Below are 103,742 nucleotides of genomic sequence, written 5' to 3'. Positions count from 1 at the left end.
GTAGTACCGCCACGGCAGGTTTGGATGCAGCCCGTTGACGATGTGCAGCTCGGTCAGGCTCTCCGACTCCATCGCCTTCGCGAGCTTCACCGCCTCCTCGATCCGCATCGTGTACGCGTCCTTCTCCCCCGGCTTGCGCTGGAAGGAACAGTACGCACAGGAAGCCGTGCACACGTTCGTCATGTTCAGGTGCCGGTTGACGTTGAAGTGCACCACGTCACCGTTCTTACGGGTCCGCACCTCGTGCGCCAGACCCCCGAGCCACGCCAGGTCGTCCGACTCGTACAGCGCGATGCCGTCCTCACGGGTCAGCCGCTCACCCGAACGGACCTTCTCCTCAAGCTCGCGCTTGAGCCCGACGTCCATGCCCACACCTTTCTACGACAGCCCGGCCAACGGTATCCCTAGACCTCTTCCGGCAGCTCTCCGACCCGGTTCTCCCACTTCGTGGACAGCACGATGGTGGTACGGGTCCGGGACACGCCCTTGGTCCCGCTCAGCCGCCGAATGATCCGCTCCAGGCCGTCCACGTCCGTCGCGCGCACCTTGAGCATGAAGGAGTCGTCGCCGGCGATGAACCAGCAGTCCTCGATCTCGGGGAGCTCCTTGAGCCGCTGGGCCACGTCCTCGTGGTCGGCGGCGTCCGAGAGCGAGATGCCGATCAGCGCGATCACGCCGAGGCCGAGGGAGGCCGCGTTCACCGTGGCCCGGTAGCCGGTGATGACCCCGGCGGCCTCCAGCCGGTTGATGCGGTCGGTGACGCTGGGTCCCGACAGGCCGACGAGGCGCCCCAGCTCCGCGTAGGAAGCCCGGCCGTTCTCCCTCAGGGCCTGGATGAGCTGCCTGTCCACCGCGTCCATGCGATCGAAGCCTTCCCCTGAAAAGTTGTGGAGTTCTCGAAGTGTTGAGAGGAGATGAGAGGTGAGGTGCCGCGCCCCGCGGGCTAGCCCGCCGTGCCGCCGCCCAGTTCGCCCTTCCAGCGCCGGTACAGGCCGTGCCCGACGCCCGCGGCGTCCAGCACCCGCCCGGCGACGAAGTCCACCAGGTCCTGGATGTGGGTGGCGCCCGCGTAGAAGGCCGGGGAGGCCGGGACCACGCTCGCGCCGGCGTCGTCCAGCGCCACGAGGTGCCGCAGGGTCTGCCCGTTCAGCGGGGTCTCCCGTACGGCCACGACCAGTGGCCTGCGTTCCTTCAGTGTCACGCTCGCCGCCCGCTGGAGCAGGTCCTTGGACAGCCCGAGGGCGACACCGGCGACGCACGCCGTGGAGGCGGGCACGATGATCATGCCCGTGACCGGGTACGAGCCCGAGGACGGCCCGGCCGCGAGGTCCCCCGCGCTCCAGTACCGCACCCCGCTGACGTCCACCGCGAAGCTCCCGGGCTTGCCGTCGGCGCCCCTGGCCAGCCATTCCCGCAGGTCGTCCTGCCAGTGGGCGTCGCGGAAGGAGATCCCCGTCTCGTCCAGCAGCGTCAGCCGCGAGGCCCGCGACACGACGAGGTCGACGGCCTCCCCCGCCTCCAGCAGCGCCCGCAGCACGGCAGCCGCATACGGCGTACCGGAAGCTCCGGACACCCCCACGATCCAAGGCACGCGCTGCGAATCTCCTGCGTTCACACCTTGAGCGTACCGGCGGGTCGCCTGCTCCTCAGGCCGGGTGCCCCCGGCTCGTCAGACCGTCAGGCCGCGGACGAGGAGATCGAGCAGCGCGCACGCGAACAGGGCGATGCCGATGAAGCCGTTGACGCTGAAGAACGCCCTGTTCACGCGGGAGAGGTCGTGCGGGCGCACGATGCTGTGCTCGTACAGGAACGCGCCCGCGACGACCGCGAGGCCCAGCCAGAAGAAGGCGCCGGCTCCGGTGGCCAGGGCGTACCAGACGAGCAGGGCCGTCGTCACCGTGTGGCAGGCGCGCGAGCCCCAGACCGCGGCGGGGACGCCGAAGCGGGCCGGGACCGACTTGACGCCGATCCGGCGGTCGGTCTCCACGTCCTGGCAGGCGTAGATCAGGTCGAAGCCGCCGATCCAGACGCCGACCGCGACGCCGAGGATCACCGCGTCCCAGGACCAGGACCCGGAGATGGCCAGCCAGCCGCCGATGGGGCCCATGGACTGGGCGAGACCGAGGATGGCCTGCGGGAAGTTCGTGAACCGCTTGCCGTAGGGGTAGACGACCATCGGGACCACCGCGACCGGCGCCAGGGCCAGGCACAGCGGGTTCAGCAGGGCCGCCGCGCCGAGGAAGACGACCAGGGCGACCAGGGCGCCCACCTGGGCCTGCCGTACCGACACCGTGCCGGTCACCAGCTCGCGGTGCGCGGTGCGCGGGTTGCGGGCGTCGATCTCCCGGTCGATGATCCGGTTGGCGGCCATGGCGAACGTGCGCAGGCCCACCATGCACACCGTCACCAGCAGCAGCCGGCCCCAGTGGATGTTCTCGTCCCACTGGTACATCGCGGTCAGCGAGGCGATGTAGGCGAAGGGCAGCGCGAAGACCGAGTGCTCGATGATCACCAGGCGCAGGAACGCCTTCGTGCGTCCCGGCTGCGGGATCGCCGCAGAGGCGGAAGTCACAGCCCGTACTCCTTCCAGCGCCGGGTGACGCGTTCGGCCGTCTCCGGGTCGGACAGGACCATCTCCGGCCAGCCCCCGTCCCGGGTGTAGCCCTCCTCGGGCCATTTCCTGGTGGCGTCGATGCCCGCCTTGCCGCCCCAGAACTGCTGGTAGGAGGCGTGGTCGAGGTGGTCGACGGGGCCGTCGACCACCGTGAGGTCGCGGGCGTAGTCCGTGTTGCCGAGGGCCCGCCAGGCCACTTCGTGCAGGTCGTGGACGTCGCAGTCGGCGTCCACGACCACGATCAGTTTGGTCAGCGACATCATGTGCGCCCCCCAGACGGCGTGCATCACCTTCTGCGCGTGCTTCGGGTACTTCTTGTCGATCGAGACGATCGCGCAGTTGTGGAAGCCGCCGGCCTCGGGCAGGTGGTAGTCCACGATGTCCGGGACGATGATCTTGAGCAGAGGCAGGAAGAACCGCTCCGTCGCGCGGCCCAGGGGGCCGTCCTCCGTCGGCGGGCGGCCGACGACGATCGACTGCAGCAGCGGCCGTTTCCGCATCGTCACGCAGTCGATGCGCAGGGCCGGGAAGGGCTCCTGCGGGGTGTAGAAGCCGGTGTGGTCGCCGAAGGGGCCCTCCGGGAGCATCTCACCGGGCTCCAGCCAGCCCTCCAGGACGACCTCGGCGTTGGCGGGCACCTGGAGCGGGACCGTCTTGCAGTCGACCATCTCGATCCGCTTGCCCGCGAGGAACCCGGCGAAGAGGTACTCGTCGATGTCGCCGGGGAGCGGGGCGGTGGAGGCGTAGGTGACGGCGGGCGGGCAGCCGAAGGCGATCGCGACCGGCAGGCGCTCGCCCCGGCGGGCGGCGACCTGGTAGTGGTTGCGGCTGTCCTTGTGGATCTGCCAGTGCATGCCGATGGTGCGCCGGTCGTGGCGCTGCAGCCGGTACAGGCCGAGGTTGCGGATGCCGCTCTCGGGGTCCTTGGTGTGGGTCAGGCCCAGGTTGAAGAAGGAGCCGCCGTCCTGCGGCCAGGTGAACAGTGCCGGGAGCCGGTCGAGGTCGACGTCGTCGCCGTGCAGGACGACCTCCTGAACGGGCGCGTCCTTCACCTTCTTCGGCGGCACGTGCGCCATCGCGCCCAGCTTCCCGAAGGCCTCGCGCACGCCGACGAAGCCGTGCGGCAGCTCGGGCCGCAGCAGGCCGCCGATCTTCTCGGAGATCTCGCCGTAAGACTTCAGGCCGAGCGCCTTGAGCAGCCGGCGGTCGGTGCCGAAGACGTTCATCGCGAGCGGCATCGCGGAGCCCTTGACGTTCTCGAAGAGCAGCGCGGGTCCGCCCGACTTCTGCACCCGGTCGACGATCTCCCCGACTTCCAGGTGGGGGTCGACCTCGGCCTTGATGCGCTTGAGGTCGCCCTCGCGCTCCAGCGCCCGCAGCAGGGAGCGAAGATCGTCGTAAGCCATGCGTCCCAGTATCGGCCACCCGCTACCCTGGGCCGGTCACCGGGGCCGTCTCACGTCGTGGGGAGATCGCACGCCATGCTCAGGTATCTGCCGTTCCTGCTGGTCCTGGCGCTGTGGATCTACGCCTTCGTGGACTGTCTGAACACCCCCGAGGAAGAGGTGCGGCACCTGCCGAAGGTGGTGTGGGTCATCATCGTCCTGCTCTTCGGGGAGGTGCTGGTCGGCCCGGTCGCCTGGCTGATCACCGGCAAGGTGCGCGGCGCCCCGGCGAACGGCTCGGCCCCGGCGCAGCGGCACCGGAACACCGGCGCCGGCTGGGTCGCACCCGACGACAACCCCGAGTTCCTCAAGTCCCTGGACGAGAACAACCCGAAGAACAACGACTGAGCCGTGGAACTCCGCCTGCTCGTCACCTTCGAGAAGGTCGCCACGGTCCTGAGCTTCACGCGGGCGGCGGCCGAGCTGTCGTACGCGCAGTCCAGCGTGACCAGCCAGATCCGGGCCCTGGAGACCTCCCTGGGCGCCGAGCTGTTCGACCGGCTCGGCAGCCGGATCCGGCTCACGGAGGCGGGCGAGCGGCTGCTGCCCTACGCCCGGCAGATCATCGAGCTGACCGAGGAGGCGCGGGCGGCCGTCACCGAGCCGGAGGAGCCGTCGGGCACCCTGACCGTCGGCACGATGGAGTCGCTCACCTCCTACCGGCTCCCGCCGCTGCTGGAGTTCTTCCACCACCGCCACCCCAAGGTGCGGCTCGCGCTGCGGACCACCATCGGCGACGAGACCCGGCAGGCGCTGCGGCAGGGCACGTACGACGTCGGCTTCCTGATGGAGGAGGAGACCGAGCACCCGGGGCTTCAGACCGCGGTGCTGGCGGTGGAGCCGCTGGCGCTGGTCGCGGCGCCCGGGCACGCGCTGGCCGGGGTGCCGGTGGCGACGGCCGACCTGACGGGGCGGCCCCTGCTGGCCACCGAGCCGGGCTGCGCCTACCGGGACCTGTTCGAGCGGGAGCTGTCGGCGCTGGAGCCGGTGGAGTTCATGGAGTTCGGCACGATCGAGGCGACCAAGCGCGCGGCGGCGGCCGGCCTCGGGATCGCGCTGCTGCCCGAGGTGACGGTCGCCGCCGAACTCGCGGAGGGTTCTCTCGTACGGCTGGCCTGGCAGGCGCCGTTCACGCTTCGGACGCAGCTGGCGTGGCGGTCCGGGAAGCGGCTCCCGGCGCACGCCCGGCTGTTCGTGGAGCAGGCGCGGCGGCTGGTGTCCGAGCAAGGGTGACCTTGAGGCTGGCCGTCACGATCAGCGGGACGCCCAGCGCCTGCACGAGGCCGATGTGGTGGCCGTACACCGCCCAGTCCATCACCATGGCGACCGCCGGGTAGACGAAGGCGAGCACGGCGATCTTCGAGGTGGGCAGCTGGGCGTAGGCGGCGTACATCAGGACGTACATGATCCCGGTGTGGATCAGGCCGAGGCCCACCAGCCAGCCCCAGTCCCAGCCGGTGCCCCGCATGGCGCCGAAGTCCGCGAAGGGCAGCAGCAGGGGGATGCCGACCAGGACCTGGACGAGGGCGATGAGGTGCGGGCGCACTCCGGTGATCCGCTTGGTGACCAGCGTGGACAGACCGTAGAGCAGCGCGGCCAGCAGTGCCTGGCCGATGCCGGTCAGGTACGCGCCGCCGCTCGCGAAGTCGCCCGGGGTGACGCCCGAGACGAGGACCAGGCCGGCGAAGGCCAGCACGATCCAGCCCACCTTGGCGGCGGTGAGGCGCTCGCGGAACAGCAGGGCGCCGAGCAGGACCACGTAGAACGGCTGGGTGTGGTACACCACGGTGGCCACGGAGATGGAGGTGTTCTCGTACGACTGGAAGAGCAGGACCCAGTTGAGGACGATGAACACGCCGCCGAGGACCGCCAGTGCGAGGGTGCGCGGGGTGAATCCGTGGCCGCGCAGCCAGCCGCGGGCGACGACGTAGGAGCCCAGCGCCAGGGCGCCGAACAGGACGCGGAAGAAGACGACGTCGAAGGGCGAGGCGCCCGACTCGACGACGAAGAGGCCGAGGGTGCCGGAGAGCACCATCGCGGTCGTCAGCTGGGCCGTGCCCTTGTTCTCTGGGGTCATGCCACGAAGTTAGGAGCGGCCCGGGGCGCCGGTCCACGCGCCAGTGGGGCGTCCCGCCGATGACCGCATCGGTGCCGCCGATGGGCGCAGGTCAGGTCCTGAGAAGCGGTGACGGCCGGCGGGGTCGCCGGGGCCGCGGGCCGGGTGAGGCGGCTATTCACTTCCCTGTTCGGTCCGCCACCCGTTCCGCTGAATTGGGCCGGACGGGCATGTCCCGGCCGCGTCGCACGGCATTGCCATGAGGGGGGCCCGCATCCTGGGGCCCCCTTCTGCGATGGGAGACGCGTGCGAATCACTGACATCCAGCGCTGCGAGGTCCGGCCGGGACGGCTCGTCGAGTGGACGCTGAGCCCGGCGACCGTCGCGGTGGCGACAGGGCTGCCGGACGACTCCCGGCCTCCGGCCTACATCCAGGAGTCGCACATCCGGACGGCCAAGTGCGTCCGGGAGGACGGGCTGTTCGTGCCGACCTGGCTGGGTACCGCCTTCGACCTGCCCGGCCCGGTCGACCTCGACGTGCTGCAGGAGGCGCTGCGCGCCTGGACCGTGCGGCACGAGACGCTGCGCAGCGGCTTCCGCTGGGCGGGCGAGGAACTGCGCCGGTTCACGCTCGACGCCGCCGACGTGTCCCTGTGCCGGGAGGAGGTGGGCGACTTCCCCGACGCGGACGACCTGGTACGGCACCTGCAGAACCGCTTCGACACGGTCGCGGACGCGCTGCGCTGGCCGAACCTCATCTACGCGGCGGTCGTACGGGGCGACGGGGCGAGCGTGTACATGGCGTTCGACCACAGCAACGTCGACGCCTACTCGGTGCACCGGATCGCCGCCGAGATCCACGAGCTGTACGCGGCGGTCCTGGCCGGGACCGAGCCCGGACTCCGTGAGCCGCCCGCCAGCTACGTCGACTTCTGCGAGATCGAGCGGGCGGACGCGGACGGCATCGACGGCCGGCACGCCGTCGTGGACCGCTGGCGGGAGTTCATCCACCGCTGCGACGGGACGCTGCCGAGCTTCCCGGTCGACCTGGGCGTGGAGCCGGGCGGCCCGCTGCCCCGGCAGCGGATGCTGTGCGAACCGCTGGCGGACGCGAGCGAGGCGGCGGCCTTCGAGGCGTACTGCAGGCCCTACGGCGGCAGCCTGGTCGGCCTGCTGGCCGCGACCGCGCTCATCGTCCACGAGCTGGGCGGGCAGCAGGTGTACCGGACGGTGGTGCCGTTCCACACCCGGGTGAAGTCGCGGTGGAGCGACTCGGTGGGCTGGTACGTGGGCGGCGCCCCGATCGAGGTGCCCGTCGGCCGTTCCCCGGCCTTCCCCGCCGTGCTGCGGACGGTGCGCGCCGAGCTGCAGGCGAACCGGTCCCTGGCCCGGATGCCGCTGGCCCGGGTGCTCGCGCTGCTCGGCGCGGACTTCCGGCCGACCTCGCCGGACCTGTACTCGATCGTCTCCTACGTCGACACCCGGGCCATCCCCGGCGCCGAACGGTGGGCGGAGCTGAAGGCGCACGGGCTGCTGCGGGTGTCGTACGGGGACCAGGTGTGCGTGTGGGTGAACCGGCTGCACGAGGGGCTGTGGCTGGCGAGCCGGTACCCGGACACGGACACGGCGTCGAAGAACCTGCGGCTGTACGTCGAGCGTCTGCGGGACCACATCGCCTCGGTGGCCCACGGAAGCCTCTCGGCGGTTTCCTGACAAGAGGGACACCGCTGACCCTGGCCTGAAGCAACTCCCCCTTTCTACACTGCTGTTGAGGGGGAGATGCGGTGCACAGACGGTTGCACGGGTGTGGGGCGCTGTTCGACGTCGATCCGGCCGGTCTCGCGCCGCGGCTCGTGGGGCTGCGGCCCCACCATCACCGCGGTCATCCGTTGGAGCACCCGGACGAGCCGCCGTTCGTGGTGCTGACCGGGGCGCGCGGGCTCGGCAAGAGCGCGGTCCTCGCCGAGCTGCGGGAGTCCTACAAGGGGCACACGCCCCTCGCGCTGGTCGACTGCGCGGAGGCCCAGTTCGCCGGTCCGCCCGCGGACCGGCCCGCCGAGTCCTGGTCGCCGCTCGCGCAGGCGCTGCTGTCGCTCGCCGAGCAGCTCGCGGAGCCGGTGACCGGCGCCGGGCGGATCACCTTCCCGAGGCTGATGTCGGGCCTGGTCGCGGTGGCGGCGGGCGGCTGGGGCGACGCGGACTCCGAGCGGATCCGCCGGGAGGTCGAGCGGATCCTGCTGCTGAACGAGACCGGCTCGTGGATCAGCGGGCTGGCCGGCCGCATGGCCGGGAAGGTGGCGGCGAAGGTGGTCGCGGCGGCCACCGGGACCGGCCCGCTGGTGTCGGGCGCGATCGAGGCGACCCTGGAGTCCGTCGCCGAGGGTTTCGCCAGCCGCCGGCACCAGAAGGCGTCCGTCTGGTACCGGACGTACCCGAACGCGGGCGGCAACGCCCAGCGCGGGCTGATCCTGCTGTCCGGGCACTTCCGGGCGGGCGACGGTTCGCGCGAGCACGCCGAGCGGTATCTGGTTCGGGCGCTGCTGGCCGACCTCACCGAGGCGTACGCGGGCGTGCTGCCGCGGATGCAGCGACTCGGCCGGCCGCTGGTGCTGCTCGACAACGCGCAGTGCGCTCCGGGCCCTGAGCTGGTGGCCGCCGTGCTGCGCGACCGTACCGACGGCATCGCCGACCAGGTCGTGTTCGTCGCGGCCCGGCGCGGCGACGGACGCGGGGAACTGCCCGGCGCGGTCCGGCGGGAGCTGCCGGAGGTGGCCCGGCGCACCGGCTGGGCGCCCGGCGCGGCCCCCTCCTCGCGGGCGCTGCTGGTCGCGCTGCCGAGGCTGGGGCCGGACGACACCCTGCACATCGTCGGCGCGGTCTGCGAGGACACCCCCGTCCCGGCCCGGCTCCCGCTCGCCGCGCACCGGCTGACCGGCGGGAATCCGCTGGGGGTCGTACTGCTCGCCGAGGCGGCCGCGCAGCACCTGCCCGGGGTGTCCGCGCTGGGCGAGCTGCTCAGAGCCGAGGTCCGGCCCGCCGAGGACCGGCCCGGCCGGCCCGCCTACGAGGTGCTGCTGGACCGGCTGGTGCCGCCCGAGCGCCTGGAGGAGCTGACCGTGCTGGCCGCCGCGCACGACCACGGCTCGGCCTGCGCGCTGGCCTCGGCCCTGCTGCCGGACACGTTCGGCCCGGCGAGCGTACGGGCGTTACAGACGCTGCTCGCCGAGGAGGGGCTGCCGGCCGCGCGGGGCCAGTTCGTCGGCGACCCGTTCGTGCGCACCCTGCTGCTGCTCCGGCTGCACCTGCGGGACGCCGGCCACGCGTCCTGGCGCACCGCGCACGAGACGCTGGTCGCCCACTACACCGCGCCCGGGCACGCCCGTTACCGGCTGCACCACCAACTCGCCCTGGGCGTCACCGAGCCGGCGGTCGCGGAGCTGCGCGACACCTTCCCGACGGCCGGCACCCGTTCCTGGCTGCGCACCCTGCGGTTCGTCGCGTCCGCGCCCTACTTCCACGCCCACGACGCCGAGGGCCGTGACACGGCCGGGCGCGCCGACCGGCGGGTGGCGGTGGCGCTGGGCCGCACGGACGACGGGCAACCGGTGCCGGAGGGCGTGGACGCCGTGCTGCACGCGCGGATCCGGCGGCTGCTGCACGCGGTGTGGCTGCTGGCGGACCCCCTGGTGCCGCCCGACCCGCTGGTGTGCGACCGGCTCCGCTTCGAGCTGGAGCAGCTGTCCAACCTGCGGCCGGCGGGCAACGCGCTGCTGTGGCGGGCCTCCCGGGACTGGCCGGCGGCGGCGCTCGCCGGGCGCCCGCTGGACGGCCGGTACGGCGCCGACCGCTCCGACGACGCGGACGACACCGACGACGGCCCGGACGACCGCAGGGGGGCGGCGTGATGGCACGCGGGGGTGTGGGCACACGGCTGCGCGAGAGCGTGTGGGAGATCCCGCTGCGCCGCTACCTGGCGCTGCTGGTGACGGCGGCCCTGGTGGCCGGGCTGGTGTTCGCGGTACGGGTCCTCACGCACGACGACCGCTCCTGCGCGGCCGGGGTGAGCCGGCCGGAGGGCAGCGAGGAGTGCGTGGGCGTGGCGACGGGGCCGTACGCCTTCGGGCAGGCCGGGCTGCGGGACGTCGTGGCGGCGATCGGGCGGGAGAACGACCGCCTGAAGCCCGGCACCTATGTGACGGTGGCGCTGATGCTGCCGTACACCACCGCCTCCCCGACCAGCCAGAACGACATCCGGCACCAGCTCCAGGGCGCCTACCTGGCGCAGTACCAGGCCAACCACGAGGCCAACGGGGAGGCGCCGCTGATCCGGCTGGTGCTGGCCAACCCGGGGGCGACGGGCGGTCACTGGCGGCGGACGGTCGACCAGCTGACGGCGATGACGACGAGCGCGGACCGGCTGCGCGCGGTGGCCGGCGTCGGGCAGAGCACCGACGCCAACAAGAAGGCCGTCGAGGAGCTGACCCGGCGCCGCGTCCCGGTGATCGGCTCCTCCATCACCGCCGACGACCTGGCCAACGGGCAGCAGGGCGAGGACCCTTACCCCGGGCTCGCCAGGGTGGCGCCGACCAACACCGACGAGGCCCGTGCGCTGGCCTCCTTCGCCAAGGTGAGCGCGGGCAAGGCGCTGCTGGTGTACGACAGGCCCGGCGATCCGTACACGCGGACGCTGCAGGAGTCGTTCGCGGCGCTGATCAAGGGCTCGCCGTACGAGCCGCAGCCGTTCACCCCGCCCGCCGACCGCAGCGAGGAGGGCACGACCGCGAACACCTTCCGGCAGATCACGCACCTGGTCTGCGACACCTCGCGGCGGACGGACACGATCCTGTTCGCGGGCCGCCACACCCAGCTGCGGCAGTTCATCAACGCGCTCGGCGGTCGCGGCTGCCAGGACCGGAAGTTCACGGTGCTGACCGGCGACGAGGCCTCGTACCTGACGCACGAGAAGGCCCTGGACCGCACCGCCCTGCGGCACAACCTCTCCGTGCGCTACACCTCGCTCGCCCACCCCGACGCCTGGACGGCGGACCCGGCGGGGACGGGCGGCTCGGCGGCCGGCTTCGCCGCGCTGCGGCGGCTGCTGACGGCCGCGGGGCGGGGACCGGCGGGTCCGCTCGGATCCGTCGCCCTGGACGACGGGCAGCTGATCATCGGGTACGACACCCTGCGCCTCGCGGTGCACGGCATCCGCGAGGCCGTGCCGGACGGCGGGAAGGTGCCGGCGCTCACGGACGTGGGCCTGCAGTGGCCGCAGGTCAAGGGCTCGCTGCGGGTGGACGGGGCGAGCGGCTGGATCTGCCTCGACGTGCACGGCAACCCGTACGACAAGGCCGTGCCGATCGTGGAGCTGACCGAGCAGGGCGGCTCCCGCTTCGTCCGCATCGCCTGGCCGGAGGGCAGGCCGCCGGGCAAGGAGTGCCTGCCGCCGTCGTAGGGCCTGTCCGACGGACAGGTCGCAGGGCGTGCCAGGCGTCGGGGGGCCGACGGGAACGGTCGGTCAGGCCCCTAGGTGAACTGGCCGGGCAGGGGCCGGGTGGGTTCCTGTCCGGGGAGGGTCCGCGGGGGTTCCAGGGCGGCGATCATGCGTTCGAACCGGGTGCGCCAGCCGGACTCGGTCTCCCGTTCGCCCTGGGACTCGTGCGTGAAGCGCAGCACGCACTCCTCGTCCCCGCCCCGCTCGAGGTGGAAGCGGATCCGGCCCCCGGCGCCGAGGGTGTACTCGGCGACCCGGTCCACGTCCCACGCGGTGATCCGCCCGGAGCCCAGTTCGCGCAGGGTGACCGCGCCGTCGAGCCGGGGTTCCAGGACGTCGACGGCGGTGCACCAGCCCCCGAGCCCCTCGGGGGTGGCCACCGCCGACCAGACGTCCTCCATGCTCCGCGGGATCCGCACCAGGAAGTGGAGTATGTGCGTGTTCCCGTGCATCTGGCTGGTGCCCTGTTCGATGGAACCGCTCATGACACCAGTGTCACCGACCGGGCGACTACACGCCCGCGTAGGAGTGCTTGCCGCTGACGAAGATGTTCACGCCGTAGTAGTTGAACAGCCAGCAGCCGAACGCGATCATCGCCAGGTAGGCGGCCTTGCGGCCCTTCCAGCCGGCCGTGGCACGGGCGTGCAGGTAGCAGGCGTAGGCGATCCAGGTGATGAAGGACCAGGTCTCCTTGGGGTCCCAGTTCCAGTAGCGGCCCCACGCGTCGCCCGCCCAGATCGCGCCCGCGATGATCGTGAACGTCCACAGCGGGAAGACGGCCGCGTTGACCCGGTAGGCGAACTTGTCGAGGGACGCGGAGGCGGGCAGCCGCTCCAGCACCGAGGTCGCGAGGGCACCGGGCCTGCCACCGGCCTGCAGCTTGCTCTCGTACGAGTCCTTGAACAGGTACAGGATCGTGCTGACCGCGCCGACGTAGAACACCGCGCCGCAGAAGATCGCGGTGGAGACGTGGATGTACAGCCAGTACGAGTGCAGCGCCGGGACCAGCTGGTCGCTCGCCGTGTACAGGACGGTGACCGCCAGACCCAGGTCGAGCAGGACCGTGGTGACCAGGAACAGGCCCATCCAGCGCACGTTCTTCCTCAGACCCAGCAGCGCGAGGTACACGCCGACGGCGACCGTGGAGAACGTGATGTTGAACTCGTACATGTTGCCCCACGGCGCCCGTTCCACGGAGGCCGCGCGGGCGACGACGCCGCCCAGCTCGACGAGGAAGGCGAGCACGGTGAGGGAGACGGCGATCCGGCCGTACAGGTCGCCCTGCACGTCGCCGCCGTGCGCGCCGGGACCGTCCGGCACGTCCCGGGCGCCGGACGCCGAGCGGACGACGACCTTCGGCCGCTCCAGCACGGCGGTCCCGCCGGCCTTCCGCACGGTGACGGCGGGTGCCTTCGCGGCCTCGGGCGCGGCCGTGAGCGCGGCGGCCGTCCGGGCCACCTTGCTGCGGCTGCCGAAGAGCCATTCGGCGATGTACGCGAAGAACGCCAGCGTGTAGACGGCCATCGACGAGTAGACCAGCGTGTTGCTGATGCTCGCGAGATGTTCGTTGGTCGCGACGGCGAGGTCGGTTGCGGCGGCGGGAGTCACTTCTCAGCCCCTTCGGCAGGTGCGACGGGAGTTTCGGTGGAGTCGTCGTCGGGTTCGGGTGCCCCCGGCGCCTTGTCGTAGAGGGTTCCGGCGAGGGCGCCCAGTTCCTCGGGCACCTTCGCGGACTCGCTGCGGCCGAGACCGGCCAGCTCGACGACCGTGACGCCGTCGGCGCCGCGCACCGCCCGCACCCACACGCGGCGGCGCTGGATGAACAGGGACGCGGCCAGGCCGAAGATCGCGGCGAGGGCGCCGCCGAGCGCCCAGCCGCTGCCCGGCTCCTGGACGATCTCGAAGCCGGCCCACTCCTTGACGTCCTTCTCGAGCGTGATCGAGCCGGCGCCGTCCGGGAGCTTCAGGGTCTGCCCCGGCTTGAGGTTCCCCCTCAGCTGCCGGCCCTCGGTGTCCTTGAACGCCTTCATGTGGGTCTTGTCGAGCTGGTACACGCTCTGCGGGATGCCCGAGTTGACGCCGAGGTCGCCGTGGTACGGCTCCAGGTTGAGCACCGGGTTCAGCAGCGCCGGGAACGCCGAGGCGACCTCCCTGCCCGCACCGCCGTAGGTCGGCAGGAAGAAGGCCTTCACGCCGAGCATGTCCTTGGCGCCCTTGGCGTCGCGGTAGCCGTCCATCACCTTGATCACGCCCTGCGACGTGACGTTCCCGTCGAGCGGCAGCAGCGGCACCGGGGCGTGGTAGACGACCTTGCCCTTGCCGTCGCGGACGGTGATGACGGGCGCGTAGCCGTGGCTGACCAGGTAGACCTTGGAGTCGTCGATCTCCAGCGGCTCGTTGACCTTGACGGTGGTCGAGCGCTCCTTGCCGTAGGCGCCCTTGCTGTAGGTGATCTTCGCTTCGAAGGTGCGCGGGGTGCCGCGGTTGGGGCCGGTCAGCTCGTAGGTGCCCTTGAAGTCCTTCAGGTCGAAGCTGAACGGCACGAGGTCGTCGGCCTGGAACAGGCTGCCGGACTTGATGTCGTCGTACATCGGCAGCGCGTTGGAGAAGCCGTCGCCCTCCACCATCAGCTTGGTGCCGTCCGACTTGTACAGCTGGCCGGAGGCGAAGGCGACGAGCATCACGATCAGCGCGCTGTGGAAGACCAGGTTGCCCACCTCGCGCAGGTAGCCCTTCTCGGCGGCGACGGCGTCACCGGCGGTGTGGGCGCGGAAGCGGCGGCCGCGCAGCAGGGCGAGCGCGGCCTCGCGGACCTGCTCGGGGTCGGCCTCGGTGCGCCACGTCGTGTACGCCGGCAGCCGGTCCAGCCGCCTGGGCGCGCCCGGCGGACGGCCGCGCAGCTGGCCGACGAACTGCCAGGTGCGCGGGATGATGCAGCCGATGAGGGAGACGAACAGCAGGATGTAGATCGCGGAGAACCACACCGAGCTGTAGACGTGGAACAGGCCGAGCTTGTCGTAGACCGGCGCGAGCGTGGTGTGCGCGGCCCGGAACGCCTCGACCTTGGCGGCGTCGGCGCCGGTCTGCGGGATCAGCGAGCCGGGGATCGCGCCGAGCGAGAGCAGCAGGAGCAGCAGCAGCGCGACCCGCATGGAGGTCAGCTGCCGCCAGAACCAGCGGGTCCAGCCGATGAGGCCGAGGCCGGGCACGGAGGAGATCTCGTCCCGCGGCGCGGTGGACAGCTGGGAGCCGGCCGCGCCGAGGTCCTCCTGCTGGTCCTCCTGGCCCCGGCTGTTGTCGGTGTCGGTTGTGCTCATGGATCAGATCCCCACAGTGAAGCCGTCGGACCAGGTCTGCATCTGCTGGATCAGGAGACCCCAGGCGCCGGTGAGCAGCAGCACGCCGGTCACGATCATCATCGTGCCGCCGATGCGCATCACCCACACATAGTGGCGCTTGACCCAGCCGAACGCGCCGAGCGCCTTGCGGAAGGCGAGGGCGGTGAGGACGAAGGGGACGCCGAGGCCCATGCAGTAGGCGATCATCAGCAGGGAGCCGCGTGCGGCGCTCGACTGGTCCATGGAGAGCGCGTTCACCGCGGTGAGGGTGGGACCGAAGCAGGGCGTCCAGCCGATGCCGAACAGGGCGCCGAGTATCGGCGCGCCCGCCAGGCCCGTCGTCGGACGCTTGTGGAAGCGGAACTCGCGCTGGGTGAACCAGGGCATCAGCCCCATGAAGAGAACGCCCATGAGGATCATGAGCACGCCGAGCACCTTGGTCAGGACGTCCTTGTGCTCCTGGAGAGTCCAGCCGAAGTAGCCGAACAGCGCCCCGGTCGAGACGAAGACGGAGCTGAAGCCGAGCACGAACAGGCAGGCGCCGGCCAGCATCCGGCCGCGTCTGGCCTCGGCCAGGTCGGTGCCGACGACTCCGGTGACGTAGGAGAGGTAGCCGGGGACCAGCGGCAGCACGCAGGGCGAGAAGAAGGAGACCAGGCCGCCGAGCACGGCGATGGGCAGGGCGACCAGCAGGGCGCCGCTGCGTACGGTCGCGTTGCCGCCCGCGTCCGCGGCGAGCGTCAGCAGTGCGCTCACGTCACTTCTCCGCCAGGACGGGCTTGAGCATCTTCAGCAGCGTGGTGTCGTCGAGCGGCTCCAGCGCCCGCGCGGCGACCCTGCCCTCCTTGTCGAGGATGAGCGTGGAGGGGATCAGCTGCGGGTTGAGGGTGCCCTTCTTGAACCGGAGCATCAGCCTGCCCGTGGGGTCGTACAGGCTCGGGTAGCCGATCCCGTTGTCCTCCTCGAAGGCGAGGGCCGGGGTGGTGCTGGTGTCGCGGGTGTTGATGCCGACGAACTGCACGCCCTTGCCGGAGTAGTCCTTCGACACCTTGGCGAAGTACTTCGCCTCCTCGCGGCACGGGCTGCACCATGAGCCCCAGACGTTGACGACGACGATCTCGCCCCGGTAGTCGGCGACGTCCAGGGTCTTGCCGTCGATGGTCTTGCCGGACAGGTCGGGCGCCGCGGCCCGCTCGCCCTCGGCCACGGTGGCGATGCCGTCGTGGCCGGTGACGAAGTGGGTGTCGCCGCCACCGCCGGAGGTGCCGCCCTTGCCGCACGCGGACAGGGTAAGGCCCGCCACGGCGGCCACGGCACTGAGCAGAACGGCGCGGCTACGGGTACTCATGTGAAAAGTTTCGCATGGCTGTTCCGGGGATCTTGCGCACCCCCCTGCCGGGCGGAAACCCGCATCTCAGGGCATATTTACACGGGACATTCCGGACACCGGCTCCCATCGCCCTCAGGCGGCGTCCGAGGAGGCGGACTTGGTGTCCCGCAGGAACTCCTTCCAGCCGCCGGCGGGGCGCTGCCCGACGTCCAGCGTCCGCATCCGGGCGAGCACCTCGGGCTTCTGCACGTCCATCCAGTCCGCGAACTGGCGGAAGGAGACGAGTCGCACATCGGCGCCCTTCTCCTTCTCGCGCGCGATGTGCTTGAAGGACTCCTCCACGGCGTCCATGTAGATGCCGCCGTTCCACTGCTCGAAGTGGTTGCCGATGAAGAGGGGCGCCCGGTTCGTCTCGTATGCCCGCTTGAATCCCTGTATGTACGCCTGGGCGGACTGCTTGCGCCAGCCCGGGTAGTTGTAGGCGGGGGCCTTGGTCGAGTTCACGGACTGGTTGGCGAGCATGTTGTAGTCCATCGACAGGACCTCGAAGGAACGCCCGGGGAAAGGTATCTGCTGCAGGGGCAGGTCCCAGATCCCCAGCCTCTTCGCCGGCCACACCTGGCGGCCGCCCGGCGAGGAGGCGTCGTAGCGCCAGCCCAGCTTCCGGGCGGTGGGCAGCAGGTTGCCCTGCCCGAGCAGACAGGGCGTGCGGCCGCCGACCAGCTCCTTGTCGTAGTCGAACGGCAGCGACGGCAGATCACTCCACCCGGTGTTCGTCCGCCACTCCTTCACGAACGCCTTGGCCTGCCCTATCTCGCTGCGCCACTGCTGCGGGGTCCAGTTGGCGACGCTGCCGCTCCCGCCGCAGAAGTGCCCGTTGAAGTGGGTGCCGATCTCGTGGCCCTCCAGCCAGGCCCGGCGCACGTTGGCGAGCGTGGCCTTGACGTGGTCGTCGGCGAGGTAGCCGATGTCGGAGGCGCCGCGCGGGTTGTTCGGGGGCTCGTACAGCCGCTTCTTGGACTCGGGCAGCAGGTACAGCCCCGAGAGGAAGAAGGTCATGCTCGCGCCGTGCTCCTTGGCGAGGTCCAGGAAGCGCGGGAAGAGTCCGTTGCCGACCTCGCCGGCGCCGTCCCAGGAGAAGACCACGAACTGCGGCGGGGTCTGACCCGGCTCCAGCGGCTCGGGCCGGGCCGGCTGGTGGGGCTGCCTGCCGGTGAAGGAGGTGGAGCCGTCGCCTATGGGCCGCGCCGGGCGCTCGCCGGGGCTGTTCCTGCCGTCGCCCTTGTGCCCGCCCTTGCCCGCGCCGGAACCGTCCCGGTGCCCGGCACCGTCCGAGGACTTGAGACTCCCGCAGCCGACGAGACCGGTGGCGGCCGCCGCGCCCGCGCCGAGGCCGAGCACCCCCCGCCGGGAGAAGGTCCGGGAGATGGTCCGGGAGTCGGTGCGCATGGAGATCCCCGATTCGTCGCGCCTGCTGGTTCACCCAGTCAGAGGGCGCGACGATCGGGAAGGTTCCGTCAATTCTTGTGCTTTACGTATCAGTTACCGCGAAAACACCCTAAGCAACTGTAAAACGGACCATCAGATCCGGCGGTCCGTCAGGCCCCGAACGCCTTCCCCTGGGCGGTGCCCTTGCCCTTCTGGGGCTTGGCGCCGGCCCGCAGGTGGGCCGGGACGAGGTCGATGGCGGGCTCGCTGTAGCCGACCGAGACGATCTTGTCGCCCTGGTAGGTGAAGGACGTCAGCGAGGCGAGCGTGCACTGCCGCTTGCGCGGGTCGTGCCACAGCCGCCGGCGCTCGACGTAGGACCGCACGATCCAGATCGGCAGCTGATGGCTGACCAGCACCGCCTCGTGCCCGCGCGCCCGGTCCCTGGCGGCGTTGAGCGCGCCCATCATCCGCACGACCTGGTCGACGTACGGCTCGCCCCAGGACGGCCGGAACGGGTTGACGAGGTACTTCCAGTTGTCCGGCTTGCGCAGGGCGCCGTCCCCGACGCCGAACGTCTTGCCCTGGAAGACGTTCTCGGCCTCGATCAGCCGCTCGTCCGTGTCCAGGTCGAGACCGTGCGCCTTGGCGATCGGGGTGGCGGTCTCCTGCGCCCGCTCCAGCGGGGAGGCGCACACGTGGGTGACGTCCCGCGGGGCGAGGTGCTCGGCGACCCGGTCGGCCATCTGCCGGCCCAGCTCGGACAGGTGGTACCCGGACAGGCGGCCGTAGAGGATGCCGTCCGGGTTCTCCACCTCGCCGTGCCGCATCAGGTGCACGACGGTGACGTCCTTGCCGCTGCTGTTGTTCCCGTTGCTCACGCGGTGGCCTCCGCAGCCGCCCGGGCCGCCGCCGGAAGGGCGTCGGCGATCTTCTGGATGGCCCGCTCGTCGTGGGCCGTGGACACGAACCAGGACTCGAAGGACGACGGCGGCAGGTACACGCCGTTCGACAGCAGCGAGTGGAAGAACGCGGTGAACCGGAAGGAGTCCTGCCGCTTGGCGTCCTCGTAGTCCCGCACCTGCCGGTCGGTGAAGAACACGGAGAACATGTTGGAGGCCGTCTGCAGCCGGTGCGCGACGCCCTCCTTGCTCAGCGCCTCGGTGACGAGGGAGCGGATCTGCGCCGAGACGGCGTCGACCGTGTCGTAGGCCGCGTCGTCGAGGAGCCGCAGCTGCGCGAGTCCGGCGGCGGTGGCGACGGGGTTCCCGGAGAGGGTGCCGGCCTGGTACACGGGCCCGGCGGGCGCCAGGTGGGCCATCACGTCGGCGCGCCCGCCGAACGCGGCGGCGGGGAAACCGCCGCCCATGACCTTGCCGAAGGTCATCAGGTCGGGCACGACGCCGTCGACCCCGTACCAGCCGCTCCTGCTGGTCCGGAAGCCGGTCATGACCTCGTCGGAGATGTAGAGGGCGCCGTTCTTGTGGCAGGCGTCCCGCAGGCCCTGGTTGAACCCCGGGTCCGGCGGCACGACGCCCATGTTGCCCGGCGACGCCTCGGTGATCACGCACGCGATCTCACCCGGGTGCCGGTGGAAGGCCTCCTGCACGGCCTCCAGGTCGTTGTACGGCAGCACGATCGTGTCGCCGGCCTGGGCGCCGGTGACACCGGGGGTGTCGGGCAGCGCGAAGGTGGCGACGCCGGAGCCGGCGGCGGCGAGCAGCGAGTCGACGTGCCCGTGGTAGCAGCCGGCGAACTTGATCACCTTCGACCGGCGGGTGAAGCCGCGGGCCAGCCGGATCGCCGACATGGTCGCCTCGGTGCCGCTGCTGACGAGCCGCACCTCCTGCACGGGCTCGACCCGGGCGACGATCTCCTCGGCGAGCGCGACCTCGCCCTCACCGGGCGTGCCGAAGGACGTGCCGCGGGCGACGGCCTCGTGGACGGCGGCGATGACCTCGGGGTGGGAGTGCCCGAGGATCATGGGACCCCAGGAGCACACGAGGTCGACGTACTCGCGCCCGTCGGCGTCGGTGAGGTAGGCCCCCTTCCCCGACACCATGAACCGCGGGGTGCCGCCGACGGCGCGGAAGGCCCGCACCGGGGAGTTCACACCGCCGGGCGTGACGGCGCGGGCACGGTCGAAGAGCGCCTGGGACGCGGGCGCTTCGTACGGATAGGGCGTTTCGCTCAGGGCGCTCATGAGGTGCGGGTTCTCCGGCTTCTCGGACTCCGGTTGCGTGGTGACACCCCTCAGGGTAGGCCGCACCCCGGCCGGAGAGCGGTCGGCCTCGGGACAAAGCGGCGCCATCCGCCATCTGCGAGACTGAGAGCTGATACACACAGCTCATACGCACGTAATGATCAGGGATCGGGAAGATTCCCGCGCGGCCTGTTGTTCCACCGCACGTTTCGGCGGTCGGCCGTGGGGGAGGTCACTGACACGATGATCGGGTTGCGCGGCGGGGGCCACGCGTCCTAGAAAAGCAGTCGGGTGGAGATATGCATCGCGGTGGCGGACTGGGCGAGGGGACCGATGACCTGGGTCCTCGGCGTGCCCGGCGGGGAAGGCACCGGCGCGAAGCGGAGGAAACGACCGAGGCACGTCAGACCGACGCACGTCAGGCACAGGGTGTACCGAGTGAGTCCGAGCGGTACGACCGGCAGCTCGACCGGGAGATCGACCAGCAGCTGGACCGGCGGCTGGAGCTACCGGCCGACCGCCGGCTCGACCACCGGGCCGACCGCCTCGCGGCGGAGAGCAGGAAGGGTGGTCGGGTGGGGGTGACGTACAAATACTTCGGCGCGCCGGACGGGGCGACCGCGGCCCGCGTCCCCATCTCGATGCGACCCGAGGAGCTCGGCGGCGACGAGCTGGGCATGAACGGCATGTTCACCCGGATCAAGCCGGAGACGATGGCCGCGATGGTGCTGACCGGCATCCAGGGCGTCCCCCTGCACAAGGTGCCGCCCCTGGAACTGGTCGTCCTGCACCCCGACTACGCGGTCGTGAAACTCCCCACGACGGTCGTCGACCCCCTGCGCGGCATCGGTGAGGAGGCGGTCGGCGCGGCGGCCTTCATCTGGTCGACGGTCCCGGACCGGGGCGGCCCGCGGGACGCGTTCAACGTGTACCAGCTGCTGCACGAGTGGCAGGACTTCTCGAAGCGGCTGCATGACGCGGGGCATCAGCCGTACTGCCTCGTCTGGCCCTGAGCTGGGGTTTCTCGGGTAGCGGGCGGGGTTTTCGGACCCCGCCCTCGTCATGTGCCGGAAGGGGCCTTCAGGCGGCCAGGGCACATTGAGGGCACATTGGTTTCGCCGGGGGCACTGATGTGCCCTGGGCTCCTCCTGCAGACTCCTCCGTGAAGGCGTCGTCGATGGCCTTGCGGGTCCGCGTCTCGCTGGACGGCAGCAGATGCGTGTACGTCCGCAGCGTGAAGCCCGGGTCCGAGTGGCCGAGGTACTCGGAGAGCGCCTTGATGCTCTCCCCCGCATCCAGGAGCACGGAGGCGTAGGCGTGCCGGAGGGCGTGCATCCCGTCCTCCCGGGCCGCCTGGAGGTACCTCGCACCGCGCTCGCGGGGAGGGATCACGCCGGCGGCGGCCAGGGCGCGCTTCCAGTCGCCCATGTTGAAGACGCTGCGGTTGTACGCCCGCCCCTTCTGGTCGACGAAGAGAAGGCGGAAGGTCTTCGGCTCGCCGTCCGGCTTGGCCCAGGGCAGGGTGACCTCGACCGGCGGGAACTCCTTCATGTGCGCCTTGAGGGCAGCGGCAAGCTGGGCCGGTAGAGGCACGGACCGGATCTTGTTCCCCTTGGGCAGCGCGAAGACGGCCTTCGTGCCGACGAGCCGCACCTGGCGGTTCACGTGGATCCAGCCGCCCTTGAAGTCGATGTCCTCGACGGCGAAGCCGAAGACCTCGCCCTGGCGCAGGCCGCAGCCGAAGGCCAGCTTGCCGCCGGCGTGAAAGCGCTTGGGCAGGCCGGCGATGACTGCGCGAACGCGCTCCAGCGGCCAAGGGATGATCTTCTTCTTGGTCGCGGTCGGCAGCTTGACCGACTTCGCCTTGCAGGGGTTCTTCGGCAGCAGCCCGTCCTCCACGGCCGCGCCGAGGATGCTGGAGAGGATGTCGAAGATGCCCTCGATCGTCGACACCTCCAGGCCGGCGTCCTGAAGAGTGCGGATCCAGCCCTGGATGACCGAGGGCTGGTTGAGGGAACGCAGCTCGCGTCGCCCGAGGTGCTCGACGATGTGGTTGCGGACCGTCGCCTCATAGCGGAGGGCTGTCGTCGGACCGACGGAGTTCGCGTCCAGCCACTTCTGCGCGTAGACGCCGAGCGTCTGCTTCGTCTCGGCTGGTACGACGTAGGAGCCGCGCCTGATCTCGACGTCGACCTCAGCGGCCCGGTTGTCCGCCTCGGCCTTCGTGTCGAAGTTCTCCTTGCGCTGACGGCCGTCCAAATCGCGGTAGCGGACCTGCCAACGCTTGCCGACGCCGTGATCGACGGTGGGGACCATCTGCCGCGTACGGCTCTTGTGTTCACCACACTCGGCCTCGGTGGGCTTGGGGTGGGACTTGTGCCAGCGGTCGTACACGTCAGCCAAGAAGGACCCCCTCAATGCGCTCCCAGGTCTGGATCGGAGAGGTCTCCAGAGGCAGCAGGGCTGCAGGCGAAACGCCGAGGGCGGCAGCGATCGCGATGAGGTCGTCGACGTCGCAGCGGCGGTGGGCACGCTCGGTGCGGCTGAGGGCGGTGTTGGACATCGGGCGTCCCAGCGTGGTGCATCGAACAGCCAACTGGTGCTGCGTCAGGCCGCGCGCGATGCGTATTCGCTCTATGGCGCGGGCGACGTGGAGGCCGGCGGGGCCTATTTCGACGGGTCGAGTTGCCATGACAGGTAGCTGTAACTTGCAGCTGACCTTTATGGCAAGAGTTGGCTCTAAAACTCTACAGAACTCGCCGCCAGGTGACCGTGGGCGGCGTGGCGTTTATCTCTCCTATTCACGAGGCGCGGACGGGCAATTCCCGCAGGTCGCTGTGCTAACTTGCCGTCGCGCGGAAAGTTTGGGTGTTTTGAGCAGGTATCTACCGATGTGCTCACCGCCCGCTCCAGCTCATTTGCGCACCTACCTAGTCACCCTTTGGCCTGCGACAACGGCCGGCACCGACCCTGAGGGGGACCCCTCGTGGGCTCAAGGACGAGGACGTAGCCGCCGACTTTTTGGTCAACGGCCGATCCGCCTCTACGGTTATTCCCCCTCCCAGCCACGCCGAGGGAATTAGTGGAGAGTTTTAGAACCAACGCTGGACTTCTTCGCTCGCGGTGTGGCTGTGTTGTCCAGGCACGCTGTCCATGACCGAAAAGGAGCCGTATGCCGAATACCGCTGCCCGCAACGCCAACGCCTCTTCCACCGCCGACGCTGCCAGGCGTGGTCCGCTGGCCACCCCGGCGGAAGTCGCTGCCTACCTCGGCGTGCCGGTGAAGACCCTCTACCAGTGGAAGTACCGGGCCATCGGCCCCAACGTGCACAAGGTCGGCCGCCACCTGCGCTACCGCTGGCACGAGGTGGACGCCTGGGTGACCAGCCAGTCCGCGTACGACCTCGCGTCCTGAAGCCGCCGGTCCAAGCCCCTGCTCCGTCGCCCTTGAACGATCGAACCGGTGGGCCGGGCCTTGCCCGTCCGGCCCACCAGGGAGGAATGCCTGTGGACGAACCTACGTCTTCCGCCACCGCCCCCGCTCCCCCGACCTCAGCCACCGACGAGGAGCCGGCGCGACCCGATGAAGGGGCCCTGCTACTGGACGAGTTGCGGGCAGCCATCGCGCGGTACGTGATCCTGCCGAGCGGCGAGGCGCTGACCACTGTGACGCTGTGGGTGGCCGCCACCCACATCCAGCCCGCGCTCCAGCACGCGCCCCGTCTCGCGGTGGTCGGGCCGGCGAAGCGGTGCGGCAAGTCCCGCCTGCTGGACGTGATCACGGAGACCGTGCGCGAACCGCTGATCACGGTCAACACCAGTCCGGCGGTCGTCTTCCGCGCCATCGGTGACGACCCGCCCACCCTGTTGGTGGACGAGGCCGACACCATCTTCGGCAGCATCAAGGCCGCCGAGAAGAACGAGGAGCTGCGCGGCCTGCTCAACGCCGGCCACCAGCGCAACCGACCCGCCCTGCGCATCTCAGGCCCCGAGCACAAGCCGCAGGCGTTCCCCACCTTCGCCATGGCCGCGCTCGCCGGCATCGGGGACCTGCCGGACACGGTCATGGACCGGGCGGTGGTGATCCGCATGCAGCGCCGCAAGGACGGTGAGCGGGTGGATCAGTTCCGCTCCCGCCGTGACATCCCTGCCCTCCACGGTCTGCGCGACCGGCTGACCGCCTGGCTCCGGCCCCTGATGGACACCGCAGCGGATCTGGTACCGCCGATGCCGGTGCAGGACCGTGCGGCGGACACCTGGGAGCCACTGGTGATCGTCGCCGAACTCGCCGGCGGCACCTGGCCCGAGCAGGCCCGTATCGCGTGTGCGGCCATGTGCGCGGCCGAGGCGGGCAAAGACGACGAGTCCAACCTGAAGACGCGCCTGCTGCAGGACATCCGCCGTGCCTTCGCACGCTGCGGAGATCCCGACATCATGCGCACCCGTGACCTCCTGGACGAACTCCTCAAGGATCAGGAGGCGCCTTGGGCTGAGTACGGCACCGCCGGCCTGAGCCCGCGCCACCTGGGGATCCTCCTGAAGGACTTCGACATCAAGGCCGCCACCCACCGCTTCGAAGGCGGACGGCAGGCCAAGGGCTTCGCCCGCCTCCGCTTCATCGACGCGTGGGCCCGCTACTGCCCCGAAGAGCCGACGGCCGACAGCGGCGACGAGAACGACGCCCACGTCCCGAGCCCGCACCCGTAAAGACTCGTCGCACTCGTCGCATCGCAGGTCAGCCCCGCGACGGGTGTCCTCGCTGTGACGAGTCCACCCGTACCACGGCGGCCATCCGTACCTGCCTGACCAGGCATGCGACGGGTGCGACGAGTCACTGCCCTTCCCGCCAGCCCCTTGTGCCCATGGCACCCGCCACCGCCTGGAGTACGCCGCTTGCCTTCACGCACCACCACATCCCCCGTGCCGGTCTTGACCGCCGCGATCCGCCTCGGGGTCGCCCTGGTCGGAACGATCGGCTTCGCCCTCTCCTACGACGCCCTGCGGCAGATGGCCGTCGCCATCCACATCCGCGGAGTGCTCACCTACGCCTTCCCGCTCGTGATCGACGGGTTCATCGCCATCGGCGTCGCCGCCCTGCTCATCCTTCGTGCCGCACCATGGCGTTCTCGTCTGTACGTCTGGGCACTCGTCGGCCTCGCGACCGTCACCAGCATCTGGGCGAACGCCCTCCACGCCGTCCGTCTCAACCAGCAGGCACACACCGCCGGACTCCACCTCGACAACGTCACCGTCGGCGCCCTGTCCGCCATCGCCCCACTCGCGCTCGCCGGCGCTGTCCACCTCGATCTTGTGATCCGCCGCCACCCCGCACCCCAGGCCGACGAAGCCGCCGCCACAAAGAGCCACAACGTCCCCGACCCCGGCCACAACACCATCGAACCGCCCGCCCCTGCGGAGGACGACGCCGGTCTGCCGGCGCAGGCCGAAAGCTTGCCCGATGTGGCCGAACCCCCGAACACGGCAGAGGAAGCGGTCGATGTGCCGCAGAAGGCACACGCCAACACGGATGCGCACGAGCACGACGCAACCTTCGAAGAACTGCTCGTCGTCGCGCGCACCGCACCGTTGGGACGCGGAGGTCGCGCCTCACGCCGCAACATCGAGACGGCCATTCGAGCCGCCGGGTACCGCATCGGCAAGGACCGTCTGACGCAGATCAAGGACCGGGTGCAGGCCGAACTCGACGAGTCAGCCCGTCATGCCGAGCCCGGCAAGGAACCCGCCGGTGTCCTCTGACGGCCACAGACGCTTCCGTCCGCACAACACCCGCAACGGTGCTTGGAGAAACCGCCCGATGCATGACGACCACGAACTCCCAGCTTGGCAGCCCGAGATGGCCACCAGCGCCAACCAGCCAGCAAGGTATGCCGTTGGACCGTCCAAGGGCCGGTCCAACAGGGATGCCTCCGCCCCAGGGGTGGCGAAGGCCGTCGGGCACCAGGGGGCGCCCGAGGACGAGGAACACGCCGACGCAGGGACCGGCGTGCTCCCGCGCGCCGCCGAAGCAGCCGCCCTGCACCGCATCGCCCGTCGCCGCAAGCGCAAGGACACCCAGCGCAAGGAACGCGTCGACGTGCGCTACAGCATCGAGGAGAAGGCCGCGATCCTCCGCAAAGCCCGGTCACTGAACATCGCCGGCGCCCACTACGTCGGCGCTGTCGTCATGGCGCACATCCATGGCGACCTTGCCCTGCCCGGCCAGCGCACCCCGCTCGATGACTACATCGACGAGCTGACCGCCCTGCGCGAGCAGGTCGCCAAGATCGGCAACAACGTCAACCAGATCGCCCGGAAGCTCAACGCGGGCGGCCATCCACGCCCTGGGGACAACGCTGCTCTGACCCATGCCGAGCGCACCCTTACGGCGGTCCGTGCCGCCGTCGTTGAGATCGCTGCAGCCGCTAACCAGGCCGTCACCAAGAAGGCGGCCTGATGATCGCCAAGATCAGCAGCGGCAAGGACACAGCCGGCCTGATCCGCTACCTCTTCGACACCAAGAGGGCCACGGACCACACCGACCCTCACCTCGTCGCCTCCTGGGACGGTTTTGCCCCCGACCCCGGCCGAAGCGACGACTTCGCCGCCACAAAGAAGCTCCTGGTGGCCGACCTCGACCTGCGCGTCAAGCAAGCCCGCCGACTGGGACGTGCGCCCGAGCAGCATGTCTGGCACTGCTCCATCCGAGCCGCCACAACCGACCGCCACCTCAGCGACGAGGAGTGGGCCCACATCGCCCGCCGCGTTGTGGCGGCCACCGGCATCGCGCCACAAGACGACCCGGACGGCTGCCGCTGGGTCGCCGTCCGCCATGCACCCGACCACATCCACATCGCCGCCACCAAGGTCCGAGGCGACCTGAGTACCGCACGCCACTGGAACGACTACCTCACCGCCGACCGCGAACTCGCCAAGATCGAGGAGGAGTACGGCCTTCACCAGGTCGTGCGCGGAGACCGCACCGCCGCCAAGCGCCCCACTCGCGCCGAGCAGGAGAAGGCCCGCCGCGCCGGCAAGGCCAAAACCTCCCGCGAGCACCTGCGCACCACCATCCGGCAGCTGGTGTCCATCGCCACCAGCCCCGAGAACTTCCTTCATCTGCTCGACGGCGTTGAGGGCGTGCTCATCGACGTCCAGCACTTCCCCTCCGGCGACGTGCGCGGCTACAAGGTCGCCCTGGAAGGCGACACCAACGCCGCCGACGAGCCGATCTGGTTCTCCGGCGCCAAACTCGCCCCCGACTTGTCCTTTCCCAAGATCGCGGAGCGCCTCACCGCCATCGATACCGCGCCGGCCACCGAGCCGGGCAGTCGACGCAGACCCAACCCCTGGCACCAGGCCACCGCCGCGGCCGAGCGCATCCCCCACCACCTCGACCACGGCGACGACGAAGTCGCCCAGGCCCACATCGCGGCTCTCGGTGAGGCCATCGACATCCTTCCGCTGCTCGTCCCCAGCCACCTGAGGCCACAGCTGCAGAAGGCCGCCACAGCGTTCGAACGTGCCACCCGCTCCCGCATCCACGCCCAGCAGGACCATGCCCGCGCCCTCCGGGGCGCCATACGAGCCCTGCGCACCGCGCCGGTCACCGGTGACGGGGCCGGGCTGGCGATGTTCCTCGACATCGCTGTCCTCGTCGTCCTCGCCGCGGCCCGCTGGCACCAGGTCCACCGGCACGACCAGCAAGTCGCCGCAGCTCACCAAGCTCTGGTTCACCTGCAGGCCGCCTACCATCAAGCCGCGGCCGGACCGCTTACCGCCCTGGCCCAGCGTCAGCCACCGGGCCGCAGCATGGAACGGCACGCCCAGCGGATCCTCGTGATCCTGCCCGACCACGCCCAACAGGTCCTCGACGACCCCGCCTGGCCGGCACTGGCCGCCGCCCTGACCGAAGCGGAGAACGCGGGTCACGACCCCGAGCAGCTTCTCCAGCACGCCGCACGGCTGCGCACCCTGGACGACGCCCGCTCCACCGCCAGGACCCTCACCTGGCGAATCCAACGCCTCGCCGCCCGGCAGCTCCCCAGCGACCAAGCACGAGCCGCCCAAACCAGCACGAGCGTTGCGGCCCGGCCTGGTCTGACGGCATCCGCTCGACACCGGTGATTCCGGCGCTGGCCCACGACACATCCCTCATGGCGATACCAGCAGGAAGCGTAGATCCGCTGCAGCAGCCTCTGCCTATGCAGCTTCGGCCTCACGCAGAGGCGAGGACTCGCTTCCCCGGAGCGTGGACACCCCCGTAGCCCATGCCGAGACCTCCGCAAGGTGCTCCGGTCGAACACCCTCTCGGGGATTGGGTTGGATCAGGAGAGTCGGCAACCCGCGGGCGACACGCTCCGCTGACCATTCGTGGTCGAGGCTGGTGAAGTCGTCGTCGATCCACACAGCGGGCGCGTCGCCCAGCCAGGCGTCGACGTGGTCGCGCTTCCACAGGTAGCCGTTGGGGTGGCTGGTGGTGATGTCGGGGCGTGGCAAGTCGACGTGCGGTAGTGGCGGGAGGCCGAGAAGGGGGCCGATCAGGGTCGTCGCGTCCTGGCGCCAACTGGTGCACCAGACCGGTGTGAGGAGGCCGGTACGGATCAGGTCCATGAGCGCGGGACCGTGTGCGGGGTTGAGCCAGATGGTGACCGGGTCGTCGGCACTGCGGCCTGTGGGTACGACCTCGTGGCGGGCATGGGTGACGGGGGTGGTGCCGTCCGCGTCGGGAAAGGGTATGAGGACGCCGTCGATGTCGATGAGCAGGTAGGGACGCATCGGTTCCTCCGCGGAAGCCGGGGCAGGTGTCAGAGCTTGCGTGCGGTGATCAGCAGGGTGGCGGGCCAGCGGCCCTTTCGGGGGTCGTGGAAGTCCTGGGCGGAGGTGAGCCACAGGCCCGCGCGGTCGAGGTGTTTCTCCCAGCGGCTGGCATCGAAGTCCCAGCGAGCGACGGGCAGGCGGGTGCGGTCCGGCAGCGTGACGTAGTCGCGGCGGGGTCGGCCGTCGGCAGCGGGGACCCGGCCGCCGCGCTGTGGGTGGGGGACGGAGAAGGCCAGGCGGCAGCCGGGCTTGAGGCGGTTGGCGATGGCGGGGAGCAGGAGTTCGGGGGCGACGAGGCCGATGGCGCCGAAGATGGAGTAGACCGCGTCGAACTGCTCGTCGGCGGCCTGCAGGTAGTGCAGGGCGTGTCCGGCGACGAAGGTGAGGTTGTTCAGCCGTCCGTAATGTGAGCGGGCCCTGCGGACTTGAAGGCCGACCAGGTCGACGCCGGTGATGTGGGCCGCGTGCCGGGTGGCGAGGCATGCGGCGTTGTGGCCGGGGCCGCAGCCAAGTTCGACCACGCGCTTGCGGCGCAGGTCAGGGCCGAGGATCTCGGCGCCGGGTCCGATGCCTGGCCGTGTAGTCCACTCCATCCGGGCGGGTGGGGCGAGTGGTTCGGCCGGGCCGGCGGCCGTGCGCTGGAGGGCGTGGGCGTACCAGGGGGAGGCTTGCGCGAGCACCTACACCTCCAGGAGCTGGAGGACGTCGGAGAGGTGCCTGCGGACGACCTTGATGTAGGTGGGATCGGTGGCGGGGTCGTTGATCCAGCGGATGGACTGCTCCATGAACCACTCGACGACCCACATGCGGTGCCAGCCCAGCGCCCACTTCTCCGCGGGCAGGCCGCCCCGCTCGGCGAGTACGTCCGGGGTGCCGCCTTCGGTGACGTAGGACTCCAGGAAGACGCGGAGGCGCACGGGGTCGGGGTCGTCGAGGGTGCCGTGCCAGCTGGCGAGGTCGAGCAGTCCGGGTCCGGTGAAGGCGCGAGCGAAGTCGAGCAGGCGCCAGCCGCGTCGGCCGATGTGGAGGCTGGTGGGGTGGAACTCGGAGTGCACCCAGCCGAAGGGAGCCAGGGTGGTTCCCTGCGCGCGGGCGTCGGCGGCCCGGGCGATCTGGTCGAGGGCCTGCTCGATGTCGCCGGTGTCCGGCCAGCGGTCGGCCTTGCGGAGCTGGTCGAGGTGGTCCAGGGCGCGGCTGGGCAGAGCCCGTAGCCCTTCCTCGTGCAGTACGGGCAGCGCGCCGGCGGTGCGCGTGCGGTGGAGGACCACGGCCGCTGCGGCACCATCGAGGTCATCCGCTTCCCGGACGGGGGTGCCGAGGTCCTCCAGGAGCATGCCGAGCCAGCCCTCGATCCGGACCGAGTGATAGACCTTCGGGGCCGGGATGCCGAGGGTGCCGGCCAGTCGCAGGGCCTGGTCCTCGCTGTCGAAGGGCCTCTTGGCGTACTTGAAGATCCGCGTGCAGCCGTCGGGGAAGGTCACGCGTTCGACGCCGGACATCGACCACACCCTCACCTCCTCGCGCTTGGCGGTGGTCTGGTTCGCGACGATGCACAGGTTGGCGAGGAGATCGGTGGTCAGGTTGTCGTCCACAGTGGCTCCATTGCGGTTGTGGCGGCATCCGGGGCGGGCGAGCGGACCTGCCCGCCCCGGAGCCTTGCTGCTGGGTGTTACGCGGCGGGGGTCACACGGTGGGCGTAGACCTGCTCGATCCAGCCGGCCTTGAAGGCGGCCAGGTCATCGCGGAAGTTGGCCATCGAGGCACCGTAGGGCGCGACGACGCCGCCGGACTGGTCCGGCACGGACTGGCAGCCGTGCACCAGACGTCCGCCGAGGGCGGCGTGGGCCTTGATGGACTCGATGCGGCGGTGCTCGTTGAACCAGCCGCCGTGGTAGACCTCGTCGAGCATCCCGCCCATGTCGTCGTCCAGGTCGAAGACGACCGAGGTGGCGGCAGGGAAGAACCAGCACGGGCCGACGTTGGAGATGTGCCCGTCGAGCTCGACCTTGTTGAGTGCCATGAGCGTGGCCGCCTCGCGCAGCATCCGCAGGTGGTCGGCGGTGATCTGCGGCAGGCCGAGCCTGTCGAGGTGGTCGTCGCGGAACAGGTACGCGTACACCTCGTAGGCGGTGGACAGCACCCGGGCGGCGTCCGAGGTGGACTCGCCATGGGCCTTGATGAAGTCCAGCGCGAGCTGCTCCACCGCGCTCTCAGTGGTCTCCTGCACGTCCAAGAGCTGGGACTTGACCAGCTCCCAGTCGGCGACGAGCCAGGTGTTGGACTCGAAGCGGAAGAAGTACTCGGCCGGGTCGATCCTGATGCGCCGGCCGTCGACCTGGATGCCCGGCAGGCGGCTCCAGCGCTCGTCGAACGCCTGCGGCAGTTCGACCGTGATGGCCTTGGTGTCGATGGTGGTCACCGTGTCTCCGTCTCTGATCGGCGGGTTCGGGCACAGGAGTGCCCGAACCCGGAGAGGGTGTACGGAACTTCGAGGGCCGCCCGGCCGAAGGGGGAAGCCAGGACTGCGGTCGGGCAGTTCCGGGCGGCTGTGATTAAGTGAACAGTCCGTCACGCACAGTGGGTACGGAGTGGGCGAGGCCAAGCGGTATACGCGGTTTACAGCCCCAGGACGGAGGAGGTCATGGCGGCACCCAACAGGCCCAACATACGTTTACGCGAGGCCATCGACGCGATCGGCTGCACGTACGACGCGCTGGCCAGGGACGTGCGCCGGATCGCCGCGGAGAACGGCGAGATCATCAGCACCAACAAGTCGGCGATCTCCCACTGGGTCAACGGCACTCGGCAACCGACAGGGCAGACCGGCCACTACCTCGCGGAAGCTCTCTCCCGCAGGGCCGGTCGCACCGTCACCCTGACCGAGATTGGCCTGCGCGACCCCGAGGCGCCCCTTCCTGACGACCCCGATCCCGTCGTCACAGCCACCGACCTGGGCCGCGCCGACGTCGAACGACGCCGCTTCCTGGCTATGGCCGCCTTCACCACCGCAGGCGTGGTCATGCCCCTGGCCTACGACCATGAGGCTGCGTCCCGCATGCTCCGCGCACGCACGGGCCGGACCCTGGTAGGAGCCGAGGACGTCGACGTGATCCGCCAGATCACTGCCGCGTTCAGCGCAGCCGACGAACGCCTGGGCGGCGGCCACGGGCTGACCACCGTCACCGCCTATCTTGCCGATACCGCCGCCCCGATGCTCCGCGCCCGCTTCGCCTCAGAAGCCTTGCGCCGGGCCGCCTTCGGCGCCGTCGCCGAGCTGGCCTACCTCGCGGGCTGGAAACACCACGACCTCGGTCAGGAGGGCGCCGCACAGCGCTACTACCAAGTCGGCTACCAGCTCGCCTGCGAAGCCGACCCGCACGGTCACGCCGCATGGATGATGCGCGCCCTCGCCCACCAGGCCCTCAGCCTCAAACAGCCCCACCATTGCGTCGACCTCGTCGAAGGCGCCCTCAGCCGTGGACTCGGCCACGTGGACGGCCAGACCGAGGCACTACTCCACATCACCCACGCCCGCGCCTTCGCCGCAGTCCACGAAAAACCCGCAGCGGCCCGCGCCCTGCTCGCCGCCGAAGACGCTCTGCTCCGCGACGACGGCCCCCAGGCCAGCTTCTCCCTCGTCAGCGGCCCCGCCGCCGGCACCGTCGCCAGCCACACGGCCCGCACCCTCACCGACCTCGCCGATCACGTCGGAACCGAGCAACAGCACCGCGACGCGCTCGTCCGCTGGGATCCTGCGAAGTACAAGCGCGTCCACGCCCTCACCTACGCGGACCTCGGCGACAGCCTCGCCGCCCAGGCCCGCGCCGATGAGGCGGTCGCCGCCTGGAACCAGGCCCTCACGCTGATGGACGGCATGACCTCCGACCGCACCCGCAAGGCGATCACCTCCATTCGCTCGACGCTGGCGGTCTACCAGCGGCGCAAAGTCCCCGGCGCCGCCGAACTCGCCCGTCGCGCCCGAGAGGCGCTCGCCTAACATGCCCACCAACCCGGCCGACGAAGGGACCCCCGTGGCTCAGCCGACAACCGATGACCAGCCCCAAGCGCTCAAGCCCGCCGTGGAATCCATGACCCTGCTGGTCGCCGCCGTCATCGTCCACGACAAGGCCACCAACCGCGTGGTCCTCCTCCAGCGCAGCGACCAGGCCAAATTCGCCAAGGGCATGTGGGACCTCCCGGTCGGCAAGAGTGAGCCCGGCGAGCCGATCACCGAGACGGCCGTCCGCGAGCTGCACGAGGAGACCGGTCTGACCGTCAGGCCAGAAGCGCTCAAGGTCGCCCACATCATCCACGGCGCGTGGGGCGTGGAAGCCCCCAACGGCTTCCTCACCGTCGTCTTCGTCGCCCACGAATGGTCCGGCGAGCCCGAAAACCGCGAACCTCGCAAGCACGCCCAAGTCCGCTGGGTCGACGCCAACGCCATCCCCGACGAATTCGTCGAGACCACCGCCAGCGCCCTCCACCGCTACCTCAGCGGCGGGCCCCAGGTGTCGCTGGACGGCTGGAAATAACTGAGCGCCTCTTCTGGGGATGAAGTCTCGCCCCACGGCGGGATGAGTGACCGCGTTCAGCGTTCCCAAGTTTCCTCGGTGAACGCCCGGCAGGACACTCGGCGAAGAGGGAGACCATGACGTACGACCGCGAGCGCATCCAAGCCCTACTCGACGAGGGAGTCCGCGACAACGTGTACCCGGGCGCCGTCTGGGCCGTCGGCGACGCCACCGGCGTCCTCGCCCAGGGCTCCACCGGCGTCCTCGCCCCCGACGAACCGGACGTGCCGATGCGCACCGACACCGTCTTCGACGCCGCGAGCCTCACAAAGATCCTCGCCGTCTGGTCCTCCATCGGCGCCCTGTGGGAAGACGGAACCCTCGACCTCGACCAGCCGCTCGGCGCGTTCTGGTCCGAGGTCGCCGGCCATCCACTCGCCGCCGTAACCGCCCAGCAGTTGCTGACGCACACCGCCGGCGTTCCCCTGCGGGCACAGCTGAAGAACCTCTATGGCACCAAGCCCGAGGATATCCGCCGAGGCGTCCTCCGAGAACAACTCCATCGGGCACCCGGAGAAGCTGTCGAGTACACCGACCGGGCCGCCCTCATCCTGGGCTACCTCGCCGAACACCTCTCCGGCCAGCCCCTGGACCAACTGGCCACCACCCGCACCTGGCACCCACTAGGCATGGCCTCCACCCGCTTCGGCCCCCTGCCCGCCGACCTCGCCGCCCGCTGCGCACCGACCGAACTCGACCAGGACACCGACACCCACCTCAAGGGAGTCGCCCACGACTTCTCGGCCCGCCTCCTCGGCGGCGTGTGCGGCATCGCCGGGGTCTTCACCGTCGTCGATGACCTCGCCGCCTTCCTCCGCTACATGCTCGCCCCTGCCACGTCCTCTTGGCGGGCCGGTTTCGGTAGCAAGTGGGCCACCTGCTCCCTGACCAAGCAGACGGGTGATCTCCAGCCGGCTCGCGGCCTGTTCTGGCATCCGGCTCCCGGCACCACTGCCGAGGAGGAGGTCTGGGTCCACTACGGCTTCACCGGCACAGGCATGTGGATCTCCCCCATCGACGGCCGGTGGGCGGTGCTTTTGACCAACAAGCTGTACTACTCCCGCGACCGTGAACCGCTGAACGGTGTCCGCAACGCCTTCCGAAAGCTGGCTTTCACCTAGGAACCGGTCCCCCTGGCGTGGGACGTTTCGCTCGGATTGGTTCGGAGACTCGGTGGGCGGAGGTCGCGTCGCGTGCGGGTTCGGAAGTGAGCTGGCATTCAATTCGTCCGCCCGCACTGCCGTCCGGTTTTGATCACGGGCGGCAGCGCTGTGCTGTGTTCAGGGGGCTGCGCGGCGCCCGGTTCTGGTCCAGAGCCGGGGCGCATCCTGCGCACCTGCCGCGACAGGGCAGGGGCGGGCTGGCGCCCCGCCCTTACCCCGCCGGCCCTCGGCTGTGAGGTGCGCGTCCTTCGACGCAGCCGCTTCCGGTTGCGGCCGACGTACGGTTGAAGTACCGAGGGCATCACGCACTCCGGCCCCACGCCGGGTCGTCCTCGGCGAGAGACGAGTGAATCCGCGCCCCCCGTGGTCGGCGCGGGGACGGGTCGGCACCATGTCCGCCGCGGTCGAAGCAACTCAGCGCAAGCTCGTCACGGCAGGAACCGCGCCGAGCGCCCGCGCAGGTCCGCAATCCCGCCGAGGAGAGACGTGATGGCCCTTTCCCGGCTGGACATCCATCGGCGGAACCGAGGAGAGCGAACGCTCGTCACGCTGGCCGGCGACATCGGGCCGGCCACGACGCCGCTGCTGCGGGCCGCGGTGGAGCAGTGTCTGCTGGACGGCGTCACCGAGATCGACATCGACCTGACCACGGTCGGCTCCTGCGACGCCCGGGGCTTGGACGTCCTCCTGTCGGCAGCATGGCGCGCCGGCCGGGCCCACGCCCGCCTGCGGCTGCACCATCCTTGCGCGCAGATCGCCCGGCTCCTCGACGCCACCGGATCGACTTCGCTGCTCCTTACGGCCCCCGCGAGTCCCGTGCCGCCCACCGCATCCAGCGACCACATGAGCACCGCGACGCGGGCGCCCGAGGACCGCGCTCGTCGGCCGGACCAGCCGGTCCTCAGGGACGGTATCCGCCTTCGCCGGCTGACCCGCCGGCAGGCAGAAGACATGCGCGAGGACATCGCCGACCTGGCTGCGCAGTCCGTCGCGGACACCGTCGGAGAGGCGTACCACGACCGCGGAGACTTCCTGCACCGCTTGGCGGTCACCGCCCACCGCCCCGGCTTCGCCCTGCTGGTCGCCGAGACGACGGTGCTGGTCGGTTGCGCCTTCGGTTTTCCGGTGGGCTCCGACGGCCGGCAGGGCGGCGGAACACTCCAGGAGATCATCCAGCGGCTCACCTCCTGCGCGCGGTTCGTCGTCCTGACCCAGGTCGTGGCCCATCCGCACGCACAGCACCGCGACATCGCCCACCGCCTGCAACAGCGTCTCCTCACAGACCTGCACTCCTCCCTCGGGGTCACCCTGCTTCATCCTGCCGACCGGGGAGCACGAGCCGCCTTCTCGTCCTGGGGCTGGCAGATCATGGGTGAGGTCGTCGGCCTGCCCGGGCCCGTCGCCCCCTGCGTGCTGACCTTGTCCGCCGAAGGACAGCCCTTGGCACGCCGATGATGTGGCAGTGCGATGGCCGCCCGCCACGCCGCCTGCCACAGCCGGGAGTAATCTGAGACATACCGAGAACTTCCGGGCGCACGATGACGGCGGCGCCGTTCCCGGCGAGCGACAGACACGGGCAGCCGGAAACCGCACGGCCCGGAACGGAATCGCACGATGAACATCACCACAGAGCCCGCCGAAGGTGCGGTGCCAGGTGACGGACACTCCTACCGGATGCCCATGCCCCGGCTGCGCCTCATGCCAGAAGTCAGCCACGGCCCACTGGACGGCGCATGGTGGCCGCGCTGCGACGCACTGGAACTGGAGCTTCCCGCGCTGGTCGGCTCCTTGGATCCAGGCATCGACACCGTCACCCGCGTGACCGTGGAAACGGCCGCCTGGCCCGATGCCCCGCACGAAGTGATGGCGCCCGGCCACGTGATCGAGGTGGTGCTGACCGATTCCGCCGCCGAGGCGCATGCCATCACCGTGGACTGCGGCACCGTGGGGAGCTGGGAACTGCTGGTGATCCCCCCGGACGAGCCGGCCCGAGTGGCCACCCGGCTGCTGACCGCTGCCGCCGACCCCGCGAACCCACTGTCGGCTCCGCGCCTGCTGGCACTCGCCGAGAGCGGCCTCGACGGACAGGACACTTGGGAGTCGGAAGGCGGAGCCGGACCGAGATGAGCAGCACGACCCGACCGACTCCCCGTGACCGGCGGGCCGGGCGTCCACGACCGCATGATGGAGCCATGGCACCGACACATCCTTTGTCATCCGGGCCCGCCCCCGCCCGAAGCGTGACCGCGAAAGGTGAGGGGATGACAGCAGGACGGCGCCCGGACCGGTCCGAGAGCTTCGGGGAAGCGCTCCTCGGGAAGATCCTGGACAGCGCGCACGAACTCCCACCCCATCTCATCGGGCCCCTGGTCGCCGACGTGATGGAGCGGCTCGGTGGCCGCCGTCCGCAGGTGCTGTTGCAGGACTACGGCCAGTTGGTGCTCGTACCGCTGCCCGGGGAGGGCCTCACCGGCGGGGAACCGCAGGTGATCGACGACTCCGAGGCGGGCCGCTGCTTTCTCGACGCCGTTCCCGTGGAGGTGCCTCAGGAAGACGGCGTCCGGGTCCATCTACCCCTGCTGGACGGCGGTGACCAGGTGGGAGTCATGGCGGTGACGCTGGACAGTGTCGACGATGACGACCGCCGCCTGCTGCTCAGAATCTCCGGCCTGGTGGCCGACCTTCTGGTGACCAAGCACGGCTACTCCGACCTGTTCTTCGGCGTCCGACGCGATGAGGGGATGAGCGTTGCCGCGGAGATCCAGTGGTCGCTGCTGCCACCGCTGGCCATGATCATGCCCCGGGTCGCCGTGGCCGGGATCCTGGAACCCGCCTACCACGTGGCCGGCGACAGCTTCGACTACGCGCTGAACGGTGATGTCCTCCACGTGGTCATGATCGACGCGATGGGCCACGGACTGGACGCGGCCACGATGGCCACCGTGGCCATCGGCGCCTACCGCCACGCCCGCCGCTCCGGCATCGGACTGTCGGAGATCTACGAGTTCATGGACCGCGCCGTGGCCGAGCAGTTCGGTCCCGAGCACTTCGTCACCGCGCAGATGCTGCAGCTGGACACCACCACGGGGCGGGTGCAGTGGGTCAACGCCGGGCACCCGCCGCCGATCCTCGTCCGCGACCACCGCGTCGCACAGCGTCTGGTCGCCCCGACGACCCTTCCCGTCGGCCTGGGCGGTATGGAGCCGCGGGTGAGCGAACTGGGGCTGGTGCCCGGGGACCGAGTCCTCTGCTTCACCGACGGAGTGGTCGAGGAACACAAGAGCGGCGGGGAGGAGTTCGGCGAGGACCAGCTGATCGACTGTGTGAACCAGCTGGAGAGGACCGGCCGCGGCATCAGGGCGGTGACGCGCTCCCTGTCCCACACGCTCAAGCAGGCGCGCGGCGGACAGACCAGCGACGACGCGACGCTGCTCATGGTGGAGTGGCGCGGCTGACCTCTCGTCCCCGCCGTCCGTCACCGTTGCACGGCGGCAGGTACCGCACATCCGTACGCCCACCGCTCCTCGCCGCCGGTGAACGCGGAGTAGTGTGGGCAGTACCGAGGGCATCTCGCACACCGGCTTCCACGCCGGGTCGTCCCCGGCGAAGGATGACACCCGGGCCGCGGCGCAGGTGGCCCGGAGACAGGTCCGCACCATGTCGGCGACCTTGTACCCCACCCTGCCGCACCGCGAGCCCGTCGCAGCCCCGGCCGCGCGTCTCGCGCTGAAGACCGACGGCGCATCCCGCGGGCTGCTGGACGGAGCCTGGTGGCCACGGTCCCGGGACCTGCTGAGTGAACTGCCGGCGCTCACCGACCTGTTGGACCCACTGTGGGGCCGCATCACCCGTATCGCCGTCAACCCGGAACACTGGCCGGTCATCCCCCGCAAGATCCCCGTGAGCGGGCACATCGTCAAGGTCGGCTGGTTCACGTCGGAGATCGACCCGCACAAGCTGCTGCTGCTCTCATACGGCACCAGCCGCTGGGATCTCCTTGTCGTTCCGCCCGAGACCGGGGCGCAGTCGGCGGCCCGTCTGATGGCAGCCGTATCCGACCACGACGGCCCGCTCCTGACCGCGAGCGCGCTCATCGCCGCGGAAGCGGCCCGGCACGCTGTCTCCCCCACCGACCAGACCCTGGGCCCGGACAAGGCATGGGAGTACGAGGGCGGTGCCTCGGCGGTGTCCGCGGCCATCACCGGACAGACCGGTCCGCCAGGGCCGGCCAGCCGGCTGATCATCGGTATGTGAGGTGGCCGCCATGAACGCCTTCCTGACGGCCATCGCTTTCCTGGTCCTCGTCGCAGTGGCGGCGTACGTGATCCACCGGCTCGGGCTCCAGCACGCCGACAGGATCGCGGCGTACCGGTACAGCACTCCCCGGCCCGGTCGCCGTGGCCGTGGCGCGCCCCAGCCGCACCCCGCACCATGGGTCGGCATCCGGGAGTCCGACCGGCCGCCCGGCCGCCCGGCCCCACCGCCCACCCGGCCCGTGGCGACGCGAGCCCGGGGCGTGGACGCAGGCTCTGGAGCACCCGAGGTTCCGAGCATCCGAACCGAGGCGTCATGACTCTTCCACGGCTGAACATCTACCGGCACGACCGGGGCGCGCGGGCCCTGGTCACTCTGGCCGGTGTGATCGACCCCGTCACCGCGCCCCGGGTGCGCGCCGCTCTGGAGCAGTGTCTGCGGGACGGGATCACCCTCATCGACGTCGATCTGACCACCGTCGACCGCTGTGACGACAGCGGCCTGCGCGTCTTCCTCGACGTGTCGGAGCATGCCGCCGAGGCCCAGGCGTTCCTGCTGCTGCACCACCCCTCCCCGCAGACCGAACGACTGCTCCTGGACACGGGCTCCGACGGTCTGCTCTACCCGATGAGGCCGGGAGGGGCGCGCCCTCAGCGGACCTGACGTCGGCAGAAGCGCCCCAGGGAACGGGCCGCCTGACGGAGAGCGCCGGTGCGCCGGTCAAGTCGTGCCGGTCGCGCCACGCGCCGCCCCGTCAGCCCACAGGACCACGCCCGCTCCCGGTGTCGATGAGGATCTGTTCCGCGTCGCTGACGTTGTCCACCCGGACCGCCTGGGCCATCGCGGCACGGGCGGCATCCGGTGCCGCGTCGGGCGGGACGACCAGCAGCGAGAAGATGTCCCGGTCGCCCCGGGTGATCAGGACCGTGTCGTCACCGACCGGGAAGGAGTCGATGTGCACCACGTGGTCGTCCACGACGATACGCGTCGGGAGACCCGCCCAGGCGGTGGCATCCAGCCCCACACGGGACACGGGGCCGAGGTGGGCGACGAGGGCACTCAACAGGGCGGGCAGCTCGGCGCCGATGTCGCGCGAGCGCGGCCACCACGCGCCGTCGAGGACGCCCTTGCGTGATTCGGTCGTCTCCAGCCGGAGAAGCGCACATCCCGGTCGCACGGCCTCGTGGACGCCACTGGGCAGACGCCGGGGAACAGGTGGTGTGTCCGAGCTGGTCATGATGACCACCCGTCTGTAGGCCGGTGCGACGACGGGACTCCGCCCCGCAGCTCCCACGCTACTCCTGGTGTCACGCGCGACGGCATCTCCGAAGCCCCCGTCCGGCCCTGGAGGGAACGGATGCAGCACACAGAAGGTCCGCCGCACGTCGAGATTTACGGAGGGGGCTCAGGTCCTCGAATCAGTCGTGGAATATTTCGTGCTACTGTTTCGAGGTCTGATACAAGGTGGTGTCGTGTATGGCGATCGCTGAGCTGCGGGCGCACCCCGGGATGCTCGTGCTGGCGCGCGAGTCCCGCGGGCTGACGCAGGCTGAGGTCGCCACGGCTATGACCAAGGCGTCGCTGAGTGGCACTACGGTTTCTCAGGGCTACGTAAGCCGAGCGGAGGCTGGTCGTCTCGTCGTCACTGGCGAGCGTCTTGAGCTATACGCAGCGGCGCTCGGCTACCCTCCTGAGCTGCTGTGCCTGGATCCGCAGGTCAGCGGCATCGGAGTGGGTCTGGTCCACCACCGCAAGAAAGCATCTCTGTCTGCTTCCGCTCTGCGGCGCGTGCACGCCCATTTGGCGCTCTCACGGATTCAGTTGAACGGCCTGGCGTCCGCAGCGGCATTGCCACAAGTCCCGCAACACTTCTTCAGGGTCTCGCTGGATGACCTCACCACCCCGAAGGACGCTGCCCGGCGAGTCCGCAGGGAGTGGTGCATGACCCCCGGTCCGGTGCCCGACATAGTCGCGGTGCTGGAGCATGCCGGCGCACTGGTAATCACCCGCGACCTGGACAGCGACCTGTTGGACGCCGTAAGCCAGTGGGCAGAAGGCGGGCAACCTCTGCTCCTGGTCAACACCCGGGCACCGGGCGACCGACGTCGCTTCAGCCTCGCGCACGAGCTGGGTCACCTTGTGATGCATGACGAGCCGGGCACAGGGTCAACACAGGAGAAGCAGGCCGACGCCTTCGCTGCCGAGTTCTTGATGCCTGCCTCCGATATCTGGCAGGCGTTCTCCGACGGCGTCGATCTGGCCAGGCTGACGGAGCTGAAGCGGCTTTGGGGGGTTTCCATGAGCGCGCTGCTGCGCCGTGCCCAAACGCTCAACGCCGTCAGCGAGTGGCAGTACCGCACCCTGATGATCGAGATGTCAGCGCTCGGCTACCGGACCGCAGAGCCTGTTGATGTCCCCCCAGAGCAGCCGCGGCGCCTCGCCGCCCTTGTCCACACCTTGCTGACCGACCGCCAGATGACTCTGGAGGATGCGGCTGCCTGCGCGCACCTGCTTCCTGAAGACTTCCAGCGCCTGTACGTCGAGGGCGCCGGTTCATCATCATTCCCGGCCTTCCGAAGGTGACCATGACCGACCGTTCCGCCCCGCTGCCTCGTCCACGCTCCGATCTGACCGAGCCTCCCGACGCTGTGGGTGCGCGAGACCGGCCGGACAGCCTGAACAGTCTGCAGGGCCGCATGCTGATCCAGGTCAGCACCGCCCGGCTCGGCTACGTCCAGGGGCAGGTCGACCTGGCACGCAGTGGACTCATCCTGTGTGGCATCGACGCCGTGAAGAAGGCCGGCACCCTGCGATACCGGGACGGCTACGCCGCTCCGCTCCTGATCGACCCGGCGGTGTACGAGGTCAGCGCCGCGACCGAGGAGAACCCCTTCCCCTACGACGCCGAGCCCACGCTCTTCCTCGACGATCCCCTGGAACTGTCTCTGGCCGAGCAGCGGGACGCCGGAGCAACGCTCCCCATGACCCCCACCGGCTACATCAGGGGCGAGGACTCCGATGCCCTCCGGGCCGCCGTGACACGAGTCCTGGAACTCGACGATCCAGAGGTGATCTTCGCCGCTCCGGTTGATGTCTCCTGGCTACGCGACGAGGAATCGACCCGCCAGCTCATCGCCTACCTGCGGATGATCAAGGGGCCGAAGGCCATCATGCTGGGCGGGCAGATGGACCCCCTGGCCCGTTACGCCAAGGCCGTAAGTCATCTCAAGCAGGTCATCGAGGAAGTCCCCAGAGCTGCCCTGCTACGCACAGATCTCGCGGCATTCGGCGCCCTGGCCTTCGGTGCCGCCTTCACAGCCTTCGGCGCCAGCAGCCGCTACCGGCACATCATCGCCCCCGGCGAAAAAGCGCAGACCAACAAGAGCATCCCCGTGCAGTCACCGCACGTTCTCTTCCCCGACCTGATGGCCTTCTTCCTGGGCGAGACGATCGCCAAGCGTTACGGTGGCGCCCACGCTCCGGTCTGCTTCTGCTCGGCCTGCGCCGGCAAGCTCGCGCTGGACGCCTTCACAAGCAACCGCGGCGAGCTTCCTGCCGCAGCGGCGGCCCACAACGTCGCTGTCCTCATGGAGTGGCTGCGCGCCCTTACTTCCGTCAAGCCCGGCACAGCACGCCAGCAGTGGTGGTTCGACCGCTGCCAGAAAGCTCTCGATCAGTACGAACTGATCAACACGTCCATCAGGCAGCCGAAGGCGTTCAAGTCTCCGGCGCAGCTCGATCGATGGGCGTCGACCGCTCCCGAAGCCGCCAAGACATCGGCTCAGACAGCCGCCGCCGAGCGTAGGCGCTGATATACATCCTCGACGAACCACCAGGCCGCAGCGGTGTGCCGGGGCGGCCTGTAGTCCTCCGGCTCCAGTACCAGCTCGACCTCGTCTCCGGAGGCGACGAACACGCCGATGCCGTAGAAGTCGGCCTCGACGAGGACCTCATCCAGTCGGGCTGGAAGACGGTCCAACAGCATGGCCCGGCGGCAGAAGGGAGCAAATTGGCCCGCTCGCTCAAGGCCCAGGCGCCACCCGGAAGCGCGAACCACAGCAAGATCCACCTGCAGGGGCCGCACGGCACGTCGGGTGACCGTCTTCCGGTCTCGCTCCACCGCTCCCGACGGCAGCCCTCGCACCGCCCGCCGCGCCGGCGAGTCCAGCGATTGCAGCGGAACAGGAACGTCCACCGGGAGTGTCAGCAGGCACTCAAGGTCGGGCAGCTTATCCACCCTGGCGGCGGAGACTTCCTCGCGCCGCGCATGCTCATCCTCGTTCAGACGGTAGAAGCACAGCGCCTCGGTCCCGAAGACAGAGACAGTTCGGGCCTGCCCGCCCGGCTCCAGCAAGGCGCGAGAAGCCTCCCGCACAGAACCGCTCGTCAGGGAACTCGCCAAGGTCACCATGGCCCCCACCCTGCCTCACTGGGATTCGACCGCATGCAGCGGCCCCGCGTTCATCCAACCCGTATGCGTACGGGTACACCTGCCAAACAGCTCAAGACGCCTCGCGGACACTGCCCGACTGGGATCCTTCTCCGCATCACTGCCCTCATCACGGCGCCCTAGGCGCGAAAGCTGGGCCTGAACGCGCCTCCCCAGCCACGTCCCCGGAGGGCACATCCAGGGCACATGGGCCCGGGAAACGGCGTTAACCCGTGAGAACTACCAAGAAGGGTTTCCGCAGGTCAACGCACGTCTAACCGAGAAGCCCCAGGTCAGCGCGCAGCCTCTTCCAATCGCTGCACGAGTGGCAGGACTTCTCCCACCGCCTGCACGAGGCGGGGCACCAGCCGTACTGCCTGGTGTGGCCTTGAGCTGACTCCTCTCGCGGCGAGCGGGCGGGATCTCGCTGACGCGAGGTCGCTCAGGTGCTGATGAGGCGGCTGTCGAAGCCGGCCCGGCGCCCCGTGTTCACACTGTCCGGCGGTTCGGTGACGGGTGGTCAGGAGCCGGTCTCGCCCTGGGCGATCTCGATGTCCTGGTGGACGTGGAGTGCGGCGGTCGCTGCGGTCGTGCAGGACAGCAGGGCGCAGGCGGCCAGTGGGGCGGCCAGCCAGGTCAGGGCGCGCGGGGTGCGGGGGGCCGGTGACAGCAGGGCGGTCACGCGCTTCGGTACGGGGCCCGTGGTGGCCGCGGGGGTGACCGCGGGCCGGGAGGCGTCGGCCGTGTGCGCGGCCAGGGCGGCGCGGGCGATGGCGTGTGCGGTGAGGCGCCGGTCGCCGACGGCGGTGGCGGCGGCCTCGTCCGCGGCCCGCTCGGCGGCCAGCCGGATGACCTCGCGGACCGTGCGCAGCGCGGGGTGGCAGTGGGCGGCGAGTTCGGCGACGGCCAGGAAGTAGTGGTGGCCGCCGGTGTTGTGGGCCCGCTCGTGCGCGAAGAGCGCCTCGCGCTCACGCGCGTCGAGGCTGCGCAGCATGGCGGTGGTGACGACGATGCGGTGCGGGCGGCCGGGCAGCGCGTAGGCGTCGGGGTGCGGGGACTCGACGACGCACAGGTCTCCCGCGGGGGCCCGGCGGCCTGCCTGGTGCCGGGCGGTGCGCAGGCCCGCCGCCTGCCGCACGACGGAGCGGCCGAGGGTGAGGGCGGCGAGCGCGAGGAGGCCGGCGGCCGCGGCGGCCAGGGGCGGGACCAGTGCCGTGGACGGCGTCCGCAGCGGCCGCACCAGCTCGGCGAGGGCGGCGAGGGCCGGGATCTCCAGCAGGCCGGTCAGGGCGAGCGTGCCGAGCGCCGCGATGGTGCCGGCCGCGAGGAGCAGCGCCGAGAGGGTGAGTGTCCACAGGGCGGCCACGGGCGGGCAGCGGTCGAGGATGCGGCGGGCCGGCACGAGCGCCGCCCACGGCAGGAGCAGCGGGATCAGCAGCGCCACGAGCGTCACGGGCCCTCCTCCAGCAGCCGGCGCAGCACCTGCTCGTCGTCCGGGCTGAGCTGGGCGACGAAGCGGGACAGGACCGTCTCCCGGTCGCTGTCGCGGGCGAGTTCGCTGTGCATGCGCAGGGCGGTCAGGCCGTGCGGGTCCTCTATGGGGCGGTAGGCGTAGCCGCGGCCCTGCCGCTGCCGTTCCAGGGTGCCCTTCTCGTACAGGCGGGACAGGATCGTCGTCACGGTCGTCCGGGCCAGTCCGGCGGCCAGTTCCACCTGGACCTGCGCCGGGGTGAGCGGGGCGTCGGCGGCCCACAGGGCGGCCAGCACCGCGGCCTCCAGTTCGCCCGCCGGCCGGCGTTCGTCCTTCTCCGGGTTCATGGGAACGATCCTCACCCCGCGATCGTCTACAGTGCGGTAGACAGTCTACGGAATTGTAGACGGCCGGGTGCCGTGCGTGCCGTTGCCGTGCGTGCCGTCGCCCTGCTTCCGGTCGTCCGCCCGGAAAGGACTCATGCCGATGACCACACCCGTGGCCCTATCGTCGCAGCTCGCGGTGAACCCGCTGGACGCGCGGTCCCTCCTGGCCGCTTTCGGTGTGCTCGGGGTCGGTGTGGTGATGTTCGCCGAGACGGGCCTGCTGATCGGCTTCTTCCTGCCGGGTGACTCCCTGCTGTTCACGGCGGGCCTGCTGTGCACCGGCACGGGGCAGCACGGCGTCCGGCTGTCGCTGGGGCCGCTGCTGGCCGCGGCGGCGTTCGGCGCGCTGGCCGGCGCCCAGTGCGGCTATCTGATCGGGCGCCGGGCGGGCGGCGCCCTGCTGGCGCGCAGCCGCTCGGCACGGCTGCGTGACGGCGCGAGGAGAGCCGAGGAACTGCTCGGCCGCTACGGGCACGCGAAGGCGATCGTGCTGGCGCGGTTCGTGCCGGTGGTGCGGACCGTGCTCAATCCGCTGGCGGGGGCGCTGGAGGTGCCCGTCCGGGCGTTCACCGTGTGGCAGGCGGTCGGCGGCCTGGTGTGGAGCGTCGGCCTGACCCTGGCGGGCTACGTGCTGGGTTCCTCGATCCCGGACGTGGACCGCTATCTGCTGCCGCTGGTCGCGCTGATCGTCGCGGTTTCGCTGCTCCCGCTCGCCTCCGAGCTGTACCGCGGCCGCAGGCGGGCCGGGGAGAAGGAGGCTCGCGGATGAGTCCGGCATCCGGCCGGGTGCCCGCCTCGCGAACCGTCGTGACCCGCGGGGACGTCGCCGAGTCGGCCGGCAGTGCCGGGCTCGGCGCGTGGGCGGCGCTCGCCCTGCTGGGCATGGCCGCCGGCGGCCGGGGCGGTGCGCCGCTGTGGCTGGACCACGGCCTGCTGACCTGGGCGGTCGGTCACCGGCCGGAGACGGCCCTGGCGGTGGCGCGGGGCGTGACCGACACCGGCACCGGTGCCGTTCCGTACGTGCTCGCTGTCCTGGCAGGCGTGGTGGCCGGGCGCACCGCACGACAGCGGCTGGGCGCCACCGCCCTCTGCCTCGTCTGCCTGGGGCTGGGTCAGCTGGTGCGGTACGGCGTCATGGAGCTGGTCCACCGGCCGCGCCCGCCGCGGGACGACTGGGCGGCGCACGCGAGCGGCTGGGCGTTCCCGTCCGGGCACACCAGCACGGCCGCCCTGGCCGCCGGGCTGCTGGTCCTCGCCCTGACCCTGCGCGCCCCGCGCGCCGGCACGGCACTGCGGATCGCCGTCGCCTGCTGGGGCCTGTCGGTGGGGCTGACCCGGATCTACCTCGGGGTGCACTGGTTCACCGACGTCGTGGGCGGCTGGCTGTTCGCCGCCGGCTGGCTCGGGGCATGCCTGTGCGCGGCCGCCTGCCTGCTGCCCGCCTCCTTCCTCACCCGTACGACCGACCCGGCCGCGCTGCCGACGGAGGACCATGCACCCGAGGATCCTGGTGGTCGAGGACGATCACGCCCTGCGTGACGTGCTGCGCCGTGGCCTGTACGAGGAGGACTTCGATCCGGTCCCGGCCGCCGACGGCGCCACCGCCCTGCGGCTGGCCGCCACCGGCGTCGCGGCGGCGGTCGTGGACATCGGCCTGCCCGACGCGGACGGGCGGGACGTGTGCCAGGCGATGCGGGCCAACGGCTTCCTCGCCCCCGTCATCTTCCTGACCGCCCGGCACCACCTCACCGACCGCCTGGCGGGTTTCGCCGCGGGGGGCGACGACTACCTGCCCAAGCCCTTCCACCTCGCCGAGCTCGCCGCCAGGCTCCGCGCCGTGCTCAAGCGGGCCGCCGGGACGACGGTGACCGCGGCCGGCGATCTGTTCCTCGACGCGGTGGACCACTGCGTGACCGTCCGCGGTGCCCGCACCGCCCTGTCCCCCACCGAGTTCCGGCTGCTGGCCACGCTGGCCGCGGCGGACGGGACCCTCGTACGCCGCCGGGACCTGGTGCGGGCCGGCTGGCCCGAGGGCGCCCAGGTCAGCGACAACACCCTGGACCAGTACCTGAGCCGGCTGCGCCGCAAGCTGCGTGCGGCGGGCAGCGGCCTGAGCATCGGCACGGCACGCGGGATCGGGCATCGCCTGTCATGAACCGTGCCCCGCACCGCTCCGCCGCCCGTGCCCTGCGCCGCCTCGCCCCGCGCACGCTGCGCGGCCGCCTCTCCCTGGTCGCGCTGTCCACCGCCGCCCTGCTGATGACGGTCCTGACCGTGCTGTTCAACGCCGTGATGGACCGGCACCTGCAGCACCAGGCGGACGACGAACTGCGCGACCGGGCGGCCGCGGTGGCCACGACCGTCGACACCACCGGACCCCGGGTGCGCGTCCTGGAGACCGCCAACGACCGCCTCCTCGACGCGAACGTGTGGATCTACGCCGGGACCCGGTTGCTGGAGAAGCCGCCGTCCGCCGTGGCCGGCAGTCCGCCGGCCCGGGCCGCCGACCGGCTGGCCGCACGGCGCGAGCCCGCCTGCGCCACCGTCCGCGCCCACGGTCCCCGGCCCGTCCGGCTGTGCGCCGAGCCCGTCCCCGGCCGCCGCGCCACCGCCACCGTCGTCACCGCCCTGGACCTGACTCCGTACCGCAGTTCGGCCGGCACCCTGCTGCTGGGCTCGCTCGTCCTGGACGCCGTGATGCTCGGCTGCACGTACGGGCTCACCAGCCTGTCCGTCGGGCGGGCGCTGCGCCCGGTGAGGACGATGTCCGACCAGGCCGCGCAGTGGAGCGCCGTGGGCTCGGACGAGCGCTTCGACACGGCGGACCGGCCGGCCGAACTCGCCCGGCTGGGTGCCTCCCTGGACGCGCTGCTGGACCGCATACGGACCGTCCTGCGCCACGAACAGCAGCTGACGGGCGAGCTGTCCCACGAACTGCGCACGCCGCTGACCCGGATCGTCATGGAACTCGACTGGTGGCGGGCCCGCCCCCGGACGGACGCCGAGACCGGCGCCGCCCAGGAGGTCATCGCCGAGGCCGCCCGGGCCATGCGCACCATCTGCGACACGCTCCTGCGCGACGCCCGCGAGAGCGCGCTGCGTCCGGCGGCGGTCCCGGGAACGACCGACGTGGTGCCCGTCCTGCACCGCCTGCTGGAGCACCTCGGCACACCGGAGCGGGTGAGGACCGCGGTGGAGGCGGGAGCGCCGGTGCTGGAGGCGGGTGTCGCCCCCGCTCTCCTCGAACGCATCCTCAGCCCGCTGCTCATCAACGCCGCCCGCTACGCCCGCTCCCGCGTGACCGTGTCCGCGCGCGGCGTGCCCGGCGCCGTACGGATCGACGTCGTCGACGACGGCCCCGGCGTGCCGGGCACGTTCCGGGACGAGCTGTTCCGGCCCGGCCGGCGTGCCGATCCCGGCGACGGGCACGACGGCGCGGGACTGGGGCTGCCGCTCGCGCGGCGCCTGGCCCGCGCCGTCGGCGGCGAGGTCTCCCATGACCCCCGGCACACGCCCGGGGCCAGGTTCACGGTCAGCCTGCCTGCCGGATGACCGGGGCGTGCTCCTCCTTCACCGACCGGCGTTCCCGCACCTGGGCATGGGCCATCAGCCCGAACAGGACGGCGAGCAGGACGGCGGACGAGCCCGCGGTGCCCAGGTCCAGGCCGCCCTTGGCGACCGGCTTGGTGAGGAAGTCGCCCGCGGTGGCGCCCAGCGGGCGGGTGAGGACGAAGGCGATCCAGAACAGCAGCACGTTCGGCACCGCGGGCGCCTTCATGAGGGCCACGAGCACGGCGAGCAGGCCGGTCACGAGCAGCGCGCCACCGGCGTAGCCGAGGCCGGAGCTGTCGGAGAGGAAGTCGCCCATGGAGGTGCCGAGGGTGTTCGACACGAGGATCGCCGACCAGAACAGGGCCTCGCCCCTGAAGGTGACGATGTCGCGGATCTGGAACGTCATTCCGCTCAGTTTCCAGGCGAGGAAGATCGCCAGGAGGATGGAGATCAGGATGGCCGCGCCGGCCGGGTAGCCGAGGCCGAGGCCCTGCGGGCCCCAGCCCAGCCTGGTCGCGCCGTTCGAGAGGTACCTGGCGCTGGCGTCGCGGTTCATGAAGTCGGACATCGTGGTGCCGGCCATGCTGGTCGACAGGATCACGGTCCAGTAGCAGAACGGGTGGTAGCGGCTGGACCGCAGCTGGACCACCAGCGTCACCACGAAGAGCACGAACAACGCGACCGTCGTGAGGAAGTAGCCCAGCTTCAGGGTCTGCGCGAAGAGGTCGCCCGCCGTCTCGCCCAGGGTCGTCGCGGCGATCTTCATGATCCAGAACGCCAGCGTGACCTCGGGCAGTTTCTTCATCACCGATCTGGCCGTACTCGACGTGCCCGCCACGTCGAGGTCGGTGAGAACCTCCGGATTCTCCACTTCAGCTTCTCCTGTCCGGTCCGACGACAGGGCGCCCGTCCCGGAACCGGGACGAGCGCCCTGTGAGATGAGCCGGCCGCCTCGCGGCCGTGATCTCCGACCGTGACACGGAGGACCTGAACGCATCCTGAACACGTGCGGTCCGGCGGGCCGGGCCGGCCGTCGGCGGGGTGCGGCGTGGTCAGGCCGCGACCGTCCCGGCGTGGTCCGGTTGCTGGGGCAGGACGCCCCATGGGGAGCCGTCGTGTCTGCCGGGGTGCCGGGAGCACGACGGGTCCGTGCACAGCGAGTCGTGGGCCAGGGCCGAGACGACCGCCGCCTGGGTGCGCGTCTGCTGGCCCAGTTTGGCGACGATGCTGGCGATGTGCGCCTTGATCGTCCGTTCGGCGATGCCCAGTTCCCTGGACAGTTCGCGGTTGCCGAGGCCGGTGCCCAGCAGGAGGAGTACCTCTCGCTCCCGCTCGGTCAGGGCGCCCAGTCGCCGGACTCCGGGTTCCGGGTCGTGGCCGGTGCGCCGGTAGGAGCAAGCGGTGTCCCCCGCTTCGGACCGTCGGGTCATGTGCGGTCCCTCTCTGGACGCCGCGATTCCCGGCAGACCCCCGCGGCCTGGGTGCTGCGACGGCCACGGGCCAACCTACCCGCTCCCTCCGACAGTTGACGCGGGCAGCCCCGCACCGTGCCGGTGCGGGGCTGCCCGGGTGTCCGGCCGGTTCAGTTGAACTTGCCGTAGTAGCCCGTGAGGTCGGCCTCCGGGCAGGCCGCCGAGCCGATCAGGCACGCCTCGTTGGCGTAGCTGCGCTTGTAGACGGTGGTGACCCTGCCGCCGTTGTAGATGTAGATGAGGTGGTTCGGCATCAGCCGGTGCTTGCCGGAGATGATCGACCAGTTGCCGCCGGTCGTCACGTGCATGGAGATGGCGCCGTCGATGGCTCCCTTGACGCCGCCCAGGCCGTGGCAGAAGGGGTTCGTGGCGTGCGTGACGAGGCGGATGTCGACGTAGTTGCCGCCCGACCCCATCTTCTTGGCCTTCATGTCCCTGTCGCTGGCCGTCTTGGTGGCGACCAGCCGGCCCGTGCTCTTGACGTAGACGTGGCTGGCGCCGATGTCCTTGTAGCCGTCGACCTTCTTGCCGCTCCAGGTGATCACGGCGTTCAGGGAGGTGCGGTACTTCGACGACTTCCAGTCGTAGCCGTGGCCGTCGCCGCCGAACTGGAAGTTGCGCCCGTAGTCACAGCCCGCGAGCGGTGCGTTGATCTTCTTCTGGGGGATGAACGTCATCCACGAGACCGTGGTGGTCCTGGCGACCGCGGCGGCCGTCGCCTTGCGCACCGCCTCCCGGCGCAGCGCGCTCAGCTCGTTCTCGCCCTTGCGGACCGTGGGGACGTCGACCTGCACGCCCCAGACGCGGCTGTGCGGGTTCCCGCCCTTGGGCAGGATCGGGGTGACCCGGTAGCTGTGGTGGCTGCCGGCGCGCAGTCCGGTGTCGTGGAAGGACGTGACCCCGGCTCCGAGCGACGCGATGTCCTCGCCGTCGCGGTTGACGACGTAGCGGGCCTGCCGGTCGTAGCCCTTCCAGGAGATGTCCACGGACGAGGTGCCGGTCGCGGTGGTGATGCCCTGGTCGGTCATCGAGCGGTCGACCACCGCCGTGCGGTCGGAGGACGCCCGCAGCACCGAGAAGCCCTGGGTGTCCAGGAGACGGCCCGTCGCGCTGGAGGGGGCGAACCCGCTCACGTCCTTCAGCTCGTGCCCGCGCACCGAGGACAGGGAGAACGCGGGGGCGTCCGGGCGGGGGGACGGCTGGGGCGAGGCGGAGGCCGCGACCTCGGTCGCGAGAAGCGTCAGGGGAACGACGGCGAGTGACGCCAACTTCGCAGTACGACCGTTCAGTTTCACAAACTTCTCCCCGTTTTTCGGTCTCATGCGGTCAGCGGCAACACTAGGGAGAAGCCGTCGCGGCCGATATTGACCAATCGGGCACTGCCCCAAAGGGCAGCTTCCCGCCCCCTCGGCGGCCCCGGCCGCCTGCCATGATGGGACGCACGGGACACCGCTCCCGCGGAACCGACCGGGAAGATGGGACACACGGGACACCGCTCCCGCGGAACCGCCCAGGAAGAGGACAGCGCCATGCCCACCGGACGCACCGACAGCCCCGCGTCGCTCTACGGCGGCGCCTCGTCCGCTCTCGGTGTCCTCGCCTGTCTCGTCGCCCCCTTCGCCGGCTACATCGGCGCGGGAATCCCCGTCGTCTTCGCCGCCCTCGCGATCACCCTCGCCCTCATCGGCTTCGCCGCCGGCTCCCCCCGGCGGTCCTGCACGGTGGGGCTGTTCACCGGACTGCTCGGCTTCCTCCTGCCCGTCATCGTCACGGTGGCGTGAGACGGCCCGGCCCCGCCTGACGCCGGTCAGTACACGTCGCGCACGTAGCGCCTGTGGGCGGTGAGCTGCTTGACGTACGCCGCCGCCTCGGGTTCGGTCAGGCCGCCGTGGGCCGTGGCGATCTCGCGCAGGGCCCGGTCGACGTCCTTGGCCATGCGGGAGGCGTCGCCGCAGACGTAGAGGTGGGCGCCGTCCTGGAGCCAGGACCACAGCAGCGGGCCGTGTTCGCGCATGCGGTCCTGGACGTAGACCTTGGCGCGCTGGTCGCGGGAGAAGGCGGTGTCCAGGCGGGTGAGCGTGCCGTCGGCGCGGAAGGCGGCCAGCTCCTCCTCGTAGTAGAAGTCGGTCGCGCGGTGCTGTTCGCCGAAGAACAGCCAGTTGGGGGCGCGGTGGCCGCGGGCCCGGCGGTCCTCCAGGAAGCCGATGAAGGGCGCGATGCCCGTGCCGGGGCCCACCATCACGGCCGGTACGGCGGGGTCGGCGGGCGGCCGGAAGTGCGGTGCCCGCTGGACGCGGACCGGTACCGGGGTGCCGGGCGCGGCGTCGGCGAGGAAGGGGGAGCACACGCCCTGGCGGGGGCGGCCGTGCAGGTTCTCGTAGCGGACGACCGAGACCGTCAGCGACACCTGGTGGGGGTCCGTCAGGGGGCTGGAGGATATGGAGTACAGCCGGGGCTGGAGGCGGCCCAGCGCGTCCGTCCACTCCTGCGCCCCGGCCCGGACGCCGCACTCGGCGACGACGTCCACGGCCTGGCGTCCCCAGGACCACTTGGCCAGCTCGTTCCTGTTGTCCGGGCGCAGCAGCTTGCGCAGTTCCCGCGGGTCGCGGGCGCGCTCGGCGGCGAAGCGCAGCAGACCGGGGGTGAGGCGGGTGATGTCCAGGTGGCGCAGCAGCGCTTCGGCGAAGGGCACTTCTCCGGCGTCGGCGACCCGCACGGCCGTGTCCGCGGGCAGGCCGGTGACCGCCAGCCACTCCGTCACCAGTTCCGGCCGGTTCAGCGGCTGTACGGACAGGGCGTCGCCGGCCTCGTAGACCAGCGGGGTGCCGCTGTCCCGGGTGTCGAGGGTGAAGCGCCGGACCTCCTTGCCCGCGCCGGGCAGGCTCAGCAGCCGGTTGCCGGTGAGGCGGGCGGGGACGGGGGCGGGGCGGGCGGCAGCGGGGCCGGACGCGGGCGCCGGGGAAGAGGCGGGGACGCGCACGGGAACGGGTCCGGGGGCGGACGCGGGTTCCGGGGTGGGTGAGGGGCGCCCGAGGGTCCGCAGCGCGGTGAGCACCTGGTCGAGCCAGGCGCCGGCCTCGCTCTCGTAGTCCGGCTCGCAGTCGGTGCGCGGGGCCAGCCGGACCGCGTCCAGTTCCGCCATGCGCCGGTCCAGGCGGCGGCCGTGGCCGCAGAAGTCGTCGTACGAGGAGTCGCCGAAGGCCAGGACGGCGTAACGCCTGCCCTCCAGGCGCGGGGCGTCGGGCGCGGTGAGGGTGTCCCAGAACGCGGTGCCGTTGTCGGGGGCGTCGCCGTCGCCGAAGGTGCTCGTGATCAGCAGCAGGTCCGCGCCGGACGGCAGCGCGGCGGGGTCGGCGTCCGCCATGGGCAGGAGGGCGGCGGCGTGGCCGTCCGCGGTGAGCCGCTCCGCCGTGGCCGACGCGAACTCCTCCGCGTTCCCGGTCTGCGACGCCCACAGGATCACCACCTGGCGGCGCGGGGCGTCGGCCGTCGGCCGTGGATCACCGCCGGGGGGCTCGGTCCCGGTCCTGGAGTACATCCCGGCCAGTACGCCGTTCACCCACAGGGCGTGCTCCGGGCTGAACGGGGCGTCCGGCGGCAGCACCGGCACGCCCGGGAAGCCGGACGGGACGCCGGCGAGGAAGCCGGTCAGGTACCGGCGTTCGTGGTCGGCCAGGACCGGGGGCGGCGCGGGTTCCAGCCCGAAGGGCGCCGGCGCGGCGGACGCCGTGGAAGAGGCGGACCTCATGGAAGCGGCTGCGAGGGCGGGGATCGCCGGAGCCGGGGCCGGGGTGCCGGTGACCGCCGGGACCGGGGCCGGAGCCCCGGTGACCGCCGGGACGGGCGGTCGCACCGTCACCGGGGTGGCCGTCCTGGCCAGCGACACCGCGCACGCCTTGAACCCGGGCTGGAACGACAGCGGGTCGACGGCGTCGCTGGTGACCGCGTTGACGCTCAGGTACTCCCCGAACAGGTCGTTCCAGTGGAACGGCGCGAAGCAGCAGCCCGGTCGCACCCGGTCGGTGACGACCGCCGGCAGCACGGCCCGCCCGCGCCGCGACGCGACCTCCACCGAGTCGCCCTCGGCGACGCCCAGCCGGGCCGCGTCGTCCGGGTGCACCTCCAGGAAGGGGCCGGGGTCGAGCCGGTTCAGCTTGGCCACCTTGGCCGTCTTCGTCAGCGTGTGCCACTGGTGCTGGAGACGGCCGGTGTTGAGCACGAAGGGGAAGTCGTCGTCGGGCATCTCCGCCGGCGGGATGTGCGGGCGGGCGTGGAAGACGGCACGGCCGCTCGGGGTCGGGAACACCGGTGAGCCGGTGCCGTCCTCGCCGACGTACCGGATCGGGTTGCGGTCGGGGCCGTCGGGGCTCGGCGCCGGCCACTGCACGGGCGTCCTGCGCAGCCGCTCGTAGCTCACCCCGCGCAGGTCCCAGCCGGTCACCGGGTTCCAGGCTCGCTTGAGCTCCTCGAAGACCTCCTCGGCGCTGTCGTACGTGAAGCCCTTCTCGTAGCCCATCGCACGGGCCACGGCGGCGATGATCCGCCAGTCCGCCATCGCCTCGCCGGGCGGATCGGCGGCCGGGCGGGCGAGGGTGAGGTTGCGCTCGCTGTTGACCAGGACGCCCTCGGTCTCGGTCCACAGCGCGCCGGGCAGCACGACGTCGGCGTACGCGTTCGTCTCCGTCTCGGCGAACACGTCCTGCGTGACGACGAACTCGGCGGCCTCCAGGCCCTCGATGACCGTCCTGCGGTTAGCGACCGAGGCGACCGGGTTGGTGCAGATGATCCAGCACGCCTTGACGTCGCCGTCCGCCATCCTGCGGAACATCTCGACCGTGCCCCTGCCGACGCCGTCGGCGCGCAGCGCGCCCGGCTCCAGCTCCCACAGCTCCTCGACGAAGGCCCGGTCGGCGTCGGCCAGGACCGAGCGCTGACCGGGCAGGCCGGGGCCCATGTAGCCCATCTCCCGGCCGCCCATGGCGTTGGGCTGGCCGGTGAGGGAGAAGGGCCCGCTGCCGGGGCGGCAGATCGCGCCGGTGGCGAGGTGCAGGTTGATCAGGGCGTTGGTGTTCCAGGTGCCGTGCGTGGACTGGTTCAGGCCCATCGTCCAGCAGCTCGTCCACTCCCCCGCCTCGCCGATCAGCCGGGCGGCCTCGCGGAGGTCGTCCTCCGGGATGCCGGTGATGCCGGCGACGGCGGCGGGCGGGTAGCCGGCGAGGAAGGCGGGCATAGCCTCCCAGCCCTCGGTGTGCGCGGCGATGAAGGCGGGGTCGGTGCGGCCGTTCGCGTGCAGCAGGTGCAGCAGGCCGTTGAGCAGCGCGAGGTCCGTGCCGGGCTCGATCTGCAGGAACAGGTCGGCCTTCGCGGCGGTGGCGGTGCGCCGCGGGTCCACCACGATCAGCTTGGCGCCCGCCGACTTCACCCGCTCCATCATGCGCAGGAAGAGGATCGGGTGGCAGTCGGCCATGTTGGAGCCGATGACGAGGAAGACGTCGGCCCGGTCGAGGTCCTGGTAGGAGCCGGGCGGCCCGTCCGCGCCGAGCGACAGCTTGTAGCCGGTGCCGGCGCTCGCCATGCACAGCCGGGAGTTCGACTCGATCCCGTTGGTCCGGATGAACCCCTTGGCCAGCTTGTTCGCCAGGTACTGCGCCTCCAGGCTCAGCTGGCCGGAGACGTAGAGGGCGACCGCGTCGGGGCCGTGCTCGTCGACGATCGCGCGCAGGCGGCGGGCCGTCTCGGCGACGGCGTCCGCCACGGGCGCGGGCCGCGGCTCCTCGCCGCGCTCCGGCCGGACCAGGGCGGTGGTCAGCCGGCCCGGCGCGGCGAGCAGGTCCGCGGTGGTCGCGCCCTTGGTGCACAGCCGGCCGAAGTTCGCCGGGTGCTCCTTGTCCCCGGCCGCCTTCAGGACGGTACGCCGCCCGTCCGCGTCCGTGCGGACGTCGAGGACCAGGCCGCAGCCCACCCCGCAGTACGAGCAGACCGTCCGCACCTTCGTCGTGCCCTCGCTCTGCGAGCCCGGCGCGGCCACGGGCGCCCCCCATCTCCTGTGCTCGGTCCGACATCACCCGTCGTGACCGTAGGAAGCGCTGATTACGCGGGTGTCTCCGCGCCCGCTCACCAGGGGTTAAGCCCACCGCACAGGGAGCGGGGGGAGGCTGTGAGCGCGGGGCGGGACCGGAGGTTCCGGGGGTGGTCCGCAGGTGCTGCGGGCGCGCTCAGACCTCCGGGCGGACGGGGTCGGCCGGCTGCAGCCTGTCCAGGAGGCCCGCATTCGTGAACGCCCGGACGACGTGCTCGCGGCCCTCGGTGAAGTGGGCCCAGCTGTCGCAGTGGGCGGCGACGACGCGGCGGGCGCCGAGGAGCGCGGCGGCCGCCGCCGCGCCGGTGCCGTCGAGGACGAGGAGGGCGTCGTCGAGGGCGGCCAGGCGGGGGGCGCCGGCGAAGAGGACGGCGGTGTCGACGGGCGCGTACCGGGCGGCGATCTCCTCGACCAGGGCGAGGGAGGCGTTGTCGCCGCTGACGTAGACGGCGGGCAGGTCGGGGGAGGTCAGCAGGAAGCCGGTGACCTCGCCGACCAGCGGCTCGCAGCCCTCGGGGCCGTGCAGGGCCGGGGCGGCGGTCACGGTGACCGTGCCGCCGTCGGGGCGGGGCAGGTCGACGCACTGCCAGGGGTTCAGCGGCTCGGTGGCGCCGCCGAGCCGTCCGGCCGCCGCGGGTGTGGTGAAGGTGCGCGGTACGTCGGCGAGCAGGGCGCGGCCGGAGTGGTCGAGGTTGTCCGCGTGCTGGTCGTGGGAGAGCAGCACGACGTCCACGGGCCCGAGTCCGGCGGGCGTCACGAGGGGCGGGGCGGTCTTGGTCAGGACCCGGCCGCTGGGTGCGGGATAGTCGCCGGGCCCGTCGAAGGTCGGATCGGTCAGGAAACGGAGTCCGCCGTACTCGATGAGCACGGTCGGGCCGCCGAGGACCCGGACGGGGATCCGCTCGCCGGCGGCGGACGCGGACCGGGACGGGCCGGAAGACGCAGTGGTCACGACAACTCACCTCACGGTTGGAAGGGTCAGCAGTAGGGCGCTTGGCCGGAGAGGGACGAGGCCACCCGCATCCACACCCCGAACTGGCGGTACAGGTCCGGCAGCCGGCCGGTCGTGCGTACCGTGCGGCTGTCGTCGGCCGTGACGCCGGGGATGCCGAGGAGGGTGGCGGCGACCGAGGCGGACTGCCAGCGGACGGTCAGGGTGGCCTGGCCGGCCTGCGGGCCGGGGCGGGGTGGGAGCGGGGTCAGCGCCCGGGCGACCGTCTCCTCGACCGCCTTGCGCGCCTCGGCCTCCGGGCGCAGCTCGGCGGCGAACCGGTCGTGGGCGTACTTCACCGGGACGGTGGCGACCGACGCCGCCCACGCCGTCATCTCCGCGCACGCCGCGTCGTCACCCGTGAGGGCCACCACCGGCACGCCCAGGGCCGCCGCGGTGGCGTGGGCGAGGCCGATCTCGCCGACCGGGCGGCCGTCCAGCCACATGTCCTCGATCTCGTGCCCCATGAAGCTGTGGCTGAGCACGCCCAGGGCGCCGGCGCGGGAGTGGTAGCCGACGCACAGCACGGCGTCGTACTCCCCGGTCAGCCCCTCCAGCATGCCCATCTGCTTGGGCTTGCCCCGCACCAGGCGGGCCGCCGGGTGCAGGTCCTGCGGCAGCAGGTTGCGCATCGGGCCGTGGGCGTCGTTGACGAGGATGTCCGCCGCGCCGGCCGACAGCGCGCCGCGCACGGCCGCGTTCACGTCCTCGGCCATCATCGACCGGCCGCGCTCGTAGTCCCGTCCGCCCGGCTGGACGTCATCGGCGTCCACAAGTCCGGTGACGCCTTCCATGTCCACGCTGATGTAGATCCGCACGGCGTCGACCCTATCGACCCTACGTAATGTAGGTTCCCAACGGCCAACGGCCACAGATCCGTTCATCGGGGGAGACATGCAGGACACGGACGGGGCGACGGAGACCGCGGGGGCGGTCTGCGTGCGCAGTCTCGCGCCGACGCTGGCGCTGCTGGTCGTCAGTCTCGTGATCGCCGCCGTCGGCGTGTACGAGCTGAGCGGCTTCGGCCTGCACAGCCTCGACCGGCGCCCGCACCTGTTCAGCGACGGCCTCGCCACCGGCGGGGTCATCGTCGCCACGGTGGCGGCCGGCGCCGCGGCGGGCAACCTGGGCTGGCTGCTGGCGGCCCGGCGCCGTACGGGCCGCTGACGGATGAGACGCTGTGCGGTGGCTGTGCGGATCTTCCCGCACCCGCGCCGGCCTCACGCGCTGTAAGGTCTGCGTTTCCCCGTCCCCCTCCCCCAAGGTGACCCGTCACCATGCCCGCTCGACAGCCGACCCTGGTCTCCCCGCAGGTCCCCGCTCCGCGCAGTCCCCGCCGCGGCATCCGCCTCCTGCCGGCCCGCCTCCCCCCGGTCCGCTTCCGCCCGGCCGGCGGCGGCCGGCTGCGCACCCGCGCCGCCACGGCCACCGTCTGGTACCTGCGGCTCATGGCGGTCCTGAACATCGCCGCCGTCATGTCGCTGCCCTTCCGCGAGGAGGTGCACGAGCACAACGCGGGCGAGTTCTTCACCCCGTACCTGGCCACCGCCGGCCTGGTCTCGGCGGCGCTCGCACTGTTCCTCGCGGTGGTCATGCGCCGCCGCAAGCGCGCCGCCTGGGTCTTCAACCTCCTCCTGGCCGGCCCCCTGTTCTGCCTCTACGCCCTCGCGCTGACCCGCGACCCGTTCCGCGGGCACCTCTTCGACTGGCTCTCCGCCGCCCTCACCGGCCTGTTCGTCGCCGCCCTGCTGCTCGGCCGCCGCGAGTTCGACGCCATCGGCGACCGCTCCAACCCGCGCCTGGCCCTCGCCGCCGGCGCCGGCGGCATCCTGGCCTGCGGCACCCTCGGCACCCTCCTGGTGCACGCCACCAACACGCACCCCGGCGCCCCGCTCGGCGACGAGATCGCGTACACCCTGCTGCGCGGCATCAGCGTCGGCCCGCTCGCCGACCACGTGACCGACGTCGCCGCCCCCGGCTGGGCCGACGTCATCGTCAACGTCGCGATGGCCGCGGCCTTCCTGCTGGTCCTCTACGCCTGCTTCCGCGCCCCCCGCGGCGAGTGCCTGCTCGGCGAGCAGGACGAGGCGAGGCTCCGCGCCCTGCTGGAGCGGCACGGCGAGCGCGACTCGCTCGGCTACTTCGCGCTGCGCCGCGACAAGGCCGTCCTGTTCTCGCCCAGCGGCAAGGCCGCCATCGCCTACCGCGTCGTCGGCGGCGTCAGCCTCGCCTCCGGCGACCCGATCGGCGACCCCGAGGCCTGGCCCGGCGCCATCGACGCCTGGCTGGCGGAGGCCCGCCGGCACGCCTGGACGCCCGCGGTGATGGGCGCGAGCGAGGAAGCGGGCACCGTCTACGCCCGCCACGGCCTGGACGCCCTCGAACTCGGCGACGAGGCGATCGTCGACCTGGCCGACTTCACCCTCGAGGGCCGCGCCATGCGCGTGGTCCGGCAGGCCCACAACCGGGTCCGGCGGGCCGGCTACACCGTCCGCATCCGCCGCCACGAGGACATCGGGGACGCCGAGACGGCCCTGCTCGTCGAGCGCGCCGACCGCTGGCGCGACGGCGCCACCGAGCGCGGCTTCTCCATGGCCCTCGGCCGCCTCGGCGACCCGGCCGACGGCCGCTGCGTGATGCTGGAGTGCCGGGACGCGGACGGCGAACCGCGCGCCCTGCTGAGCTTCGTGCCCTGGGGCGAGCACGGCCTGTCCCTGGACCTGATGCGCCGCGACCGCGCCTGCGAGAACGGCCTGATGGAGTACATGGTGGTGGAACTCCTCCTGCAGGCGAATGAGCTGGGCATCCGGCGCGTCTCCCTCAACTTCGCCATGTTCCGCTCGGTCTTCGAGCGGGGCTCCCGCCTCGGCGCCGGCCCGGTCCTGCGCCTGTGGCGCTCCACCCTCACGTTCTTCTCCCGCTGGTGGCAGATCGAGTCCCTCTACCGCGCCAACGCCAAGTACCGCCCGCTGTGGGAACCCCGCTTCCTGCTCTTCGCCAAGAGCAGCGACATCCCCCGCATCGGCCTGGCCTCCGCCCGGGCGGAGGGCTTCCTCACCCTGCCGGGGATGGGCGGCGGGTCGTAGAAGCCGGGCGGTCACCGGGCCCGGGGCGGCCGGTCGTAGGGGCCGGGCGGCCCCGGGCCCAGGGCGGCGGACCGCAGAGACCGGACGGCCACCGGGCCCAGGGCCACGGGCCGCAGAGACCGGACGGCCACCGGGCCCAGGGCGGCGGGCCGCAGAAGCCGGGCGGCCACCGGGTCCGGGGCATCAGGGGCGGCGGGCTGCCCGGGATCAGCCGTCGGGGCCGCCCGGCGGGCCGCCGTCGCTGTCCGCGAGGCCGCCGCCCACCGTGAATCCGATGACCGCCCCACCGCCCTCCCGCCGGAAGGCGAACGGTGCTCCGCCGTGCGCCGTCGCGACCTCGCGCACGATGGAAAGGCCGAGGCCCGACCCCGGCAGGGACCGCGCGTCGGCGGCCCGGTAGAAGCGGTCGAAGATGCGGATGAGGTCCCCGTCGGCGATGCCGGGCCCCCGGTCCAGCACCTCCACGCGCACGGCGCCCGGCCGCGCCGGACCGGTGACGGCGACCTCGATCGGCGCCTTGCCGTCCCGGTCGAACTTGGCCGCGTTCTCCACCAGGTTGGAGATGGCCCGCTGCAGCATCCCGGGCCGCCCGTCGGTCGTCGTGTCACCGCTCGTACGCAGCGTGATCCGGCGGCCGGTGCGCCGTTCCGCCAGCCCCGCCACGTCCTCGGCGAGGTCGGCGAGGTCCACCCGCTGCGGCGGCTCGGCGTCGGACTGCCCGGCGGCGAGGTCCACCAGCTCGTTGACCAGGTCGGTGAGTTCCCGGGCCTCCTGGGTGAGGTCGGCGACCAGGTCCTCGCGGGTACCGGGCGGGAGTTCGTCGATGCGCCGGAGCAGGGAGATGTTGGTCCGCAGGGACGTCAGCGGCGTGCGCAGTTCGTGGCCCGCGTCCTGGACGAGCCGCCGCTGGTCCTCCTCGGACTGCGCGAGCCGGCCCAGCATGCGGTCGAAGGCCCGCCCCAGCCGGCCCACCTCGTCCAGCCCCGTGACCGGCACCTGGATGCCCAGCCGCCGGGTGCGGGCCACGTCCTCCGCGGCCGACGTCAGGACGACCAGCCGCCGGGTGATCCGCCGGGCCAGCCACCACCCGAACAGCCCCGCCGCGACCACGACCGCCGCCATCAGGATCAGCGTGCGCTGCTGCAGCGTGCGCAGCAGGTCCTCGGTGTCGCTGAACTCCTGCGCCACCTGGACCGCGCCCCGCCCGTCGCCCAGCGAGACGGTGGCGATGCGGAACAGGTCCTCGTCGACCCGTACGTCCTTGTGCTGGACCATCCTCCCGGCCGGGCGCGCCACCGCCACGGACCGGTCCCGGGCGGTGACGGGCAGCACCGGGCTGCCGTGGTCCACGATCTCCCCCCGCGCGCCGAGCACCTGCACGTCGGTGCGGGCGGGCCGGACCAGGTCGTGCCCCGGGCGCGAGGAGGAGAAGTCCTCCGGCACCATCCGGTGCTGGCGCACCTCGTCCTGGACGTCCTGCACGACCTGCGTGAACACCGACTGCTGGTCGACGCGGACCAGCCGGGCGGCGGAGCCGTACGACACGATGCCGACGAGGATCGTGACGGCGGCGGTGACCGCCGCGAAGGACACGGCGAAGGTGGTGCGCAGCGAGACGAGCCTGGGCCGGCGCAGGGCCGGCGGCCGCGCCGGGCGGCCCACTCAGCCCTCCCGCAGCACGTATCCCACGCCCCGCACGGTGTGGATCAGCTGCGGGGCGCCGGGCTCGTCCAGCTTGCGGCGCAGGTAGCCGACGTAGACGGCGAGGTTCTTGGAACCGGGGCCGAAGTCGTAGCCCCAGATGCGGTCGTAGATCGTCGAGTGGTCGAGCACGATCTCCGCGTTGCGCACCAGCAGCTCCAGCAACTCGAACTCGGTGCGGGTCAGCTCCAGCTCGCGGCCGCCGCGCCAGGCCCGGCGGGCCTGCAGGTCCATGCGGACGCCGGCGGCCTCCAGCTGCCGGTCGGCGGACCGGACGTCGGCCGGCTGGGCGCCGGCCCGTACGGCGCCGCCCTGGCCGGCACCCTGGCCGCCGCCCTCGGGGCCGGTGCCGCCGGCCGGCACCGGGCTGGTACGGCGCAGCAGCGCGCGCAGCCGGGCGAAGACCTCCTCCACGTCGAACGGCTTGACCACGTAGTCGTCGGCGCCGGCGTCCAGGCCCGCGATCCGGTCGGCGGTCTCCACGAGCGCGGTGAGCATGAGGATCGGGGTGCGGTCGCCCTCGGCGCGCAGCACCCGGCAGACCTGGAGGCCGTCGATGCCCGGCATCATGACGTCGAGCACGAGGACGTCCGGCGGTGTCCGGTGGGCCTGGGCCAGCGCCTCGACGCCGTCGGCGACCGCCGTCACCTGGTACCCCTCCAGCGTCAGCGCCCGCTCCAGGGCATGACGGATGGCGCGGTCGTCCTCGGCGAGCAGCACGTTCTGGGGCACGCGACCAGTCTGCCAAGGCCTCCGGCGGTTCGGCTGGGTGCGGGGGGCCGCGGGCACCCTTTTTACCTGGCTCTCACCGACTCGCCGGGTCCTGCTGGGGGCTGCGCCCCCAGCAGGACCCGGCGGCCTGAACGGCCTCGTCCCCAAACGCCGGACAGGCCGGGAGGATGCCGGTCGGCCTGGGTGGGCCCGTGCCGGACGGACTTGATGGCTGGGCGGGTGGACACCGGGCGGGCTGGGTGGGTGCCGGACGGGCTCGGTGGGTGTCAGGCGGCTGGGTGCGTGGTTGCCGGGCGGGCACGGTGGGTGCCGCGGACGGGCTGGGGAGTGTGCGGTGCGGTCACGCTCCCAGTTCCGCCAGTCGCTGCTCGAACGGCACCACCGTCAGGGCGTCGTCGGCCTCCTCGGGCTCGGCCGGCCCGGCGGCCGGCCGTCCCGTCATCAGCGTGGCCAGCTCCCCGGCCGCCCGCTCGACGCGGTCGGCCAGGCCCTGCGCGCCCCAGTCCTCCGACGCGGCGTAGACCCCGGTCGGCACGACCACGGCCCGCAGGTACGCGAAGAGCGGGCGCAGCGCGTGGTCCAGCACCAGCGAGTGCCGGGCCGTACCGCCGGTCGCGCCGATCAGCACCGGCTTGCCGGCCAGCGCGTCCTTGTCCAGCACGTCGAAGAACGACTTGAACAGCCCGCTGTACGACGCGCTGAACACCGGAGTGACGACGGCCAGTCCGTCGGCCCCGGCCACCGCGTCCTGCGCGGCGGCCAGCGCCCTGCCCGGGAAGCCGTTGGTGAGGTGGTGCGCGATCTCGACGGCGAGGTAGCGCAGCTCCACCACCTGGACGTCCACCGGCGCGAGCCGGTCCACCGCGGCGGCCAGCCGGTCGGCCAGCAGCCGGGTGGAGGACGGGACGCTCAGCCCCGCCGAGACGACGACGAGCTTCATGCGGCGGTCACCCCTTCCGAAGCGGCGGCGAGCAGGGATCCGTGGGTGGGCGCCTGCGGCACGTCCGCCGGGCGGCCGGCGGCGAACTCCTTGCGCAGTACCGGTACGACCTCCTCGCCGAGCAGGTCGAGCTGCTCCAGCACGGTCTTCAGCGGCAGCCCCGCGTGGTCCATCAGGAACAGCTGGCGCTGGTAGTCGCCCGTGTACTCGCGGAAGGACAGGGTCCGCTCGATCACCTGCTGCGGGGAGCCGACGGTCAGCGGGGTCTGCTCGGTGAAGTCCTCCAGCGAGGGGCCGTGCCCGTAGACCGGCGCGTTGTCGAAGTACGGCCGGAACTCGCGCACCGCGTCCTGCGAGTTGCGGCGCATGAACACCTGGCCGCCCAGGCCGACGATCGCCTGCTCCGGGGTGCCGTGCCCGTAGTGCGCGTACCGGGTCCGGTACAGCTCGACCATGCGCTTGGTGTGGTCGGCGGGCCAGAAGATGTTGTTGTGGAAGAAGCCGTCGCCGTAGTAGGCGGCCTGCTCGGCGATCTCCGGCGAGCGGATGGAGCCGTGCCAGACGAACGGCGGCACTCCGTCCAGCGGGCGGGGCGTGGAGGTGAACCCCTGCAGCGGGGAGCGGAACTTCCCCTGCCAGTTCACGACGTCCTCGCGCCACAGCCGGCGGAGCAGGGCGTAGTTCTCGATGGCGAGGTCGATGCCCTTGCGGATGTCCTGGCCGAACCACGGGTACACCGGGCCGGTGTTGCCGCGGCCCATCATCAGGTCCACGCGCCCGTCGGCCAGGTGCTGGAGCATCGCGAAGTCCTCCGCGATCTTCACCGGGTCGTTGGTGGTGATCAGGGTGGTGGAGGTGGAGAGGATCAGCCGCTCCGTCCGCGCCGCTATGTAGCCGAGCATGGTGGTCGGGGAGGACGGCACGAACGGCGGGTTGTGGTGCTCACCGGTCGCGAAGACGTCCAGCCCGACCTCCTCGGCCTTCAGCGCGATGGCGACCATGGCCTTGATCCGCTCGCGCTCGGTCGGGGTACGCCCCGTGGTGGGGTCCGGCGTGACGTCGCCGACCGTGAAGATCCCGAACTGCATGGTCGCTCACCCTCCAGGTTGTTGACCGTTCAACTATAGCTGCGGAACGGTCCGCCGCCCGGGAGTATTCCGCACCCGCGCCCGCCACCCCGGACCCCGGTCAGGGCACCAGCACCAGCCGCCCCCGCACCCCTCCCCCGGACAGCCTGGCGTGCGCCTTCGCGGCCTCCTCCAGGGCGTACGTCTCCGCCACCCGCAAGGTCAGCACACCCTCGTCCACCAGCCGGGCCAGCTCCGCGAGCTGCGGCCCCGAGGGCCGCACCCAGACGTTCTCCGTCCGCACCCCGCGCTCCGCCGCGGGCAGCGCACCGCCGCGGACCGCGGCGAACGCTCCCCCGTCCCGCACCCACGCGAGGGCCGGCCCGCCGAGCACCGCCGCGTCCAGCACCGCGTCCACACTGCCCGGCGCCACCTCCCCGGCCGTGACGGGCGCGGCCCCCAGCGACCGCACCAGCTCCGCGTCGGCCTCGCGGGCGACCCCGGTCACCTCGATCCCCCGGTGCGCGGCCAGCTGCGCGGCGAACCCGCCGACCGCGCCCGCGGCGCCGGTCACCAGCAGCGAGCCGCCCCGCGGGAGGTCCAGCAGGTCCAGGGCCTGCAGCGCGGTCAGCCCGTTCAGCGGCAGGGTGCCCGCGTGCACCGCGTCCACGGTGGCCGGCGCCTTGGCCACCGCGTCCGCCGCCACGAGCACGTACTCGGCGTGCGACCCCAGCGGATCGGTCACCCCGTCCGCCAGCGCGACCACCTCGTCGCCCACCTGCCAGGCGGCGGCCACCCCCACCGCGTCCACCGTCCCGGCGACGTCCCAGCCGAGCCCGAGCGTCTTCCCAGCCCCGCCGAAGAGACCGGACCGCACCGCCAGGTCCACCGGGTTCAGCGCACCGGCGGCCACCTTGATCCGCACCTGCCCGGCCCCCGGTTCCGGCACCGCCACCTCGGCGATCTCCACGGCCTCCGGACCGCCGAACTCCCTCACCACAGCAGCACGCATGTCAACTCTCCTCGCCGTCAAGGCACTTGTCGGACCAGCGGCCGCTTTCCCGGCCGCAGCACCAACCGTAGGAGAGGTACTATCCAAAGGTAAGTAGTTACCCGAGAGTGCGTTGGCGACCCCGAGGAGAGAGCCCATGGCGACCACGACCGCCGCCCAGCGACGCGAGCAGGCCCGCGCCGACTACGACGCCTTCCTGCGCGAGTGCCCCACCAACCAGCTGCTCGGCCGGCTCAGCGACAAGTGGGTCAGCCTCGTCGTCGCCGCCCTGTCCACCGGCCCCATGCGCTACAGCGACCTCGGCCGCAGGATCGCCGGCGTCAGCCCCAAGATGCTCACCCAGACACTGCGCGCCCTGGAACGGGACGGCCTCGTCAGCCGCACGGTCACGCCGTCCGTCCCGGTCCGCGTCGACTACGAGCTCACCCCGCTCGGCGCGAGCCTCGCCGCCCTGCTGACCGCGGTGAAGGACTGGGCCGAGACCCACTTCGAGGAGGTACGCGCCGCCCGCGAACGCTACGACGAGGAGGGCGCCGCCTGACCCGACGGCTCATCCACCAGGTCAGGGAAGGAATGGGGGGGCGTCAGAAGGCGTACGCGTCCCCGGTCGCCAGGACGAGCACCTTCATCCGGTCGTTCGACCGGTCCTGGTCCACCACGCCGCCGATCCACGCGGTGTCCACCTCCAGCGTCACCTCCTCCGGCTGCTCCCGCAGCCGTACCGGGATCCGCAACTGCTCGCCCGAGGTGTCCGCGGCCAGCGCCCCGGTGCCGCACACCACCGTCCGCTCGTCCTCCCGGGCGCACCGGGCGGGCAGCTGCTGTCCGTCCGCCAGCTCCGCCGACCAGCGCAGCCGCACCGTGGCGTCCGAGACGGCGGCGGGGCCGCCGTTGTGCGGGGTCAGCCACACCTCCACCTGGTCCCCGGTCAGGACCGCGGTGCCGTGGAAGGCCAGGTCGGCCTCCGGCACACCGGCGGCCACCGCGTTCCCCGGCGTCATCACGGCACCGGCGCACACCCCGGCCAGCACCCACGTCCGCATCCGCACGGCCACATCACTCCTCGCCCGTCGCTCCCGCCTGCCGTAGGGATGTATGCCACGCGAGCCGCGCACCGAGGCGCCCTCCAACAGGTGACACGGATGCCGCGTGCGAAGCTGCGCCCATGCCGATCCTCCGCTCCGCCGCCCTGTTCGCCGTCGCCGCGCTGTTCGAGATCGGCGGCGCCTGGCTGGTCTGGCAGGGCGTGCGCGAGCACCGCGGCTGGCTGTGGATCACCGGGGGCGTCCTCGCCCTCGGCGCCTACGGCTTCGTCGCCACCTTCCAGCCGGACGCCCACTTCGGCCGCATCCTCGCCGCCTACGGAGGGATCTTCGTGGCCGGCTCGATCCTGTGGGGCGTGGTCGCCGACGGCTACCGTCCCGACCGCTGGGACATCACCGGAGCGCTGATCTGCCTCGCCGGGATGGCCGTGATCATGTGGGCGCCCCGGAACGGCGCATGAGGCCGGATCCGGCCCTCCCTCGGCCGAAGGGCCTCGGACCCCGGCAAGATCCACAACAGAAGCCTTAGGCTGAACGGAGCCGAGCCCGACCGACTCCTGGAGCAGCCCATGGCCACCGCCGCCCCGTCCGCCGCCTCCCGCATCGCCGTCGTCACCGGTGCGAGCAGCGGAATCGGCGCCGCCACGGCCCGGCAGCTCGCCGAGGCCGACTACCGGGTGGTGCTCACCGCCCGCCGCAAGGACCGCATCGAGGCCCTGGCCGAGGAGCTGACCAAGGCGGGCCACTCGGCGGTGGCGTACCAGCTCGACGTGACGGACCGCGACGCCGTGGACGAGTTCGCGACCGCCTTCCAGACGGTCGGTGTCCTGGTCAACAACGCGGGCGGCGCCCTCGGCGCGGACCCGGTGGCCACCGGCGACCCCGCCGACTGGCGCACGATGTACGAGACGAACGTCATCGGCACCCTGAACCTCACCCAGGCCCTGCTGCCCAAGCTGGTCGCGAGCGGCGACGGCGTGGTGGTCGTGGTGTCCTCCACCGCCGGTCACGCCACCTACGAGGGCGGCGCGGGGTACGTGGCCGCCAAGCACGGCGCGCACGTCCTCGCCGAGACGCTCCGGCTGGAGATCGTCGGCACCCCGGTCCGCGTCGTCGAGGTCGCGCCCGGCATGGTCAGGACCGAGGAGTTCGCCCTCACCCGCTTCGGCGGCGACGAGGAGAGGGCCGCGAAGGTCTACGCGGGCGTCGCCGAGCCCCTCACCGCCGACGACGTGGCCGACACGATCACCTGGGCGGTCACCCGCCCCAGCCACGTCAACATCGACCTCCTGGTCGTCCGCCCGCGCGCCCAGGCGTCCAACACCAAGGTCCACCGGGAGCAGTGATGTCCGACGAGGACTCCCTGGAGAAGCGCCGCCTGGCCGAGGAGACGAAGAACGAACGCCAGGTCTGGTACTTCCTCGCCTACTTCCTCTTCGGCATCCACTTCGTGGCCTTCGTCATGATCTACGCGGTACGGCACGCGAAGTGACGTGCCGTACCGCTGACGTCAGCCCTTCACGCAGACGACCTGCTTCAGCTTCGCCACCACCTGCACCAGGTCCCGCTGCTGGTCGATGACCTGGTCGATGGACTTGTAGGCACCCGGGATCTCGTCCACGACGCCGGAGTCCTTGCGGCACTCCACGCCACGGGTCTGGTCCTCCAGGTCCTTGGTCGAGAAGCGCCGCTTGGCCGCGTTGCGGCTCATGCGGCGACCGGCGCCGTGCGAGGCGGAGTTGAAGGACTTCTCGTTCCCGAGGCCCTTCACGATGTACGAACCGGTGCCCATCGAGCCCGGGATGATGCCGTAGTCGCCGGAGCCGGCCCGGATCGCGCCCTTGCGGGTCACGAGCAGGTCCATGCCCTCGTACCGCTCTTCGGCGACGTAGTTGTGGTGGCACGAGATCTCCGGCTCGAAGACCGGCTTCGCCTTCCTGAACTCCTTGCGGACCACGTCCTTCAGGAGCGCCATCATCAGCGTGCGGTTGTACTTCGCGTACTCCTGCGCCCAGAACAGGTCGTTGCGGTAGGCCGCCATCTGCGGGGTGTCCGAGACGAACACCGCGAGGTCGCGGTCGACCAGGCCCTGGTTGTGCGGGAGGCCCTGGGCCACGCCGATGTGGTGGTCGGCGAGCTCCTTGCCGATGTTGCGGGAGCCGGAGTGGAGCATGAGCCAGACGGACCCGTCCGTGTCGGTGCACACCTCGACGAAGTGGTTTCCGCTTCCGAGCGTTCCCATCTGCTTAGTGGCCCGGTCCTGACGGAACTTGACCGCTTCCGCGACCCCGTCGAACCGCCCCCAGAAGTCGTCCCACCCGGCCGTCGCCAGCCCGTGGAACCCTCCGGGCTCGACGGGATCCTCGTGCATCCCCCGCCCCACCGGAATCGCCTGCTCGATCTTCGAGCGCAGTCGGGACAGGTCCCCGGGGAGGTCGTTCGCCGTCAGGGACGTCCGTACCGCCGACATGCCGCAGCCGATGTCCACGCCCACCGCGGCGGGGCACACCGCGCCCTGCATCGCGATGACCGAGCCGACCGTCGCGCCCTTGCCGTAGTGGACGTCCGGCATCACCGCCAGGCCCTTGATCCAGGGCAGGGTGGCCACGTTCTGGAGCTGGCGCAGGGCCACGTCCTCCACCGTCGCGGGGTCCGTCCACATCCGGATCGGGACCTTCGCGCCCGGCATCTCCACGTACGACATACGTTCCTCATTCCCCCGGCGAAGACAACAAAAGACTTGAAAGCGACAAAACGCAAAAGCGGCGCCAAGGTCCATGAAAGGGACAAGGGACCGGCGTTCACGGCAGTGCGTGCGATACACATTGTCTCCAGGGAGCGCCCCGCCGCGGCAAGCGAATAACCAGCGGGGACAGTCGAGAGGAGACCGACCGTGCAGCGCAGGGCGTACGTAACCGGCACCGCCGCACTCCTCGCGGCGCTGCTGGCCGGCTGCACGAGCGGCTCCGAGGACGCCGGGCCGACGGACGACGCCAATCCGGGCGGCGCCGGCACGGCCACGGCCGCCGCCGAGCCCGGCAAGTACCAGACCCTGCCCGAGCCCTGCGGCGCGGTCGACCAGGACACCCTCGACTCCCTGCTGCCCGGCATCAAACAGATCACCGACCCGGGCCAGCGGGACAAGGCCTACCAGGGCGCGGCCACGCTGACCTACGACACCGACCGCAAGGTCGGCTGCCGCTGGAAGGTGGAGTCGGCCGACGCCACCGACCGCCTCTCTGTCGACTTCGAGCGCGTGGTGTCCTACGACAACGCGGTCAGCGACGACGACCAGGCGCAACAGCTGTTCCGGGGCAAGGAGACGGCCGCCGACCTGCCCGCGCCGAGCAGCGGCTCCCCGGCGTCGGACGCCCCGTCCGCCACGGCGAGCCCCACGGGCTCGGCGAGCGGCGAGCCGACGCCGTCGGGCTCCGCGCCCTCGTCCCCGGCCGGTTCACCCACCGACGCCGCGGCGGACGAGCTGCAGCCGCGCGCCCTGACCGATCTCGGCGACGAGGCGTACCTGGACGACCAGCTCAGCACCTCCGGTTCGACGGCCGAGCAGCGGACGGTGACTGTGGTGTTCCGCACGTCCAATGTCATCGTCACGCTCCAGTACGAGGAGCAGCCGATGGCCACCGGAACGGTCCCGGACAGCAAGGAAATGCAGGACAGGGCCCGTGAGCTGGCCTCTCAACTGGACGACGCGCTGGGCGGTTGACGGCCGGGCCCGCCCCGCCCGCGTCCGCCCGCGAAGCGGTCGAACGGAGACCGCACAGCTCCCTCACCGCGTACCGTGGCCCCGCAGGAACCCGCACGAACACCGAGCGTCATGAGTGAAGGAACCATGCAGCGAGCAGCCCAGCGAGACGTCCGTGCCCAGCATGACCAGCGAGCCAAGCGCCTTCGCCGTGCTCTTGTCTGCGCGGCAGCCGTTCCCGCGGTGCTGATCACCGCGGCCTGCTCCTCCGACTCGGGGGACTCCAAGGCCAAGGCCGGCGACGGCGGCTCCGCCCAGCAGAGTGCGGGCAGTTCCACGCGGCCGTCCGCCAGCGCGTCCCCGACCGTGCGGCCCGCCGCGTACAAGAAGCTGCCGGACGCGTGCGTGGCGGTGCCGAAGAAGACGCTGACCGATCTGGTGCCGAAGGGTGCGAAGTCGGCCAAGAAGGGCAGTTCGGACGATCCGTCGACGCGTGCCTCCTGCGCCTGGAGCAGCCTGGACAACAACGGCGTCGACGGCTCCCAGTTCCGCTGGCTGAACGTCTCCCTGCTCCGCTTCGACTCGGACGCCTCGCGGGGCGCGGCCGACGAGCAGGCGCACACGTACTACTCCCAGCAGGTCAAGGACGCCCAGTCGGTGGACGGCGCCAAGAACGTCAAGCTCGTGCCGCTGTCCGGCACGGGCGCGGAGGCGAGCGCGGTGCGCTACGACCTGAAGAAGAAGGAGGGGCTCTTCAAGCAGCAGACGGTCGTGGCCCGGGTCGAGAACGTCGTCGTCACCCTCGACTACAACGGCGCCGGTCTCGCCGGCGAGAAGACCCCGGACGCCGACGACCTCACGAAGGCCGCCGAGAAGGCGATCAAGGAGGTCCTGGCGTCCGTCTCGACGGCCAACGGCGGAGGCTCGGGGCAGGGTTCGTCCGGCACGTCGCCCTCGGAGCCGGCGTCGAAATCCCCGTCGAAATCCCCGTCGAAGTCCCCGTCCAAGTCGCCCTCCTCCACCGCATCTCCGTCCAAGTCGGCCGCGAAGAAGAGCTGACCGGAGAGCCGCAGGCACCGTCCGGCACCACGTCCGCCGCACACGTGTGCCACTCTGTTGCGCGCAACAACACGCAATGGGAGGGGAGTACGAGTGGCCGCGCCACCGCAGCTGACCCGGACGCACCGCGTACTCATCGGCATGGTCGTGTCCGGTGCCTTGATCATCGCCGGCATCGGCTTCGCCGGCTCGTACGCGGCCGTCCGTGAGCTGGCCATCAAGAAGGGCTTCGGGAACTTCTCCTACGTGTTCCCGGTGGGCATCGACGCGGGCATCTGCGTCCTGCTGGCCCTGGACCTGCTGCTGACCTGGATCCGCATCCCCTTCCCGCTGCTGCGCCAGACGGCGTGGCTCCTGACCGCGGCGACGATCGCCTTCAACGGAGCCGCCGCCTGGCCGGACCCGCTGGGCGTGGGCATGCACGCGGTGATCCCGATCCTGTTCGTGGTCGCCGTCGAGGCGGCCCGGCACGCGATCGGCCGCATCGCGGACATCACGGCCGACAAGCACATGGAGGGCGTCCGCCTCACCCGCTGGCTGCTCTCCCCGGTGCCGACGTTCCTGCTCTGGCGCCGCATGAAGCTGTGGGAGCTGCGCTCCTACGACCAGGTGATCAAGCTGGAGCAGGAGCGCCTCGTCTACCAGGCCCGCCTGCGCTCCCGCTTCGGCCGGGCCTGGCGCCGCAAGGCCCCGGTGGAGTCCCTGATGCCGCTGCGCCTGGCCCGCTACGGCGTCCCCCTCGCGGAGACGGCCCCGGCGGGCCTGGCGGCGGCGGGCATCGAGCCGATCCTGCTGCCGCCGGCGGGATCCGCGGCCGTGGGCGGTGGTGCCGCTGGGCCGGTGCCCGTCCCTCAGCGGACGGCAGCGGTCGGCGGGCAGCGTCCCTCGATCCCCGGCCCGCGGGCCGGGCTGCCGGAGGACGCCGCCGTCCCGGAGGGGAGCCCCTGGCTGCACGCCCGGCACCCCCAGCAGATCGAGTACCACGGCGGCTACGACCCGACCTACGACCCGATGATGCAGGAGCCCCAGTACGCTCCCGAGGAGCAGTACGAGGAGTGGTACGAGGAGCAGCCCCCGGGGCAGTTCCAGCAGCCCTCCGCGGAGGACACCGGAAGCTTCCCGATCCCGGTCGGCCCGAACCGCACCCGGGAGCTGGGTGAGGGCGGCGGCACGCCCGAGCCGGAGCCGACGGAGGAGGACTACTACCTGGTCTTCCGGAAGTCGATCGACGGCAGCTACCCGACGGCCGCCCAGTTCCGGGACGACGTCGAGGCGACCTTCGGCATCGCGCTCCCGTCCCCGGAGGCGAACCGCATGGTCAACCGCTTCACCAACCGCCACACGGCGCAGCTCCAGGACGACCACATCGCCTGACGGCGCCTCGCGCGACGGTTCGGGGCGCGACGGCATGAAGAAGGGGCCCTCCGTCGGGAGGGCCCCTCTTGCGTACCGCCTACTCCCCGAGCAGGGCCCGCACGCGGTCCTGGCCGACCGCCAGCAGCAGCGTGGGCAGCCGGGGGCCGGTGTCGCGGCCGACCAGCAGGTGGTACAGCAGCGCGAAGAACGTCCGCTGGGCCGTCTTGATCTCCGGCGGCAGCTCCTTCGGCGTGGCGTCGGCCGGGAACCCGGCCTGGACCTTCGGCACTCCGTAGACCAGGTGGGTGAGGCCGTCCAGCGACCAGTGGTCGGCGAGCCCGTCGAGCAGCAGCCGCACCGACTGCTGGGAGGCCTCGTCGAGGGACTTCAGCAGCTCGGCGTCGGGCTCGTCGCGCACGATGGTCCGCTGGTCGGCGGGGACGTGCGTGTTGATCCAGGCCTCGGCCCTGTCGTACCGGGGCCGTGCCTCGTCCAGGGACGCGAGCGGCTGCTCCGGGTCCAGCTCGCTCAGGATGCGCAGCGCCTGGTCCTCGTGCCCGGCGGTGATGTCGGCCACGGACGCGAGGGTGCGGTACGGCAGCGGGCGCTCGGTGCGCGGCAGCTCACCGGCGGCCGTGCCCACGGCCCGCGAGTGGGCGGCGACGTCGCCCGGCAGCGCGGAGCCGTCGGCGACCTTGGCCGCCAGCTTGTCCCACTCGTCGTAGAGCCGCTGGATCTCCTGGTCGAAGGCGATCTTGAAGGACTGGTTGGGCCTGCGGCGGGCGTACAGCCAGCGCAGGATCTGCGGCTCCATGATCTTCAGCGCGTCGCCCGGGGTGGGCACGCCACCGCGCGAGGACGACATCTTCGCCATGCCGCTGATGCCGACGAAGGCGTACATCGGGCCGATGGGCTGCTTGCCGCCGAAGATGCCGACGATCTGGCCGCCGACCTGGAACGACGATCCCGGCGAGGAGTGGTCGACGCCGCTCGGCTCGAAGATCACGCCCTCGTACGCCCAGCGCATCGGCCAGTCGACCTTCCAGACCAGCTTGCCGCGGTTGAACTCGCTGAGCCGGACCGTCTCGGCGAAGCCGCAGGCAGTGCAGGTGTACGACAGCTCGGTGGTGTCGTCGTCGTACGCGGTGACGGTCGTGAGGTCCTTGCCGCAGTCGCCGCAGTACGGCTTGTACGGGAAGTAGCCGGCGGAGCCGGAGCTGCCGTCGTCCTCGGCCGCGGCGCCCGAGCCCTCCTCGGCCTCCAGTTCGGCCTCGTCGACCGGCTTCTGCTGCTGCTTCTTCGCCGGCTTCGGCTTGGTCCGGTACTGGGCGAGGATCGCGTCGATGTCGCCGCGGTGCTTCATCGCGTGCAGGATCTGCTCGCGGTAGACGCCGGAGGTGTACTGCTCGGTCTGGCTGATGCCGTCGAACTCGACGCCGAGCTGGGCCAGCGACTCGGCCATCGCGGCCTTGAAGTGCTCGGCCCAGTTCGGGTACGCGGAGCCCTCCGGGGCCGGCACGGAGGTCAGCGGCTTGCCGATGTGCTCGGCCCAGGACTCGTCGACGCCCGCGATGCCGGCCGGGACCTTGCGGTACCGGTCGTAGTCGTCCCAGGAGATCAGGTGCCTGACCTGGTGCCCGCGGCGGCGGATCTCGTCGGCGACGAGGTGCGGGGTCATGACCTCGCGGAGGTTGCCCAGGTGGATGGGCCCGGAGGGGGACAGGCCGGACGCGACGACGACCGGTTTGCCCGGGGCCCGGCGCTCCGACTCTTCGATGACCTCATCCGCGAAACGGGAGACCCAGTCGGTGGTCTCGGTGCTCTGAGCCACGATCGGCACGTCCTTCTTTCTGAACGGGTGACACTCCATTGTCACAGACCGGCTCGCGGCCGGGAAAACCGCTTTACCCCCCATGGGATACTGGCTGGGTCTATCCATCCCCACGAGGAGAACGGCACCCATACCTATGGCCTCGGTCACGTCCCTCAGCGATTCCGTCCAGCAGCACCTCGCGTCCGCCCTCTCGGCAACCCTGCCGGAGGCCGCCGGCGCGGACCCGCTGCTGCGACGAAGCGACCGGGCCGACTTCCAGGCCAACGGCATCCTGGCGCTGGCCAAGAAGGCGAAGGCGAACCCCCGGGAGCTGGCCGCGCAGGTCGTCTCCCAGGTGGTGACGGGTGACGTGATCCAGGACGTCGAGGTCTCCGGCCCCGGCTTCCTCAACATCACCATCGCGGACCGGGCGATCACCGCGAACCTGGCCGCGCGGTACGCGGACGAGACGGGCCGCCTCGGCGTGCCGACCGCCGCGGACCCGGGCACGACGGTGATCGACTACGCGCAGCCGAACGTGGCGAAGGAGATGCACGTAGGCCACCTGCGGTCCGCGGTGATCGGTGACTCGGTGGTCCAGCTGCTGGAGTTCACCGGCGAGAACGTGATCCGCCGGCACCACATCGGCGACTGGGGCACCCAGTTCGGCATGCTCATCCAGTACCTGGACGAGCACCCGCACGAGCTGGACCACAAGGACGCCGAGGTGACCGGCGAGGAGGCGATGTCGAACCTCGACCGCCTCTACAAGGCCGCGCGCCGGCTGTTCGACTCCGACGAGGAGTTCAAGACGCGGGCGCGGCGCCGGGTGGTCGACCTCCAGGCCGGGGACCCGCACACGCTCGCCGCGTGGCAGAAGTTCGTGGACGAGTCGAAGATCTACTTCTTCTCCGTCTTCGAGAAGCTGGACATGGAGATCCGCGACCCCGACATCGTCGGCGAGTCGGGGTACAACGACATGCTGGCCGAGACCTGCCGCCTGCTGGAGGAGTCGGGTGTCGCGGTCCGCAGCGAGGGCGCCCTGTGCGTGTTCTTCGAGGACATCAAGGGCCCGGACGGCAACCAGGTCCCCCTGATCGTGCAGAAGTCGGACGGCGGCTACGGCTACGCGGCCACCGACCTCTCCGCGATCCGCGACCGCGTGTTCAACCTCAAGGCGAACTCCCTGCTGTACGTGGTGGACGCGCGGCAGGCCCTGCACTTCCGGATGGTCTTCGAGACCGCCCGCCGGGCCGGCTGGCTGAACGACGACGTCACGGCGTTCCAGCTGGCCTTCGGCACGGTCCTCGGCAAGGACGGCAAGCCGTTCAAGACCCGTGAGGGCGAGACGGTCCGCCTGGTCGACCTGCTGGACGAGGCGATCGACCGTGCCTCGGCGGTCGTCCGGGAGAAGGCGCAGGACCTGTCCGAGGAGGAGATCGCCGAGCGGGGCGCCCAGGTGGGCATCGGCGCGGTGAAGTACGCGGACCTGTCGACGTCGGCGAACCGGGACTACAAGTTCGACCTGGACCAGATGGTCTCGCTGAACGGCGACACGTCCGTCTACCTCCAGTACGCGTACGCCCGTATCCGGTCCATCCTCCGCAAGGCCGGCGAGGTCCGCCCGGCCGCGCACCCGGAACTGGAGCTGACGGACGCGGAGCGGGCCCTCGGCCTGCACGCCGACGCGTTCGCGGAGACGGTCGCGGAGGCCGCCGCCGAGTACGCCCCGCACAAGCTGGCCGCGTACCTCTACCAGCTGGCCTCCCTCTACACGACCTTCTACGACAAGTGCCCGGTCCTGAAGGCCGAGACGCCGCAGCAGGTGGAGAACCGCCTGTTCCTGTGCGACGTCACGGCCCGCACCCTGCACCAGGGCATGGCCCTGCTCGGCATCCGGACGCCGGAGAAGCTCTGACCCGCGCGGCGGCAGGCGGCGCGTTGAACGGCGAAGAGCTGATCCGGCTGTTCGGCCTGGACGGGGTCGTCTACCACCCGTGGGTCCCCGGCAGCGGACTTCACAGGCCCACGGCGGAGTTCCTCTCCGCCGTGGGCCTGCCCACTGACGGCACGTTCGTCTCACGCGCCGAGCCGGAGAACTCCTCCCCGGTGCCGAGACGGCTCGGCCCGCTCCTCGACCACCGGGGCCGGGCGTGCCCGCCGGAGCGGCGCGCCTGGCTCGTCCTCGGGTATCTCGTCACCGGTCTGGTGGTCCTGGACCCCCTGGCGGGGACGGTCCACTCCTACCCGGAGGGCGAGGAGGAGGGCCGGCCGCTCCACCGCGACGTGCAGTCGTTCGTCCTCACGCTGTGCGCGTTCCGCCGGCTCCTCGACGCCTGCGCCCAGGACGAGGACGAGGACTCGGTGGAGGAGCACGCCCGCGCGTTCCGGAGCGCCGTCACCGCCGTGGACCCGCTCCCCCTCGCCGACCCGGGATCCGAATGGAACCGCCTCCTCGACGAGGTCCTCGAAGGCATGTGGTGAGCGGCGGGGCCGTGGCGCCCCCCGCGCGGCGTGGTCGCGATGCCCTCAGTCGGCATGGTCGCGGTTCACCCGTCCGCATGGGCGGTGAGGAGTTCCCGTGTGCGGCGCAGCAGGGCCCGGCGTACCGAGTCGGGCGCCAGGACCCGCAGGGGTGTCGCCAGGCCCAGGAGGTAGCGGGCGAGGCCGTCCGGATCCGGGCCGCCGATGTCGACGAGCGTGGCGTCCGGGCCGTCGGGGCGGTGCGTGCCGACCGTCGCGGGTACCAGCCGCAGCGCCTCGTCCGCGGGGAGCGGCAGGCGGACGGTCGCGTAGAGCGGGTAGGGGCCGTTGGCGATGTTCCGGGAGACCAGCAGTGCGGGGTCGGGCGGGTCGGTGATCTCCGCCGGGTGTCCGGTGGGCTGGAGCCGGTCGACGCGGTCGGCCCGGAACGTCCGCCACTGCCCCCGCGCCACGTCCAGTGCGACGAGGTACCAGCGCCGTCCGGTGTGCACGAGACGGTACGGGTCGACGTCCCGGACCGTCGCCCGTCCCTGCCCGTCGGTGTACGACAGCCGGACGCGCCGGCCGCCCCGGCAGGCGGCGGCCAGCTCCAGCAGCATGCCCGCCCTGATCCGCGGGCCCTCGGAACCGGGGAGCCGTACGAAGGCGTCGTCCCACTCCCCCAGCCGGTCCGCGATCCGCGGGGGCAGCACCTGGCGCAGCTTCAGCAGCGCGGACAGCGCGGCCTGGTCGCCGCCGAGCGCGTCGCTCAGCGCCGCCTCGCGCAACCCGACGGCCACGGCGAGGGCTTCCTCGTCGTCGAGGATCAGCGGCGGCATCCGGGAGCCGGCGCGCAGGCGGTAGCCGCCCCAGGGGCCGGCGTCGGAGTCGACGCAGTAGCCGAGCTCCCGGAGCCGGGCGATGTCCCGGCGCACCGTGCGATCCGTGACCTCCATGCGGCCGGCCAGCTCGGCACAGGTCCAGGACGGCCGGGCGGCGAGCAGGGAGAGCAGGCGCAGCAGGCGGGCGGACGCACCGATCACGCCGCGAAGTCTTCCACACCGCCCGCATGACCAGGACCGGAACTGTCCTGGTCACGTCCTAGCGTCTCCCCCATGAACACGGACACCGCTTCCGCACCCGCATTCCGCTACGCCGCCGTCACCTTCGACTGCGCCGACCCCGCAGAACTGGCCCGCTTCTACGGGGAGTTGCTCGGCTTCCCGGTCCTCTTCTCCTCCGACGACTTCGTCATGATCGGCCAGCAGGGGGCGGCCGGCCTCGGCTTCAACCGGCTGGCCGGCTACCGCCCGCCGACCTGGCCGGACCCCGCCCAGGAGAAGCAGGCCCACATCGAGCTGGGCGTGGACGACCTGGAGGCCGCCGAGAAGCGGCTGCTCGACCTGGGCGCCACCAAGCCCGGGTTCCAGCCGGACCCGGAGCGCTGGCGGGTCCTGCTCGACCCGGCCGGCCACCCTTTCTGCGTCACCACCCTCGTCTAGCGTCTAGCCGACCGCGCGGTACGCCTCGATCCCGGTGCTCGGCGTCGAGGCGAGACCGGCGTACTCGTTGACCTGGTACGGCGCGATGGCCGGTGACGTGGCCCGGTCCTTGCCGGTGCGGGCGTCGAGGACGACGGGACCGTTGTCGGTGGTGCCGTAGACCGCGCCGTGCCAGACCGTGGTGACGTCGGGCAGGAGGCGGGAGCCGTCGGCCCCGTCGATCGACCACAACTGCCTGAACGACCGGTCCAGGGCGAACACCCGTTTGTGCCCGTCCGGCAGGGCGGACTCGCACACGGTCGTGCCGCGGTCGTCGAACTGGCAGGTCAGCCTGGAGAGTCCGGCCGTCTTCCCGGAGGGGTAGGCGGCCGGGGGGCGGCCGGTCGAGGTGGCCAGCAGGGCGACGCCGTCCTCCTCGAGGGCCTCGTGCGGGTCGACGCCGGCGGTGAACAGGCCGCCCCCGGCCCACGTGAGCGTCGCGCCGTTGAGTTCCGGTGCGTCGTAGCTCCATCTCCTGCTGCCGTCGGACGACTTCAGCCCCTGGACGCCGATGCCGCCGTCGGTCTCCCCGTTGGAGTCGGCGAGCCCGACGACCGTCCCGCCGTCGACGAACTTCGCGGCGAAGCCCTTGGCCGTCCAGGCGACCTTGCCGCTGTCCAGTGAGATGCCCAGGGTGACGGCGTCGCCGTCCCCGCCCAGCTCGACGACGGCGTGGGCGGTGCCGTCGGTGCCGACGAGTACGGGGGCGCCCTTCGCCCCGCTCTCGGGACGGTCGACGGTGGCCGTCCACAGCCGCCTGCCGGACCCGGCGTCCAGGGCGGCGAGTTCGACGGAGTTCCGGTCGGGCGTGGTGCCCGAGCCGGGCGTGGTGACCCCGAACGCGGCGAGGACCGCGCGCCTGCCGTCGATCTCGGTCAGGGTGGGGCGGGCCATCTCGCCGGTGGCGTAGCCGGTGTCCCGGGTCGCCGCGCCCTTCGGCCCCGCGGTCCAGCGCTCCTTGCCGTCGAGGACGTCCACGGCCTTCACCTGGTCGTCGGAGACGGCGTACGCGGTGGTCCCGTCCAGCCGTACGGTCCACCGGCCGCTGACGACATGCTGCGCGGCCGGGTACTCGAACTTCAGCGGCGGGTCGTACGGCTTGGCCTTGCTCTGCTGACCACCGCCGCTCCGGTGCGTGCCGCCGTCCTGGCCGCCCGCGTCACCGGAGCCACCGCCTCCGCAGGCCGTGAGCAGGCCGAGTACGACGCCCACCGGCGCCAGGATTCGCGCGGTCCGCGTCGTGCGGCGCGAAAGCATGCCAACACCCCCGTATTCACCATCTGTTGCACGCGTTGCGACGGACGTGATCATGCCATCGGAGCCGTTGTCCCGGCGACCGCCTTCACCGCACCCCCACTGTCAGTGCCCGCCCCTACAGTCACCGTCATGGCGACTCTTCCGAACCCGCTGCCCCGGCTGGCGACCGACCCGAGCGGGCGTTCCCTCGGACTCCAGCTCCCGCCCGGCCGGCTGGTCGACACGACCGACGGTGCCCGGCGCGAACCCCTGCTGTGGTACGCGGACAAGCAGGCCGCTCCCGGCACCTGGGCCGCCCTGGCCGCACCCGCGGCGCGGGCCGGACTGCTGCCGGTCCTCGTCGATCTGGGCGGGGTCCGCAGCGGACCGGCCGACTGGGAGCTGATGCCCGACGACATGTCCTACCCCGGGGACCACGACCCGGAGGAGGTCCTCGCCGAGTACTGGGAGGACGAGGACGACGAGGACGGGTTCGACGAGGAACTCGCCGAGACGCTGGCGCCGTTCGGGCCGGCGTGGCCGGGCCTGGCTCCGGCCGGCACGCTCACCGTCGACCCGGGCACGTGTGCCGCGCGGCTGGCCGACTCCCTGGCCGAGGAGACCTGGTTCAAGGACCCGCGCCCGGCCCTCGTCCCGTCCCGGCGCTCCGCGGACATCCCGGCCGCCATCGGCTGGACCGGCCCGCTCAACCACGACAACGACGTGGCGCGCCTGTGCGCGGTCCTCCGTTCCTGGGAGGACCGCTTCGGCATACGGGTCGTCGCCCTCGGCTTCGACGTCCTGGCGGTGTCGGTGGCCGCGCCGCCCACGACCCTGGCCGGCGCCGAGGCGGTGGCGGCCGAGCACTTCGCCTTCTGCCCGGACAACTTCGCGCGGGGCGGCGATCTGCGGGCCTATGCCAAGGAGCTCATCGGCGAGCACAGCTGGTACTTCTGGTGGGACTGACCACCGGCACCTCCGGCGCCCCCGGCGGCCCTCAGCCGCCGAGCCCCCGGCCCAGTCTGCGCAGGCCCTCCGCGATCTCCTCCGGGGTCTGTGTGACGAAGCAGAGCCGCAGGGTGGAGCGGTCGGGCTCGCCCGCGTAGAAGGGCGCGCCGGGGACGTAGGCGACGTTCTGCTCGACCACCCGGGGAAGCAGCGCGTGCGTGTCGTAGGACTCCGGCAGCCGCGCCCACAGGAACATGCCGCCCTCCGGCCGGCTCCACACCGAGCCGGCCGGAAGGGCGTCCGGCAGCCCCGCCAGCATGGCGTCCCGGCGTGCGCCGTAGACGGCCCGCACCCGCTCCACGTGCGCGTCCAGCACGTCCAGGTAGCGGGCGGCGGCGAGCTGGTTGAGGGTCGGGGTGTGCAGGTCGGCCGCCTGCTTGGCGACCGCGCAGGCCCGGCGCAGTCCGGCGGGGGCGCGGAGCCAGCCCAGGCGCAGGCCGGGGGCCATCACCTTGGAGAGGGAGCCGAGCAGGACCGTCCGGTCCTCGGCGCCCGGGAGGGACGCGATCCACGGGACGCGCTCGCCGTCGTAGCGGAGTTCGCCGTACGGGTCGTCCTCGACGATCCACAGCCCCCGGCGGGCGGCCACGGCGGCGACCGCCGCGCGGCGCGCCGCGGGCATCGTCCGGCCGGTGGGGTTCTGGAAGGTGGGGACGAGATAGAGCAGCTTCGGACGCTCCCGGCCGGCCGCTTCCTCGAGGGCCCGCGGGTCCACTCCGTCCGCGTCGCCCGGCACGGCCACCACCCGGGCGCCGGCCAGGGCGAAGACCTGAAGTGCCGCGAGGTAGCAGGGGCTTTCGACCAGGACCGTGTCGCCGGGTTCGAGCAGGGCGGTCGCCAGGAGGGACAGCGCCTGCTGCGAACCGGTGGTGATCAGCAGGTCGTCGGGGCCGGTCGGCAGGCCCCCGGCGGTGACGCGGGACGCCAGCCCGGCCCGCAGCGACGGCTCGCCCTCGGTGGTGGAGTACTGCAGCGCCCGGTCCGGCTGCCGCTGGAGCACCTCCTGGAACGCGGCGGTTATGCCGTCGCGGTCGAACAGTTCCGGCGCCGGTAGGCCGCCCGCGAAGTTGATGACCTCGGGGCGCGCGGTGACCGCGAGGATGTCACGCACGGGGGAACCGCCCACGCCGCGGGCGCGCGCGGCGAGCGGCGGGACGGGGGCGCGGGGCGGTGCGGGTTCGGCGACGGTCATGGCGCGGGCTCTCCTCCGGTGCGGTCGTCGTCTGGGTCCGCAGCGTAGGCAGTCGTGTGCCGGTTACACCGATCGTTCCGTGATCCGGACAGCGCTCGTGCGTCCGCCAGCACCCGTCCGTGTTTCGGACAGCCCTCACGCGTCCGCTCACCACCGGGTCGTGCCCCGTGCCCTCACCACCGGGTCGTGCCCCGTGCCCTTCTCACTGCGTCGTGCCCTCCTTGACCCAGCCCGAGCCGCCCAGCGGGAACTCGTAGCCCGGGCGGCCGTTGTTGCCGCTCGTGCGGAACGGCCTGCCGTGGTCGTCGACCCGCAGCACGCCCTGCCGGGAGCCGCTGGACCAGGCCAGCTCCAGGTACCAGCTCACGTCGTACGCGGAGGCGTCCGCCTTGATGTGGAACACCTCGGGGTCCGACTCGCTCACCTTGAACGGGAAGTCGCGGTGCCCCGCCTCGGGCACGACCGCCGGGCGGGCGGCGTCGAGGGCGACGGTGAAGGAGCGGGTCGGCACGCCGCCGCCGCAGCCGACGCCCGGGTAGGCCATGACGTAGTCGTTCCAGGCGAGCGGTGCGTGCTTGGCGGCCGTCACGACCCTCAGGCTCTTGACCACCACGGTCGACCGCCCGGTGCCCTGCACGGTGAGCGACACCTCCTGGTTCTCGGAGGCGACGGCGCCGTGCGCGGCCACCCAGGCGGGCGCGTCGGCCTCGGTGGGCGGCGGGGAGACCCGCGCCGGGGGCCGGTTGATCAGGTAGCGCCCGTCGCACGGGCTGTACCAGGAGTGCGCGTCGGTGGACACGGTCAGGGGAGCGGCGCCGTCGGCGGCGCGAGGCGTGGCCCCGTGTTCGCCGTCCGCCTTCGGGCCGCCCTCGGCCGGCGCGGACGCCGACGGGGAGGCGGAGGCGGAGGGGGACGCCGAGGTCGAGCCGCGGTGGCTGGGCTTCGCCGAGGCGTGCGGACGGCCGGGCACCGGGCTGGACGCCCCAGCCGCGCCCACGGCCTTGCCGTCGCCGCCGGCCGGGCCGCCGGAGGGGAGGCTCACGGCCAGCACCACGGCACCGAGGACCGCCGCGGCGGCGACACCGGCGACGACAGCGACTCGGGTCCGGCGCCGTGTGTCCGGACCGCTCTTCTCCGCCACGGCGGGGGCGGGTTCGGGCTCGTCCTCCGGCGCGGGAGCGGGTAGGGGATCGACGGGGGCTGAGGAAGCCGCCGCTGAGGGTGGGTCATCCGGGTCCGGACCCGTGAAACCGCCGACCGGTCGAACCTCCCGGGCCTCCTGCGAGCCGCCCTTCTGCCCGCGCGACGCGTCCGCCAGCACCCACCGGCGGTGCAGCTCGACCAGTTCCTCCGGGGTCGCCCTGCAGACGCGGGCCAGCCGCTCCACCGGCGCGTAGTCCGCCGGCACGGCGTCACCGTTGACGTACCGGTGCAGCGTCGACGTACTCGTGTGCAGCCGCTTGGCGAGCGCTCCGTAGCTGAGTCCCGAACGGTCCTTCAGCTCCCGCAGTAAGCCTGCGAACAGGTCACCCGCAGTGCCTTCCGACACCCTTCCCCCCACCTTCCGTTCCGTTCCCCCGTTCCAGGGCTGGAACGTCTGCCCAGCTCAGAACCGCTTTCGGCGTTCCATTGTCCCTGATGACCCGTCGGATCTGGCGCCTGGGACAGATCGTGTCACAGGCTGTGGACAGCTCAGCGAGCCGCTCCCGACGACCGGTCGAGCGGCCGGGCCATCCCCTACTCGAAAGAGGACCTGACATGCGTACGCGCCGTACCCCCCTGCTCGCCGCCACCGGCGTCGCCCTCGCCGGCCTCGCGCTCACGGCCTGCGGAAGCGGGTCGGGGACGAAGGACGAGGGGGCCGCCCCGGTGTCCTCCTCGAAGGCGGCCTCGTCCTCCGTCTCCTCCGCCCAGCCCGCGTCCGACAGCGGCACCGCCCGGTCGACGGGCGCGACCGGCACCGCGAACGGAAGCGGTTCGGCGTCGGGCAAGGGCTCCGGCTCCGGCTCCGGCTCCAAGCCGGCCTCCGGCACGAGCGGTTCGGCCAAGGCGACCGGCTCCGCCGCCGACCCCGGCCCCACGAACATCCTGTGCAACGGCTCCAACACGACGGTCACCGCCCAGCCGATGTCCAGGCCCCTCAACCACATGCTGATCACGGTGAAGAACACCGGCCGCAAGACGTGCATGCTGCCGTACCACCCGGTGCTGCGCTTCGACGAGATGCAGTGGGTGCCGCAGGCCGACGAGGCCACGCACCCCCAGGCCGTGACGACCCTCAGGCCCGGCGAGTCCGGCTACGCGGGCGTCCTGCTGTCGGCCGCCGACGGCAGCGGCAGCGGCGGCATGACCGCCCACAAGCTGACGGTGGGCTTCCAGGGCCGCACCCCGAACAGCGACGGCGGCCCCGCCGCGACCCCGTCGCTGCCGGCCAAGGGCGTGTACTACGACAGCACGCTGAAGGTGACCTACTGGCAGCAGAGCATCGACGACGTGCTCAGCTGGTGATCCCCCGTACGGGTCGACCGGGGTGGCGCGGCCTCGCGCGCCACCCCGGTCGTCGCCCGTACGCGTTCAGCGCAGCTTCTGCGCCACCTCGGTCGCCCAGTAGGTGAGGATGTTGCGGGCACCAGCCCGCTTGATGCCGGTCAGGGCCTCGAGGATGGCCTGGTCCCGGTCGATCCAGCCCCGCTCGGCGGCGGCCTCGACCATCGAGTACTCGCCGGAGATCTGGTAGGCGGCGACGGGTACGTCCACGCTGTCGGCGACGCGGGCCAGGATGTCCAGGTACGGGCCGGCCGGCTTGACCATCACCATGTCGGCGCCCTCGGCGAGGTCCAGCTCCAGCTCCCGCAGGGACTCGCGCCAGTTGGCCGGGTCCTGCTGGTAGGTCTTGCGGTCGCCCTTCAGCGACGACGCCACGGCCTCGCGGAAGGGGCCGAAGAAGGCGGAGGAGTACTTGACGGTGTAGGCGAGGATCGCCACGTCCTCCCGCCCGATCTGGTCCAGCGCGTCCCGGATGACGCCGATCTGACCGTCCATCATCCCGCTGGGCCCGACGACGTGGGCGCCGGCGTCGGCCTGCACCTGCGCCATCTCCGCGTACCGCTCCAGGGTGGCGTCGTTGTCGACGCGCCCCTCGGCGTCCAGCACGCCGCAGTGCCCGTGGTCGGTGAACTCGTCCAGGCACAGGTCGGACATGACGAGCAGGTCGTCGCCGACCTCGGCCCGCACGTCGCGCAGCGCCACCTGGAGGATCCCGTCCGGGTCGGTGCCGACCGTGCCCTGGGCGTCCTTCTTGGCCTCCTCGGGCACCCCGAACAGCATGATCCCGGAGATCCCGGCCTCCACGGCCTCCGCGGCGGCCTTCTTCAGGCTGTCCCGCGTGTGCTGCACGACGCCGGGCATGGCGGCGATGGGAACCGGCTCGCTCACGCCCTCCCGGACGAAGGCCGGGAGGATGAAGTCGGCGGGGTGCAGTCGCGTCTCGGCGACCATCCGCCGCATGACGGGCGACGTGCGCAGCCGCCGGGGACGCGTACCGGGAAAGGATCCGTACTTCGTCATACCGCCTACGCTACGCCCGTCCCACCCGTGCCTTTGCCGACGCGCAGTCGGCGTGACCGCACCGGCGGCGCGAGGGTCACCCCAGCCGCGCCCCGACAGCCGCGAACCGGTCGCGCCACTCCCGCATCCGCCCCGCGGCACCGCCGTTGAGCAGCTGGTCGACCGCGCCCCCGCCCGCCCCGGACGCCGTGGCGAAGGGCTCCACGGCCGCCACCTGCCCGGCGCTCGGCGCGGGAGACAGGTCCCCGCCCCGCCCTACGAGGGCGTACCGCTTCCCCGCGACACGGACGACCAGGGTGCCGAGCCGCGTGAGCCGCCCCTCGACCTCCCGGGGGTCCCCCTGGAAGACGACCTCTCCGTCCCGGCCCCGGGCGGACACCCCTCCCGGAGCCAGCGTCAGCACCACGGGCACGCACCGGGCTCCGTTCCACAGACTCCGCCGCCACCAGACGATCCCCGCGTGCTCACCCATGGCCGGAATCATGGCATGCCGGCGAGGCCCGTCGCGGTTCGCCCGTACAGACGCCCCAGGGGCGCCCGGAAGATCCGGGCGCCCCTGGGGCAAGGCTTCGCCGACGGTCAGGTCGACGTGCGGCGCCTCCGCGCGCCCGGGCGGCGTTCGCTCGGGCGGGTGACCGGGTCGCCGGCCTCCAGGGCGGCGGCGCGGCGCTTGGCGCCGAAGTCGGCCAGGGCCTCCGCCAGCTTGTGGACCGAGGGCTCGGGAGCCATCACGTCCACGCGCAGGCCGTGCTCCTCGGCCGTCTTGGCCGTCGCCGGGCCGATGCAGGCGATGACCGTCACGTTGTGCGGCTTGCCCGCGATGCCGACCAGGTTGCGGACCGTGGAGGACGAGGTGAACAGGACCGCGTCGAAGCCGCCCCCCTTGATCGCCTCGCGCGTCTCCGCCGGGGGCGGCGAGGCGCGCACGGTGCGGTAGGCCGTGACGTCGTCGACCTCCCAGCCGAGCTCGATCAGGCCGGCCACGAGGGTCTCGGTGGCGATGTCGGCCCGGGGGAGGAAGACGCGGTCGATCGGGTCGAAGACCGGGTCGTAGGGCGGCCAGTCCTCCAGGAGGCCGGCGGCCGACTGCTCCCCGCTCGGGACCAGATCGGGCTTCACGCCGAAGGCGATGAGGGCCTTGGCCGTCTGCTCGCCCACCGCAGCCACCTTGATACCCGCAAAAGCCCGAGCGTCAAGGCCGTACTCCTCGAACTTCTCCCGGACCGCCTTCACCGCGTTGACGGACGTGAAGGCGATCCACTCGTAGCGGCCCGTGACCAGGCCCTTGACCGCCCGTTCCATCTGCTGCGGGGTGCGCGGGGGCTCCACCGCGATCGTCGGCACCTCGTGCGGCACGGCGCCGTAGGAGCGCAGCTGGTCGGAGAGCGACGCCGCCTGCTCCTTCGTACGCGGCACGAGCACCTTCCAGCCGAACAGCGGCTTGGACTCGAACCACGACAGCTGGTCGCGCCGGGCGGCGGCGGAACGCTCGCCGACCACGGCTATGACCGGCCGGCCGCCCTCGGGGGACGGCAGGACCTTCGCCTGCTTCAGGGTCTGGGCGATCGTGCCGAGGGTCGCGGCCCAGGTGCGCTGGCGCGTCGTCGTACCGGCGACCGTGACCGTCAGCGGGGTGTCCGGCTTGCGGCCGGCCGACACCAGCTCGCCCGCCGCGGCCGCCACCGCGTCCAGCGTCGTGGAGACGACCACCGTCCCGTCGGAGGCGCCCACCTCCGTCCAGCAGCGGTCGGAGGCGGTACGGGCGTCGACGAAGCGGACGTCCGCGCCCTCGGCGTCCCGCAGCGGCACACCGGCGTACGCGGGCACGCCGACCGCGGCCGCGACACCGGGGACGACCTCGAAGGGAACACCGGCCGCGGCGCAGGCGAGCATTTCCTCGGCCGCGTACGTATCTAGTCCCGGGTCCCCGGACACCGCACGGACGACCCGCCTGCCGCCCCGCGCGGCCTCCATGACAAGATGAGCGGCATCGCGGGCAGGAGACGGGAGCGCAGCGGCTGTTGACGCGCTGTCAACGACCGTGAGCTGGGGCGTGCCCGTGCCCGGCGGCGACACCGACGAGGCGTCGTCGTCCGTGGGCACGACGGAGACGCCCTGCCGTGCGTGCGTCCGGATCACGTCGAGCACCTCGTGCTCGGCGACCAGAACGTCCGCGTGCGACAGCGCCTCCACGGCGCGCAGAGTCAGCAGTCCCGGATCCCCGGGTCCGGCACCCAGGAAGGTGACGTGCCCGTGTTCGAGGCCGGCGGGAAGGGTGGTGGGGCTCAATGTGCTCGCTCCCCCATCAGACCGGCCGCGCCCTGGTCGAGCATCTCGGTGGCGAGTTCGCGCCCGAGTGCCATCGCCTGGTCGTGCGTCTGGGGCACGGGACCGGTGGTGGACAGCTGCACCGTGCGGGTGCCGTCGGTCGTGCCGACGACGCCGCGCAGGCGCATTTCCTTGACAATCTGTTCGTCGGCATGGGGGTCCCCCCGCTCGAGCGGAGCCGAGAGTGGGGGAAGGTCGGCCAGCGCGCCCACAGGGGCGCTGCAGCCGGCCTCCAGGGCGGCGAGCAGTGACCGTTCGGCGGTGACGGCGGCCCGCGTGAACGGGTCGTCGAGTGCGCCGAGCGCGGCGATCAGGTCCGCGTCGTCCGCGGTGCACTCGATCGCCAGGGCCCCCTGGCCGGGGGCGGGCAGAACCGTGTCGACCGACAGGAAGTCGGTCACCTCGTCGATCCGGCCGAGCCGGTTGAGTCCGGCGGCGGCCAGGACGACCGCGTCCAGTTCGCCGTCGCGGACGTACCGGATGCGGGTGTCGACGTTGCCCCGGATCGGGACCGTCTCCAGGTCCAGTCCGTGGGCGCGGGCGTACGCGTTCAGCTGCGCCATGCGGCGCGGCGCACCGGTGCCGATGCGGGCGACCCCGTTCGGGGCGGACGCCGCGAGGTCGGTGAACTTCAGCGCGTCCCGGGCGACGATCACGTCGCGGGGGTCCTCGCGCTCCGGTATGGCGGCCAGGACCAGGTCCTCGGGCTGCGTGGTCGGCAGGTCCTTGAGCGAATGAACCGCGAAGTCCACCTCGCCCGCGAGCAGCGCGTCGCGCAGCGCCGTGACGAACACACCGGTGCCGCCTATCTGCGTGAGGTGTGCGCGGGAGACGTCGCCGTGCGTGGTGATCTCGACCAGCTCGACGGGCCGCCCGGTCACCCGGGTGACGGCCTGCGCCACCTGCCCGGACTGGGCCATGGCGAGCTTGCTGCGCCTGGTCCCCAGCCTCAAAGCCTTCTCTGTCATGCCGGTCGGTCCTTCTTGTCTGTGCTGTCCCCGGCCCGGGAGACGGCGGCCACCGTCTCGGGATCGAGGTCGAACAGGGTGCGCAGCGCGTCCGCGTACCCGGCGCCGCCGGGTTCGGCCGCGAGCTGCTTGACCCTTACGGTCGGCGCGTGCAGCAGCTTGTCGACGACCCGGTGCACGGCCTGTCGGATCTCGCCGCGCTGGCGTTCGTCCAGGTCGGGCAGACGTCCGTCGAGGCGCGCGATCTCACCGGCGACGACGTCGGCGGCCATGCTGCGCAGAGCGACCACGGTCGGCGTGATGTGCGCCGCCCGCTGGGCCGCCCCGAAGGCCGCGACCTCGTCGGAGACGATACGCCGGACCTGGTCGACATCGGCAGCCATCGGCGCGTCGGCGGAGGCCTCGGCGAGGGACTCGATGTCCACCAGGCGCACCCCGGCCAGCCGGTGCGCGGCCGCGTCGATGTCGCGGGGCATGGCCAGGTCGAGGAGGAACAGGGAGGGCACCGGGCGCGGGATGCCGGCGACCGGTTCGGGCCTGCGCCGCTCGGGGATCCGGCCGACGGTGGCGGCGGTCGCGGCGAGCGCGGTGATCAGCTCGGCGTCCGCCTCGGGCGTACGGCGGTCCCGGCGGTCGACGGCGCCGCCCGCGACCCAGGCCGCGTGCTGCTCCAGGGTGGCCGCGTCCATGCCGGCCACGGCGGCCTCGCCCATCAGGGAGAAGCCGGGCTGCACGGCGGCCAGGTCCAGCGGGCAGTTGTCGTCGGCGCCGGCGGCCGGCAGCGGGGCCTTGCCCCTCCCGGCCGGACGGGCGCCGTCGGAGACCTCGGCGGCGGGCTGCCCCGTGCGGCCCTCGACCGCCTGCGCGACCGCGTCCGCCGTGAGCACGAGTCCCGTCGCCCCGGTACAGGAGACGACGACGTCGGCACGTGTCAGTTCGCCCGGTACCGCGTCCATCGTCACCGCGCGGGCGGTCACCCGGGTGTCGTCGCCCTCGGCGAGTATGCGGGCGAGCCGTTCGGCGCGCTCGAAGGTGCGGTTGGCGACGACGACCTCGGCGACACCGGCCCGCGCGAGCGTGGCGGCGGCCAGCGAGGACATCGACCCGGCGCCGATGACCAGCGCCTTGCGGCCCTCTGCCCAGCCGGTGACCGGCGCGCCGGCGGCGAGCTGCTCCAGGCCGAAGGTGACCAGGGACTGCCCGGCGCGGTCGATGCCGGTCTCGGAGTGGGCGCGCTTGCCGACGCGCAGGGCCTGCTGGAACAGGTCGTTCAGCAGCCTGCCCGCGGTGTGCAGGTCCTGGGCGCGGGCCAGGGAGTCCTTGATCTGGCCGAGGATCTGGCCCTCGCCGACGACCATCGAGTCGAGACCGCAGGCCACCGAGAACAGGTGGTGGACGGCCCGGTCCTCGTAGTGCACGTAGAGGTAGGGGGTCAGTTCCTCGAGGCCGACGCCGCTGTGCTGGGCGAGCAGCGTGGACAGCTCGGCGACACCGGCGTGGAACTTGTCCACGTCGGCGTAGAGCTCGATGCGGTTGCAGGTGGCGAGTACCGCGGCCTCGGTGGCGGGCTCGGCGGCGACCGTGTCCTGCGCCAGCTTGCCCTGGGCGTCCGCGTTCAGCGCGGCCCGCTCCAGCACGCTGACCGGGGCGCTGCGGTGACTGAGGCCTACGACGAGGAGGCTCATGCCGGCATCACCGCGGGTACGTCCCCGTCGGGCCCCTGGTCGGTGGAGTCGTCGGCGGCCACGGCGGGCGCGGTGGCGGCGGGCAGGGCACCGTCGCCTGCCGCGGTCTCCTCGCCGGCCTTGCGCTGCTCGTGGAAGGCGAGGATCTGCAGCTCGATGGAGAGGTCGACCTTGCGCACGTCGACGCCGTCCGGGACGGACAGGACGGTCGGCGCGAAGTTCAGGATGGAGGTCACCCCGGCGGCCACGAGCCGGTCGCAGACCTGCTGGGCGGCGCCGGCGGGGGTGGCGATGACGCCGATGGACACCCCGTTGTCCTCGATGATCTTTTCCAGGTCGTCCGTGTGCTGCACCGGGATGCCGGCGACGGGCTTGCCGGCCATGGCCGGGTCGGCGTCTATCAGCGCGGCGACGCGGAAGCCACGGGAGGCGAAGCCGCCGTAGTTGGCCAGCGCCGCGCCGAGGTTGCCGATACCGACGATGACAACCGGCCAGTCCTGGGTGAGGCCGAGTTCGCGGGAGATCTGGTAGACGAGATACTCCACGTCGTAGCCGACACCGCGCGTTCCGTAGGAGCCCAGGTACGAGAAGTCCTTGCGCAGCTTGGCGGAGTTGACCCCCGCCGCCGCGGCCAGCTCCTCGGAGGAGACCGTGGGGACCGAGCGCTCGGACAGCGCGGTCAGGGCTCGGAGGTACAGCGGAAGACGGGCGACGGTGGCCTCGGGGATCCCTCGGCTACGGGTCGCCGGTCGGTGTGTTCGGCCAGTTGCCACGGTGCTCCTGCGGGTAGAGCGGGGCTGTGGGCGGTCATACGTCCCCGGACCGCCCCGTCGACAGCAGGCTATGTCTTTGTGAACGCGTGCACAAAGATTGTGTCCGATTTGCCCGGCAGAAGTGACCGGGGTCACGCGACTGCGGCGCCCTCGCCGGGAACCGGCGCATACGCACCGGTACTCCTTCATTACTGGGGGCAAAACCGCACACTCTCCTCACGAATCCCGCCCCCGAGATCTGACTGCCGTCGATCCTAAGTCACATTCGGACCGGTTTGGACTAGTCGGTCAGTGCACGGCGCAGTCGCTCCTCGTTCACGCGCCAGAAGGTGTGCTGTTCACCGTCGATCAGCACGACGGGGATCTGCTCCCAGTACCGGTCGTGCAGGGCCTGGTCCTCGGTGATGTCCTTCTGCTCCCACGGCACGCCGAGTTCGCCGCAGACCTTGCCGATCACGACCTCGGCGTCGTCGCACAGGTGGCAGCCGGGCTTGCGGATGAGGGTGACCAGCCGCTCGCTGGGCGCGGCCTTACGTCGGAAGAGGGGACTCATACCGGCCATTCTCGCGCGCCGCGCCGCACGCTCCCCCCTCGGCCACCGGCCCGTTCCCCGTCGAACCGGCAACCCGGAGTTCACACCCCGGCGACGTCTCGGATCCGGAAGCACCGAACAGACTGGCTATGCTCACGGGCATGGCCGCTCTAGGATGGCTCACCCCCCGTAGGCGCTCCGCCACGGCGCGGAGCGTGTTGGCAGGCGAGGCCTCGGCGGAGGCTGCCCGCAAGTCCTCCCAGGAGGCGCAGGAGATCCCGCAGGCCGTCGAGGAGGAACCGGAGTTCCCGGTCTTCGGCGACGACCGGGCGGCCGCCTTCTTCGACCTCGACAACACGGTGATGCAGGGCGCCGCGCTGTTCCACTTCGGCCGCGGGCTGTACAAGCGGAAGTTCTTCGAGACGCGCGACCTCGCCAGGTTCGCCTGGCAGCAGGCCTGGTTCCGGCTGGCCGGGGTCGAGGACCCGGAGCACATGCAGGACGCCCGCGACTCCGCGCTGTCGATCGTCAAGGGCCACCGCGTCGCCGAGCTGCAGACGATCGGCGAGGAGATCTACGACGAGTACATGGCCGACCGCATCTGGCCGGGCACCCGCGCCCTGGCCCAGGCCCACCTGGACGCCGGACAGAAGGTCTGGCTCGTCACGGCCGCCCCGGTCGAGATCGCGCAGGTCATCGCCCGCCGCCTGGGCCTGACCGGCGCGCTGGGCACGGTCGCGGAGTCGGTCGACGGCGTCTACACGGGCAAGCTGGTGGGCGAACCGCTGCACGGGCCGGCGAAGGCGGAGGCGGTCCGCGCCCTGGCCATGGCGGAAGGGCTGGACCTCTCCCGCTGCGCGGCCTACAGCGACAGCCACAACGACATCCCGATGCTGTCCCTGGTCGGCCACCCCTACGCCATCAACCCCGACGCCAAGCTCCGCAAGCACGCCCGCGAGAAGGACTGGCGCCTGCGGGACTACCGCACGGGCAGGAAGGCGGCGAAGGTCGGCATTCCGGCGGCGGCCGGCGTCGGCGCGGTCGCCGGCGGCACCGCGGCGGCCATCGCCCTCAGCCGGCGCCGCCGCTAGCGGACCCGGCGGACGCCGCCGCCCCGCCGCCCCACGTCCCGGGCGCCCGCCTCACCTCCTGCGGGCCGATCTCACGTCCCGCGGCCCCACCTCACGTCCCGCGGCCCCACCTCACGTCCCGCGCGCCGGAATTATGCCGCGGCCACTTCAACACGCCCCGTACTTCGCCGAAACACGCCCCATTCCGCTCAACAACCGATCATTTTCAGGCACCTGATAGTGCGTCACTCGGCTACGGAAGCGACGTAATCGGTGATTTGAGCAACTGGGTGTAGCAGTGCCTGCACGAAGCGTTATTCTCCTCAGACGCAAACCGGACCCCTCTCGTCGCTACGACGAGTGAACGGTCCGGGACTGCACGTGATGGAAGCTCTGCCTCTGGGAGTCCCGTGTACCCACACGTCGGGGTTGACGCCTCGGGCCTGGCTACGCTGCGCGCAACAGTCGCGTTGGTCAAAGAGACGATGCGCGGCCTCGTCCCCACCGCGTACGCCGTCCCCGCCCTAGCCACCGCCGCGCCCGTCGGCCCGTGCTACGCGCTGGCCGAGAGCAGCGCCGCGGTCGGCAGACGGGGGCGCTCCTCCGGCGCCACCGCCCGCCGTCCGGCCGCGGACAGCGACAGCGCCCGCATGATGGACCTCGTCGAACGCGCCCAGGCGGGGGAGGCCGAGGCCTTCGGGCGCCTCTACGACCAGTACAGCGACACCGTGTACCGGTACATCTACTACCGGGTCGGCGGCAAGGCGACCGCCGAGGACCTCACGAGCGAGACCTTCCTGAGGGCGCTCCGGAGGATCGGCACCTTCACCTGGCAGGGCCGCGACTTCGGCGCCTGGCTGGTCACCATCGCCCGGAACCTGGTCGCGGACCACTTCAAGTCCAGCCGCTTCCGGCTGGAGGTGACCACCGGCGAGATGCTCGACGCCAACGAGGTCGAGCGCTCACCGGAGGACTCCGTCCTGGAGTCCCTGTCGAACGCCGCCCTGCTGGACGCCGTGCGCCGGCTCAACCCGCAGCAGCAGGAGTGCGTGACGCTCCGGTTCCTGCAGGGCCTGTCGGTCGCCGAGACCGCTCGGGTGATGGGCAAGAACGAGGGCGCCATCAAGACGCTCCAGTACCGCGCCGTACGCACGCTCGCCCGGTTGCTGCCGGACGACGCGCGCTGAGCCACGCGAAACGTCACGTCCACTCAGCGCGACGCTCAACTCACTTAGCGTGAAGGGCTGTTGTCTTTCAGATCCATTCATCCGCCGTCCGTAACCCAAGTGCCGCGCCAGTCGTTGTGCGGGATACAGGCTCCCTGTGGTCACGGACCCCCGGGGGAGTCGACCGTCATGACGAGAGGAGGTGCCGCCTGTGATCGCGAACGTATCGGCGCACCGGCGGGCGAACGCCTTCGCCCAGGCCCTGGAGGAGCAGTCCGACCGGGACACGGCGGCCGAGCAGTCCGCAGCACCGGCGGGTACACCGCCGGCCACCGAGGAACACTCCGGACAGGGCGCTCTGCTGACCCTGGCCGAAGGCCTCGGCGCGCTGCCCAAGCCGCAGCTCGACCCGGAAGTCAAGGTCGTCCAGCGGGCCCAGCTGGTGGCCGCGATGGAGGCCATGCTCCAAGAGGGAACCGGGGCGGCGGACACGCCGGTACCCGGGCAGCGCTCGCACCGGGCGGGAGGCGCGCACCGGGCGAGCCCGCTGGGCAAGCTCCGCCCGCGCAGCAGGCTGTCCAAAGGGCTCGCCGCGGGCGGGCTCAGCGTCACCGTGGCCGCCGGGGCGTTCGGCGGGGTCGCCGCCGCGAGTTCCGACGCGCTGCCCGGCGACTCGCTGTACGGCCTCAAACGCGGCATCGCGGACTTCAAGCTCAACTACCTGAGCGACGGTGACGACGAGCGCGGCCAGACGTACCTCGACCAGGCCTCCACCCGGCTGAGCGAGGCCCGCAGGCTGATGGAACGCGGCCGCGGCGGTCACCTCGACCACGAGTCCATCGGGGAGATCCGCCGCACCCTGGCCGGCATGCAGCACGACGTGACCGAGGGCCACCGCCTGCTGCGCGCGGCCTACGAGGCGGACCCCGGCTCACTGGGGCCCATCCAGGCGCTCTCCAGCTTCTCCCAGTCCCACCGGCGGGCGTGGAGCGCGCTCAGCGACAGGCTGCCGGTGCAGCTCGGGGACGTCAAGGACCAGGTGTCGTCGGTGTTCGACGCCATAGACGAAGAGGTCGCCCCGCTGCGGTCCCTGCTTCCGCAGCAGCCGGCCCAGTCCGGCGACGGCAAGCGGCCGGGCGGCTCCGGTCCGACGTCCACCGACTCCTCCGGCGCCCACCGGTCGGCCGAGCCCAGCTCCGGCGGCTCGCCGTCCTCCGGCAGGCACGCGAGCCCCGGCACCCCGAGCGGCTCGGCCACCGCGAGCAGCGGCGGCGGTCTGATCGGCGGCGACACCGGCGGCCTGCTCGACCCGCCCCACACCGGCACGGGCAGCAGCACACCGCCCATCGACCGGCTCCCGACGAGCGCGCCGGACGTCACGCTGCCCCCGCTCCTGCCGGGCCTCCTGCCCGGCCTGGGCATCGACAACGAGGACGCCGACTGACTCCGTGACACACCGATGGGGGCGCCCTCCCGAGCCGGGCGCCCCCATCGTCGTACTCACACCGGCAACCGCGGTCAGAAGAAGACGGACCTCCGCTGCACCAGCAGCTCGGCCCCTCCTGCCTGCCGCCCTCGCACCGCTGCGCGGGCTTCGGACGGCTGCGCCGGACTCCGTCCGCCGGCTCCTCGGCACCATGGACACACCGCCGCGAACCGCCGCCCCGAAGCCCGCTCCCGGTCAGAAGAAGACGGACCTCCGCTGCACCAGCAGCTTGTACAGCGTGTGCTGGATCTGCTCGCGGACCTGGTCGGTCAGGTTGAACATCAGCATCGGGTCCTCCGCGGCCTCCGGCGGATAGCCGTCCGTCGCGATCGGCTCACCGAACTGGATCGTCCACTTCGTCGGCAACGGAATCGCACCCAGCGGACCCAGCCACGGGAACGTCGGCGTCAACGGGAAGTACGGGAACCCCAGCAGCCGGGCCAGCGTCTTGGCGTTCCCGATCATCGGGTAGATCTCCTCGGCTCCGACGATCGAGCACGGGATGATCGGCGTGCCCTGCCGCAGTGCCGTGGAGACGAAGCCGCCCCGGCCGAACCGCTGGAGCTTGTAGCGCTCGCCGAACGGCTTCCCGATGCCCTTGAAGCCCTCGGGCATCACCCCGACCAGCTCGCCCTGGCTCAGCAGCCGTTCGGCGTCCTCCGCGCACGCCAGGGTGTGCCCCAGCTTGCGGGCGAGTTCGCTGACCACCGGCAGCACGAAGACCAGGTCGGCCGCGAGCAGGCGGAGGTGACGTCCGGCCGGGTGGTGGTCGTGGACGGCGACCTGCATCATCAGGCCGTCCAGCGGCAGCGTCCCGGAGTGGTTGGCGACGATCAGCGCCCCGCCCTCGGCCGGGATGTTCTCGATGCCCTTCACCTCGACCCGGAAGTACTTGTCGTACAGCGGCCGCAGCAGCGACATCAGGACCTGGTCGGTCAGCTCCTCGTCGTAGCCGAAGTCGTCGACCTCGTACTCCCCGGTCAGCCGGCGCCGCAGGAAGGCCAGCCCGGCCGCCACACGCCGCTCCAGGCCGCCGTCGCGCCCGCCCGCTCCCGCCGGCTCCCGCGACTCCTCCTCGCGGCTCACGGCCTCGTCCTCCCGCGTCCGGCCCGGCAGCGGCTGGACCTCGCCCATCCCCCCGTTCTCACCGACCCCGTGCACCGCCGGACCGTCCGCGCCCTTGCGCCGGCTCCCCGCGCCCCGGCGCCGCGCCGGCCGCTGTGCGGCGCCCCCGCGGGACCGGTCGTCGTCGAACGGAATGACCTTGGCGTCCGCCATCGTTCCTGCGCTCCTCAGTTGGCGCTGCGCGTCGTGGGCCGGCCGCCGCCCCGAGCGGCCAGCGCGGCGATGCGGTCGACGGCCCCCGCGACGGCCTCCGGCGGCAGCAGCCCCGGACCCTGACCGCGCGCGAAGTCCGCGAACGTCTGTGCCGTCGTGTACTTGGGCGTGAAGCCCAGCGTCTCCCGCATCTGAACCGTGTCCACCACCCGCCCGTGAGTGAGCAAACGAATCTGCTCGGGTGAGAAGTCCGACATGCCCAGCGTACGGACCAGGGAGCCGGCCCAGGTGACCGCGGGCAGCAGCAGCGGCACGCTCGGGCGGCCCAGCCGCCGGGAGCACTGCGACAGCAGCAGCGCGCCGTCCCCGGCGATGTTGAAGGTGCCGCTGTTGAGGGTGCCCCGGCGCGGCTCGTGCGAGGCGAGCCGCAGCACCTCGATCACGTCGTCCTCGTGCACGAACTGCAGCCGCGGGTCGTAGCCGAACACGGTCGGCAGGACGGGCAGCGAGAAGTACGAGGCGAGCGGCGTGTCCGCCGCCGGCCCGAGGATGTTGGCGAACCGCAGCACGCACACGGCCACGTCCGGACGGCGCCGTGCGAAGCCGCGCACGTAACCCTCGACCTCGACCGTGTCCTTGGCGAAGCCGCCGCTGGGCAGCGACTTCGGCGGGGTCGTCTCGGTGAAGACGGCGGGATCGCGCGGCGCCGACCCGTAGACGTTCGTACTGGACTTCACCACCAGCCGCTGCACGGTGGGCGCCTTCTGGCAGGCGCCCAGCAGCTGCATGGTGCCGATGACGTTGGTCTCCTTGACCGTGGCCCGGCTGCCGCCGCTCAGGGCCGTTCCCGTCACGTCCAGGTGCACGACCGTGTCGGCGCCCGTCTCGGCGAGCACCCGGGCGATGGTCGGCTGGCGGATGTCGGCCTGGATGAAGTCGGCCCCGCCCAGATGGTGCGCCGGCGGCACCGCGTCCACGGCGATCACCCGGTCGACCTCCGGGTCCCGCTGGATCCGCCGCACGAACCGGCCGCCGAGCTGCCGGGCCACTCCGGTGACGAGCACGACCTTCGCCAAGATCAGCGCCTTCCTTCCCGCGTTACCGGTATCCCGCGTTCCCCGTGTGCGGCCAACTTAGCGGGTCGGTGTTGCGCTGTGATGACCGCACGATGCGCGAGGTGACGGAATTCCCCGATCGGAATATGCCGGGTACCCCGGACGCGTCCCCGGACATGCCCGTGGCCTCCCACCAGTGCTGGTGGGAGGCCACGGGAACACGCCCTTGCGGCGCCGCTTACTTCTTGTTGCGACGCTGAACGCGCGTGCGCTTGAGCAGCTTGCGGTGCTTCTTCTTGGCCATCCGCTTGCGCCGCTTCTTGATAACAGAGCCCACGACTACCCTCGCTCACTTCTCATCACTCGGTTGTTTGGGCGCCATGGGCCCACACGACCTACGAGGGCCTAGCCTACCCAACCGAGCGCTGAGGTCGTAATCGAGGGGGTTCCGGGCTCGCCGGAAGTGCCGTCAGGCCGTTTCCACCCCCACATAGCTGTCGCGGAGGTACTCGTGTACCGCTTGCTCCGGGACGCGGAAGGATCGCCCCACCCGGATCGCGGGCAGATGACCGCTGTGCACCAGCCGGTACACGGTCATCTTCGACACTCGCATCACCGTGGCGACCTCCGCCACGGTAAGGAACTGAACCTCGTTCAGAGGCCTCTCGCCAGCTGCAGCCATGACACACCTGAACCTTCCGCACTCGACGGCCACCGGCTTCCCCTTCCGGTGACTCTTCGTCGCTGCGTGCTCACTCCCCAATGTAGGGGCGGGTGATGCGAGTGGGGAAGAGGTGCACCCATCACCGGCCTACTGTGACAGACATGCTCGTTTGAGCACGTAGCGGGTGAGTGGGCGGTAGTGAGCAGACCGTACGGCGTCGTCAACCGGAACGACGACGGAGACGCTCCCCTGGGCCTCACCCACGAACGGCGCCGGATCGTCGGTGTCGGCCAGCCCGATCGCCTCGAACCCCAGCTGACCAGCACCGCAGACCCATCCGTGGTCTCCCACGACCAGCTCCGGCAGCGGCCCCCCACGCTCGGCCGCGGCGTCGAGCGCGACCCGAACCGGGAGCGGCGAATGACTGTGCAGGCCCGGCTCACAACCGGGGCGCCCGCCGTCCGCTTCCCGCACCAGGGCAACCCCTCGTGCGTAGTCGAGGCGGCACGTGCGTAGACCGAACCGGGTCAATATGTCGACAGAGCGACCCTGCGCCGGGGTGAGCACCTCACACCCCGCCGCCGAGAGCGCGTCCGCCAGACCGGCGTAGAACCCGAGCAGCCGATGCGGGTGCCCGGTGCCGAACAGCACGGGCGCGCCCCGCCGGGCGGCCTCCGCGATCCGGTCCGCGAACCCGTCCAGTGCGGCCAGCGTCCGCTCCGGATCGATGGTGTCCGGGCCGCGGGTGTACCGGGGGTCGGCCGAGACGCCGCACCTCTCGGCCATCAGCGCGAGCAAGTCCTCCTGCTCCCACGGCCATTCGGGATCGATTCCGATCAGTACGCGCGGATCGCGCGCCGCGAACAGCCGGTAACTGCGCAGACTGACCTCCCGCGAGGTCCCGACGACCCCGGCCAGCCCAGCGGCCACGAGGTGTGCGCGAAGCTCGGCGTGGGTCGACACGGCTGCGATGGTGACCCATCGGCGCAGTAGACGGAGCAGAACCACGGGAAAACCGCACGGTCGGCCTAACACGAACACTCACCGAGCTGCGGGCAGTCGTGCCGCTGGGGCGGCACGGGTGGTCGCAGCGGCACCCGCCGGCGCGGTGAACCTCCCCCACCGGCCCCGGCACCAGCCCCTTAAGGCAACAGCCCCCGCAGCGGAAACGCCGCCCGCCGAGTCGCCCGCACCGCCTGGTCCAGGCGATCGGCGGGGTCGTACCCGGCCTCCCAGGACGCCCACTGCACCGGCCACCGTCCGTCGGTCATCCGCCGCGGCGCCGACTGCCGGGTCCGCGCGAACACCTCCTGCCGCCACCCCTCGGGAATCACCGTCTCCGGAGCGACCGGCCGTCCCGCCGCGATCCCCACCAGATGCGTCCACGACCGCGGCACGACCTCGACCACCGCGTAGCCGCCCCCGCCCAGCGCGACCCACTTCCCCCCGGCGTACTCGTGCGCCAGCTCGTGGCACGCCTCCTGCACGGCCCGCTGCGCGTCCAGCGAGACGGCGAGGTGCGCCAGCGGATCCTCGAAGTGCGTGTCGGCCCCGTGCTGCGAAACGATCACCTGCGGCCGGAACTCGGCGAGCAGCTCCGGCACCACCGCGTGGAACGCCCGCACCCACCCCGCGTCCCCGGTGCCCGCCGGCAGGGCCACGTTCACGGCTGCCCCCTCCCCCGCACCGGCGCCGGTCTCCTCCGGCCACCCGGTCTGCGGGAACAGCGTGCGCGGGTGCTCGTGCAGCGAGATCGTCAGAACCCGCGGATCCTCCCAGAACGCCGCCTGAACGCCGTCCCCGTGGTGCACGTCGACGTCCACGTACGCGACCCGCTCGGCCCCCAGCTCCAGCAGCCGCGCGATCGCCAGCGCCGCGTCGTTGTAGATGCAGAACCCCGCCGCGCCTCCCGGCATCGCGTGGTGCAGCCCGCCCGTGAAGTTCACGGCGTGTTCGGCGTCCCCGCGCCACACCGCTTCCGCCGCCCCCACCGACTGCCCCGCGATCAGCGCGGACACCTCGTGCATGCCGGCGAAGGCGGGATCGTCGACCGTCCCGAGCCCGTACGCCCCGGCGGCCCGTCCCGGGTCGGCGGACGCGGCCTTCACGGCGTCGATGTAGTCCTGCCGGTGGACCAGCCGCAGCGTCGACTCCCCGGCCGGTTTCGCCGCGACGACCCGCATCTCCCGGTCGAGCCCGAAGGCGCCCACCAGTTTCCGGGTCAGCTCCAGCCGGACCGGATCCATCGGATGGTCCGCACCGAAGTCATAGCCCGTTACTGCCTCGTCCCACATCAGCTGTGCGCGGCCGCTCATGCCCGCCACCGTATCGGTCAGGTTGAGCGGCGAACGACCTGGCGTGCACCAGGGTCATCAGCACCAGCACCATCGGCACGAGCATGGCCCCGCGATAGCTCCAGGCGTCCCCGAGGGCCCCGACCAACGGCGAACCGATCAGGAATCCGACGTAGTTGAAGATGTTGAGCCGCGCGACGGCCGCGTCCGAGGAACCGGGGAACAGCCGTCCCGCCGCCGCGAACGTCTGCGGCACGAGCACGCACAGCCCGAGGCCCAGCAGGGTGAACCCGAGCATCCCGGCCCACGCCCCGGGCGCCGTCGCCACCACGGCGAAGCCACCGGCCGCCACCAGCGTCCCCAGCCGTACGACCGTCACGGCCCCGAACCGCCGCACGCCGAAGTCCCCGGCCGCCCGTCCCACCAGCGTGGTCACCATGTAGACGTTGTACGGCACGGTCGCCAGCTGCTCCGAGCTGCCCAGCACGTCCTGCAGGTACTTGGCACTCCAGTTGGAGACGGTCGAGTCACCGATGTAGGCGAACGACATCACCAGGCACAGCGGGAGCAGCAGCTTGAAGACGACGCCCCCGCGCCGGCCGGCCGGCTCCGCTGCGGGCTCCGCGTCCCCACCGTCGGCGTACCACCGGCTGCCCACCAGGACGGCCGGCAGCAGCAGGACCACCACCGGCAGGTACGACACCCAGAGCGCGAGGTGCCAGTGCGCCCCGGCCCAGGCCAGTGAGGCACCGGCGATCCCGCCCAGGCTGTAGACGGCGTGGAAGCCCAGCATGATGCTGCGCCCGTACGTCCGCTGCAGGCTGACCCCGAGCATGTTCATGGAGGCGTCCAGCGCCCCCACGGCCAGGCCGAAGGCGCCCAGCGCCAGCGCCAGCGCGGCCACCTGGCCGTGGCCGCCGGCACCGACCGCGAGGAGCGCCAGCAGCACCACGGGCTGGGACCAGCGCAGCAGCCGGCTGGGCCGCACCCGCTTCACGAGCTGCTCGGTGGTGACACTGCCGGCTCCGGCCAGCACGGGGACGGCGGCCAGGAAGACCGGCAACAGGGCGTCGGAGACGCCGTACCGGTCCTGGATGGCCGGGATGCGCGTGACCAGCAGGGCGAACGTGACGCCCTGGGCGAAGAAGCTGAACGCCAGCGAGGCCCTGCCGCGCCACAGCACATCGGTCATGGCGGCGAGCGTAGGGCCCCGGGCTACCTGTTGGTAGATCCCGCCAAAGGTGAATTTCCTTCAGCTTCGTTCGGCGCGGTTCAGGCGGCGACGGCCAGTTCGGGCTGCCGGCCGGGCGTACCCGCCTCCTTGCCCGCCTCCACCTCGGCGGCGAGCAGCCGTGCCATGGGCTCGGCCGCGACACCACCGCCGACCACGAACGCGATCGTCAGCACCACCGCGATGACGACCGTGCCGAGCCAGACCATGGTGTCCACGGGGAGTGTGTAGGCGCCGACGACCCGGGCGACGCTCTCCAGCAGCAGGGCGGTCCCCCAGACCAGCGAGAACGCCCGCTCCTTGCGCCGGAAGAGGGCCGAACCGGACGCCGTTCCGGAGGCGAGCCGCTCCCAGGCGGTCTCCCGGTCCGGGTCGCCCTTGACGAGGAAGGGCTTCATCCCGGCGGTCATCATCGGCTTGCCGGCCGCCACCGACACCAGGATCCCGATCGCCATGGTGCTGCTGACCGCGCCGTCCTTGGCGAGCATCAGCCGCGGGTCGCCGGACACGAAACTCGCCACCAGGCTCACGACGTTCACCACCAGGGTGAGGAGCGCGAGCGCGTTGGTCGTCCGCTCCCTCACGACACTCCACACGGTCCGCACGGCCGGCACCACGCTGCTCCAGGCGAGCGCCGCGAAGGTGCTCATCCCGAAGGTCCCCTTGAGGAGGTAGTACGTGCCGATCGGCACCGCCACGTCCACCAGCAGCGGCTTGAGGTTCTCCAGCATGCTCGGGTTCTGCGTCCGGCTCCGGTTCTCGCTGCGGCCCTGGTTCCCCGTGGTCTTCGTCATGCCCTCAGTCTCGCCGCCGGACGGGGCACGGCGGTAGGAACGATCATCCGGAGGTCCGCATGACAAATGTCAGGCACGGACGGATGCCGCGGGTCATACCAGCAGGTCGGCCAACTCGCCCATGGTGGAGAAGAGTTGATCGGCCTGTGCCAGCTTCGCCGCCGGGGTCATCGCGGTGAACCCGTAGACGTCCATCCCGGCCGCGACGGCCGCCTGCACGCCCAGCGGGGAGTCCTCGATCACCAGGCACCGCTCGGGTGCGGTCCCCATCCGTTCGGCCGCGTACAGGAAGAGGTCGGGCGCCGGCTTGCCCCGGCCCACGTCCTGGGAGCTGAAGATCCTGTCCTCCTCGAACCACCGGTCGAGCCCGGTCGTCCGGTGCCCGACCCTGATCCGCTCATGGCTCCCGGACGAGGCGACGCAGTACGGCACTCCGTCGGCGGCCAGCTTCTCCAGCACGCCGGAGGCTCCGGGCACGGGCTGCAACTCCCGCTCGAACGCGGCGAACACGCGCGCGTGGAAGACGTCGTCGAATTCCTCCGGCAGCCGCTGCCCGGTCCGCTCCAGTACCAGTTCGTGGATGCGGTGCATCGCGGAACCCATGTAGTCCCGGATGGAGTCCTCGTACGTCGTCGGGTGTCCCAGCTCGGTCAGATAGGCGGCCAGATGCCGGTTGGAGATGGGCTCGCTGTCGACGAGCACCCCGTCGTTGTCGAAGATGACCAGGTCATAGCGCATACCGTCGAGCGTAGATGACCCTGAACGCAGAAAACCCCCGCATCAGATGATGCGGGGGTTTTCCCAATATTTGT

The 103,742-nt window shown here is 71.8% G+C and carries 100 protein-coding genes and 1 pseudogene; 43 read left to right on the top strand and 58 right to left on the bottom strand.

The features are described from left to right. From IE177_RS32115 to IE177_RS32095, 5 genes are all read right to left on the bottom strand, one after another. The coding region (locus IE177_RS32115) for a radical SAM protein (protein ID WP_373305216.1) at nucleotides 1-366 on the bottom strand (366 nt) is incomplete at its 3' end. Between the two features lie 38 nt (nucleotides 367-404). Beyond that, nucleotides 405-860 carry an Lrp/AsnC family transcriptional regulator gene (locus IE177_RS32110; protein WP_190018986.1) on the bottom strand — a complete coding sequence of 152 codons (456 nt, stop codon included), beginning with the start codon at nucleotides 858-860 and terminating at the stop codon, nucleotides 405-407. Between the two features lie 83 nt (nucleotides 861-943). Then, nucleotides 944-1,591, bottom strand: a complete 648-nt coding sequence (locus IE177_RS32105; RefSeq protein ID WP_190018985.1) for a UbiX family flavin prenyltransferase — start codon at nucleotides 1,589-1,591, stop codon at nucleotides 944-946. A 78-nt stretch (nucleotides 1,592-1,669) separates the two neighbouring features. Then, on the bottom strand, nucleotides 1,670-2,572 hold the full coding sequence (gene mqnP / locus IE177_RS32100) for a menaquinone biosynthesis prenyltransferase MqnP (RefSeq protein WP_190018984.1): 903 nt from the start codon (nucleotides 2,570-2,572) through the stop codon (nucleotides 1,670-1,672). Further along, on the bottom strand, nucleotides 2,569-4,020 hold the full coding sequence (locus IE177_RS32095; RefSeq protein WP_190018983.1) for a menaquinone biosynthesis decarboxylase: 1,452 nt from the start codon (nucleotides 4,018-4,020) through the stop codon (nucleotides 2,569-2,571). The genes mqnP and IE177_RS32095 overlap by 4 nt, the downstream gene beginning before the upstream one ends. A gap of 75 nt (nucleotides 4,021-4,095) precedes the next feature. On the opposite strand from IE177_RS32095, the pseudogene IE177_RS32090 reads away from it, so the two are divergent. Beyond that, nucleotides 4,096-4,398 (top strand): annotated as a pseudogene (locus IE177_RS32090) (PLD nuclease N-terminal domain-containing protein); the annotation flags it as partial. Nucleotides 4,399-4,410: 12 nt separating this feature from the next. After that, nucleotides 4,411-5,292 (top strand): LysR family transcriptional regulator, encoded by an 882-nt coding sequence (locus tag IE177_RS32085; RefSeq protein WP_190018981.1) that lies wholly within the window; start codon nucleotides 4,411-4,413, stop codon nucleotides 5,290-5,292. Here the strand turns inward: IE177_RS32085 and IE177_RS32080 are convergent. After that, nucleotides 5,189-6,136, bottom strand: coding sequence for a DMT family transporter (locus tag IE177_RS32080; RefSeq protein WP_190018980.1), 948 nt, complete (start codon nucleotides 6,134-6,136; stop codon nucleotides 5,189-5,191). The two genes, IE177_RS32085 and IE177_RS32080, sit on opposite strands and share 104 nt — an antisense overlap. Before the next feature lie 285 nt (nucleotides 6,137-6,421). On the opposite strand from IE177_RS32080, the gene IE177_RS32075 reads away from it, so the two are divergent. From IE177_RS32075 to IE177_RS32065, 3 genes are all read left to right on the top strand, one after another. Beyond that, on the top strand, nucleotides 6,422-7,828 hold the full coding sequence (locus tag IE177_RS32075) for a condensation domain-containing protein (RefSeq protein ID WP_190018979.1): 1,407 nt from the start codon (nucleotides 6,422-6,424) through the stop codon (nucleotides 7,826-7,828). 71 nt (nucleotides 7,829-7,899) lie between these two features. Beyond that, a complete protein-coding gene (locus IE177_RS32070) occupies nucleotides 7,900-10,020 on the top strand; it encodes a hypothetical protein (RefSeq protein ID WP_229816360.1) in 2,121 nt (706 codons plus the stop codon). Next, nucleotides 10,020-11,567, top strand: coding sequence for an ABC transporter substrate-binding protein (locus IE177_RS32065; protein WP_190018978.1), 1,548 nt, complete (start codon nucleotides 10,020-10,022; stop codon nucleotides 11,565-11,567). The genes IE177_RS32070 and IE177_RS32065 overlap by 1 nt, the downstream gene beginning before the upstream one ends. A gap of 71 nt (nucleotides 11,568-11,638) precedes the next feature. On the opposite strand, the gene IE177_RS32060 is transcribed toward IE177_RS32065, so the two are convergent. The 8 genes from IE177_RS32060 to hemL all read right to left on the bottom strand — a co-directional run bounded on the left by IE177_RS32060 (nucleotide 11,639) and on the right by hemL (nucleotide 19,896). Then, complete coding sequence (locus IE177_RS32060; RefSeq protein ID WP_190018977.1) at nucleotides 11,639-12,091, bottom strand: SRPBCC family protein; 453 nt, start codon at nucleotides 12,089-12,091, stop codon at nucleotides 11,639-11,641. Nucleotides 12,092-12,116: 25 nt separating this feature from the next. Further along, nucleotides 12,117-13,214, bottom strand: coding sequence for a c-type cytochrome biogenesis protein CcsB (gene ccsB, locus IE177_RS32055; RefSeq protein WP_190018976.1), 1,098 nt, complete (start codon nucleotides 13,212-13,214; stop codon nucleotides 12,117-12,119). Further along, a complete protein-coding gene (resB, locus tag IE177_RS32050; protein WP_190018975.1) occupies nucleotides 13,211-14,923 on the bottom strand; it encodes a cytochrome c biogenesis protein ResB in 1,713 nt (570 codons plus the stop codon). Before resB ends, ccsB begins: the two co-directional genes overlap by 4 nt. Before the next feature lie 3 nt (nucleotides 14,924-14,926). Then, nucleotides 14,927-15,700: a cytochrome c biogenesis CcdA family protein gene (locus IE177_RS32045; protein WP_190018974.1), complete on the bottom strand. Its 774-nt coding sequence runs from the start codon at nucleotides 15,698-15,700 to the stop codon at nucleotides 14,927-14,929. A 1-nt stretch (nucleotide 15,701) separates the two neighbouring features. Further along, nucleotides 15,702-16,292 (bottom strand): TlpA family protein disulfide reductase, encoded by a 591-nt coding sequence (locus IE177_RS32040; RefSeq protein WP_190018973.1) that lies wholly within the window; start codon nucleotides 16,290-16,292, stop codon nucleotides 15,702-15,704. Nucleotides 16,293-16,406: 114 nt separating this feature from the next. Beyond that, nucleotides 16,407-17,723, bottom strand: coding sequence for a polysaccharide deacetylase family protein (locus IE177_RS32035; protein ID WP_190018972.1), 1,317 nt, complete (start codon nucleotides 17,721-17,723; stop codon nucleotides 16,407-16,409). Between the two features lie 149 nt (nucleotides 17,724-17,872). Further along, the gene (locus IE177_RS32030; RefSeq protein WP_373305217.1) at nucleotides 17,873-18,532 is read right to left on the bottom strand and encodes a histidine phosphatase family protein; all 660 of its coding nucleotides are present in this window, start codon (nucleotides 18,530-18,532) and stop codon (nucleotides 17,873-17,875) included. Nucleotides 18,533-18,579: 47 nt separating this feature from the next. Continuing rightward, nucleotides 18,580-19,896 carry a glutamate-1-semialdehyde 2,1-aminomutase gene (gene hemL, locus IE177_RS32025; RefSeq protein ID WP_190018992.1) on the bottom strand — a complete coding sequence of 439 codons (1,317 nt, stop codon included), beginning with the start codon at nucleotides 19,894-19,896 and terminating at the stop codon, nucleotides 18,580-18,582. A gap of 308 nt (nucleotides 19,897-20,204) precedes the next feature. On the opposite strand from hemL, the gene IE177_RS32020 reads away from it, so the two are divergent. Continuing rightward, the gene (locus IE177_RS32020; RefSeq protein ID WP_190018970.1) at nucleotides 20,205-20,918 is read left to right on the top strand and encodes a hypothetical protein; all 714 of its coding nucleotides are present in this window, start codon (nucleotides 20,205-20,207) and stop codon (nucleotides 20,916-20,918) included. A gap of 67 nt (nucleotides 20,919-20,985) precedes the next feature. On the opposite strand, the gene IE177_RS32015 is transcribed toward IE177_RS32020, so the two are convergent. Continuing rightward, complete coding sequence (locus IE177_RS32015; protein WP_190018991.1) at nucleotides 20,986-22,299, bottom strand: tyrosine-type recombinase/integrase; 1,314 nt, start codon at nucleotides 22,297-22,299, stop codon at nucleotides 20,986-20,988. Nucleotide 22,300: 1 nt separating this feature from the next. After that, nucleotides 22,301-22,597, bottom strand: coding sequence for a helix-turn-helix domain-containing protein (locus IE177_RS32010; RefSeq protein WP_190018969.1), 297 nt, complete (start codon nucleotides 22,595-22,597; stop codon nucleotides 22,301-22,303). Between the two features lie 480 nt (nucleotides 22,598-23,077). On the opposite strand from IE177_RS32010, the gene IE177_RS32005 reads away from it, so the two are divergent. The 5 genes from IE177_RS32005 (at nucleotide 23,078) to IE177_RS31985 (ending at nucleotide 28,029) form a co-directional block, all read left to right on the top strand. After that, a complete protein-coding gene (locus tag IE177_RS32005; RefSeq protein WP_079173374.1) occupies nucleotides 23,078-23,320 on the top strand; it encodes a helix-turn-helix transcriptional regulator in 243 nt (80 codons plus the stop codon). Nucleotides 23,321-23,406: 86 nt separating this feature from the next. Continuing rightward, nucleotides 23,407-24,612 (top strand): DUF3631 domain-containing protein, encoded by a 1,206-nt coding sequence (locus tag IE177_RS32000; protein WP_190018968.1) that lies wholly within the window; start codon nucleotides 23,407-23,409, stop codon nucleotides 24,610-24,612. A 213-nt stretch (nucleotides 24,613-24,825) separates the two neighbouring features. Then, complete coding sequence (locus tag IE177_RS31995; RefSeq protein WP_229816359.1) at nucleotides 24,826-25,662, top strand: DUF2637 domain-containing protein; 837 nt, start codon at nucleotides 24,826-24,828, stop codon at nucleotides 25,660-25,662. 58 nt (nucleotides 25,663-25,720) lie between these two features. Then, nucleotides 25,721-26,359, top strand: a complete 639-nt coding sequence (gene mobC, locus IE177_RS31990) for a plasmid mobilization relaxosome protein MobC (protein WP_190018966.1) — start codon at nucleotides 25,721-25,723, stop codon at nucleotides 26,357-26,359. Then, the gene (locus tag IE177_RS31985; protein ID WP_190018965.1) at nucleotides 26,359-28,029 is read left to right on the top strand and encodes a relaxase/mobilization nuclease domain-containing protein; all 1,671 of its coding nucleotides are present in this window, start codon (nucleotides 26,359-26,361) and stop codon (nucleotides 28,027-28,029) included. The genes mobC and IE177_RS31985 overlap by 1 nt, the downstream gene beginning before the upstream one ends. 75 nt (nucleotides 28,030-28,104) lie before the next feature. On the opposite strand, the gene IE177_RS31980 is transcribed toward IE177_RS31985, so the two are convergent. The 4 genes from IE177_RS31980 to IE177_RS31965 form a co-directional block, all read right to left on the bottom strand. Continuing rightward, on the bottom strand, nucleotides 28,105-28,680 hold the full coding sequence (locus IE177_RS31980; protein ID WP_190018964.1) for a hypothetical protein: 576 nt from the start codon (nucleotides 28,678-28,680) through the stop codon (nucleotides 28,105-28,107). A 29-nt stretch (nucleotides 28,681-28,709) separates the two neighbouring features. After that, complete coding sequence (locus tag IE177_RS31975; RefSeq protein ID WP_190018963.1) at nucleotides 28,710-29,402, bottom strand: class I SAM-dependent methyltransferase; 693 nt, start codon at nucleotides 29,400-29,402, stop codon at nucleotides 28,710-28,712. Next, nucleotides 29,403-30,314 (bottom strand): phosphotransferase family protein, encoded by a 912-nt coding sequence (locus IE177_RS31970; protein ID WP_190018962.1) that lies wholly within the window; start codon nucleotides 30,312-30,314, stop codon nucleotides 29,403-29,405. It abuts the gene before it with no gap. Between the two features lie 77 nt (nucleotides 30,315-30,391). Beyond that, a complete protein-coding gene (locus IE177_RS31965) occupies nucleotides 30,392-31,141 on the bottom strand; it encodes a hypothetical protein (protein WP_190018961.1) in 750 nt (249 codons plus the stop codon). Between the two features lie 222 nt (nucleotides 31,142-31,363). On the opposite strand from IE177_RS31965, the gene IE177_RS31960 reads away from it, so the two are divergent. From IE177_RS31960 to IE177_RS31925, 8 genes are all read left to right on the top strand, one after another. Beyond that, on the top strand, nucleotides 31,364-32,719 hold the full coding sequence (locus IE177_RS31960; protein WP_190018960.1) for an NsdA family TPR-like regulatory protein: 1,356 nt from the start codon (nucleotides 31,364-31,366) through the stop codon (nucleotides 32,717-32,719). 1 nt (nucleotide 32,720) lies between these two features. Beyond that, nucleotides 32,721-33,254 carry an NUDIX domain-containing protein gene (locus tag IE177_RS31955; protein ID WP_190018959.1) on the top strand — a complete coding sequence of 178 codons (534 nt, stop codon included), beginning with the start codon at nucleotides 32,721-32,723 and terminating at the stop codon, nucleotides 33,252-33,254. A gap of 116 nt (nucleotides 33,255-33,370) precedes the next feature. Further along, a complete protein-coding gene (locus IE177_RS31950) occupies nucleotides 33,371-34,414 on the top strand; it encodes a serine hydrolase domain-containing protein (RefSeq protein WP_190018958.1) in 1,044 nt (347 codons plus the stop codon). Nucleotides 34,415-34,945: 531 nt separating this feature from the next. Then, a complete protein-coding gene (locus tag IE177_RS31945) occupies nucleotides 34,946-35,911 on the top strand; it encodes an STAS domain-containing protein (protein WP_190018957.1) in 966 nt (321 codons plus the stop codon). Between the two features lie 225 nt (nucleotides 35,912-36,136). Continuing rightward, nucleotides 36,137-36,583, top strand: coding sequence for a DUF5994 family protein (locus tag IE177_RS31940; RefSeq protein ID WP_229816358.1), 447 nt, complete (start codon nucleotides 36,137-36,139; stop codon nucleotides 36,581-36,583). Nucleotides 36,584-36,717: 134 nt separating this feature from the next. Then, complete coding sequence (locus tag IE177_RS31935) at nucleotides 36,718-37,911, top strand: PP2C family protein-serine/threonine phosphatase (RefSeq protein WP_190018956.1); 1,194 nt, start codon at nucleotides 36,718-36,720, stop codon at nucleotides 37,909-37,911. Nucleotides 37,912-38,005: 94 nt separating this feature from the next. Then, a complete protein-coding gene (locus IE177_RS31930) occupies nucleotides 38,006-38,710 on the top strand; it encodes a DUF5994 family protein (RefSeq protein WP_190018955.1) in 705 nt (234 codons plus the stop codon). 315 nt (nucleotides 38,711-39,025) lie between these two features. Further along, entirely contained in the window at nucleotides 39,026-39,373 is a 348-nt protein-coding gene (locus IE177_RS31925) for an STAS domain-containing protein (RefSeq protein ID WP_190018954.1), read from the top strand. A 91-nt stretch (nucleotides 39,374-39,464) separates the two neighbouring features. Here the strand turns inward: IE177_RS31925 and IE177_RS31920 are convergent, their stop codons facing one another. Further along, nucleotides 39,465-39,947 (bottom strand): DUF5994 family protein, encoded by a 483-nt coding sequence (locus tag IE177_RS31920; RefSeq protein ID WP_190018953.1) that lies wholly within the window; start codon nucleotides 39,945-39,947, stop codon nucleotides 39,465-39,467. 239 nt (nucleotides 39,948-40,186) lie between these two features. Between IE177_RS31920 and IE177_RS31915 the strand changes: the two genes are divergently transcribed. After that, complete coding sequence (locus IE177_RS31915) at nucleotides 40,187-41,293, top strand: ImmA/IrrE family metallo-endopeptidase (RefSeq protein ID WP_190018952.1); 1,107 nt, start codon at nucleotides 40,187-40,189, stop codon at nucleotides 41,291-41,293. Nucleotides 41,294-41,295: 2 nt separating this feature from the next. Continuing rightward, nucleotides 41,296-42,522, top strand: a complete 1,227-nt coding sequence (locus IE177_RS31910) for a hypothetical protein (RefSeq protein WP_190018951.1) — start codon at nucleotides 41,296-41,298, stop codon at nucleotides 42,520-42,522. Here IE177_RS31910 and IE177_RS31905 read toward each other — a convergent pair. The 3 genes from IE177_RS31905 to IE177_RS31895 form a co-directional block, all read right to left on the bottom strand. Beyond that, a complete protein-coding gene (locus tag IE177_RS31905) occupies nucleotides 42,492-43,121 on the bottom strand; it encodes a hypothetical protein (protein WP_190018950.1) in 630 nt (209 codons plus the stop codon). The genes IE177_RS31910 and IE177_RS31905 overlap by 31 nt on opposite strands. Before the next feature lie 538 nt (nucleotides 43,122-43,659). Next, nucleotides 43,660-44,592: a M48 family metalloprotease gene (locus tag IE177_RS31900; RefSeq protein WP_190018949.1), complete on the bottom strand. Its 933-nt coding sequence runs from the start codon at nucleotides 44,590-44,592 to the stop codon at nucleotides 43,660-43,662. After that, nucleotides 44,589-44,957 carry a BlaI/MecI/CopY family transcriptional regulator gene (locus IE177_RS31895; protein WP_190018948.1) on the bottom strand — a complete coding sequence of 123 codons (369 nt, stop codon included), beginning with the start codon at nucleotides 44,955-44,957 and terminating at the stop codon, nucleotides 44,589-44,591. Before IE177_RS31895 ends, IE177_RS31900 begins: the two co-directional genes overlap by 4 nt. A gap of 139 nt (nucleotides 44,958-45,096) precedes the next feature. Between IE177_RS31895 and IE177_RS31890 the strand changes: the two genes are divergently transcribed. Genes IE177_RS31890 through IE177_RS31875 form a run of 4 tightly spaced genes read left to right on the top strand, consistent with a single transcriptional unit; the run spans nucleotide 45,097 to nucleotide 48,548 of the window. Beyond that, nucleotides 45,097-45,765, top strand: coding sequence for a DedA family protein (locus IE177_RS31890; protein WP_190018947.1), 669 nt, complete (start codon nucleotides 45,097-45,099; stop codon nucleotides 45,763-45,765). Next, nucleotides 45,762-46,535, top strand: a complete 774-nt coding sequence (locus IE177_RS31885) for a phosphatase PAP2 family protein (RefSeq protein WP_373305215.1) — start codon at nucleotides 45,762-45,764, stop codon at nucleotides 46,533-46,535. Before IE177_RS31890 ends, IE177_RS31885 begins: the two co-directional genes overlap by 4 nt. Further along, entirely contained in the window at nucleotides 46,489-47,151 is a 663-nt protein-coding gene (locus IE177_RS31880; protein WP_190018946.1) for a response regulator transcription factor, read from the top strand. The genes IE177_RS31885 and IE177_RS31880 overlap by 47 nt, the downstream gene beginning before the upstream one ends. After that, a complete protein-coding gene (locus IE177_RS31875; protein ID WP_190018945.1) occupies nucleotides 47,148-48,548 on the top strand; it encodes a sensor histidine kinase in 1,401 nt (466 codons plus the stop codon). Before IE177_RS31880 ends, IE177_RS31875 begins: the two co-directional genes overlap by 4 nt. Here IE177_RS31875 and IE177_RS31870 read toward each other — a convergent pair. From IE177_RS31870 to IE177_RS31860, 3 genes are all read right to left on the bottom strand, one after another. Then, nucleotides 48,529-49,419 carry a COG4705 family protein gene (locus IE177_RS31870; protein WP_229816357.1) on the bottom strand — a complete coding sequence of 297 codons (891 nt, stop codon included), beginning with the start codon at nucleotides 49,417-49,419 and terminating at the stop codon, nucleotides 48,529-48,531. The two genes, IE177_RS31875 and IE177_RS31870, sit on opposite strands and share 20 nt — an antisense overlap. Nucleotides 49,420-49,600: 181 nt before the next feature. Then, nucleotides 49,601-49,978: a helix-turn-helix domain-containing protein gene (locus tag IE177_RS31865; protein ID WP_190018944.1), complete on the bottom strand. Its 378-nt coding sequence runs from the start codon at nucleotides 49,976-49,978 to the stop codon at nucleotides 49,601-49,603. A 152-nt stretch (nucleotides 49,979-50,130) separates the two neighbouring features. Next, nucleotides 50,131-51,288, bottom strand: a complete 1,158-nt coding sequence (locus IE177_RS31860) for a hypothetical protein (RefSeq protein WP_229816356.1) — start codon at nucleotides 51,286-51,288, stop codon at nucleotides 50,131-50,133. Nucleotides 51,289-51,549: 261 nt separating this feature from the next. Here IE177_RS31860 and IE177_RS31855 point away from each other — a divergent pair, with 261 nt between their 5' ends. Further along, nucleotides 51,550-51,801, top strand: coding sequence for a hypothetical protein (locus tag IE177_RS31855; RefSeq protein WP_190018942.1), 252 nt, complete (start codon nucleotides 51,550-51,552; stop codon nucleotides 51,799-51,801). 26 nt (nucleotides 51,802-51,827) lie between these two features. Here the strand turns inward: IE177_RS31855 and IE177_RS31850 are convergent, their stop codons facing one another. The 3 genes from IE177_RS31850 to IE177_RS31840 all read right to left on the bottom strand — a co-directional run bounded on the left by IE177_RS31850 (nucleotide 51,828) and on the right by IE177_RS31840 (nucleotide 57,908). After that, nucleotides 51,828-56,048 carry a bifunctional nitrate reductase/sulfite reductase flavoprotein subunit alpha gene (locus tag IE177_RS31850; protein WP_190018941.1) on the bottom strand — a complete coding sequence of 1,407 codons (4,221 nt, stop codon included), beginning with the start codon at nucleotides 56,046-56,048 and terminating at the stop codon, nucleotides 51,828-51,830. Between the two features lie 187 nt (nucleotides 56,049-56,235). After that, complete coding sequence (locus IE177_RS31845) at nucleotides 56,236-57,051, bottom strand: MBL fold metallo-hydrolase (protein WP_190018940.1); 816 nt, start codon at nucleotides 57,049-57,051, stop codon at nucleotides 56,236-56,238. Between the two features lie 26 nt (nucleotides 57,052-57,077). Continuing rightward, complete coding sequence (locus IE177_RS31840; RefSeq protein ID WP_190018939.1) at nucleotides 57,078-57,908, bottom strand: M55 family metallopeptidase; 831 nt, start codon at nucleotides 57,906-57,908, stop codon at nucleotides 57,078-57,080. 76 nt (nucleotides 57,909-57,984) lie between these two features. Here IE177_RS31840 and IE177_RS31835 point away from each other — a divergent pair, with 76 nt between their 5' ends. Both IE177_RS31835 and IE177_RS31830 read left to right on the top strand, forming a co-directional pair. Continuing rightward, entirely contained in the window at nucleotides 57,985-58,257 is a 273-nt protein-coding gene (locus IE177_RS31835) for a hypothetical protein (protein ID WP_190018938.1), read from the top strand. Nucleotides 58,258-58,367: 110 nt separating this feature from the next. Beyond that, nucleotides 58,368-60,176, top strand: coding sequence for a phosphatidylglycerol lysyltransferase domain-containing protein (locus IE177_RS31830; RefSeq protein ID WP_190018937.1), 1,809 nt, complete (start codon nucleotides 58,368-58,370; stop codon nucleotides 60,174-60,176). A gap of 207 nt (nucleotides 60,177-60,383) precedes the next feature. Here IE177_RS31830 and IE177_RS31825 read toward each other — a convergent pair whose 3' ends face one another. From IE177_RS31825 to IE177_RS31805, 5 genes are all read right to left on the bottom strand, one after another. Continuing rightward, nucleotides 60,384-61,838 carry a sensor histidine kinase gene (locus IE177_RS31825; RefSeq protein ID WP_190018936.1) on the bottom strand — a complete coding sequence of 485 codons (1,455 nt, stop codon included), beginning with the start codon at nucleotides 61,836-61,838 and terminating at the stop codon, nucleotides 60,384-60,386. After that, entirely contained in the window at nucleotides 61,839-62,609 is a 771-nt protein-coding gene (locus IE177_RS31820; RefSeq protein ID WP_190018935.1) for a response regulator transcription factor, read from the bottom strand. A gap of 340 nt (nucleotides 62,610-62,949) precedes the next feature. Then, nucleotides 62,950-63,549 carry a CE1759 family FMN reductase gene (locus IE177_RS31815; protein WP_190018934.1) on the bottom strand — a complete coding sequence of 200 codons (600 nt, stop codon included), beginning with the start codon at nucleotides 63,547-63,549 and terminating at the stop codon, nucleotides 62,950-62,952. Beyond that, a complete protein-coding gene (locus IE177_RS31810) occupies nucleotides 63,546-64,637 on the bottom strand; it encodes an LLM class flavin-dependent oxidoreductase (RefSeq protein WP_190018933.1) in 1,092 nt (363 codons plus the stop codon). Before IE177_RS31810 ends, IE177_RS31815 begins: the two co-directional genes overlap by 4 nt. 100 nt (nucleotides 64,638-64,737) lie before the next feature. Continuing rightward, entirely contained in the window at nucleotides 64,738-65,628 is an 891-nt protein-coding gene (locus IE177_RS31805) for an NADP-dependent oxidoreductase (protein WP_190018932.1), read from the bottom strand. A 136-nt stretch (nucleotides 65,629-65,764) separates the two neighbouring features. On the opposite strand from IE177_RS31805, the gene IE177_RS31800 reads away from it, so the two are divergent. Continuing rightward, nucleotides 65,765-66,169 carry a winged helix-turn-helix transcriptional regulator gene (locus tag IE177_RS31800; protein WP_190018931.1) on the top strand — a complete coding sequence of 135 codons (405 nt, stop codon included), beginning with the start codon at nucleotides 65,765-65,767 and terminating at the stop codon, nucleotides 66,167-66,169. A 43-nt stretch (nucleotides 66,170-66,212) separates the two neighbouring features. Here the strand turns inward: IE177_RS31800 and IE177_RS31795 are convergent, their stop codons facing one another. Continuing rightward, nucleotides 66,213-66,671, bottom strand: coding sequence for a hypothetical protein (locus IE177_RS31795; protein WP_229816361.1), 459 nt, complete (start codon nucleotides 66,669-66,671; stop codon nucleotides 66,213-66,215). A 122-nt stretch (nucleotides 66,672-66,793) separates the two neighbouring features. Here IE177_RS31795 and IE177_RS31790 point away from each other — a divergent pair, with 122 nt between their 5' ends. The 3 genes from IE177_RS31790 (at nucleotide 66,794) to IE177_RS31780 (ending at nucleotide 68,163) form a co-directional block, all read left to right on the top strand. Continuing rightward, on the top strand, nucleotides 66,794-67,132 hold the full coding sequence (locus tag IE177_RS31790; protein ID WP_190018930.1) for a YnfA family protein: 339 nt from the start codon (nucleotides 66,794-66,796) through the stop codon (nucleotides 67,130-67,132). 108 nt (nucleotides 67,133-67,240) lie between these two features. Next, on the top strand, nucleotides 67,241-68,017 hold the full coding sequence (locus IE177_RS31785) for an SDR family NAD(P)-dependent oxidoreductase (RefSeq protein WP_190018929.1): 777 nt from the start codon (nucleotides 67,241-67,243) through the stop codon (nucleotides 68,015-68,017). Then, on the top strand, nucleotides 68,017-68,163 hold the full coding sequence (locus IE177_RS31780) for a hypothetical protein (RefSeq protein WP_190018928.1): 147 nt from the start codon (nucleotides 68,017-68,019) through the stop codon (nucleotides 68,161-68,163). The genes IE177_RS31785 and IE177_RS31780 overlap by 1 nt, the downstream gene beginning before the upstream one ends. A gap of 18 nt (nucleotides 68,164-68,181) precedes the next feature. Here IE177_RS31780 and IE177_RS31775 read toward each other — a convergent pair whose 3' ends face one another. After that, entirely contained in the window at nucleotides 68,182-69,375 is a 1,194-nt protein-coding gene (locus IE177_RS31775; protein ID WP_190018927.1) for an RtcB family protein, read from the bottom strand. 189 nt (nucleotides 69,376-69,564) lie between these two features. Between IE177_RS31775 and IE177_RS31770 the strand changes: the two genes are divergently transcribed. The 3 genes from IE177_RS31770 to IE177_RS31760 all read left to right on the top strand — a co-directional run bounded on the left by IE177_RS31770 (nucleotide 69,565) and on the right by IE177_RS31760 (nucleotide 72,804). After that, the gene (locus tag IE177_RS31770; protein WP_190018926.1) at nucleotides 69,565-70,392 is read left to right on the top strand and encodes a DUF3558 domain-containing protein; all 828 of its coding nucleotides are present in this window, start codon (nucleotides 69,565-69,567) and stop codon (nucleotides 70,390-70,392) included. A gap of 111 nt (nucleotides 70,393-70,503) precedes the next feature. After that, nucleotides 70,504-71,430, top strand: a complete 927-nt coding sequence (locus IE177_RS31765; protein WP_190018925.1) for a DUF3558 domain-containing protein — start codon at nucleotides 70,504-70,506, stop codon at nucleotides 71,428-71,430. Between the two features lie 93 nt (nucleotides 71,431-71,523). Beyond that, complete coding sequence (locus IE177_RS31760; RefSeq protein ID WP_190018924.1) at nucleotides 71,524-72,804, top strand: DUF2637 domain-containing protein; 1,281 nt, start codon at nucleotides 71,524-71,526, stop codon at nucleotides 72,802-72,804. A 79-nt stretch (nucleotides 72,805-72,883) separates the two neighbouring features. Here IE177_RS31760 and lysS read toward each other — a convergent pair whose 3' ends face one another. Next, on the bottom strand, nucleotides 72,884-74,626 hold the full coding sequence (lysS, locus tag IE177_RS31755; RefSeq protein WP_190018923.1) for a lysine--tRNA ligase: 1,743 nt from the start codon (nucleotides 74,624-74,626) through the stop codon (nucleotides 72,884-72,886). Between the two features lie 127 nt (nucleotides 74,627-74,753). Here lysS and argS point away from each other — a divergent pair, with 127 nt between their 5' ends. Together argS and IE177_RS31745 are read left to right on the top strand one after the other, a co-directional pair. After that, nucleotides 74,754-76,517 (top strand): arginine--tRNA ligase, encoded by a 1,764-nt coding sequence (gene argS / locus IE177_RS31750; protein ID WP_190018922.1) that lies wholly within the window; start codon nucleotides 74,754-74,756, stop codon nucleotides 76,515-76,517. 23 nt (nucleotides 76,518-76,540) lie between these two features. Then, entirely contained in the window at nucleotides 76,541-77,083 is a 543-nt protein-coding gene (locus IE177_RS31745; RefSeq protein ID WP_190018921.1) for an SUKH-4 family immunity protein, read from the top strand. A gap of 65 nt (nucleotides 77,084-77,148) precedes the next feature. On the opposite strand, the gene IE177_RS31740 is transcribed toward IE177_RS31745, so the two are convergent. Then, complete coding sequence (locus IE177_RS31740) at nucleotides 77,149-78,105, bottom strand: helix-turn-helix transcriptional regulator (RefSeq protein ID WP_190018920.1); 957 nt, start codon at nucleotides 78,103-78,105, stop codon at nucleotides 77,149-77,151. A gap of 72 nt (nucleotides 78,106-78,177) precedes the next feature. On the opposite strand from IE177_RS31740, the gene IE177_RS31735 reads away from it, so the two are divergent. Continuing rightward, a complete protein-coding gene (locus IE177_RS31735; protein WP_190018919.1) occupies nucleotides 78,178-78,564 on the top strand; it encodes a VOC family protein in 387 nt (128 codons plus the stop codon). 3 nt (nucleotides 78,565-78,567) lie between these two features. Here the strand turns inward: IE177_RS31735 and IE177_RS31730 are convergent, their stop codons facing one another. Next, the gene (locus tag IE177_RS31730) at nucleotides 78,568-79,815 is read right to left on the bottom strand and encodes an outer membrane protein assembly factor BamB family protein (protein WP_229816355.1); all 1,248 of its coding nucleotides are present in this window, start codon (nucleotides 79,813-79,815) and stop codon (nucleotides 78,568-78,570) included. 174 nt (nucleotides 79,816-79,989) lie between these two features. On the opposite strand from IE177_RS31730, the gene IE177_RS31725 reads away from it, so the two are divergent. After that, nucleotides 79,990-80,805 (top strand): DUF4253 domain-containing protein, encoded by an 816-nt coding sequence (locus IE177_RS31725; protein WP_190018917.1) that lies wholly within the window; start codon nucleotides 79,990-79,992, stop codon nucleotides 80,803-80,805. 31 nt (nucleotides 80,806-80,836) lie between these two features. Here the strand turns inward: IE177_RS31725 and IE177_RS31720 are convergent, their stop codons facing one another. Then, complete coding sequence (locus IE177_RS31720; protein WP_190018916.1) at nucleotides 80,837-82,039, bottom strand: aminotransferase-like domain-containing protein; 1,203 nt, start codon at nucleotides 82,037-82,039, stop codon at nucleotides 80,837-80,839. 202 nt (nucleotides 82,040-82,241) lie between these two features. Continuing rightward, on the bottom strand, nucleotides 82,242-83,588 hold the full coding sequence (locus IE177_RS31715) for a transcriptional regulator (protein ID WP_190018915.1): 1,347 nt from the start codon (nucleotides 83,586-83,588) through the stop codon (nucleotides 82,242-82,244). A gap of 209 nt (nucleotides 83,589-83,797) precedes the next feature. Here IE177_RS31715 and IE177_RS31710 point away from each other — a divergent pair, with 209 nt between their 5' ends. Continuing rightward, complete coding sequence (locus IE177_RS31710) at nucleotides 83,798-84,547, top strand: DUF4232 domain-containing protein (RefSeq protein WP_190018914.1); 750 nt, start codon at nucleotides 83,798-83,800, stop codon at nucleotides 84,545-84,547. A 66-nt stretch (nucleotides 84,548-84,613) separates the two neighbouring features. Here the strand turns inward: IE177_RS31710 and hemB are convergent, their stop codons facing one another. From hemB to IE177_RS31675, 7 genes are all read right to left on the bottom strand, one after another. Beyond that, nucleotides 84,614-85,606 (bottom strand): porphobilinogen synthase, encoded by a 993-nt coding sequence (gene hemB / locus IE177_RS31705; RefSeq protein ID WP_190018913.1) that lies wholly within the window; start codon nucleotides 85,604-85,606, stop codon nucleotides 84,614-84,616. Between the two features lie 76 nt (nucleotides 85,607-85,682). Beyond that, nucleotides 85,683-86,078 (bottom strand): hypothetical protein, encoded by a 396-nt coding sequence (locus IE177_RS31700; RefSeq protein ID WP_190018912.1) that lies wholly within the window; start codon nucleotides 86,076-86,078, stop codon nucleotides 85,683-85,685. Nucleotides 86,079-86,185: 107 nt separating this feature from the next. Then, complete coding sequence (locus IE177_RS31695; protein WP_190018911.1) at nucleotides 86,186-87,895, bottom strand: bifunctional uroporphyrinogen-III C-methyltransferase/uroporphyrinogen-III synthase; 1,710 nt, start codon at nucleotides 87,893-87,895, stop codon at nucleotides 86,186-86,188. Then, nucleotides 87,892-88,902, bottom strand: coding sequence for a hydroxymethylbilane synthase (gene hemC / locus IE177_RS31690; RefSeq protein ID WP_190018910.1), 1,011 nt, complete (start codon nucleotides 88,900-88,902; stop codon nucleotides 87,892-87,894). Before hemC ends, IE177_RS31695 begins: the two co-directional genes overlap by 4 nt. Beyond that, the gene (locus tag IE177_RS31685; RefSeq protein ID WP_190018909.1) at nucleotides 88,899-90,587 is read right to left on the bottom strand and encodes a glutamyl-tRNA reductase; all 1,689 of its coding nucleotides are present in this window, start codon (nucleotides 90,585-90,587) and stop codon (nucleotides 88,899-88,901) included. Before IE177_RS31685 ends, hemC begins: the two co-directional genes overlap by 4 nt. Then, nucleotides 90,584-91,360, bottom strand: coding sequence for a redox-sensing transcriptional repressor Rex (locus tag IE177_RS31680; protein ID WP_190018908.1), 777 nt, complete (start codon nucleotides 91,358-91,360; stop codon nucleotides 90,584-90,586). Before IE177_RS31680 ends, IE177_RS31685 begins: the two co-directional genes overlap by 4 nt. A 280-nt stretch (nucleotides 91,361-91,640) precedes the next feature. Further along, nucleotides 91,641-91,922 carry a glutaredoxin family protein gene (locus IE177_RS31675; RefSeq protein WP_190018907.1) on the bottom strand — a complete coding sequence of 94 codons (282 nt, stop codon included), beginning with the start codon at nucleotides 91,920-91,922 and terminating at the stop codon, nucleotides 91,641-91,643. Between the two features lie 131 nt (nucleotides 91,923-92,053). On the opposite strand from IE177_RS31675, the gene IE177_RS31670 reads away from it, so the two are divergent. The 3 genes from IE177_RS31670 (at nucleotide 92,054) to IE177_RS31660 (ending at nucleotide 95,572) form a co-directional block, all read left to right on the top strand. Next, nucleotides 92,054-92,983 carry an HAD family hydrolase gene (locus tag IE177_RS31670; protein WP_190018906.1) on the top strand — a complete coding sequence of 310 codons (930 nt, stop codon included), beginning with the start codon at nucleotides 92,054-92,056 and terminating at the stop codon, nucleotides 92,981-92,983. A gap of 389 nt (nucleotides 92,984-93,372) precedes the next feature. Further along, nucleotides 93,373-94,149, top strand: coding sequence for an ECF subfamily RNA polymerase sigma factor, BldN family (locus IE177_RS31665; RefSeq protein WP_190018905.1), 777 nt, complete (start codon nucleotides 93,373-93,375; stop codon nucleotides 94,147-94,149). A gap of 190 nt (nucleotides 94,150-94,339) precedes the next feature. Further along, nucleotides 94,340-95,572, top strand: a complete 1,233-nt coding sequence (locus IE177_RS31660) for a DUF5667 domain-containing protein (protein WP_190018904.1) — start codon at nucleotides 94,340-94,342, stop codon at nucleotides 95,570-95,572. Nucleotides 95,573-95,809: 237 nt separating this feature from the next. Here IE177_RS31660 and IE177_RS31655 read toward each other — a convergent pair whose 3' ends face one another. The 9 genes from IE177_RS31655 to IE177_RS31615 form a co-directional block, all read right to left on the bottom strand. After that, on the bottom strand, nucleotides 95,810-96,892 hold the full coding sequence (locus tag IE177_RS31655; RefSeq protein ID WP_190018903.1) for a lysophospholipid acyltransferase family protein: 1,083 nt from the start codon (nucleotides 96,890-96,892) through the stop codon (nucleotides 95,810-95,812). A 14-nt stretch (nucleotides 96,893-96,906) separates the two neighbouring features. Next, complete coding sequence (locus IE177_RS31650) at nucleotides 96,907-97,968, bottom strand: NAD-dependent epimerase/dehydratase family protein (protein WP_190018902.1); 1,062 nt, start codon at nucleotides 97,966-97,968, stop codon at nucleotides 96,907-96,909. A 217-nt stretch (nucleotides 97,969-98,185) separates the two neighbouring features. Beyond that, nucleotides 98,186-98,284 carry a 30S ribosomal protein bS22 gene (locus IE177_RS31645; RefSeq protein ID WP_003948845.1) on the bottom strand — a complete coding sequence of 33 codons (99 nt, stop codon included), beginning with the start codon at nucleotides 98,282-98,284 and terminating at the stop codon, nucleotides 98,186-98,188. A 132-nt stretch (nucleotides 98,285-98,416) separates the two neighbouring features. Further along, nucleotides 98,417-98,629, bottom strand: coding sequence for a helix-turn-helix domain-containing protein (locus IE177_RS31640; protein WP_046417307.1), 213 nt, complete (start codon nucleotides 98,627-98,629; stop codon nucleotides 98,417-98,419). Nucleotides 98,630-98,758: 129 nt separating this feature from the next. Further along, nucleotides 98,759-99,574 carry a phosphatase gene (locus IE177_RS31635; RefSeq protein WP_190018901.1) on the bottom strand — a complete coding sequence of 272 codons (816 nt, stop codon included), beginning with the start codon at nucleotides 99,572-99,574 and terminating at the stop codon, nucleotides 98,759-98,761. A gap of 179 nt (nucleotides 99,575-99,753) precedes the next feature. Next, a complete protein-coding gene (locus IE177_RS31630; RefSeq protein WP_190018900.1) occupies nucleotides 99,754-100,926 on the bottom strand; it encodes an acetoin utilization protein AcuC in 1,173 nt (390 codons plus the stop codon). Then, nucleotides 100,877-102,097 carry an MFS transporter gene (locus IE177_RS31625; protein ID WP_190018899.1) on the bottom strand — a complete coding sequence of 407 codons (1,221 nt, stop codon included), beginning with the start codon at nucleotides 102,095-102,097 and terminating at the stop codon, nucleotides 100,877-100,879. The genes IE177_RS31630 and IE177_RS31625 overlap by 50 nt, the downstream gene beginning before the upstream one ends. An 80-nt stretch (nucleotides 102,098-102,177) precedes the next feature. Then, nucleotides 102,178-102,930, bottom strand: coding sequence for a VC0807 family protein (locus IE177_RS31620; protein WP_190018898.1), 753 nt, complete (start codon nucleotides 102,928-102,930; stop codon nucleotides 102,178-102,180). A gap of 93 nt (nucleotides 102,931-103,023) precedes the next feature. Continuing rightward, nucleotides 103,024-103,668, bottom strand: a complete 645-nt coding sequence (locus IE177_RS31615) for an HAD family hydrolase (RefSeq protein WP_190018897.1) — start codon at nucleotides 103,666-103,668, stop codon at nucleotides 103,024-103,026. Nucleotides 103,669-103,742: the final 74 nt, after the last annotated feature.

Source organism: Streptomyces lucensis JCM 4490 (genome assembly GCF_014650035.1).
GTDB lineage: Bacteria > Actinomycetota > Actinomycetes > Streptomycetales > Streptomycetaceae > Streptomyces > Streptomyces lucensis.
This window is presented reverse-complemented; position numbering and strand designations above follow the sequence as displayed.

Coding starts and splice junctions, on each gene's coding strand:
- IE177_RS32065 (WP_190018978.1), top strand. CDS start 10,020: ATGGCACGCGGGGGTGTGGGCACACGGCTGCGCGAGAGCGTGTGGGAG.
- IE177_RS31655 (WP_190018903.1), bottom strand. CDS start 96,892: ATGGCGGACGCCAAGGTCATTCCGTTCGACGACGACCGGTCCCGCGGG.
- IE177_RS32010 (WP_190018969.1), bottom strand. CDS start 22,597: ATGGCAACTCGACCCGTCGAAATAGGCCCCGCCGGCCTCCACGTCGCC.
- IE177_RS31765 (WP_190018925.1), top strand. CDS start 70,504: ATGAGTGAAGGAACCATGCAGCGAGCAGCCCAGCGAGACGTCCGTGCC.
- IE177_RS31925 (WP_190018954.1), top strand. CDS start 39,026: ATGACTCTTCCACGGCTGAACATCTACCGGCACGACCGGGGCGCGCGG.
- IE177_RS31875 (WP_190018945.1), top strand. CDS start 47,148: ATGAACCGTGCCCCGCACCGCTCCGCCGCCCGTGCCCTGCGCCGCCTC.
- IE177_RS31725 (WP_190018917.1), top strand. CDS start 79,990: ATGGCGACTCTTCCGAACCCGCTGCCCCGGCTGGCGACCGACCCGAGC.
- IE177_RS32110 (WP_190018986.1), bottom strand. CDS start 860: ATGGACGCGGTGGACAGGCAGCTCATCCAGGCCCTGAGGGAGAACGGC.
- hemB (WP_190018913.1), bottom strand. CDS start 85,606: ATGACGAAGTACGGATCCTTTCCCGGTACGCGTCCCCGGCGGCTGCGC.
- IE177_RS31880 (WP_190018946.1), top strand. CDS start 46,489: ATGCACCCGAGGATCCTGGTGGTCGAGGACGATCACGCCCTGCGTGAC.
- IE177_RS32060 (WP_190018977.1), bottom strand. CDS start 12,091: ATGAGCGGTTCCATCGAACAGGGCACCAGCCAGATGCACGGGAACACG.
- IE177_RS31855 (WP_190018942.1), top strand. CDS start 51,550: ATGCCCACCGGACGCACCGACAGCCCCGCGTCGCTCTACGGCGGCGCC.
- IE177_RS31905 (WP_190018950.1), bottom strand. CDS start 43,121: ATGGTGACCTTGGCGAGTTCCCTGACGAGCGGTTCTGTGCGGGAGGCT.
- IE177_RS31895 (WP_190018948.1), bottom strand. CDS start 44,957: ATGAACCCGGAGAAGGACGAACGCCGGCCGGCGGGCGAACTGGAGGCC.
- IE177_RS31685 (WP_190018909.1), bottom strand. CDS start 90,587: ATGAGCCTCCTCGTCGTAGGCCTCAGTCACCGCAGCGCCCCGGTCAGC.
- IE177_RS31805 (WP_190018932.1), bottom strand. CDS start 65,628: ATGCGTGCTGCTGTGGTGAGGGAGTTCGGCGGTCCGGAGGCCGTGGAG.
- hemC (WP_190018910.1), bottom strand. CDS start 88,902: ATGACAGAGAAGGCTTTGAGGCTGGGGACCAGGCGCAGCAAGCTCGCC.
- IE177_RS31700 (WP_190018912.1), bottom strand. CDS start 86,078: ATGGGTGAGCACGCGGGGATCGTCTGGTGGCGGCGGAGTCTGTGGAAC.
- IE177_RS31890 (WP_190018947.1), top strand. CDS start 45,097: ATGACCACACCCGTGGCCCTATCGTCGCAGCTCGCGGTGAACCCGCTG.
- IE177_RS31955 (WP_190018959.1), top strand. CDS start 32,721: ATGCCCACCAACCCGGCCGACGAAGGGACCCCCGTGGCTCAGCCGACA.
- IE177_RS31935 (WP_190018956.1), top strand. CDS start 36,718: ATGACAGCAGGACGGCGCCCGGACCGGTCCGAGAGCTTCGGGGAAGCG.
- IE177_RS31710 (WP_190018914.1), top strand. CDS start 83,798: ATGCGTACGCGCCGTACCCCCCTGCTCGCCGCCACCGGCGTCGCCCTC.
- IE177_RS31985 (WP_190018965.1), top strand. CDS start 26,359: ATGATCGCCAAGATCAGCAGCGGCAAGGACACAGCCGGCCTGATCCGC.
- IE177_RS31620 (WP_190018898.1), bottom strand. CDS start 102,930: ATGACGAAGACCACGGGGAACCAGGGCCGCAGCGAGAACCGGAGCCGG.
- IE177_RS31775 (WP_190018927.1), bottom strand. CDS start 69,375: ATGTCGTACGTGGAGATGCCGGGCGCGAAGGTCCCGATCCGGATGTGG.
- IE177_RS31920 (WP_190018953.1), bottom strand. CDS start 39,947: ATGACCAGCTCGGACACACCACCTGTTCCCCGGCGTCTGCCCAGTGGC.
- IE177_RS31785 (WP_190018929.1), top strand. CDS start 67,241: ATGGCCACCGCCGCCCCGTCCGCCGCCTCCCGCATCGCCGTCGTCACC.
- IE177_RS32030 (WP_373305217.1), bottom strand. CDS start 18,532: ATGCGGCACGGCGAGGTGGAGAACCCGGACGGCATCCTCTACGGCCGC.
- IE177_RS31835 (WP_190018938.1), top strand. CDS start 57,985: ATGCAGGACACGGACGGGGCGACGGAGACCGCGGGGGCGGTCTGCGTG.
- IE177_RS31915 (WP_190018952.1), top strand. CDS start 40,187: ATGGCGATCGCTGAGCTGCGGGCGCACCCCGGGATGCTCGTGCTGGCG.
- IE177_RS31640 (WP_046417307.1), bottom strand. CDS start 98,629: ATGGCTGCAGCTGGCGAGAGGCCTCTGAACGAGGTTCAGTTCCTTACC.
- IE177_RS32095 (WP_190018983.1), bottom strand. CDS start 4,020: ATGGCTTACGACGATCTTCGCTCCCTGCTGCGGGCGCTGGAGCGCGAG.
- IE177_RS31735 (WP_190018919.1), top strand. CDS start 78,178: ATGAACACGGACACCGCTTCCGCACCCGCATTCCGCTACGCCGCCGTC.
- IE177_RS31885 (WP_373305215.1), top strand. CDS start 45,762: ATGAGTCCGGCATCCGGCCGGGTGCCCGCCTCGCGAACCGTCGTGACC.
- IE177_RS32035 (WP_190018972.1), bottom strand. CDS start 17,723: ATGCGCACCGACTCCCGGACCATCTCCCGGACCTTCTCCCGGCGGGGG.
- IE177_RS31865 (WP_190018944.1), bottom strand. CDS start 49,978: ATGACCCGACGGTCCGAAGCGGGGGACACCGCTTGCTCCTACCGGCGC.
- IE177_RS31630 (WP_190018900.1), bottom strand. CDS start 100,926: ATGAGCGGCCGCGCACAGCTGATGTGGGACGAGGCAGTAACGGGCTAT.
- IE177_RS31960 (WP_190018960.1), top strand. CDS start 31,364: ATGGCGGCACCCAACAGGCCCAACATACGTTTACGCGAGGCCATCGAC.
- IE177_RS31815 (WP_190018934.1), bottom strand. CDS start 63,549: ATGAAGCTCGTCGTCGTCTCGGCGGGGCTGAGCGTCCCGTCCTCCACC.
- IE177_RS31950 (WP_190018958.1), top strand. CDS start 33,371: ATGACGTACGACCGCGAGCGCATCCAAGCCCTACTCGACGAGGGAGTC.
- argS (WP_190018922.1), top strand. CDS start 74,754: ATGGCCTCGGTCACGTCCCTCAGCGATTCCGTCCAGCAGCACCTCGCG.
- IE177_RS32020 (WP_190018970.1), top strand. CDS start 20,205: ATGCATCGCGGTGGCGGACTGGGCGAGGGGACCGATGACCTGGGTCCT.
- IE177_RS32040 (WP_190018973.1), bottom strand. CDS start 16,292: ATGAGTACCCGTAGCCGCGCCGTTCTGCTCAGTGCCGTGGCCGCCGTG.
- IE177_RS31830 (WP_190018937.1), top strand. CDS start 58,368: ATGCCCGCTCGACAGCCGACCCTGGTCTCCCCGCAGGTCCCCGCTCCG.
- IE177_RS31945 (WP_190018957.1), top strand. CDS start 34,946: ATGGCCCTTTCCCGGCTGGACATCCATCGGCGGAACCGAGGAGAGCGA.
- IE177_RS31810 (WP_190018933.1), bottom strand. CDS start 64,637: ATGCAGTTCGGGATCTTCACGGTCGGCGACGTCACGCCGGACCCCACC.
- mobC (WP_190018966.1), top strand. CDS start 25,721: ATGCATGACGACCACGAACTCCCAGCTTGGCAGCCCGAGATGGCCACC.
- IE177_RS31790 (WP_190018930.1), top strand. CDS start 66,794: ATGCCGATCCTCCGCTCCGCCGCCCTGTTCGCCGTCGCCGCGCTGTTC.
- IE177_RS32080 (WP_190018980.1), bottom strand. CDS start 6,136: ATGACCCCAGAGAACAAGGGCACGGCCCAGCTGACGACCGCGATGGTG.
- IE177_RS32000 (WP_190018968.1), top strand. CDS start 23,407: ATGCCTGTGGACGAACCTACGTCTTCCGCCACCGCCCCCGCTCCCCCG.
- IE177_RS31910 (WP_190018951.1), top strand. CDS start 41,296: ATGACCGACCGTTCCGCCCCGCTGCCTCGTCCACGCTCCGATCTGACC.
- IE177_RS31780 (WP_190018928.1), top strand. CDS start 68,017: ATGTCCGACGAGGACTCCCTGGAGAAGCGCCGCCTGGCCGAGGAGACG.
- IE177_RS32005 (WP_079173374.1), top strand. CDS start 23,078: ATGCCGAATACCGCTGCCCGCAACGCCAACGCCTCTTCCACCGCCGAC.
- IE177_RS31615 (WP_190018897.1), bottom strand. CDS start 103,668: ATGCGCTATGACCTGGTCATCTTCGACAACGACGGGGTGCTCGTCGAC.
- IE177_RS31675 (WP_190018907.1), bottom strand. CDS start 91,922: ATGGCCGGTATGAGTCCCCTCTTCCGACGTAAGGCCGCGCCCAGCGAG.
- IE177_RS31720 (WP_190018916.1), bottom strand. CDS start 82,039: ATGACCGTCGCCGAACCCGCACCGCCCCGCGCCCCCGTCCCGCCGCTC.
- IE177_RS31940 (WP_229816358.1), top strand. CDS start 36,137: ATGCCCCGGCTGCGCCTCATGCCAGAAGTCAGCCACGGCCCACTGGAC.
- IE177_RS31795 (WP_229816361.1), bottom strand. CDS start 66,671: ATGCGGACGTGGGTGCTGGCCGGGGTGTGCGCCGGTGCCGTGATGACG.
- resB (WP_190018975.1), bottom strand. CDS start 14,923: ATGAGCACAACCGACACCGACAACAGCCGGGGCCAGGAGGACCAGCAG.
- IE177_RS31670 (WP_190018906.1), top strand. CDS start 92,054: ATGGCCGCTCTAGGATGGCTCACCCCCCGTAGGCGCTCCGCCACGGCG.
- IE177_RS31800 (WP_190018931.1), top strand. CDS start 65,765: ATGGCGACCACGACCGCCGCCCAGCGACGCGAGCAGGCCCGCGCCGAC.
- IE177_RS31980 (WP_190018964.1), bottom strand. CDS start 28,680: ATGCGTCCCTACCTGCTCATCGACATCGACGGCGTCCTCATACCCTTT.
- IE177_RS31625 (WP_190018899.1), bottom strand. CDS start 102,097: ATGACCGATGTGCTGTGGCGCGGCAGGGCCTCGCTGGCGTTCAGCTTC.